This window comes from Nocardiopsis sp. YSL2, assembly GCF_030555055.1.
Classification (GTDB): domain Bacteria; phylum Actinomycetota; class Actinomycetes; order Streptosporangiales; family Streptosporangiaceae; genus Nocardiopsis.
In genome coordinates this window covers 4582464-4697806 of record NZ_JAMOAO010000001.1, presented here as the reverse complement: position 1 = coordinate 4697806, position 115343 = coordinate 4582464, and the positions used below count along the sequence as shown (strand labels likewise).

Sequence of the window (115343 nt, the reverse complement as noted above, 5' to 3'; positions counted from 1 at the left end):
CAGGGCGAAGGCCAGCTTGGCCGGCTCGGAGGGCTGCATCCTCGCTCCCCCGATGTCCAGCCAGCGCACGGCGCCGTTGATCTCGGTCCCCTGGAACGCGGTGATGAGCAGCAGGGCGACGGACACGATCATCGCGGGGTAGCCGACCACGCGAAAGGCCCACGGGGGCAGCTGCGAGGCGACCAGCATGAGCGGCAGGCCGATGGCGGCCGAGACCGCCTGCTTCTGGAACATCGAGAAGGCCGAGCCGGTCTCGGTGATCGAGTTGACCATGGTCGAGGACAGCACCATGACCAGGCCCAGGGCGATGAGCATGACGCCGCTGCCCAGGACGAGGTAGTAGGAGGTGAGGGGGCGGTCCAGGGACCGCACCCACTCACGCCACACGGGCCTGTCGCGGCCACCGGCCACCGCACGCCCCGGGGTCACCCTGGGGACCGTCGTCGTCGCCATCCACACCCTCCGCACGATTAGCGCCTCAATACTGGCGTACCGGCGGGTCGGGAACCGTGGACATTTCCCGCGTGTTGGCCATCTTTGGCGTGTCGGAACGTGGTGGTGGGCACACGACTCACCGCCCGTGCGCGTTTCTGTCACGCACGGGCGGCGGTCGGCTACTCAGAGCAGCCGGTGGACGGCGTCGGCGAAGAAGCGGCCCCGCTCGGGGTAGTTGGTGAACATGTCCATGGAGGCGGCGGCCGGCGCCAGCAGCACGGTGTCGCCCTCCTCGGCCAGGGCCGCGGCCTCGGCGACCACCGTGTCCATGACCGTGGGGCGCCCGGGCGCGTCCTCGGCGGGCCCCTCCACCTCGACCACGGGGACCTCGGGCGCGTGCCGGTCCAGCGCCTCCCGGATCCTGGCCCGGTCGCGGCCGATGAGGACGGCGCCGCGCAGCCGGGACGCGGCCTCGGCGACGAGCTCGTCGACCTCGGCCCCCTTGAGCAGGCCGCCGGCCACCCACACCACGGAGGTGTAGGAGTTCAGGGAGGCGGCCGCCGCGTGGGGGTTGGTCGCCTTGGAGTCGTCCACGTAGTCGACTCCTCCGACCGTGGCCACGTGGGAGATGCGGTGCGGTTCGGGCTCGAACGCGGCCAGCCCGGCCCGGACCGCGGCGGGCGCGACGCCCACCGACCGGGCGAGGGCGGCCGCGGCGAGCGCGTTGGCCACGTTGTGCGGTGCCGCCGGGCGGACGTCCGCGAGCGTGGCGAGCTCCTCGGCGCTGCCGACCGGGTCGGCGACGAAGGCGCGGTCCACCAGCAGGTCCTCGACCACGCCCAGTTCTCCCGGCCGGGGCGTGTCCAGCCGGAAGCCGACGAGCGGCGTGTGCGGGTCGCCGTCCTCCTCGGCCAGGCGGACCGACCAGGCGTCGGCGGTGTTGACGACGCGGACGGTGCCGCGCGCGAAGACCCGGCCCTTGGCCCGGGCGTAGGGGTCCAGGCCGCCGTGCCAGTCCAGATGGTCGGCCGCGACGTTGAGGACGACGGCGGCGTACGGTCGCACGCTGCTGGACCAGTGCAGCTGGAAGCTGGAGAGCTCCACGGCGAGGACGTCGTGGTAGCGGCCGTCCGTGTCGGGCAGGACCGCGTCGATGATCGGGGTCCCGACGTTGCCGACCGCGAGCGCGTCGCGGCCGTCGGCGCGCAGGACGGACTCCAGCATGCGCACGGTGGTGGTCTTGCCGTTGGTGCCGGTGATGGCGAGCCACACCTGGTCGGCGGGCTTGAGCCGCCAGGCGAGTTCGACGTCGCCGATGACCTCGACCCCGGCCTCGGCCGCCCGGAGCAGCAGTGGGGAGTCGGGGCGCCAGCCCGGCGAGGTGACCACGAGGTCGCAGTCATCGGGCAGCGGGGTCGCGCCGAGGACGACCTCGGCCCCCTCGGAGGTGAGGTCGGCGGCGATCGGCCGGGTGGTGTCGTCGTCGCGGCCGTCGACCACGACGACCCGGGCCTGCCTGGCCAGGAGGGCGCGGGCGACCGGGGGCCCGGACACGCCCAGGCCGGCGACGCAGACCACGCGGCCCTTCAGCTGGGCGGCGAAGTCGGGCCCGGAGCCCGGGGAGGTCCGCACCGACGGCGTCCGCGGGGGGTGGTGGGCGGCGGGTGGGCTGTGTTCGTGCTGCATGGCGCTACCTCGGCATCCATTCCAGGTAGAACAGGCCGATGGCGGTGGCCACGAACAGTCCCTGGATGATCCAGAAGCGGATCACGATGGTGGTCTCGGCCCAGCCCCTGAGCTCGAAGTGGTGCTGGAGCGGCGCCATCCGGAACACGCGTTTGCCGGTGAGGCGGAACGAGGTGATCTGGATCATCACCGACATGGTGATGATGACGAAGAGGCCGCCGATGAGCAGGAGCAGCAGCTGGGTGCGGGTGGTGATGGCCAGGCCGACGATGAGGCCGCCCAGGGCCAGCGAGCCGGTGTCGCCCATGAAGATCTTGGCGGGCGGGGCGTTGAACCACAGGAAGCCGATGCACGCGCCGAGCGCGGCGGCGGCCACCACGGCCAGGTCCAGGGGGTCGCGGACCGTGTAGCAGTTGTTGGCCAGGTAGGACACGCAGGACTGGCGCAGCTGCCAGTTGCCGATGATCACGTAGGCGACCAGCGACAGGATGGTGGCGCCGGTGGCCAGGCCGTCGAGCCCGTCGGTCAGGTTCACCGCGTTGGAGAAGCCGACGATGAGGAACAGGGCCCAGGCGATGAACAGGACCACCATCAGGGGCGGCCCGAAGTCGCGGAGGAAGGACAGGCTGGGCGCGGCGGGGGTGTAGCCGTACCCGTTGGGGAACATGGTGACGCCGTAGGCGAATCCGACGCCGACGATGGCTTGGCCGACCATCTTGGCGCCACTGCGCAGGCCCAGGCTGCGACGCTTGTAGATCTTGATGAAGTCGTCCAGGAAGCCGACGCAGCCCATGCCGACGAACAGGAACATCACCAGCAGGCCGGAGGCGGTCGGGCCCGTGGAGGACGGCTGGACGATCCACAGCACCAGGTGCGAGCCGAAGTAGCCGATCACCGCGCCGAGGATGATGACGATGCCGCCCATGGTGGGCGTGCCCTGCTTGGTCTTGTGGCCCTCGGGGCCGTCGTCGCGGACCTCCTGGCCGAACTTGAACCGGTAGAGGAGCTTGATCAGCGGCGGCATCAGCGCCATGGACAGGATCAGCGACAGCGCCGCCGCGATGGAGATGCCGATCACTGGACATCACCCTTGGTGATGTGGTCGATAACCCTTTCGAGCGCTGCCACCCGAGATCCCTTCACAATGACGACGTCTCCTGTGCGTATCCGTTCGCGCAGTGCCGAGGCCGCCGACTCCGCGTCGGCGACTCTGACGGTCTCCCCGTCCCACTGCCCCGCCCGGGCGGCGCGTTCGGCTCCGACGGCGATGCCCTCGGCCTCGGCGCCCACCACGATCAGGTGGGACACGCCCGTGCGGGCCGCCAGTTCGCCGACCTTCTCGTGTTCGGCGCGGCCGTCCCCGCCGAGCTCGGCCATGTGGGCCAGGACGGCGATGGAGCGGCGCTCGCGGGCCAGCGCTCCCAGCGTGCTGAGCGCCGCCCCCATGGACTCGGGGTTGGCGTTGTAGGCGTCGTTGACGAACGTGGCGCCTTCGTGCTCGGTGACCTCCATGCGCCACCGGCTGACCGGTGTGGCGGCCCCGAGCGCCTCGGCGACGGCGTCGGCGTCCATGCCGAGTTCATCGGCGACGGCGGCCGCCGCCAACGCGTTGTGCACCTGGTGGGCGCCGACGAGCGCCAACCGCACCTGGGCCGTGCGACCGCCCAGGTGAAGTGTGAAGGCGGGCGCGCCGTCATCGCCCAGGACGACGTCGGTGGCGCGCACCTGCGCGTCGTCGGCCAGCCCGTAGGTGACCACGCGCGCGTCGGTGCGCGCGGCCATGGCGCTCACCCGCGGGTCGTCGGCGTTGAGGACGGCCACGCCGCCGCTGCCGCGGCCCTCGCCGGGCGGAAGGGACTCGACGAGCTCGCCCTTGGCCCTGGCGATGGCGTCGCGGTCGCCGAACTCGCCCATGTGGGCGCTGCCCACGTTGAGGACCACACCGATCCGGGGAGGGGCGATCCGACACAGGTGGGCGATGTGCCCGATGCCGCGGGCGGCCACCTCGAGAACGAGCTGGCGGGTGCCGGTGTCGGCCCGCAGCACGGTCAGGGGGTGGCCGATCTCGTTGTTGAACGAGCCCGACGGGGCGACGGTGGGCCCGATCCGCCCCACGACCTGGGCGATCAGGTCCTTGGTGGTGGTCTTGCCGGAGGAGCCGGTCACCCCGATGACCTCGGTGGCCTCCGCTCCGCGCCGGGGGTCGCTGAGTTCCTGGGCCACGTGCCGGGCGAGCCGGGCCAGGGCCGCCACGACCGCGTCGTCCCCGCCGTCCACCAGTAGGTGGGGCACGTCCACGGGTCGCGAGGCCAGCACGGCGGTGGCCCCGGCCTCGACGGCCCGGTGGGCGAAGTCGTGTCCGTCGGCGCGTTCACCGCTCAAGGCGACGAAGAGCGCCCCCGGAGCGGACTGCCGGGAGTCGATGACGACGGGGCCGTCGACGACGGTGTCGGGGCGCGCTGATCCGCCGATGGCGGCTTGGGTGATCTCAGCGATCCGATCGAGCGTGAGCGCGATCAAATCCACTCCTCATGTCAGGCCGGTCCCACGGCGCCGCTGGGGCTGTAGGCCACCCGGCCGGAGTCAGGTCAGGGGATGGCACCGCGGGTGCCGTGCGCGCTGTGCCGTACGGGCGTCACCACGGGGCCGGCCGGAGCCGCGCCCGCGGGCGCCACCGTAGGCGGCACGTGTCAGGCTGCGATTGCCGGACCTACCTTAGAACATGTTGGGGTCCCTGGCGTCCTCACGGGGCCGGTGTGGAGCAATATGCGCCAGTTCGTGACCGTCCATACGCTGGTACGCCACGACCCACGAGCCGGTCGGCGGGTACGCGCACCGGGGCGCGGGGCTCGGCAGGCGCGTCCCCGCGCCCCGGTGCGTGCGGCCGCCCCGCCGGGGCGGCGCGTCGTCAACCCAGGTCGGGCGCGCGGTGGATGTCCTGCAGGGCGACGCCCAGGCGCTCACGGGCACTCACGCTCAGGTGGCCCTCGATGGCCTCGCGCAGCACCTCCCGGTCGTCGAAGGGCAGGACCTCGCCCTTGACGTACTGGCCGGTCTCGTGGCCCTTGCCCGCCACCACGATCACGTCCCCGGGGCCGGCCCGGTCCACGGCCAGGCCGATCGCCTCGGCCCGGTCGAGTTCGACGGTGACCCGGGCCCGCTGGTCCTCCGGCACCTTGGCGACGCCCTCGAGCATGGCGGAGGCGATCGCGATGGGGTCCTCGGTGCGCGGGTTGTCGTTGGTGACGATCAACTGGTCGGACAGGCGTGCGGCGGCCTCGCCCATGAGCGGCCGTTTGGCGCGGTCACGGTCTCCGCCGCAGCCCACGACCATGGTGAGGCGGCCCTCGGTGGTGGCACGCAGCGCGGTGAGCACGGCCTCGATGGCCCCGGGCTTGTGGGAGTAGTCCACGAGCGCGGTGAAGTCCTGCACGGCGCTGGGCACCGAGCCGACCACGACCTGCTCCATGCGTCCGGGCACTCCGGGCGCGGCGGCCACCCCCGCGATGGCGGTCTCCAGGGGCAGGCCGGCCTCGACCAGCCCGACGATGGCGGCCATCGCGTTGGAGACGTTGAAGGGGCCGGGCAGGGCGACGGAGGCACCGGCCTCCATTCCGCCGGGCCCGACGATGCGGAAGGTACTGCCCGCGGCGCCCAGGTCGACGTCCACGGCCCGCCAGTCGGCCGCCATCCCGTTCTCCGGCCCGGCGTCGGACTGGCCCTCCACGGCGAACGTGGTGACGGGCACCGCGCCGTCCCCGCGCACCATGTCCACCAGCGCCCGCCCGAAGCGGTCGTCGGTGTTGATCACGGCGATGTCGCAGTACTCCGCGGAGAACAGGCGCGCCTTGGTCTCGAAGTAGTCGCGCAGGTCCGAGTGGAAGTCCAGGTGGTCCTGGGACAGGTTGGTGAAGATCGCGACGTCGTAGCGCGTCCCCCCGACCCGGCCCAGCGCGAGGGCGTGGCTGGAGACCTCCATGGCCGCGGCGGTGATGCCGCGCTCCCGCATGACGGCGAAGAGGCCGTGCAGGTCGGTGGCCTCGGGGGTGGTGAGGGAGGAGGCGACGCGCTCGTCGCCCACGCGCATCTCGACGGTGCCGACCAGGCCGGTGGTCATACCGGCCGCGCGCAGCCCCGACTCCACCAGGTAGGTGATGGTGGTCTTGCCGCTGGTACCGGTCGTGCCGACCAGGAGCAGGTCGTGGGCGGGGTCGTCGAAGACCCAGGACGCGGCCGTGCCGAGCGCGGCGCGGGCGTCGGGGACCACCAGGACGGGCAGGCCGGTGGCCGCGGCCCGGTCCGCCCCGGCCGCGTCGGTGAGAACGGCGGCGGCTCCCGCCTCGGCCACCTGCGCGGCGAAGTCCGCGCCGTGCGCGCGGGTTCCGGGGAGGGCGGCGTAGAGGTCGCCGGGGCGCACCTTGCGGGAGTCGTGGGTGATGCCGCGGACGTGCACCTCCTCGCCGGGCACCTCGGCGGTCTCGCGCGCGCCCGGTTCGGGGCGCAGCAGGGTGGCGTCCGGCCCGAGCAGCGTCGCGAGGGCGGACAGTGGACGGAGTTGAGTGTGTTCTGGTCGCATTACCGGTGGCACGAGTGGAGGTTAACGGCTGTGGAGGACCGCTCGGTAATTTCCACGCTGCGTTGGGGGAGGAATCTCCGAACTGGCATTTCACCCAGGTTACGCCCACCGGCCGCCAGAGGCCCGTCGACTAGTCTCGACCGCATGGAGCCCACGTCCCCGACCCCACCCGGAATTCCGGCCGCGGACCCGCCCCGAGCACGGGCCGACGCGGCAGGCTCACACGGGGCGCGGGAGAACACGCCGCTGATCCTGGACGGCGGCCTGGCCACGCGTCTGGAGGCCTACGGCCGCGAGCTGGGCGGCGGGCTGTGGTCGGCGCGGCTGCTGGCCGAGGAACCCGAGGTGATCCGCCGGGTGCACCGCGACTACTTCGAGGCGGGCGCCGACGTGGCGATCGCCGCCGGGTACCAGGCGAGCGTTCCGGCGTTCACCTCCCGGGGGTACGGGCGGGCCGAGGCGGAGCGGCTCGTGGTGCGCTCGGTGGAGTTGGCGCTGGCCGAGCGGGACGCGTTCGGTTCCGGCCTGGTCGCCGCGGGGGTGGGGCCCTACGGCGCGGCCCTGGCCGACGGCTCGGAGTACACCGGCGACTACGACCTCGACGAGGACGGCCTGTACCGATGGCACAGGGACCGCTGGCGGCTGCTCGTCGGCGCGGGAGCCGACCTGGTCGCCTGCGAGACCATCCCCTCCCTGCCCGAGGCACGGGCGCTGGCCCGGCTGGTCCGGGAGACCCCGGGCGTGCGGGCGTGGGTGAGCTTCTCGTGCCGCGACGGCGAACACATCAGCGACGGTACGCCGATGCGCGAGGCCGTGGCCGCGATGGCTCCGCTGTACGCCGACGGCGGGCTGGTGGCGGTCGGCGTCAACTGCACCGCGCCCCGTTTCGTGCCGTCCCTGGTGCGGACGGTCGCCGCGGCGGGGGTCCCGGCGGTCGCCTACCCCAACTCCGGCGAGGTGTGGGACGCGGCGGCGCAGCGCTGGACCGGTACGAGCGAGCCGGAGGAGTTCGGGACCGCGGCCCGGGTCTGGCAGGAGGCCGGGGCGTCCCTGGTCGGCGGGTGCTGCCGGACCGGCCCCGAGCACATCCGGTCGGTGCGCGCGCACCTGTCCCCCGCCGCCCCGTGAACGGCGGAGGCGGACGGCGCGGTCCGCGCCGTCCGCCTCCGCGGCCGTAGGAAGGCCGGACCCGTCACTCCTCCAGGCGGATCGCCGGCGGCTCGGTCTCCGTCGGCGGCACCTTGAGCGACTGCAGGGCGAAGGACATGATGTCGTTGAACACCGGCCCCGCGGCCTCGCCGCCGTAGTAGGTGTCCTGGGGGTTGTGCAGGACCACCTGAACGACGACCTCGGGTGCGTCGGCCGGGGCGAACCCGGCGAAGGTCGCGGTGTAGCCGCCGTCCTCGTAGGCACCCGTCTCGGGATTGATGCGGTTGGCGGTACCGGTCTTGCCCGCCACGCGGTAGCCGTCGATGCGGGCCTGGGGCGCGGTGCCCTCGTCGCTGGTGACCGCCTCCAGCATGAGGGCGAGCTGGTCCGCGGTCTCCCGGCTGACGATCCGCCGCTGCTCGGGGTCGTCGGAGGGCGTGAACTCCCCGTCTGCGTCGACCGTCCCGGCCACGATGGTCGGGTCGGCCCGTACGCCGCCGTTGGCGATCGTGGCGTACACCGACGCCATCTGCGTGGCGTTGACCGACAGGCTGTGGCCGATCGACACCGAGGGCAGCTGGGTGCCCCACCAGTCGTCGGGGTCGGTGAGGATGCCGGCCTCCTCGCCCGGCAGGTGCAGACCGGTGGGCTGGCCGAGGCCGAAGTCCTCCATGTAGGAGTGCAGGACACCGGCTCCGACCTGGTCGGCGATCTTGATCGTGCCCACGTTGCTGGAGTGGGCCATGATGCCGTTGACGGTCAGGCGCTGGGTCTCGTGGTAGCTGGAGTCCTTGAACGTCTGGTCGTAGTACTGCTGGGCGTAGGGCACGGTGTAGACCGTGTCGGGGCTGGTCAGCCCCTCCTCCAGGGCCGATCCGATGGTGATGACCTTGTTGGTGCTGCCCGGCTCGAAGGTCTCGTGCACGGCACCGTTGGCCCACTCCTCGGCTCCGCTGGCCTGGATGTCGTTCTGGTCGTAGGTGGGGTAGTCGGCCATGCCGATGACCTCGCCGGTGGGCAGCATCGCGATGGCGCTGCCCCCCTCCGCGTCGAGCTCCTCGACCCGCTCGGCGAGCACCTGGGCCATGTGGAACTGCAGGTCGCGGTCCAGGGTCAGGCGCACGTCCTGGCCCGGCACCGGATCGCGGACCAGGCCGCCCGCCATGGGGATCTGGGTACCGTCGGCTCCCACCTCGACCTGCCGCTTGCCCGCCTCGCCGGCCAGGGTGCCGTCGAGGTAGCCCTCCAGGCCCTCCAGGCCGTGGCCCTCGGTACCGACGAAGCCCACCAGGTCCGCGGCCCCGGTCTCCTCGGGGTAGACGCGGTTGTAGTCCACTTGCGCGCCGACCCCGGACAGGCCGAGGTCGCGCAGCTCGCCCCACGCCTCGGGCGTGACCTCCCTGGCCACCACCTGGTAGCGGCTGGGCCTGGCGTCGACCTTGGCCTCGACCTCGTCCTCCTCCAGGTCGAAGCGGGTGACGAGTTCGTCCACGAGCTGGGCGCGCTCGTCCTCCTCGACCTCCTCGGGGTCGACGAAGACCGTGCGCACCTCCACCGACAGGGCGAAGGGATGGCCCTCGGCGTCGGTGATCTGTCCGCGGAGCGTGGGGATGTCGATGGTCTGCAGGCGCAGGTTGGAGGCGGCCTCGGCGTAGGTCTCGGCGTCCAGCCCCTGGATCTGGACCAGGCGTCCGGCGAAGAGCAGGATGACGACCGCGATCAGCCCCGCGCCGAGCCTGAGGCGCTTGCGCGGGTCGCCCCGCCGGAAGGTACGCCGCAGCAGAGGCGGTGGCGGCGGCGGTGGAGCGGGGCGGCGTCGCGGTGCCCCGGCGTCCCCGCCCCGGCGTACCCGGCGCGCGCCGGAGCCGCCCTGGGCGGCACGCGCCGACGCGGACGCGCGCGTGCCGCCGTCCGGACGGCGCGGTTCGCGCTGGGGACGCTTACTGGGCCTGGACCCGGAGCGCCCGGAGGCCCCGGGTCTGCGGGGGTCGCGGGGGCGTCGGTCCCGGGGCGTGCTCAATCACCGCTCCCAACGCTCCCGGACACCCGGCCCTCGTCGAGGTCGAGGAAGAGCGGGCCCTCGCCGGGCTCCATACCCATCTCCTCGGCCTCCGAGGCGATCCGCTCGGAGGTCTCCAGGTGGGCGACGCTCTCCCGCAGCTCCTGCTCCTCATAGGACAGCTCACGGTTCTCCGCCTGCAGGCTGGTGATGGCGAAGGCCTCCTCGGCCACGACGCTGCGCAGGACGAGCAGGCCCACGAGCGCGCCCCCGAGCAGGCACAGCACGAGCAGGACGAAGGGGATGCGCGGTGCCCGCCCGCCCCCTCCGCTCTGGCGCGCCGACCCGGTGGTGGCCGCCGGGCGCGCCGGCGCGCGCTTGGGCGCGGCCTTCGGTGCCGGGCGCGTCCTGGTGCCGGCGGTGCCGCGCGAGGAGGCACGGCGTGTGTCCGTCCTGGTGCTCATGTGGTCTCCCTACTGCCGCGACGGCCTGCGCACGCGTTCGACCGCCCGTAGGCGGGCCGACTGCGCACGCGGGTTGCGTTCGTTCTCTTCGTCCGTGGGGAGCTCGGCCCCCCGGGTGAGGAGCCGGAGCTCGGGCTGCCGGTCGGGGAGCGGGACGGGCAGGTCCGCGGGGGTGGTGTCCTTGGCCAGCGCGGCGAACGCGCGCTTGGTGATGCGGTCCTCCAGCGAGTGGTAGGACAGCACGGCGATGCGTCCGCCGACGGCCAGACGGGACAGGGCCGCGGGCAGGGTGCGTTCGAGGATGGACAGTTCCGCGTTGACCTCGATGCGCAGCCCCTGGAAGGTGCGCTTGGCGGGGTGGCCGCCGGTGCGGCGGGTGGCCGCGGGGATGGCGTCCCGGACGAGCTCGGCGAGTTCGCGGGTGGAGGTGATGGGTGCCTGGGCGCGGCGGCGCTCGATCGCCCGGGCCACGCGGGAGGCGAAGCGCTCCTCGCCGTAGGCGCGCAGGACACGGGTGAGCTCGGCGAACGAGTAGGTGTTGACGACCTGTTCCGCGGTGAGCTCCTGGGTGCGGTCCATCCGCATGTCCAGGGGGGCGTCGTGGGCGTAGGCGAAGCCGCGGTCGGTCTCGTCCAGCTGGGGCGAGGAGACCCCGAGGTCGAGCAGGACCGCGTCGGCCTCGGAGAAACCCGCCTCGTCCAGGGCCCGCGGGATCTCTGAGTAGACCGCGTGCACGAAGTGGGTGCGGTCGGCGTAGGGCGCGAGCCGGGCGGCGCTGCGCTCCAGGGCGGTGGTGTCGCGGTCGACGCCGACGAGCCGCGCCTCGGGGCAGGCCTTGAGCAGGGCCTCGGAGTGCCCGCCCAGTCCCAGGGTTCCGTCCACCAGGACGGCGCCGGGCGTGCTGAGCGCGGGCGCGAGCAGCTCCACGATGCGGTCGAGCATGACGGGCACGTGGAGGGGGTCGAGTCCCTCGCGCGCGGCCCGGATGCGGTCCTCGATGTCACCGGAGCCGTGCTCACGGTGTGGATCGTCACCCCTGTCGGGGTGCGCCCGCCGCCCGTCGTCCCCCATGCTCCGCCGATCCTCCACGCTGTCCCCGTCTCCCCCTGAGTCGCCGCGGTAGCGCCGTTCGTGCGCTCCGCGGTGTCCTTCGCGTGGCCCGGCCGGGTTCCGGCAAGGCCGTCCGGACACGGCCGCTATTGTCCACCTTCCGGCGGGCTCGCGTTCACCACCTGGCACCGGGGAAGTCGCGCCAGCTCGTGTGTGCCGTCTCCGGAGGCCGTTGCCGGACTCCGACTTGCAAGGGTGTGGACTTCGTGCTGGTGGCCCCGACGATGGCGTCACCGGGTTCACAGCACCCCGGGCAGCACCTCCTCCGACAGTCGCGCGAAAGCCTGCTCCTGCTCGGCCTCGTAGTCCGACCACGCCTCGTCCGCCCAGATCTCCAGGCGGGTGTTGGCACCGATCACGACACAGTCGCGATCGAGCCCCGCGTAGGCGCGCAGCTTCGGCGGGATGGTGATCCGGCCCTGTTTGTCACAGGACTCGTCGGACGCGCTGGCGAAGAGGATCCTGCTGTAGTCGCGAACCGCCTTGGCGGTGACCGGGGCCGAGCTGAGCGCGTCGGTGACGCGCTGGAACTCCGCCGTCGGGAAGACGTAGAGACAGTGCTCCTGGCCTTTCGTGATCACCAACCCCCCCGACAGTTCGTCGCGGTACTTCGCCGGAAGGAACAACCGTCCCTTCTGATCGAGGCGAGGCGTATGCGTGCCGAGGAACACAGTGGCACCCCCTCACCCCGAAGTGGAGAATTCACCAGCTCCACGATGCTCCACCTTACTCCACTCGGCCCCACCGTCAACAGCTTCAATCCCGATTCGCGCCCCAAAGAATCGATAAATGCGCAGGTCAGCGAGGTGGAGCGGAGTGGAGGGTGCCGGCGCGCCCCTCGGTGGGGCGCCGGCACCCCACCGCGAGCCCCGTGACGTGGTGAGATGCCACCGTCCCGCGCGGGCGCACGCGCGCGGCGCGGCCGCTTCCGGGCGGGGCGGAGCGCCGACCCCACGGTCTCCGGGGTCGCCCCGGGCGGGACGGCACCGCATGAGCGGGAGGGGCGGCTCGGACCCTTCGGCCCGCCACCGCCCCTCCGGGGCCGCCGGACCACCGGTGGGGAAAGGAACCGGGACCGGACCTACGGCACCGGACGAAGCGTCACAATTTCAGCGAGTGCGAAGTATCGCTACACGTCGCTGACCGAGCCGGTAGCCTCGGTTCGACCATCGACGCGCGAAGACCAGACGGAGCGGAGGTTCTCGTGTCACTCAACACACGCCACGGCGGCCACGGGGGCGGTGTCCACGGCGGCGTCAGTGGGGTCGTCGCCGTCGCCGACCGGATCAGGACCGCCATCGAGACCGTCATCGAGGGCAAGCCCGAGGTTTTGAGGATCGCCCTGACGGTGCTCCTCGCCGAAGGCCACCTGCTCATCGAGGACGTCCCCGGCGTGGGCAAGACCATGCTCGCCAAGGCCCTGGGCCGCGCCGTGGACTGCTCTGTCCAGCGCGTCCAGTTCACCCCCGACCTGCTGCCCAGCGACATCACCGGGGTCAGCGTCTTCCACCGGGACCGCCACGAGTTCGAGTTCAACCCGGGTCCGGTGTTCGCCAACATCGTCCTGGGCGACGAGATCAACCGCGCCTCCCCCAAGACCCAGGCGGCCCTGCTGGAGTGCATGGAGGAGCGCCAGGTCAGCGTCGACGGCCAGACCCGCGCGCTGGAGCGGCCGTTCATGGTGGTCGCCACCCAGAACCCCGCCGACATGGAGGGGACCTACGCCCTGCCCGAGGCCCAGCGCGACCGGTTCATGGCGCGCGTCTCGGTCGGCTACCCCTCCCCGCAGTCCGAGCTGGACATGATCGACTCCCACAGCTCGCGCTCCCCACTGGACTCCCTGGCCGCGGTCACCAGCGCCGAGCAGGTCCGCGACCTCGCCGACCAGGTGTGCTCGGTGCACGTCGCCCCCGGTATGCGCCGCTACGTCGTCGACCTGGTCAACTCCACCCGGACCAGCCCGGAGCTGCGCCTGGGCGCCTCGCCCCGGGCGACTCTGCACCTGGTGCGCGCCGCCCGCGCCTACGCCGCCCTGGACGGGCGCCACTACGTCGTCCCCGACGACGTGCAGGCGCTGGCCGTCCCCGTGCTCGCGCACCGGCTCCTGCCCGCGCCCGAGGCCCAGATGGAGCGGCTCACCGCCGAGCAGATCGTCGCCAAGCTGGTGGCGCGCCTGCCGGTCCCCGGCCCGAACTGACCGACCGCGCCCCGCGGCGCCCACGACGCCCGAGAGAGGGCACATGCGCCCACCCGTCTCCCACCACCACCCTCAACGGACGCCCACGGCGCAGCCCCCCTCGCCCGTCTCCCACCACCACCCTCAACGGACGCCCACGGCGCAGCCCCCCTCACCCGTCTCCCACCCCGCTCCCCCTCCCGACTCCCACCGCTCCAACGCGACGCCCGCGCCGCCCGCGCCGCGTCCGCGCCTGCGCCGCCGACTCACGGGGCGCGGTGTCTGCATGCTGCTCCTGGGCCTGGTCGCGCTGGTGGCCGGCGCCGTCCTGGGACAGCGCGAGCTCGTGGGCGTGGGCGTCCTACTCCTGGCCGTCCCCCCGCTGTCCGCGCTCACGGTCATGGGCGCCACGACCCGGATCACGCACAGCCGGTCGGTCGTCCCGCTCCGGGTCACCGCCGGGTACGACGCCCGGGTCCTGGTACGGGTGGGCAACTCCTCGCGGACGTGGCCGGTCTCCTCGCTGTTCGTCGAGGACACCCTGCCGGCACCGCTGGGCACCGAACCCCGCTACACCATCGGCCACCTCGGCCCCCAGACGGTCCGCGACGTCACCTACCTCGTGCGCCCGGCGGTCCGCGGCAGCTACCCCGTGGGGCCGCTCCGGGTCGGTGTCGCCGACCCGCTCGGGTGCGTACGCCTCACCCGCGACGTCGGCGCGCCCTCGCCCCTGCTCGTGACCCCGCCGGTCGTGCCGCTGGACGCGCTGGGCCGGGCCGACGGATCACGGGGCGACCAGGCCCCGCACCGATCGGTGAGCGGCGCGGGCGAACAGGACCCGGTGCCGCGCGAATACCATCACGGCGACGAAATGCGCCGCGTGCACTGGCGCTCCACCGCCAAGCAGGGCGAGCTGATGGTCCGCCGGGACGAGCAGCACTGGCGGGAGAACAGCTCCATCCTGTTGGACACCCGGCGGAGCGCCCACCGGGGTGTGGGACACCACGGCTCCCTGGAGACCGCGGTGAGCACGGCGGCGTCGGTGGCCGTGCACCTGATCGACGGCGGGCACGAACTGCGCTTCCTGACCGAACAGGGCAGGATGCACACGGCCGACAGCACCGGTGTCCTGGACGGCCTGGCGGTCGCCCGGGCCTCGGACACCCCCGGCCTGCTGGGCGGAATCGACCAGCTCCGCGGGTCGCGCGGCACCTCCTCCAGCCTGCTCGTGGCGGTCCTGGGCGCGGTCTCGGCCGAGGAGGCCGCCGCGCTGTCGGCCGTGAGGGGCGCCCCCACACGGGTCGCCGTGCTGTGCGCGCACGGCGCCTGGTCGGCTCCCGAGGAGCTCCGCGGCACGCACGACGTCCTCGTCTCCGGCGGTTGGCGCGTCCTCGTCCTCTCCTCCACGTCCGAACTGTCCGCGCTGTGGCGCCGGGCGACCGCCGCCGAGGGCGCCGCGTTCACCGCGAACACTCCGAACCCGCCCCGGGAGGGCCGGCGTTGAGAACACTGATGCCCCTGGCCACCCTGCTGTGCCTGCTGACGGCGATGCCGCTGCTGGGTTCCCTGATCCGCGGCCCGTGGTGGGTCCCCGCGGTCGTGCTCATGGTGACGGTGGCCGCGGTGTCGGCGCTGTACCGGCGCACCCGCTGGAACCTGCTGCCCGTGCCGCTCCTGCAACTGCTGGCGGCCGCCGCGCTGGTCACGCCGATCTTCGCCGCGCGGGACGCCCTGGGGGGCGTCGTTCCCACGGCCGACAGCGTCGCGTACCTGGGTGAGGCGTTCCAGCAGGGCCTGAACTCCATCAACACGAACGCCCCGCCCGTCGCCGCCTCCGCCGGGGTGACACTGATCATCGCGATGGTGTTCGTCGTCTTCATGGTCACCGCGGACTTCATGGCGGTGACGGCGCGCTGTCCGGGCATGGTGGGCGGCCTGCTGCTGGCGCTGCTGGCCGTACCGCTGGTCCTGGAGGGCGAGGCCCTCACGTGGGGATCGATGGCCGCCGCCGCGGCGGGGTTCCTGGGATTGCTGGCCGCGGACATGTGGGTGCGCGGCCGCGAGTGGGGCGTGTTCGTCCCCGACGACACGCCCAGGGCCCTCGTCCTGGGCGGCCTGCGCCGGCTGGCGCTGACGGGGGCCGCCGTGGCCACCGCGATCCTCCTGGCGCTGGCCTTGCCGTTGGCGGTCCCGTCCCTGCGCAGCGACGTCTTCTACGACCTGGCCGACGGTGCCTACATCAGAACGGGCGGGGACGACATCACCATCCTGGACCCCATGGTGTCGATCAGCCGGGACCTGACGGCGGCCTCCGCCCGCACGGTGCTCACCTACCGGTCCACCAGCGACGACCCGGACTACCTGCGCGCGTTCGCACTCGACGAGTTCGACGGCGTGAAGTGGACGATGACACCGGTCAACGCCGACAACGACAACGAGGTCTCCGGAGAACTGCCGCTGCCCGCGGGGTGGTCCGAACCCGCACCGGAGGAGACGGTGACCACGCGGGTCTCCATGGACTCCGACGCACCGCCGGTGGACTTCCTTCCCCTGCCGTACTGGGTGAGCTCGGTCGACGTCCCCGGCCAGTGGTACATCGATCCCGAGACCCACATGGTCTTCACCACGGACAGTCCGTCCACCGGCCTGAACTTCACGGTGGAGTCCATCGAGAACCGGCCCTCCGGGGACGAACTGGCCGCGGCGGGCCGTCCCCGGTCGCTGGGCGGCGGCCACCTGGACCTGCCCGACGAACTGGACCCGGCGATCGGGCAGCTGACCGAGCAGGTGACCGCTCGCGCGGACACCCCCTACGAGCGCGCGGTCGCGATCCAGGAGTACTTCACCGAAGGCGACTTCACCTACGACCTGACCCCGCCCGCCGTGCCCGAGGGGGTCGACCCGCTGGCGCACTTCCTGCTGACCGACCAGGTGGGCTACTGCCAGCAGTTCGCGGGGGCCATGGCCGTGATGGCGCGCCAGGCGGGCGTGCCGTCTCGTGTGGCGGTGGGCTACACAGCGGGCGAGAACATCGAGGGCGACCGCTGGGCGGTCACCACGGGCGACGCCCACGCATGGCCGGAACTGTACTTCGAGGACGTGGGCTGGGTCCGCTTCGAGCCGACCCCGGCGTCGTCGCGGGCCGGCCAGGGTTCGGCGACGGTTCCGGAGTACTCCTCCGGCGGCAGCGCGCCGGGCACCGACCGGGCCGAGCCGCGTGAGCCCGGCGCCGAGGAGCCCGAACCGCCGGAGCCCAGCACACCCGCCGACGACGAGCCCTCGGAGTCACCTCGGGAGAGCGAGTCGCCCGAGGACGAGGCCTCCGCGGCGACGGCCGACGACGGGGACGACGGCGCCTCGGACGCCGGTCTGTCGTGGCTGCCGGCCGTGGGCGTGGCGGCCGGGGTCGCGCTCACGATGCTGCTGCCCGCGCTGGCACGGGCGCTCGTGCGCTGGTTCCGGCTGTCCGGGCTTCCGGGCACCGACCCCGTCGCCGGTGCCCACACCGCCTGGCGCGAACTGCGCGACACGTGGCTGGACCTGGGCGGTGAATGGGATCTGGCGGAGAGCCCCAGGGCGACGGCCGGGCGTCTGGCCGGGGGCGACGCACGGGCCCGCGAGGCCCTGTGGCGGCTGGCCCTCGCGGAGGAATCGGCGCGCTACGCCCCGGCGCCCGCGGACGGCGGCGCACTACGGGAGGACCTGCGTACGGCCCGCTCCGGTCTGCTGTCGGCGGCCTCCCGGGGAGCGCGGCTGCGCGCGCTGCTCATGCCCCGGTCGCTCGCCCCCTGGGTGGTCCCGCGCCCCGAGGCGACACCGGCCTGAGGGTGTGTTCCGTGCGGACCCGCCCGAGGCGCGGTGTTCGGCCCGGGCCTCGGTCTCGTGCCGGGTCGGACGACCGTCCGTCCGGCCCGGCACGAGATCGGCCGCTCGCGGTCAGGCCGGGAGGTCCGCCGGGGACCAGGCGTTCGACGGGTAGCGGGAACGCGAACGTGGTGGGGGCCGCACGGTCACCGTGCGGCCCCCACCACGTGAGATCCGGAACCCGACCCCGCGTGCTCGGCGCGGACATCCCCGAGCACGGTCCTCGTCTCGGCGTCGGGAGACGTACCCGAACTACTCGTTGCCCTCCTGGCGACGCCGCCAGCGCTCCTCGAAGCGGTTCATCATGCCCGGGCGGCCGCCGCCCTTACGCCGCTGCCGTGGCTCCGCTGCCGCCGCGGCGGCCTCGCCGCCACCGCCGGCCGCCTTGCGCCAGGCATTGGCCCCCCAGAGGAAGCACGCCAGCATGACGATGAAACCGAGGACACTGATGAGCACTTGCATGACCGGGTTGCCGATCAGGAGCCCGGCCAGCAGTAGGACGACGCCGATGACGAATCCGAGACCGGCCTTGATGATCCAGCGCTTGTAATGGACCGCGGGGTTCGTTTGCCGAACGGTGTTCGCGAACTTCGGGTCCTCGGCATACAGCGCCCGCTCGATCTGGTCGAGCATGCGCTGCTCGTGTTCAGAGAGCGGCACGGCGCCTCCCTACGACAGTCCCCGGTTGGGGTGACGGGTACTGATAAACAGTCTCTTGGTCAGTGGTATGCCCAGAATACGGTGCACTAGCGCCTGCTGGAAAGAAAAGCTGCGTGTGTACCTGGCCCACTACGGCCACGATACCCGCGCCCTGTATCGGAAACACCAGCTTCCATGCCTCTCTGCTTCCCCTGACTGCGATCCTACTGTGAGAACGCTTCACGGTGCCCGGAAGTTGCCGCATCATACGTCGTTTTCGTCACGTTTGGCCAGCACTGCCGACTGTAGCGCGCCGTGCCCGAAACGTGCGGTAACGCGGTCCATCACGCGCTCCACATCCCTCCACCCGGTGTCCTCCTCCCCCAGCGCCAACTGGCGGTGCGCCTGGTCGGCCGGGGTGACCCCCTCGACCCGTACGCCCACCAGCCTGAGACGTACCCGCTCCATCCCCGCGGCGGCGTACAGCTCACGCGCGACGGCACTGATCTCCCGGCCCACGTCGGTGCTCTCGGGCAGCGTGCGCGACCGCGAGATCGTGGAGAAGTCGGCGCGCCGCAGCTTCACGCTCACCGTGCGGCCCACCTGCTCGGTCGCGCGCAGCCGCCGTGCCACCTTCTCCGAGAGCCGGAGCAGTTCCCGGTTGATCACGTCCGGATCGCCGACGTCGACGTCGAAGGTCTCCTCGGCGCCGATGCTCTTGTCCGGCGACTCGGGGACGACCGCGCTGGTGTCGACGCCCCGGGCCAGCTCGGACAGCCGGTGGCCCGCCTTGGCGCCGAGCTCCATCCGCAGCAGGTCCGGTTCGACCCGGGCCAGCGCGCCGACCGTGCGCAGACCGAGTTTGACGAGGGTCTGCTCGGTCTTGTCGCCCACGCCGGGCAGGGCCCCGACGGGCAGGGGGTCCAGGAAGTCCCGCACCTGGTCCGTGGGGACGAGCAGCAGGCCGTCGGGCTTGCAGTGCGTGGAGCCGAGCTTGGCCGTGAAGCGGGTGGCGGCCACCCCCACCGAGCAGGTGAGCCGCTGTTCGGACCGGACGCGCTCACGGATCATCGCGGCGATGTGCACGGGGCCGCCCAGTCGGCGGCGGGCTCCGGAGACGTCCAGGAAGGCCTCGTCCAGGGACAGGGGCTGTACCAGCGGTGTCACGGACCTCAGGATGTCCATGACCGCCTCGGAGACCTCCCGGTAGGCGCGGCCGTCGGGCGGGAAGACCACGGCGTCCGGGCACAGGCGCGTCGCCCGCACCATCGGCATCGCCGAGTGCACGCCCTGGGCGCGGGCCAGGTAGTCGGCGGAGGAGACGACGCCGCGCGGACCGGTCCCGCCCACGATGACCGGACGGCCGCGTGCCTCGGGGTTGCGCAGCTGTTCCACGCTCGCGAAGAACGCGTCCATGTCCAGGTGCAGGATGTGGCAGTCGTCGTCAGGGCCCGTGCCGTCCGTGGGGAAGTCCGGGCCCAACGGCACGATGCCCTCGGAGGAGACCATCCCCCGCAGTGCCGCGCCGCGTTCCAGTTGCCGTCGACTCATCGTTCTCCCCGCCCTCGCAGTGCCCCTCGCGAACCCCCTGGTGAAGCGGCTACGAGCCAGCTTACGTCGAGTTCCGGGGCCGGGGCGTCCGGGGTCAGGGCCGGTGGGCGACGGCGTGGATCTGGGTGGCGATCCCGATGAGCTCGGGGTGCTGGGCGGCGGCCCGCTCCAGCTCCACCAGGCGTTGTCCGGCCTGGGCGTCGCCCTCCCAGGCGTGCCCGGGAAGGACGTCGGCGAACGTCCGGACGCCGCGGATGCCCTCCTGCGTCAGACCGGCTCCGGCGAGCAGCTCCAAGAGCTGCTGGCGGGTGAACCGGCGCGGCATGGGGTCGCTCTCGCCCCAGCGGCCGTCGGGGTCGACGAGCAGCCGGTGGGCGTCCTCGATGTGCCCGGCCAGGGCCCGGTGCAGGGCGCCGGCCACCGCGTTGGTGACCAGCACGCTGACCGCGCCGCCGGGCCGGGTGATGCCGACCACGTCGTGCAACGCGGCGGCCGGGTCCTCGACGTACTCCAGGACGTTGTGCACGAGCACCAGATCGGTGCTGCCGCGCGTGAACAGCGCGGACAGGTCGCGCGTCTCCCCCTGGACCCCGCGCACGGTGACGCCGCGCTCGGCGGCCCGGCGCTCCAGCGCGGCGAGCGAGTCGGGGCTGGGCTCGACGACCGTGACGCGGTGGCCGAGTTCGGCCAACGGGACGGCGGCACCGCCGGTGCCACCGCCCGCGTCCACGATCTCCAGGGGCCCGCCGTCACCGAGCCGGGCCAGCAGCCCCTCCAGGGCGTCCCACACGACCGCGGTCCGCGCGGCGTTGGCCGCCCGTACCGGTCCGGCCGTCCCGCCGGCCCCGCCCTCGGCGGTCGCGGTCGCAGTGCTCCTGTCAGTCACCTGACGTCCCCTCCATCACTGTGCCCGGCCCCGCCGGCCCCTCGTTCGCCGATGTCAGAGCGCGAGCGTCGCCTTGTTCTCCATCAAGCGTGACAGAAGTCCGCTGACGAAGTTCGGCGACTCGTCGGTGGACAGCTCCTTGGCCACTCCGACGGCCTCGGCGATGGCCACCCCGTCGGGGATCCCCTCGTCCCAGAGCAGCTCGAAAGCGCCCATCCGCAGGATGTTGCGGTCCACGACGGGCATCCGCTCCAGGGTCCATCCGATGGCGTAGGTGCCCAGGAGCTCGTCGATGCGCGCGCGCCGGCCGTCGACGGAGCGCGCCAGGTTCTCGGTGAACTCGTTGATGGGCGGTTCGGGCTGGGCACGCCGACGCTTGATGACCTCCTCGACGGAGATACCGCGGACCTCGGCCTCGTAGAGGACCTCGACCGCGCGCCGCCGCGCCTTGCGCCGTGCTCCGCTCATCAGTTGACTCGCCCGAGGTAGTCGCCCGTACGGGTGTCGACCTTGATGCGCTCGCCCTCGGTGATGAAGAGCGGCACCTGGATGACGGCGCCGGTCTGGACGGTGGCGGGCTTGGTGCCGCCGGTGGAGCGGTCGCCCTGGACGCCGGGGTCGGTCTGGGTGATCTCCAGCTCGACGGCGGCGGGCAGCTCGATGTAGAGCGGGTTGCTCTCGTTCGTGGCGACCGTGACCCGGGTGTTCTCCAGGAGGAAGTCCTTGTCGCCGCCGACGACCGCCTCGCCGACCGGAATCTGGTCGAAGGTCTCGGTGTCCATGAAGATGAAGGAGTCGCCGTCGTGGTACAGGTACTCCATCTCACGGCGGTCGACACTGGCGAACTCGACCTTGGAACCGGCGTTGAAGGTCTTGTCGACGATCTTGCCCGTGAGGACGTTCTTCAGCTTCGTGCGGACGAACGCGCCGCCCTTGCCCGGCTTGACGTGCTGGAACTCCAGGACATTCCAGAGAACGCCGCCGTCGAGCCGCAGGGTCGTGCCGTTCTTGATGTCGTTCGTCGTGGCCACTTCGGTCGTCTCTCCAAGGGGTCTGACACGTCGGTCACCGGACTCGCGCGGTCCGGTCGGTGATGAGTGGGGCGGAGTGCGGGCACCTCGGGGGTGTCCCCCGGTGCACCAGTGCGGATGTCGCCCGACCTCAGTCTAGTGGCTTCGCGGTACTCAGGCGTCGCCCGTGACCGCGCGGTAGGCCCGTGCCAGCTGTTCGTCGGTGGGTCCGCGCAGGATGGCGGGCTCGGCCAGGCCGTCCAGGACCACGAAGCGCAGCGTGGCGCCGCGGGCCTTCTTGTCCACGCTCATCGCGTCGCGGAGCCGCGGCCAGGCCTCGGCCGCGTAGGAGGTGGGAAGTCCCACCGAGGACAGGATGCTGCGGTGCCGTTCCACGAGGCCGGCGTCGATGCGGCCGGTGATCCGGGCGAGTTCGGCGGCGAAGACCATACCGATGGAGACGGCGTAGCCGTGCCTGAAGGTGTAGTTCTCGGCGCGCTCGACGGCGTGGCCCAGGGTGTGTCCGTAGTTGAGGATCTCGCGTCGGCCGCTCTCCTTGAGGTCACCGGAGACGACGTCGGCCTTGACGCGGATGGCGCGTTCGACGAGTTCGCGGGTGTGCTTGCCCTCCGGGGTCGTGGCCCCTTGCGGGTCGTCCTCGACGAGGTCGCAGATGACGGGGTCGTCGATGAATCCGGCCTTGACGATCTCGGCGAGTCCGCCGACGTAGTCGGCCGTGGGCAGGCTCGGCAGGGTGGCGAGGTCGCACAGGACGCCGGCCGGGGGGTGGAATGCGCCCACGAGGTTCTTGCCCTCGGGGGTGTTGATGCCCGTCTTTCCGCCCACGGCGGCGTCGACCATGCCGAGCAGCGTGGTGGGGACCAGGACCGAGCGCACGCCGCGCAGCCAGGTGGCGGCGACGAACCCGGCCAGGTCGGTCGCGGCGCCGCCGCCGACGCCGACGACGGCGTCACTGCGGGTGAACGCGTGGCCTCCCAGCCGCGACCACAGGTCGGCGGCCACGGCGGCGGTCTTGGCGGCCTCCCCGTCGGGGACCGGCATGGGCCGGACGGTGTACCCGGCGGCTTCCAGGACACCGATGACGGGACGGGCCACGACCCCCAGGCCCTCGGGGTGGATGACGGCGACCTGCGCGGCGTCGCCGACCAGCGAGGGCAGCTCGGACAGGACTCCGCTTCCGACCACGACGTCATAGCGGGAGGCGGGTTCGCCCACCCCGATGCGGGTCACGCTCACGTGTCGACCTCTCCGGTGTCCTTGAGGGTGGGCAGGATGGCGTCGACGACCTCTTCGGGGTGGAAGTCCGTCGTGGGCACGGTGACGGTGGCCAGGCTCTCGTAGACGGGCAGGCGCTCGTTGAGCAGCTGGCGCAGCTTGGTGCGCGGGTTGCCCGCCAGGAGCGGTCGGGCCACGTCCATGCCCACGCGCTTGGCCAGTTCGCCGAACTCGACCTGGAGGTAGACCACGTGGTGGTCGGCGAGGTCGGCACGGGTGTCGTGGTCCAGGACGGCGCCGCCGCCGACGGCGATCACGCCCTCCCACTCGCGCAGCCCCTCGGCCACGATCTCGCGCTCCATGGCGCGGAAGGCCTCCTCGCCGTCCTGCACGAAGATCTCGCCGATGGGGCGCCCGGCGCGCTTCTCCACCTCGGTGTCGGTGCACAGGAGGTCGACGCCGAGACGATCGGCCAGCGCCCGACCGACGGTCGACTTCCCCGATCCGGGCGAACCGATGAGCACCGCGATCGCTCTAGCCACGCTTAGCCTGCCTCGAAGGGTCCTTCCCCGCGAGCGCGGGGATCCTGCTGGGTGTGTGCTTCCCTGTCTAGCAGAACCGTCGCCCCGCCGTGCGCACGGGCGGACGCCATCGAGGGTCCCAGGTCCCGGTGGACCTCACGGCGGTGCGCCGCGCTCAGCACGAGCACCACCGGCTCCCCGTCGCAGATCGTGTACACGATCCGGTTCCCGGGTCCGCCGGAGCCGGGAGCGCCCGGGTACGAGGACGGCCCGGCCCCGCTCGCGAGCGGGGCCGGGCCGGGCCGGGCCGGGAGTCCTAGCGGATCTCCAGGGAGTCCAGGTAGCCGCGCAGGTTGCGGCCGGTCTCGGTGACCGAGTCGCCGCCGAACTTCTCCACGGCGGCCTCGGCCAGCACCAGGGCGACCATGGCCTCGGCGACCACGCCCGCCGCGGGGACGGCGGTCACGTCACTGCGCTGGTGGTCGGCGCGGGTGGCCTCGCCCGTGGTGACGTCGATGGTGTCGAGCGCCTTGGGGACGGTGGCGATGGGCTTCATCGCCGCGCGCACGCGCAGCGCGTCGCCCGTCGTCATCCCGCCCTCGACACCGCCCGCGCGGTTGGTCCGGCGGCGCACGCCGTCCGGGCCGGGCTCGATCTCGTCGTGGGCGACCGACCCGCGGCGGGCCGCGGTGCGGAAGCCGTCGCCGACCTCCACGCCCTTGATGGCCTGGATGCCCATGAGGGCTCCGGCCAGTCGGGAGTCCAGGCGCCGGTCCCAGTGCACGTGGCTGCCCAGGCCGGGCGGGAGCCCGTAGGCCAGGACCTCGACCACGCCGCCGAGGGTGTCACCGGACTTCTTGGTGTCGTCGACCTCCTCGACCATGCGGGCGCTGGTCTCGGGGTCGAAGCAGCGCAGCGGGTCGGCGTCGATGGCGGCCAGGTCCTCGGGGCGGGGTTCGGCCGAGTCCTCGGGCACGGCGACCGGGCCCATGGACACCACGTGGCTCAGGATCTCCACACCGAGCGCCTGGCGCAGGAACTGGCGGGCCACCTCGCCGACGGCCACGCGCGCGGCGGTCTCGCGGGCGCTTGCGCGCTCCAGGATCGGGCGGGACTCCTCGTGCCCGTACTTCTGCATACCGACGAGGTCGGCGTGCCCCGGCCGGGGCCGGGTCAGCGGCGCGTTGCGCGCCATGCCGTCCAGTACCTCGGCGGGTACGGGATCGGGAGACATCACCTTCTCCCACTTGGGCCACTCGGTGTTTCCGACCTCGATCGCGACCGGACCCCCCTGGGTCAGGCCGTGCCGGATACCCCCGATGACGGAGACCTGGTCCTGCTCGAACTTCATCCGGGCGCCTCGTCCGTACCCGGCGCGGCGTCGGAGCAGCGCGGCGGCGATGTCGTCAGAAGTGACGGACACACCGGCCGGGAGGCCCTCCAGAATCGCGACGAGTGCCGGCCCGTGGGACTCCCCTGCGGTCAGCCAACGCAACATGGTGCCGATCTTCCCACGAATGGCGGCGCCGCGCTGCACCAGGGGTCACGGATGGACCACCAGGGGCGCTCCGACGAGCACGGTGACGAGCGTGGCGCCGAGCATGAAGGGGCCGAGCGGGAAGGGCTGCATCGGTCTGAGCCGCCGCAGTGCCAGCAACACCAGGCCCACCGCGGAAAAGGCGGCGAAGGCCCAGAACACCGCGACGAGCGCGCCCATGGGGCCCGCCGCCCAGCCCGCGTACAGCCCGGTCAGACCGGACAGCTTGACGTCGCCGAAACCGAAGCCGCGCGGCGAGACCCGCCACAGCAGCCAGTACAGGACCGTGACCAGGACCATGCTCACCAGCGCCGCGCCCGCGCGGTCCAGTCCCTGACCGGTCGGCGGCAGGAACACCGCGACGGCCAGCAGGAGGAAGGCGACGGCGTACCCCGGGCCGACGAGGGGGTCGGGCAGGCGCAGCACCCGCAGGTCGATGACGGACAGCACCGCGGTGAGCGCCGCCAGCCACAGCACCGCGACCAGGTCGGCGGGCGGCCACCGCGGATCCGTGGCGGCCACGGCCCCCACGACGGCGAACAGCGCACCGGTGGCGACGACGACCGCCAGGTGGGGGCGGATGACCTGCTCACAGTGCGGGCAGGCGCCGCGTCTGCGGAAGGCGCGGGAGGCGACGGTCGGTGTCCAGGGGACGAAGGTCAACTCGGCGCGGCAGAACGGGCAGCGCGGTGGCGGCGGCCCCTCATCGTCCTCCCCCTCCACCGGGACGGGCGGCGGCCCGACCGCGCTGCCGCCCTCGGGCGCCGACAGCGCGGCGTCGCTCTGCCCCGCGGGGGCCGCGAGCCGCCTCGGCGCTCCTCCGGGCCGCGGGTCGCCGGACGGGTCCGCGGAGCCGAAGAGGTGCACGAGGCGGCCGGCGACGTGGCCGACACCCAGCCCGAGCAGGGCCAGGGAGACGGCGGCGGCGACCGTCCACAGTGTCGGGTCCAGCCCGAGCGTCGAGGGGGTGGTCATGACCGAAAAATACCGGCCGGCGGCGCCGGGGAACAGGTGCACGCGCGGCCTGTGGACAACCGGCGTGCGAGTGCCTCAGCCCCGATCGCGCCGGGCGCGCACCACGGCGCTCAGTTCGACGCCGCCCGGCAGCACGTGCCGCAGCTCGGCGGCCAGCCGGTCGGCCACCCGGCGCAGCGACTCGTCGTCGCGCTCCTCCAGCTCCAGGCGGATGCCGATGTCGGCGCGCTCGGAGGGGTGCACGCGTACGCGCTCGATGCCGAACTCGGCGTGCGTGACCCGGTAGATGAGGGCGAGGACCTGTGGGTCGTCCTTGGGCTCGGGGATGGCGCCCTCCTCGGCGAGCAGGGTGAGGAAGCGCCCCTGGACCGTGTACGGCATCGGCCCGGACACGTCGAGGACGAGCGCGTCGGCACCCTCCTCCACGGCGGCCTGGCAGGCGTCCTTGGTCGTGAAGGGCACCGGCCGGGCGTCGGCGCGCCAGCGCCGGACCGCGTCGACGCAGGTGAAGGCGAGCACGCCGCGCCGCCCGTCCTTGCCCGTCATGACCGGGACGGCCACCTCGCTGTGCTTGTCCTTGGTGAGCCCGCCGACGCCCTTGCCGGTCTCGGTGGCCACCGCGACCACGGGGATGAGGAGCCGGGAACGGCTGAGCGCGTCCAGGACCTGTCGGTCCCCGGCCCTGCCCGCGGCGTGGTCGCGCAGTCGGGCCTCCACGTCCGGGTCGACGCTGCCGTCGTCGTCGCGGAAGTTCTGGGCGCCGATGATCGATGGTCTGCTCACGGGCTCTGACTCTATCTGTGGTCGGGGGACGTCGGTCGGTGCTCCGGCCGGCTCAGGTCCGGTCCGTGTCCAAGGCCCTGATGATGGCGGCGAGCTGGTCGACCTGCTCCGCGGAGAGCCGGTCGAACATCAGCGAGCGCACCTGGGCGGCGTGTCCGGGCGCGGCCGCGCGGAGCAGCTCCGCGCCCTCGTCGGTGAGGACCGCCCACAGCCCGCGGCGGTCGTCGTCGCAGTGCTCGCGGCGTACGTAGCCGCCCCGTTCGAGCCGGGCGACCTGGTGGGACAGGCGGCTCTTGGACACGATGACGCTGTCGGCCAGCACGCGCATCCGCATGCGCCGTTCGGGCGCCTCGGACAGGTGGGCGAGGATGCCGTACTCGATGAGCGACACCCCGTTCCTCTCGCGCAGATCCCGCTCGAGTTCGTCGTAGATCCGCGTGTTCATGCGGAGGAACCCACGCCAGACGTGCTGTTCCGCGGCGTCGAGCCACACGGCTTGCTCCATGGGGTCCATCCTAGATCGCCGGGCGCGGGCGGGGACCAGGAACGGCTCGGGCGGCCGCTCCCCCGAGGGCCCGTGTGAGGTGTGTCCGGTGCCACCCGAACCGGGTCGCGAGACGCTTGCGTACGCCTGCACTACTGCCTAAGCTACTTCCAAGGAAGATACTTCTTTAGAACTTTGTTTCCACCAAGGAACAAGGCACGAAGGTCCCGATCGTGGGGCCGCAGAACCCACAGGGAGACTCCATGGCAGCGCAGGAACTCAAGGCCGGCACCTGGAAGATCGACGCCGCCCACTCGACGGTCGGCTTCTCCGTCCGCCACATGATGGTGAGCAAGGTCCGCGGCCGCTTCGAGAAGTTCGACGCCACCCTCACCGTCCCCGCCGACCCGGCGCAGGCCTCGGTCGAGGCGGTCATCGACGCCGGGTCGCTCAACACCGACAACGCCGACCGCGACAACCACGTCCGCTCCAAGGACTTCTTCGACACCGAGAACTTCCCGGAGTTCACCTTCCGCTCCACCGGCCTCGCCGCCAAGGGCGAGGACTTCGTCCTCAAGGGCGAGCTGAGCATCAAGGGCAGCACCCGCCCGGTCGAACTGGACCTGGAGTTCAACGGCTCCACCCTCGACCCCTTCGGCCTGGACCGCGCGGGCTTCACCGCCTCGACGACGATCAGCCGCAAGGAGTTCGGCGTGGACATCGAGATGCCGATGGACGGCGGCGGCGTGGTCGTCGGCGACAAGATCACCATCGACATCGACGCCGAGTTCACCCACCAGGCCTGATCCTGGTCCGTGGACGGCGCTCCGCGGGTTGACGACACACCGTCATCTCCCGTGCCGCGCCTCGGCTATCGTCAGTGGGGGAGGGCCTCGTGCCCTCCCCCACTGCCGTGTGCCCCTCTCCCGCCAGGAGGATCCCGTTGCCGTCCACCCCCTTCTCCCCCGAGGTCGTCGCAGCCGTCACCCGCCACATGAACGGCGACCACCCCGAGGACACGCTGATCATCTGCCGCTCGCTGGGCGGCCGCCCCGGGGCCACCTCGGCCAGGATGACCGGCCTGGACGGTGAGGGCGGCGACTACGCGGTCACGGTCGACGGCGTGGAGGAGACCATCCGCATCCCCTGGTCGGAGCCGCTGTCCGAACGGGCCCAGATCCGCACCGAGGTCGTGCGCATGTACCGGGAGGGGTGCGTCCGGCTGGGCCTGGCCCCGCGCGGCGAACACTGACACCGCACCACCCGCCGGGATCGTGAAGGAACTCCGAAGCGCCGCCGGGAGTCCTAGGGGACACGGGGAAACGGCACGGCCGGGATCCGGGCGCTGAGCGACACCCGACGCGGTGGAGCCGCCTTAGTCTGGAACCGACCGCCCATCCCCCTCATGCCCAGGACACGAACGCCTCTTCCGAAGGGTGGCCCCGACCACCATGGTCACGCCCGAATCCGGTGACGACAACGCTCCGACCCGACGGATCGACCCCGCGCCGCACGCGCGCAGGACCGGACCCACCGTGCGCACCGGTCCGGGTGCCGGCGCCACGCGATGGGTCACCCGTGTGTTCCGGCCGGGCGGCCGACGGGACGGAGTCGACGCCACCCGCGTGGCCGAGCCGGGGGCCGGTCCCACCCGGGTGGCGGGTCAGGGCGCCGACCGCACCGGCGTCCTGCCCGGCGGCTCGACCGCCCCCTCGACCGCCAGGACTCCCAGGCCCACGCTGGGCGGCGTCGGCACCAGCGGCTCGAACCCCTGGTGGCGCACCCTCTTCGGCCCGCTCGTCGACTGGTTGAGCCGGCTGCTGACACGTGTGGTCGTCGGTCCCGCCGGCGACCTGGACTACGCCGTCCCGGCCGAGCTGCGCCGCCGCTACCAGGTGCTCGGCCACCTCGGCGCGGGCGGCGAGGCCGTCGTCTACCGCGCCCACCCCGCGGGCGAGCCCGAACACGAGCTGGCGCTGAAGGTGTACCGCCCCGGGCACGACATCAACCGCGAGCTGCTCGACCGCCTGCGCGCCCGCGGCACCGCCTCGCCGCACACCCCGGCGGTGCAGGGGTACGGCACCGCGGCCAGCTCCTGGGGCGAGGACCTGGCCTGGGAGGCCCAGGAGTTCTTCGCCCTGGGGTCCCTGCGCTCGGTGATCGACGAGGCGCCGCTGGAGGAGGAGCGGGCCCGGGCCGTCGTCGCGGCCGTCGCCGAGTGCCTGCGCCACTGGCAGGACGAGCTCCAGCACAACCACACCGACGTCAAGCCCGAGAACCTGCTCGTGCGCTCGCTGGACCCGCCGGTGGTCGCGCTCACCGACTTCGGCGGCGCCGTGCGCGCCACGATGAGCCGCGTCTACGGCGGGCTCGCCATCACCGAGGACTACGCCGCCCCCGAGGTCGTCGAGGGCCGGCGCGAGGCGCCCGCCGCCTGGTGGTCCCTGGGCGTCGTGGTGCACGAACTGGTGACCGGCCGCCGCCCCGAGCGCGGCGGCAACTGGCTGACCGCCCGCAACACCGAGGTGGACATCTCCGCCATCACCGACGAGCGCTGGCGCCTGCTGGCCCGCGGCCTGCTCACCCCCACCCCGTCCGCCCGCTGGGGCTATGACGAGGTCACGCAGTGGCTGAACGGCGAGCGGCCCCAGATCCGGGCCGTGCGGCGCCTGCGCCCGATCGAGTTCGCGGGGACGAACCACGACGACCCGCCGAGCCTGGCCTTCGACCTGCTCGACCGCTCCGACACCGGCGCCCTGTGGCTGCGCAGCCACTGGCCCCAGTTGCGCACCTGGCTGGACCGCGAGGTCAACGACTACACCTTCGACCGCGCCTACCTGACCGGCCTGGAGCACAACCCGGAGCTCGCGCACGTGGCCATCAGCGCCCTGGCCGCGCGCTACGTGCCCGGGATGCCGCCGCGCTACCGGGGACACGAGATCAGCGCCGACGGGCTGCTCGCCCTGGCCACCGGACAGGCCAGCCGCCACGCGCTCGTGCGCGAGGCGGTGGAGTCGGGCGTGGTGGGGCTGGGCGCCCAGCACTGGTGCCCCCACCCCGGCTGCCGTTCGGGCGGCTCCGGCCGGTGCGCCCTCCTCGAACGCGTGCAGCACGAGGTCCCGCTGCTGATGCGCCGGGTCGGCGAGACCGTCGACCGGCTGGTCGGTTCGGGTCCCGACGCGCCCCGGCGGCCCGCCGCGCACGAGACCGACGCCGCCTGGGCGCAGGCGGTGGAGCTGGTCCTGGTGCCCGAGACCGCCTCGGAGCACCGTGCGCTGCTGCGCCGCCAGTCGTGGCACCCCACGCAGCGCAGCGCCGCCCCGCACGCACCGTGGTGGTCCGAGCAGCGCCGGGCGGCACTGCGCGACGGTTCGGGCGGTGACGCCCTGGCGACGCGCGGCGCGCTGCTGACCGCGCTCCTGCTGCTGCCCGAGGCGGTGCGGGTGGGCGGTGTGGTCAGCGCGCGTGAGCGCGCGGACGGGCGGGCCCGGCGCCAGGACCGCTGGGCCTCGCTCGCCGGTTCGGCGCGGGAGCGGTGGTCCGGCGCCAAGGAGCGGCTGGCGACCGCGAAGCAGCGCCGCGTGGAGGCCGCGACGGCGCCCACCAGGCCGGATGTTCCGGTGGTGCCCGGCCCCTATGGCGACCACGGGGAACGGCAGGTGCCCGACACGGCCCGCACACGCCGGGAGCAGGAGCGGGCCCAGCGCCGGGTCGACCGGACCATGAACCAGATCCAGCGGGCGATGTCGGCGGGCAAGTGCCGCCGCTTCGCCTACCCGGCCGCGCTGCTGGGGCTGGTAGACGGGCTCGGCCGGTCGCTGCGCCCCTCGGACGGCTTCTATCCCGAGAGCGAGTTCGTCACCTCGACCTACACCGGCCTGCTCGACGCGAGCGACGGGGCGGTGCTCGGGTGGCTGTCGGAGGTGACCGGTGCGGTCACGGGGCTGCTGCCGGGGTCCATGGGCGCGTCCTGGTGGTGGCCCGTGCTGCTGTCGGTGGTGCTGGTGGTCCTGGGGCGCACGGCGGCGAGCAAGCGGCCCGGCACCCGCGCCCGGCGCCGCCTGGCCGCGTTCCGCCTGGCCCTGGCGGGGTCGCTGCTGATGGTGGTGGTCCTGCTGTCGACCGGCCTGGTCGCGCTGGGTTCGGGCGTGCTCATCCCGCTGGACGGCCTGCTCGGCTGATCTGCGGGGAACGGTCCCGCCACCGCTCACCCCATCATCCCACGCCCCGTGTGAGCGCGAACATGCACCGGTGGGCTATGATCGCCCGGTTCGGCACACGGCCGGACTCCGAGCCGAAAAGGGTGAAGTGTGGCTGAGGTGATCGAGCTGCGCGCGGGCGACTACCGCGCGCGCATCGACCTGACCGGGGCGGGACTACAGTCCCTGACCTGCGCGGGGCGCGACCTCGTCTGGCCCTACACCAGGGACAGCGGACCCGTCGCCTTCCAGGGCCAGGTGCTCGCGCCGTGGCCGAACAGGGTCGGCGGGGGCCGGTACTCGTTCGCGGGCCAGGACTACCGGCTGGAGGTCAACAACGAGGCCACGGGCACCGCGATCCACGGCCTCGTGTACGACCGGGAGTGGTCGCCCGTCGCGGTCACCGACTCCGCGGTGACCCTGCGACTGGACTTCGACGGCACGACGGGCTTCCCGTTCCCGCTCGAACTGAGCCTCACCTACGCGCTGTCCGACACCGGGCTGACCGTCACGACCGGCGCGACCAACAGCGGTTCCGGCCCCGCCCCGTTCGGACTGGGCTTCCACCCCTACCTCACGCTCGGGGAGCCGGTGTCGGAGCTGGCCGCCCGCGGTGAGGTCGACCTGGAGATCACCGCGGACTCCCACCTGCCCGTCGACGCGAACAAGCTGCCGACGGGCCCGCCGGAACCGGTGGAGGGCGACGAGAAGGACTTCCGATCCCCCGGCCGGGCGCTGGGCGAGACCGTGCTGGACCACGCGTTCACCGACCTCTCCCGGGACGGCGACGGGCGCGCGTGGGTGCGTCTGATCGGCCCCGAGCACCGGGTGGAGATGTGGTGCGACGCCTCGTTCACCTGGTTCCAGGTGTTCAGCTCCGACCACCTCAGCGGCTCGGCCTTCCGCGCGAACCTGGCGGCGGAGCCGATGACCTGCCCGCCCAACGCCCTGGCCACGGGAGAGGGCCTGATCGTCCTGGAGCCCGGGGAGTCCACCGAGCACACGTTCGGAATCACCACGTCCGCCCGCGGATAGGGCGGGCCCCCGCGGACACGCGCCCCGGGGGCGCGTTCCGTACCCCCGCCGCCGCGGCTCGCGCCCGGGCGCGAGCCGCGGCGGCGGGGGCTCAGGCGCGGTCGAGCATGCCGCTGAGGCGCGCCAGGTCCTCCGCGGTGTCGATGTCGTCCGGACTGGCGATGTCGTCGCAGGCCACGGTGGTCACCAGGTGCGAGTACGCACGCAGGAACGGGCGCGCTCCCACGTCCTGCTTGGCCATGGCGTGCACGGTCGACCAGTGCTCGCGTCCCAGCATGACCGGATTGCGGGGGTTGCCGCCGTAGGTGGCGACCGCGGCGCGGGCCCCCTGGTCGTACTCGTCGATCAGTCGGCGCACCGCCAGGGGCGTCACGAGCGGCTGGTCGGCCAGCGCGACCAGCACCGCGTCCACGGTGTCGGGCAGCGCGTCGATCCCCGCCCGCACCGACGACCCCATGCCGGTCTCCCAGTCCGGGTTGTGCACGGTGTGGGCCCCCGGCACGGCCGTCTCCGCCGCCCCCAGCACGACCATGACGGGGTGGCAGCCGCCCTCCGTCAGCGTGCGGATCCCCCGGTCGACCAGGCGTTCACCGCCGACCTCGACCAGTGCTTTGGGGCGGCCGAGCCTGCTCCCCGAACCCGCCGCCAACAGCAGGCCCGCCACGGAGGCCGACCTTCCCCTGTTCGTTCCTTCCACGTGCCCACTGCCCATGACGAGATGATGTCACGCGGTCGCCGACCGGGCTGGGGACCTCGGTCACTCGCCCGGTGAAATTCCACGGCCGACTTTCACACTCACCACTGACCTGTGCTTTCGCGCAGCGCCGCTTTTCGGTTCACCTCCGAACGTGACCGAATCCGGCCGGAACAGGGGTCGGGGCCGGTGTTTCCCCGTGGATGCGCCCCGATGTCTCGCGCAGGGCCCGTCCGCTGCCGCCCCAGCGCACCTGGACCAGCTCCGCGGCGATCGACACCGCCGTCTCCTCCGGGGTGCGCGCCCCCAGGTCCAGTCCGATCGGCGAGTGCAGGCGCTCCAGCCGCTCCTCGTCGACCCCCGCCTCGCGCAGCCGCTCCAACCGGTCCTCGTGGGTGCGCCGCGACCCCATCGCGCCGATGTAGCCCGCGCGGGTGGCCAGGGCGGCCTTGATGACCGGCACGTCGAACTTGGGGTCGTGGGTGAGCACGCACACGACGGTCCGCTCGTCGACCTGGTCGGCGATCTCGTCGAGGAACACGTGCGGCCACTTGACCACCACCTCCTCGGCGGTGGGGAAGCGCCTGCGCGTGGCGAACACCGGACGGGCGTCGCACACCGTCACGCGGTAGCCCAGGTAGGTGCCCAGGTCGGCGACGGCGGCGGCGAAGTCGATGGCGCCGAACACCAGCATCCGCGGCGCGGGGGTGAAGGACTGGACGAACACCTCCAGTTCGTCGCCGCGCCGCTGCCCGTCGGCCCCGTACCGCAGCACACCGGTGCTGCCCTGGGCCAGCATGCCGCGAACGTCGTCGTCGAGCGCGTCGGCCAGGCGTCCGCCGCCGGCCCCCAGGTCGCCCTCGGCGTGCGTCGGCCACACCACGCGGCGCGCTCCGACCCGGTCGGCGCCGGAGGGGTCGGCCACGACGGTGGCCACGGCGACCGGCTGGTGCTCGTCGACGGCCCCGAGGACGGAACCGAGCTGGGGGAAGGTGTCCCGACTGAGGGGTTCGACGAACATGTGGAGGGTTCCACCACAGGTCAGGCCGACGCTGAACGCCTCCTCGTCGCTGTAGCCGTAGGTGCGCCGCACGGGCTCTCCCGTACGGATCGCCTCCAGCGCCTCCTCGTAGACGGCGCCCTCGACACACCCGCCCGACACGCTCCCGGTGACCTCTCCGGAGGCGCTGACCAGCATGGCCGCCCCCGGCCCACGAGGTGCGCTCTTGTCCGTGTCGATGACCGTGGCCAGCGCGAACGTCTCACCCGAGGCGTACAGCCGTGACACGGCCGCTCGGATATCCCTCACGCGACACCCCTTCTTCCGCTCGTCCCGCGCCCCCGGCGCTCGCGGAGGACGAACGCGGGCCTCGCCTTCCACGGTATGTGCCCCGCGCGGCGGAAGGGGAGTCGCCGTTCACTCAAGAAACGGCGACTCCCCTTGTACGTCTCTACGAACGGGTCAGCCCCGGTCGGGCTCCTGTGCCTCGCCGCGCTCGTGCAGCAGGGACCGGAAGTCCCTGAGCTGGCGCCGGGCGAGCTCGCCGTCCGCGCTCTGGATACCCATCACCGCGAGCGTGCTGCCGTCGGACAGGTCGACCGAGGGCCAGGGCTCCCCCTCGCGCATCTGCGCGTCGACGATCTCCGGCCAGGCCAGCACGTGGGTGCGGATGCTGTTGACGATGGTGACGTTGCGCCTCGTGGCCACCAGGCGCGGGCGTCCGAGCAGGTGGAGGACCGCGGCGATGACCAGGCCGAGCCCGAACAGCATGACGCGGTCCTGGAGCCGCCAGTCCTGCGGAAGGGTCGCCGAGAGCACGCCCATCGTGGCGACGATCAGCAGGGCCAGGCCGTAGGCGACCCAGCGCATCGCGCGGGGGCGCCACGTCATGGGCAGCGTCGGCTTCTTGGAGACCTCGTCCACCGCTTGTTCCTCAGTCCGCACCAACTGCTCCGCTCCGAGCCCCGCCGGCGTCCGCCGACGGGAGGGGTTCCGCCTCCGTCATGGCCGTGACCGGGCCGACGGCCGCGGCGTCACCCGCGGCCCGTCCGTTCACGGACGCCCGACTCAGCGGCGCAGCCCGCGCAGGGCCGCCGCGGCGTCCAGGGCGGCCAGCGCCGCTTCGGCGCCCTTGTCCTCGGCACTGCCCGGCAGGCCGGCGCGGTCACGCGCCTGTTCAAGGGTGTCACATGTGAGCACGCCGTTGCCGACGGGGGTGGACTGGCGCAGGGCGACCTCGGTGAGCCCGTGGGTGACGGACTGGCACACGTAGTCGAAGTGCGGCGTGCCGCCGCGGATGACGGCGCCCAGCGCGATCACGGCGTCGTGCCGGCGCGCGAGCTCCTGGGCGACGACGGGGATCTCCACGGCTCCGGCGACGCGGACGACGACGGGTTCGGCGGCGCCGGAGGCCTTGACCGCGGCCAGGGCGTTGGCGAGCATCGGCTCGACGATGGGCGCGTTCCAGCGCGTGACGACGATGCCGACGGACAGTCCGGTGGCGTCGACGTCATCGGGTTCGGGGCGTCCTTCACCACTCATGTGCGTGTCTCCTTGGTGCGGGGCGGGGCGGTCGAGGATCGGTGGGCGGAACCGCGCTAGCGCGCGATGCCGGAGAGCGCGTGGCCCATGCGGTCGCGCTTGGTCCGCAGGTAGGCGATGTTGTCGTCGGTGACGAAGGAGGGCATGGCCACGCGCTCGCCGACACGCACGCCGTGCCGTTCCAGCCCCTCGGCCTTGGCCGGGTTGTTGGACAGCAGCCGGACCGAGGCCACCCCGAGGTCGGTGAGGATCTGGGCGCCGGCCCCGAACTCACGGGCGTCGGCGGGCAGGCCCAGCCGCAGGTTGGCGTCGACGGTGTCCACCCCCTGGTCCTGGAGGCTGTAGGCGCGCAGCTTGTGCAGCAGGCCGATCCCCCGGCCCTCGTGACCGCCGAGGTAGACGACGACACCGCGCCCCTCCTCGGCGATGTCGGCCATGGCGGCGTCCAACTGGGCGCCGCAGTCGCAGCGGTGTGAGCCGAAGGCGTCGCCGGTCAGGCACTCCGAGTGCAGTCGGGTCAGGACGTCGGTGCCGTCGCCGAGGTCGCCGAGGACGAGGGCGACGTGCTCGGCCCCGTCGGCGGCGCCGGTGAAGCCGACCGCGCGCCACTCGCCGTAGCGGTTGGGCAGTCGGGTCTCGACCTGGCGGGTGACCAGGGACGGGGTGGCCTGCTCCTCGGTGAGCGTCTCGCCCAGGGCGACGCGGTGGGCGGCGAGCTGCTCGACGGAGACCAGTTTGAGGCCGTGCTCGTCGGCGAACGCCCGCAGGCGGGGCAGGCGGGCCATGGTGCCGTCGTCGTTGACGACCTCGGCCAGGACCCCGGCGGGGCGCAGCCCGGCCAGGCGGGCGAGGTCGACCGAGGCCTCGGTGTGGCCGCGGCGGGCCAGCACACCGCCCGGGCGGGCGCGCAGGGGCAGGATGTGGCCGGGCCGGACGAAGTCGGCGCGGCGGCTGTCGGCGTCGGCCAGCAGGCGGATGGTGTGCGCGCGGTCGGCCGCGGAGATACCGGTGGTGACACCCTCGCGGGCGTCGACGGTGACGGTGTAGGCGGTGCGCAGGCTCTCCTCGTTGCGCGCGGTCATCAACGGCAGGTCGAGGCGGTCCAGGTCGTGGCCCTCCAGCGGGACGCACACCACACCGGAGGTGTAGCGGATCATGAACGCCAGGAGTTCCGGGGTGGCGAGTTCGGCCGCGAAGATGATGTCGCCCTCGTTCTCGCGGTCCTCGTCGTCCACGACCACGACGGCGCGCCCGGCGGCGATGTCGGCGACGGCGTCCTGGATCGGGTCCAGGACGACGGCCTGCTCGGTCCCTCTGGTGTCCGGGCTGGTGTCGGTGACGGTCATTGCCGCTCCCTCAAGGTACGTGGGTGGTTCGGTGTGTGGTCGGCGGGGCCGCCAGGGCATGTTCGGCGGAGACTCGCCGGCGTGGGTGGTGGATGCCGTCCGTCGCGAGTGCCGCTGGGGCGACGCGCGGCAGGGCGAGTACCCGCCACACACGCCCTAGGCGTCGGCGGTCCTGGCGGCGGTGACGGCGGCGATGCGCTCGACGTACTTGGCGATGACGTCGACCTCGATGTTGACGGTCGCGCCGACCGCGAGGGAGCCCAGGGTGGTGGCCTCCAGGGTGGCGGGAATGAGGCTGACCTCGAAGTACTCCTCGGCGGCGCCGGGCGCGCTGACGGCGGAGACGGTCAGGCTGGTGCCGTCGACGGTGATCGAGCCCTTCTCGACCACGTACGGCGACAGCTCGCGGGAGAGCCCGAAGCGCAGGACGTCCCAGTTGTCGCCGGGGTCGCGGGAGAGCAGGCCGGCCGTTCCGTCGACGTGGCCCTGGACGATGTGGCCGCCCAGACGGCCGTCGACGCGGGCGGCGCGTTCGAGGTTGACCGGGGAGCCGGGGGCGAGGGCGCCCAGGGAGGAACGGTCGAGGGACTCCTTCATCACGTCCGCGGTGAAGGTCCCCTGGTCCCGGGCGACGACGGTCAGGCACACGCCGTTGACCGCGATGGATTCGCCGTGCCGGGCGTCGGAGCTGACCAGGGGGCCTCGTACGGTGAGCAGGACGGCTTCACCGGCGGCACCCGCGGGTTCGATGGAGACGACCTCGCCGAGTTCTTCCACGATTCCTGTGAACACGCCTTCGCATTCCCTTCACCTGTCGAGGCTCCGGGGCAAAGGGTGTGGAACGGGTCCACGGCGGGGTCGGCGACGCGACGCGCACGGGGGCGCGGCGGTCGGACCGTCCCGACGCGCACTGCCTCCCATCCGGACTTTCACCGTCGGTACCGGAATTCCACCGGTTCAACCGGCCGATGGCTTCGGCCGGGTCGCGGACTGTCACCGCCGGTTCGGACTTTCACCGACCCCGGAGCACGCGTCTGACTTTCGTCTCAACGATCATGATCTTAACCGGTCGATCACCTGGCCGCATAGCCGGTGTGACGGGAGTCATGACTGGCCGGAGCCGCTGTGCGTGTCGGCGCGCTGGTCGGAGCGGGAGGCCAGGCCGGTGCGGACGAACAGTTCGGGTGCGAGGAACATCGCCCAGAAGGCCAGGACGGTGTAGACCGCGTAGGCGACGACGGCCGCGGCGAGGCCCTCCAAGCCGCGGGAGACGATGTCGCCGGCCACCTGAATGAGCAGGACGACGGAGATACCCAGGACGAAACGGGCGATCCGTGCGATGAGGGTGCCCGAGGCGCTGTAGCCGCCGCGGCGGTCGAGCAGGGTGAGGCCGCAGACGCCGCCCAGGAGGGCGCCGGCGAGGGTGAACAGGCGGGCCAGGGTGTAGGCGGCGGGGTCCAGGGGCACGGCTCCGATCCAGTCCGCCGGAGGGGTCCAGTCGCCGCGCGCGCCCAGTTGCCAGAAGGTGGCCAGGACGCACGGGAGCAGGGAGGCGAGCGCGAGGTAGAGGACCCAGCGGGCGGTGTCGAGTCCGCGCCACCAGGCGGTGATGCGGTCCTCCCAGCGCAGGGTGGCCCACAGGAGGACGCCGCCGAACAGGAGGCCGGCCAGGACGTCGCTGATGAAGTGCACGCCGAGGTACACCCGGGAGAGGCCCATCAGCGCGATGAGGACGCCCGCCGCCCACATCCACCGCCGGTCGCCGGTCTTGGCGCCGAGGTAGCCCCACAGCACGGTGGCGTGCTGGACGTGGCCGGAGGGGACGCCGAAGCTCTCCTCGGCGGAGTGGGCGGACACGTCTGCGCTGAACCAGTACGGGCGTGCGCCGTAGAACAGGGACTTGAACAGGTAGTTGATGACCGCCGACACGGCCACGGCGACGAACAGGCGCGCGCCGACCCTGGCGTTCACGCTCCAGAAGATGAGCGCGACGAGCGCGATCACGAAGGTCTGCGAACCCAGTTCGGTGAGGAGTCCGAAGGGGACGGCGAGCCAGTCGCCCATCCCCTGAATCCAGAGGATGGGGGTGGTCTCCACCTCCCAGAGCACGTCCATGGCCAACTGCTCGGGGGTCCCAGTGTTCAACGTGCACTCCACGGGTCCACGCCTGGCCATGCGCTCACGCCGCCGCTCCCCCAGTTCGTGCTCACGCACGGCGGAAGACGGAGCCGCGACCAAGCGAGATCTACGACTGTCGAGCGGTCATCCTAGGCTGGCTGGGATCTGAGGGGCCAGTGGTGCGAGAGCAGCGCACCGGAATCGTTACGCCTTGGCGGCTGCGGCGACGGCGAGGTCGCGCAGGGACTCGACGGCCTTGGCGGGGTCCTGGGCACCGTAGACGGCCGAGCCGGCCACGAAGACGTCGGCCCCGGCCTCGGCGGCGCGCTCGATGGTCTCGGTGCTGACGCCGCCGTCGATCTGGAGCCAGACGGAGGCCTCGCGACTGTCGAGGAGCTCGCGGGCGCGACGGATCTTGGGCAGGACCAGGTCGAGGAACTTCTGGCCGCCGAATCCGGGTTCGACGGTCATCAGCAGGAGCATGTCCATCTCGCCGATGAGGTCCTCGTAGGGGTCGACCGGCTCGGCGGGGTTGAGCGCGAGGCCCGCCCGGGCGCCGTGCCTGCGGATCTCCCGCAGGGTGCGCACGGGGGCGCCGGCGGCCTTGGCGTGGATGGTGACGCTGCCCGCGCCGGCCTCGGCGTAGGCGGGGGCCCAGCGGTCGGGGTCGTCGATCATCAGGTGGCAGTCCAGCGGTGTGGAGGTGGCCTTGAGCAGGGACTCCACGATGGGCAGGCCGAGCGTGAGGTTGGGCACGAAGTGTCCGTCCATCACGTCGACGTGCAGCCAGTCGGCTGCGGGCGAGACGGCTGCGGCTTCGTCGGCGAGATGCGCGAAGTCGGCGTTCAGGATGCTGGGTGAGATCTGGATTGCCACAACCCGAAGTCTAGCCAGCCCGGCCGTGCCCCCTCCCCCACCGGGTGCGGTGCACCTGGCGGGGGGGAGCTGTCAGGATCCGTTCTTGCGGAACAGGGCCAGGAACATGGCGTCGGTTCCGTGCACGTGCGGCCAGAACTGGACGTACTTCCCCTCCGGACCGGCGGCGAGATCCGGCACCTCGTCGAGGTAGTCGGCCGCGCGGAGGAGCGTGAGGTCGTCCCGCTCTCCCAGGACCCGCTGGACGATCGCGTCGGTCTCGTCCAGGTGCGGCGAGCACGTCACGTAGGCGACCACGCCGCCCGGGCGGGCCGCGTCGGCGGCGCCGGCGAGGAGGTCGTGCTGGAGCGGCGCCAGATCCACCACGGACTGCGGGGTGCGCCTCCAGCGGGACTCCGGGCGGCGGCGCAGGGCTCCCAGACCCGTGCACGGCACGTCAGCCAGGACCCGGTCGAACACTCCCGGCCTCCAGGCGGGCCTGGTGCCGTCGGCGGCGATGACCCGTCCGGCATCGCGCGGGGCGCGGCGCACGGCGGAGGCCACCAGTCCCGCGCGGGCGGGCTGGGACTCGGAGGCCAGCAGGTGGCCCTCGCGCTGGCCGACGAGCGAGGCCAGCAGGCCCGCCTTGCCTCCCGGACCGGCGCACATGTCGAGCCAGAGCCGGTCGTCCCCGTGCGCGTCCACGCGGGTGAGCGCCAGAGCCACGAGCTGGCTCGCCTCGTCCTGCACCGCGGCACGGCCCTGGCGGACCTCGCGGATCCCCGCGGGGTCACCCTCGGGGAGGTAGGCGGCGAACGGCGAGAACCGTGCCTCCTCGGCGCCGGCCTCGACGAGGTCGGCGACCGTGGAGCGGCCCGGCTTGGCGACGAGGGTCACGCGGGGCCGCTCGTTGTGCGCGATGAGCAGGCGTTCGGTCTCGACCAGCCCGGTGGACGAGTGCTCGCCGAGCGCCTTGGCCAGTGCCTTGACCACCCAGCGCGGGTGGCTGTGCACTACGGACAGGTAGCCGCTCGGGTCGCGCTCGCGGTCCGGGGCGACGACCGCGGTCCACCCGTCCAGGTCACGGGCGGAGACCTTGCGCAGAACGGCGTTGACGAACCGTCCCCGGTGGTGCCCCACCACGCGTCGGCCCAGGTCGACGGTCGCGCTGACGGCCGCGTGCGGGGGGATCTTCGTGGACAGGAGCTGGTGCGCCCCCAGCCGGAGCACGGGCAGCACCTCGCGGTCCACCGAGGCGAGTGTGCGGTCCACGCAGGCTTCGAGGATCGCGTCGTAGGTCCCCTGGTGACGGAGCGTCCCGTAGGTGAGCTCCGTGGCCAGCGCCGCGTCGCGCCCGCTCATCCCCCGCTCGTTGAGCAGGGCGGGCAGCAGCAGGTTCGCGTAGGCGTCCCGCTGCTCCACGGCCGCCAGCACGTCATAGGCGACTCGGCGGGCCGGGTCCCGCGGCTGGGGCGGCCCGGCCTTGCCCTGGCCACCGCCCTGATTCGGCTTCCCGCGTCGGGGGCGGCGGTACGGGGATCGGGACTGCTCGCTCAACGTGTAACTGCCTCAACAGAGCCGGGGAAGGGTCAGCACGATGGTATGCCAGCTCATCGCCCCAGGCGGTCGTCTTCGGTGGGGCGCACGCCACGTGCCCAGTCCACGGCCGCCATCGGCCGCTTGCCCTGGGGCTGCACCTCGCCGAGGACCACGGGATGCGTGCTCGTGCCGACGATGACGCGCTTCTTGTCGGCGTGCAGCTGCCCCGGGTCGAGCACCGGGGTGTCGGCCTCCGGCAGCGGCGTGACCGGACCCAGCTTCAGCCGGGTGCCGCGGAACGTCGTCCATGCGCCCGGTGCCGGTGTGCACGCGCGGGCCACACGGTCCACCCGCCGCGCCGGCGCGGTGAAGTCGACCTCGGCGTCCTCGGTGGCGAGCTTGGACGCGTAGGTGACGTCGGCGCCCGGCTGCTCGACGGGGCTCAGCTTGCCCGCCTCGATGCCGTCCAGGGTGCGCTTGAGGAGCTCGGCCCCCGAGTGGGAGAGCCGCTCCAGCAGGTCGCCGCTGGTGTCGGTCGGTCGCACGTCCTCGACCACGGTCCCGAAGACCGGACCGGCGTCCAGCTCCTTGACGATCCGGAAGGTGGACGCCCCGGTGACGTCGTCCCCGTGCAGCACCGCGTGCTGGACGGGAGCGGCGCCGCGCCAGGCGGGCAGGAGGGAGAAGTGCAGGTTGACCCATCCGTGCCGGGGGATGTCCAGCGCCGACTGGGGCAGCAGCGCCCCGTAGGCGACCACCGGGCAGCAGTCCGGCGCGATCGCGGCGAGGCGCTCCAGGAACTCGGGGTCGCGGACCTTCTCCGGCTTGAGGACCTCGATCCCCGCGCTCTCGGCCAGCTCGCCCACCGGACTCGCCGCGTACTTCCGCCCGCGCCCCGAGCGGGCGTCGGGACGGGTGACGACGGCGGCGACCTCGTGATCGGAGTCGATGAGGGCCTGCAACGACGGCACGGCCACCTGCGGTGTTCCGGCAAAGACAAGCTTCATCCAAGTCCTTCCACTGGCCGGGGCCCGTCCCCGGAGCCCGCCGCGCACCGGGGCGGGAGCGGCCGCCGGACTGCGTCGCGAGGCAGCACGATGCCCGGCGGGCGCGGTCTGTCGGTCCCCCAGTTCTACCAGTCGCGCTCGCCCCCGCCGCCGCGAACGCGGGGAGGTGTCGGAGGATTCTGGTACACCAGGGAGGATGACAGCGCAGCCCGGCCCGGACGAGGGGGCCCTCTTCGACCTGCCCGCGCAGGACGGCTCCGCCGCGTCCAAGGACGTCAGGGCGGCCGCGTCGACGAAGGCCGCGAAGGCCCGGCGCCCGGCTCCGCGCAGACCCGCCGAGCGGCTGCCCATCGCGCGCGTGATCGTGGACACCCCGCTCCCGCACCTGGACCGGTACTTCGACTACCGCGTCCCCGAGGACATGGACGCCGACGCGGTCCCCGGCTGCAGGGTCAGAGTGCGCTTCAACAACCGACTGCTCTCCGGGTTCATCGCCGAGCGGGCGCAGACTTCGGAGTTCGCCGGACGGCTGGCCTACCTGGAGTCGGTGGTCTCTCCCGAACCGGTACTGACCCCCGAGATCCTGGGACTGGCCCGCGCGGTCGCCGACCGCTACGCGGGCACCCTGAGCGACGTGCTCCGCCTCGCCGTCCCCCCGCGCCACGCCCGAGTGGAGAAGGAGGCCGCCGCCTCCCCTGAGCCCTCCGGGAAGGACGGCCCCGGCCCCCCGGGCGCGTCCGCGGACCCCGACGACGCCACGGCCCCCGCCGGGTCCACCGAGGCCCCGGCTCTCCCGGCCGCCGGGCCCGCCACCTCCGAGTCGGCCCCGGCCGGGCCGGCCCCCGTCGAGCCCGGTCCATGGACCGACTACCCCGACGGCCCCCTGTTCCTGGACACCCTGTGTGAGGGCCGCCCCGCCCGGGCCGTGTGGAACGCGCTGCCCGGCCGTGACTGGGTGGACGCCGTGGCGGTCGCCGCCGCCGCGACCCTGTCGGCCGGGCGGGGCACCGTGATCGTCGTCCCCGACGGGCGGGACGTGGCGGCCGTGGACGCCGCCCTGACCCGTCGGCTGGGCGAGGACTCCCACGTCGCGCTGACCGCCGACCTCGGCCCGGCCAAGCGCTACCGGCGCTGGCTCTCGGTCCTGCGCGGCGGGGTGCGGGTGGTCGTGGGCACCCGGGCGGCGGTGTTCGCCCCCGTCGCCGACCTCGGCCTGGTCGTGCTGTGGGACGACGGCGACGACGTGCACGCCGAGCCCCACGCCCCCTACCCCCACTCCCGCACGGTGCTCGCGATGCGGGCCCACCGCGCCGACGCGGGCGTCCTGATCGGCGGCCACACCCGCACGACCGACGCCCAGCTCCTGGTCGAGTCCGGGTGGGCCGGATCGCTCACGGCCGACCGGGCCACCCTGCGCCGCCGCGCCCCGCAGGTCCGCGCCGCCGGGGACGACCGCGAACTCGCGCGTGACGAGGCCGCGCGGACCGCCCGGATCCCGAGCCTGGCCTGGCGCGCCGCGCGGGAGGCCTCGCGCACCGGCCCCGTGCTCTTCCAGGTGCCGCGCCGCGGCTACCTCAACACGCTGGCCTGCGCGGGCTGCCGCGAGCCCGCGCGCTGCGACGCCTGCCACGGTCCGCTCGCGGTGCGCGGCTCCCACGCCATGCCCTCCTGCGGCTGGTGCGGCCGCGTCGCCGGGCAGTGGGCGTGCCCGGAGTGCGGCGTGACCCGGATGCGCGCCGTCGTGGTGGGCGCCCGCCGCACCGCAGAGGAGCTGGGACGCGCCTTCCCCTCCCTGACCGTGCGCACGTCCGGCCGGGAGGAGGTCCTCACCCGTGTCGACGACCGGCCCTCGCTGGTGGTCGCCACGCCCGGGGCCGAACCGGTCGCGGAGAACGGATACGCGGCCGCGGTCCTGCTGGACGGCTGGGCGCTGCTCAACCGGATGGACCTGCGCGCGTCGGAGGAGACGCTGCGCCGCTGGCTGAGCGCGGCCGCCCTGGTCCGCCCCGGGGGCACCGTGGTGGTCTCAGCCGACGTCGCGCTGCCGGTCGTGCAGTCCCTGGTGCGGTGGGACCCCTCCGGGTTCGCCGAACGCGAGCTGGCCGAGCGCCGCGAACTGGGGTTCCCTCCCGCGGTGTCGATGGCCTCGGTCACCGGCGCCCCCGAACACGTGCGCGAACTGCTCGACCAGGTCGACCTGCCCGAGGGCGTCGAACTCCTGGGCCCGGTACCGGTCGCCCCGGACCGCGTGGCGGGCCCGGAACGGGGCGCGCCCGAGGCGCCCGCCGAAGGCGGCTCGGGACGGCGCGAGGACGGCACGCATCCCCGGGAACGCGCCCTGCTGCGGGTGCCCCGGAGCGGTGTCGGCGCCCTGGCCCGGGCGCTGAAGGTCGCCGCGTCCGCGCGCAGCGCGCGCCGCGACGAGCACCTGGCCCAGGTCCGTGTGGACCCTCTGCACGTGGTCTGACCGGCCCCGTCTCAGCGGCGGTCGGGCGGCAGGGCCCGGTACAGGTCGCGGATGAGCGCCACCTCGGCCCCGTGGTGGATCAGCTCCCGGTTGAGGTGCAGCACCAGCGCGACCATCGGGAAGTCCGCCCACTGGGCCGACTCCGCGCCGCCCACGGGGGCGGCCAGGGCGTCGTCGTCCATGGACTGGATCTGCTCGGACCAGGCGAGGTAGGCGTGGCGCAGGCGCTGTTTGGCCTCGTCGACGCCGCCGGGCCAGTTGACGGTGTCGCGGGTGTAGGTCCGGTCGCCGAAGTGCCAGTTGATGCGGGTCTCCAGCACGTCCACGACCAGGTGGCCCAGCCGCCAGGCGATGGTCGTGACCGGCGGCGGGTCGGGCTCGGGGCTGACACCGTCGGGCCGGTAGCGCCCGTCCTCGCCCCGGGTGACCGTCCACGCCCCGGGCGCGGGCTCCCACAGGTACTCGTCCTCGGTGAGTCCCTCCAGCCGGGGCCAGAGCGAGAAGTCCCAGTAGAACTGCACCTGGGCGAGGATCTCGCCGTTCCACCTCACCGCCATCGCGGCCTCCCCTTCGTCGTGCGGGCGCGCCGGGCCGCCCGTCACCGGTCACCGCCCCGGAGCCCGTGGCCCGGAGCGGCGAGGCCACCCCTCGACGGGCCCCTCAACGCTGCCTTCGGCCCAATCCTCCCAGGATGCCCGTGCCCTGGGCGCACACGTCCTCGTCCGGGTAGGGCCACCACGTGAGGTCGGCGACCCCCGGTTCGATGGGGCGGAAGGGGCGGAAGGCTCTCTCGACGGTACGCCGCGGTGCGGTGGAGGTCAGGGCCAGATAGCCGCCGCCGCGCATGAGGGCGTGCAGGGCCGCGATCTCGGCCGGCGGGTCGTCCGCGGTGAAGGGGCGGGTCATCAGAACGGCGACGGGCTCGTCGAAGTCGACGAGCCCGGAGGTGGTGAGGCGCCGCGTGAGCGCACCGTCGCCGGAGCCGTCCCCGGTGATCACGGCGGTGTCGGACGAGGACAGCATCCCGGCCGCGCCCTGCGGTGCCACGTGGACGAACCGGGCGTCGGCCCGGGCGGCGCGCACGCGCTCGGCGGTGCCGGGGACCGGACACCCCCAGTCGATGAACTGGGTGACGCCCGTGTCGGCGCAGAGGAAGTCGATCACCCGGCCCAGGAAGGCCTGGTGCAGGCGCGTCTCCTCGGAGACGGCGGGTTCGGGAGGTCGCGCACGGGCCCCGATGCTCACGACGCGCGAGACCTGAGGAGGAATCTGCGCAGGTGGCTGGCAGGCGGCCGTCGTACGGCCCGGTTTCGGCCCCCGGACATCCGTCACGTACTCGCTCCCCCAGCCGGTTCGCTCGCGGGAGGCAGAGCGGTCCTCCCGCGCGGACCGATCGGGCCCCGGGGCATCGCGCCTTGCCGTCAGGGCCCCGATCGTACCGCCTGGGAACGTGATCCCTCACACACCCCCGAGTGTTATGCGACCCATTTCGCCGTTTGTAGCCCTCTGGGGCACAAGAGGTTCGTGTGCTCCCGGATCGGGCCTGGCACCGCGACCTTCGAGGCCGTGGGGGCTCGGTCAGAGTGACAGCACGTTGCGGGGATCCGGGGTCGGGACCAGGCGGCCGTCGCCGTCGGCGTACTCCCACCGGGGCCCGTGCGCGACCAGGTCGGCGACCGCGCCGACGAGCCGGTCCACGTGCTCCACGGTGGTGCCCACGCCCAGGCTCGCCCGCACCGCCTGCGTGTGCCCCCCGTCCAGCAGGGCGTGGGTGAGCCGGTGGGCGCAGAACAGGCCGTCGCGGACGCCGATGCCGTGCTCCGCCGACAGCGCCGCGGCCAGCAGGTCGGCGGGCAGGCCGTCCACGGTGAAGGACACGATGCCCACGCGCGGGTGCCCCTCGCCCCACAGCGCCAGCTCGCGCACGCCCCCGATCTCCGCCAGTCCCGCGCGCAGCCGCTCCAGCAGCGCCGACTCCCGGATGTGCAGCAGCTCCTGGGCGGCGGGGGTGAAGGTCTCGCACGCGGCGGCCAGGGCGACCGCGCCCAGCACGTTCGGGCTGCCCGCCTCGTGCCGCGCGGGCAGGTCGTTCCACACCACGTCGTGCTCGGTCACCAGTTGGGTCGCACCACCGCCGGACAGGTACGGCGTGGCCGCGCGCAGCCAGTCGGCGCGCCCGGCCAGCACCCCGGATCCGAACGGCGCGTAGAGCTTGTGCGCGGACAGGGCCACGTAGTCGGCGCCCGTCGCCGTGAGGCTGAACGGCAGGTGCGGCACGTACTGCGCGGCGTCGACCACCACCCGGGCGCCCTCGGCGTGCGCGACCGCCACCAGCTCCTCCACCGGCCAGATCTCGCCGGTGACGTTGGACGCGGCGGTCACGCACAGCAGGGCGGGCCCCTCGGGGGCCGCGCGCAGTGCCGTGCGGGCGGCCTCGACCGCCTCCTCCGGCGAGGCCGGCAGCGGCAGGCGCTCGACCCGGCCGGCGCGGGAGGCGGGGTGCTCCCAGGGCAGCAGGCTCGCGTGGTGCTCGGATTCGAACACCACCACGGTGCAGCCCTCGGGTACCGACCGCGCCAGCAGGTTGAGCGCGTCGGTGGTGCCGCGCACGAACACCACCGCGTCCGCGGGCTCGGTCCGCACGCCCAGGAAGCGCGCCACGCTGCGCCGGGCCCGCTCGTAGGCGTCGGTGCTCACCTGTGAGTGGTGGCCCGCGCCGCGGTGCACGCTGGCGTAGTAGGGCAGGGCCGCGGCCAGCGCGTCGGCGACGGGGGTCAGGCACGGGGCACTGGCCGCGTAGTCGAAGTTCGCGTACTCCACACGCTCACCGGTGACCAGCGGGACACCGCCCTCGGCGGCGACGATCGTGCACTCGTGCGCGGTCGGGGCGGTACGGGCGGCGGGCGCGGCCTGGGTAGGGCTGACGGCGGTCATGGGGCACCTCTTCTGTGGGTCATGGGACCCACAGGGGTGCCGGGAACGGCAACGCCTCAGGGGTCCGCGCTTGTCTGACACGGTCGTGTCGGGACCTGGTCCTCACCCGGGGCACCCCACCGCGGATGGAGGGTTGCCGACCAGCTAGCCGGGGCTTAGCGCTGGTACTCGTGACCTGCTCAGGAGGCTAGCACAGCGCCGCGGAGGGTCAACACCCGCGACCGGGCGTGGCCCACGACACCCCCCGCTTGACACCCCGCGGACCCGCTGCGCCATACTGAGCCCACTGCCTGCCCTCACGCCGCGGGTGTCCGGTTCCCCCGGCCGCCCTCCAGGCGCGAGACTCCAGAGCGTTGGAGTTTTCGCATGCCTGCCCGCGAGCGAGAGGTGAGTCCGTTGCACGGCGACGACCGAATGCAGCAGTTGTTCCGCGACCCCAGGGTCGTTCTGATCTCCGGCTACGCCCGGCTTCCCGACTCGGTGGCGAGCCACTCCCAGTACCAGCGGCTCGGCGTCGTGCTCGCGGTCGACAGCTCCGACGGCCGAATCGTCGCCGCGGACACCACCCTGCTGACCGACCTGGCCAAGGACTTCTTCCGGGCCCTGGTCGAGGGCGCCTCGGTCACCGAGGACATCGCCGAGATCGTGCAGCGGGTACAGACCAGGTACGCGGGCCAGTCCGGTGCCGCGCTGACCACCGCCCTGCGCCGCTGCCTGGAGACCTACTACCAGATGCGGGACGGCGACCAGCTGCCCGGCGGCCCCGACGCCAAGGAGTGACCACACCCGTGACCGACACCCCATCCCGCACCGCGCCGCTGCCCCTGGCGGGGGTACGCGTGGCCGACCTGTCCCGGGTCCTGGCGGGCCCCTACGCCACGATGCTCCTCGCCGACATGGGCGCGGAGGTGGTCAAGGTCGAGCAGCCCGGACGCGGCGACGACACCCGCGCCTGGGGGCCGCCGTGGGCCGGCTCCGCCGAGGACGCCTCCGGCGCGCCGGACGCGCACCCCGGGGAGTCCGCCTACTTCCTGTCGGTGAACCGCAACAAGCGCGGCCTGGCGGTGGACCTGAAGGACCCCGACGGCCTCGCCGCCGTCCAGGACCTGTGCGCCTCCTGCGACGTCGTCGTACAGAACTTCCGCCCCGGGGTCGCCGAACGGCTCGGCCTCGGCTACGCGGCCGTCCAGGCCCGCAACCCGGCGGTCGTGTACTGCTCCGTGAGCGGGTTCGGCCCCGAGCACGACCCCGGCGGACGACCGGGGTTCGACATCGTCGTCCAGGCCGAGAGCGGGCTGATGGCCACCACCGGCCCCGCGGAGGGCCCGGCGAGCAAGGTGGGCGTGGCCCTGACCGACGTCCTCACCGGCCTCAACGCCGCCGTGGGCATCCTGGGCGCCCTCATGCGCGCACGGGCCACCGGCGTGGGCGAGGACGTCAGCGTGTCCCTCATCAACTCGACCCTGTCGGGGCTGGTCAACCTCACCCAGCAGGCACTGGTCACCGGAACGGAACCGGCCCGGATGGGCAACGCGCACACCACGATCGTGCCCTACCAGGTCTTCCCCACCGCCGACGCCGACATCGTTGTCGCCGCCGGCAACGACGCGCTCTACCGGCGGCTGTGCGCCGCGATCGGCCGCGACGACCTGTCCGAGGACCCGCGCTACGCGACCAACCGCGGGCGCGTCGAGCACCGTGAGGAGCTGGTCGAAGCGCTGACCGACACCCTGCGCTCGCGCGGAGCCGACCACTGGATGGCCGCCCTGGTGGAGGCGGGCGTCCCGGTGGGCCGCGTGCGCGGCGTGCTCGACGCCCTGCGTACCGCCGACGCCACCGGCGACGACGTCCTGCGCACCGTGGAGCACCCCACCGTCGGGCTGCTGGAACAGGTCCGCGCCGGCTTCCGGCTGGAGGGGTCTCCCCCGCCGCTGACCGCGCCGCCGCTGCTGGGGCAGCACTCCCGGCAGCTCCTGACCGAGCTCGGGGTGAGTCCCGAGCGCATCGACGCCATGGTCAAGCGCGGCGCCGTCCAGCAGGCGGACCTCTGAGCGCGCCCTGTCCGGCACCGCGGGCCCGGTCCGCCGCCGCCCGATCCGCCGCCGTCCGGCCGACCGCTTCCGCACCGGCCGCCACCCGAAGACCCGCATCCCACGGCACCGACCGCCGGCCCGCCGGGCCGACCGCACCACGAAGGGACACCCACCGATGAGCGACTCCCAGCGCAGGCCCGCCGCCCCGGACCCGCACGACTTCCTGGCCGTGGACGCCACGCTCTCCGACACCGAACGCGACGTCCGCGACGCCGTGCGGGGCTTCGCCACCCGCGAGCTGCTGCCGAACGTGGCGGACTGGTTCGAGGCCGGGACGCTGCCCGACCCGCGGGGCCTGGCCAAGGCCTTCGGCGACCTCGGCGTGCTGGGCATGCACCTGGAGGGCTACGGCTGCGGCGGCTCCAGCGCGGTCGCCTACGGTCTGGCCTGCCGCGAGCTGGAGGCGGTCGACTCGGGCCTGCGCAGCTTCGTGTCCGTGCAGGGCTCCCTGGCCATGGCCGCCATCCACAAGTACGGCTCCGAGGAGCACAAGGAGCGGTGGCTGCCGCGCATGGCCGCCGGCGACGCCATCGGCTGCTTCGGCCTGACCGAGCCCGACTCCGGTTCCGACCCCGGCTCCATGCGCACCCGCGCCCGCCGCGACGGCTCCGACTGGGTGCTCGACGGCACCAAGATGTGGATCACCAACGGCTCGGTCGCAGACGTGGCCGTGGTGTGGGCCGCCACCGACGACGGCATCCGCGGGTTCGTGGTGCCCACCGACACCCCCGGCTTCTCCGCCAACGTCATCCACAGGAAGCTGTCCCTGCGCGCCTCGATCACCGCCGAACTGGTGCTGGAGGGCGTGCGGCTGCCCGGCGACGCGGTGCTGCCGCTGTCCAAGGGGCTGGGCTCGCCCCTGTCGTGCCTGAACGAGGCCCGCTTCGGCATCGTGTGGGGCGCGGCCGGAGCCGCGCGCGCGTGCTACGAGGCGGCGCTGGAGTACGGGCTCACCCGCGAGCAGTTCGGGCGGCCGATCGCCGGCTTCCAGCTCACCCAGCGCAAACTCGCCGACATGGTCGTGGACGTCAACCACGCGAACATGACGGCGCTGCGGATCGGCCGGCTCAAGGACGCCGGTGAGTGCCACCACAACCACGTCAGCTTCGGCAAGTTCTCGTGCGTGGCCGCCGCCCAGCGGGTGGCCGCCGCCGCCCGCTCCGTGCACGGCGCCAACGGCATCACGCTGGAGTACCCGGTGATGCGGCACATGGTGAACCTGGAGACGGTCGCCACCTACGAGGGCACCGAGGAGATCCACGCGCTGAGCATCGGCCAGGCGGTCACCGGCCTCTCCGCCTTCCGGTGACCGGGGTCCGCGCCACCGCTCGGGTATACCGGGGTGCGGTGGCCCGTCCCGACCCTCCACAATGGTGAGTATCCGATCGAGAGGGTTGCCGAGATGGTCAACGAACCGACGAAGCGGTTCGAGATGACGCGGTTGCGGCGTACGGCCAATGCCGTCATCAGCAACTTCGTCAAGTACGGGGTGTGCCCGCCCGAGATGCACCTGCTCACCACGCGGGGGCGCAGGTCCGGGTTCCTGCGCACCATCCCGATCAGCGTCCTGGACAGCGATCGCGGCCGCTGCCTGGTCGCCCCCTACGGGGAGGTGGACTGGGTGCGCAACCTGCGCAAGGACGGGTTCGCCACCCTGCGCCAGGGCGGCTGGATCGAGCTCATCAGCGTCCGGGAGCTGGAGCCCGAGGAGGCGGCTCCGCTGCTGAAGGAGTACCTGCAGCACCCGAGGGCGGCCGTGGTGGGACCGTACTTCGAGACCCCGCCGGAGGCACCGGACGAGGCGTTCGTGGAGGAGGCCGCCGGGCACCCGGTGTTCGCGATCGTGCGGTCCACCACGATCCGGATCTGACCGGGTTCCGACCCGGGCGGCGCACCGCGCCGGTCCCCGGCACCTTCACGGGTGCCGGGACCGGCGTATCAGTTGCGCACGCGGTAGACGTCGTAGACCCCGTCGACGCCGCGCACCGACCGCAGCACGCTCCCCAGGTGGGCGGGATCGGCCATCTCGAAGGTGAACCGGCTCTGCGCCACGCGGTCACGGCTGGTCTGCACGGTCGCGGACAGGATGTTCACGTGCTGGTCGGAGAGCACCCGGGTGATGTCCGACAGCAGCCGGGACCGGTCCAGGGCCTCCACCTGCAGAGCCACCAGGAACATCGAGTCCTCGGTCGGCCGCCACTGCACCGCGACCATGCGCTCGGTGTCCAGGGTCTTGGCGTTCACGCAGTCCGCGCGGTGCACGGACACCCCGTTGCCGCGGGTGACGAAGCCGACGATGTCGTCCCCGGGCACCGGGGTACAGCACTTGGACAGGCGCACCCACACGTCGGCGTCGCCCTCGACCACCACGCCCGGGTTGCCCGTCTTGCTCCGGCGGACGGCGGTCCTGCCGGGCAGCGCGGACTCGGCGATGTCCTCGGTGTGGCTCTCCAGCCCGCCCATGGAGTCCACCAGCTTGGACACCACGTTCTGCGCGCTCACCTGGTGCTCGCCCACCGCCGCGTACAGCGAGTCCAGGTCCGGATAGCGCAGGTCCCTGGCCAGGGCGATGAGCGCTTCGCCGCTGAACATGCGCTTGACAGGGAGCTCCTGCTTGCGCATGACCTTGGCGATCTCGTCCTTGCCCTGCTCGATCGCGGCCTCGCGGCGCTCCTTGGTGAACCAGTGCCGGATCTTGTTGCGGGCGCGGGCGCTCTTGACGAAGTTCAGCCAGTCGCGGCTGGGCCCGGCGTCGGGGTCCTTGGAGGTGAGGATCTCCACGGCCTCGCCGTTGTGCAGCTCGTTCTCCAGCGGCACCAGGCGGCCGTTGATCCGCGCGCCGACCGTGCGGTGGCCGACCTCGGTGTGCACGGCGTAGGCGAAGTCCACGGCGGTGGCGCCCTGGGGCAGTGAGATGACGTCGCCCTGGGGGGTGAAGACGAACACCTCCTGTACCGACAGGTCGAAGCGCAGCGACTCCAGGAACTCGCCGGGATCCTTGGTCTCCTGCTGCCAGTCGATGAGCTGGCGCAGCCACTGCATGTCGGTGGTGCCCTTGGCCTTGGGCTCGGAGCCGCTGGAGCGGTCCTCCTTGTACTTCCAGTGCGCGGCGATGCCGTACTCGGCGCGTCGGTGCATGGCGCGGGTGCGGATCTGCAGTTCGACCGGGTTGCCCGAGGGACCGATGACCGTCGTGTGCAACGACTGGTACATGTTGAACTTGGGCATCGCGATGTAGTCCTTGAACCGCCCCGGCACGGGGTTCCACCGCGCGTGGATGGTTCCCAGGGCCGCGTAGCAGTCGCGGACGCTGTCCACCAGGACCCGTACGGCTATGAGGTCGTAGATCTCGTCGAAGCCGCAGTTGCGGGCGATCATCTTCTGGTAGATCGAGTAGTAGTGCTTGGGCCGCCCGCGCACGGTCGCCTTGAGCTTGGACTCGCGCAGGTCCGCCGAGACCGCCTCGATGACCTCCTGCAGGTAGACGTCGCGCCGGGGGGCGCGCTCGGACACCAGGCGGGCGATCTCGTCGAAGCGCTTGGGGTAGAGGGTGGCGAAGGCCAGGTCCTCCAGCTCCCACTTGATGGTGTTCATGCCCAGCCGGTGGGCGAGCGGGGCGAAGATCTCCAGCGTCTCGCGGGCCTTCTTCTCACGTTTGGCCTTCGATGGGAGGTAGCGCAGGGTCCGCATGTTGTGCAGGCGGTCGCACAGTTTGATGACCAGGACGCGGATGTCGCGGGCCATGGCCACGACCATCTTGCGGACGGTCTCGGCCTGGGTGGCCTCGCCGTACTTGACCTTGTCCAGTTTGGTCACGCCGTCGACGAGCTCGGCGATCTCGTCGCCGAAGTCGGCTCGCAGCTCGTCCAGCGAGTACTCGGTGTCCTCGACGGTGTCGTGCAGCAGGGCGGCGGCCAGGGTGGCCTCCTGCATGCCCAGTTCGGCGAGGATGGTCGCCACGGCCAGCGGGTGGGTGATGTAGGGGTCGCCGCTCTTGCGCTTCTGCTCGCGGTGGTGGTGCGCGGCGACCTCGTAGGCGCGCTCGATCAGCCGCACGTCCACCTTCGGATGGGTGGCACGCACGGTCTTGATCAGTGGTTCGAGCACCGGGTTCATCGTTACTCCCCGCTGGGCGCCGAGTCGGGCGAGTCGCCTGCGGACCCGCACTGTGGAGGGCGTGGTGGAGGGGGTGGACGCCGGGTGCCCCGGAGCCCCCGCCCCAGAGACGTCGGAGGGCGCCGCATCCTTCGCGGCGCCCTCCGGGCGGTCCCCCTGTGGTCTTGTGCTCGCCGACACACGTGTCTCGTCGGTCCGCGCCGGCGCGCGGGTCTCGTCGGCCTGCCCTCCCGGCGCGTCCGGGCGCCGGGCCCCGGAGGCGCCCGGCCGCGGTCCGCTCGCCGATACGGCCCCGGTCGAAACCACTTCGTTGGGCATGCCTACCTCCCGCGGTCCGTCCGGTCGCGCGGGCGTCATCGACGTCGAGTGCGTCGCCCGGCTCCACCGGTACACGTGTGTGTCGTCAAGGGCCAGTCTCCGACGTGGCCGCCGCGGTGTCTCCCACGGACCGTCCCCGCGGTCGCGGAAGGCGGTGCCTGTTCGTGCTCGCGGTCCGACGTCCCCCACGTGACCCCGTGTGACACGTGTCACCTGGGGTGTGACCCCCAGTGTAGGAGTAGATCAACGACGGCGGACCCCCTCCCCATTCCCGCTGGGGGCGGAGAGGGTGGAACGCGGATCGTCGGTTCAGACCGAGAGGAGGCAGTGCGGCTCCACGTCGGGCAGCTTCTCGCGCCCCTGGAGCGCGGCGAGTTCCATCAGGACGGAGAATCCCACGACCGTACCACCCGCCTTGCGGACGAGTTCCACCGCGGCTCGTCCGGTGCCTCCGGTCGCGAGCACGTCGTCGACGATGAGCACACGGCTGCCGGGGTGGAGCGCGTCAGCGTGGATTTCGACGGTCGCGGTCCCGTACTCCAGATCATAGGCCCGACCGATGGTCCCTGAGGGCAGTTTCCCGGCTTTGCGCGCCGGGACGAAGCCCGCGCCCAGTTCCAGGGCGACGGGGGCGCCGAAGATGAACCCGCGCGCCTCCAGTCCGATGACGTGGTCGACACCGGCGTCGCGGAAGGGCGCGGCGAGCCCGGCCACGGTCACTGCGAGCGCGTGCCGGTCGTTGAGCAGCGGCGTGATGTCCTTGAACAGGATGCCGGGCTCGGGGAAGTCGGGCACGTCTCGGATGCGGGACCGGATGAGCTCCAGGTCCGGTGCGGCGTCGGCGGCGAAGGTGGACATACGGGGACCTTGTCTGCGGTGGGGTTCTGGTGCGGGTGGGCCCCACACGGCGGTACCGGCCCCCGCGGGGACCGGTACCGAAGTCTGTGGGCCGTCGGAGGGCACACGTGGCCGGCCCTCCGGGCGCGGTCCCGAGGGGGACCGGGCGGGATCAGCTCTGGGGCTTGTCGTCGTCCCCGAAGTCGGGGCGGTCCTCCACCGGGGTGTCGTCGGCCGCCGGGGTGATGACCTCGCCGATACCGGCCTTGAGCATCCGGATGCGGGTACCGGGAGAGATCTCCAGCAGCACGTCGGTGTCGTGGATCTCCACGACCGTGGCGAAGATGCCGGCCTTGGTCATGACCTCGACGCCGGGCACGAGGGCCGCCTGCATCTGGGTCTCCTGCTGGCGCCGCTTCTGGTTCGGCCGCCAGAACAGCAGCCAGAACACCAGCAGGATGAGCAGGAACGGCAGGATCATGGAGAGCAGCCCGCCCGTGGGCTCTCCTTCGGCGGCGAGATGGTAAAAGCCCTGCACGGGGGCGTCCTTCCTGACGTTTCGTCGCGCGGTCGACGGATCCCGGTTCGGGCACCGCGACGACCACCTTGAGCATGCCACCCGGATTCGTCCCGGGTCGCACCCGTCACCTGTAACGTTCGACGGGCCCGGCACGTTCCGCGTGTGCCGAAAGACATCCGCGGGGTGCGCGGGGCGGGGCCCCGCGTCGGCTGGTAGGCCCAGCTTACGTGGCGCCGATCACCGTCGGCCCACCGGTGGAGATCGGTGTGTTAACGATCGCCGGTCAGGGCTGGGCGGCGCCGTTGGAGCCGTTGGAGCCGGGGGCGCCGGCGGCGGCCGCCGCGCCGAAGGCCGCGTCCGGAGGCGGGGTCAGCCCCATGTGCGCCCACGCCTGCGGGGTGGCCACGCGCCCGCGCGGGGTGCGGGCCAGGAAACCGGAGCGGACGAGGAAGGGCTCGGCGACGACCTCCACGGTCTCGGCCTCCTCCCCCACCGACACCGCCAGGGTGGACAGGCCCACGGGCCCGCCCCGGAAACGGCGCAGGAGGACGTCGAGGATGGCGCGGTCGAGGCGGTCCATACCCAGCTCGTCGACCTCGTACAGGCGCAGCGCGGCGCGCGCGGTGTCCAGGGTGAGCCGACCGTCGCCGCGCACCTCGGCGTAGTCGCGCACGCGGCGCAGCAGTCGGTTGGCGATCCGGGGCGTGCCTCGGGAGCGTCCGGCGATCTCGCGGGCGGCGTCGTCCTCGATGGGCGCGCCGAGCAGGCCGGCCGAGCGGTGCAGGATCAGCTCCAGCTCGTCGGGCCGGTAGAAGTCCATGTGCGCGGTGAAGCCGAAGCGGTCGCGCAGCGGCGCGGGCAGCATCCCGGCCCGGGTGGTGGCGCCGACCAGGGTGAAGGGCGCGATCTCGATGGGGATCGCCGTGGCGCCGGGGCCCTTGCCCACGACCACGTCGACCCGGAAGTCCTCCATGGCGACGTAGAGCATCTCCTCGGCGGGGCGGGCCATCCGGTGGATCTCGTCCAGGAACAGGACCTCGCCCTCCTGGAGGGTGGAGAGCACGGCGGCCAGGTCACCGGAGCGCTCGATGGCCGGACCGGAGGAGATGCGCAGGGGTACACCGAGCTCACCGGCGATGATCATGGCCAGGGTGGTCTTGCCCAGCCCGGGTCCGCCTGACATCAGGATGTGGTCGGGTGCGCGGCCGCGCCGCTGGGCGCTGTGCAGGACCAGGGAGAGCTGCTCGCGGACGCGCTCCTGCCCGACGAACTCGGTCAGCGCCCGGGGGCGCAGGGCACCCTCGAGCTGCCGTTCGTCACCGTGGACGTCGGGTGAGACGGCGTCGCGCTCGTAGGCCGACGGCTCGTCCGTGGGTTCCATGGGGGCCAGATCTCCTTGCTGGGGCGTGTTCGGTTGACGCCGCGCACACCCTAGGCGCGGCTGAGCCTGCGCAGGGCGCTGCGCAGCAGGACGGCGACATCGGAGGTGTGCTCGGCCTCGGCGGCCACCGCGGAGGCGGCGGTCTCGGCGTCCTTGGCCGACCAGCCGAGGTTGACCAGGCCGGAGACCACCTGTCCGCGCCAGGCGCCGTCGGGACCGGAGTCGGGCTCCGGCCCGGTCGTGCCGGGCAGGGTGCCGTCGGTGAGGACCGGTCCTTCGAGCTTGCCCGCCAGCTCCAGCACGATGCGCTGGGCGCCCTTCTTGCCGATCCCGGGCACCCGCGTCAGAGCCGCGGTGTCCTCGGTGGCCACCGCGTGGCGCAGGCTGGCCGGGCTGTGCACCGACATCATGGCCAGAGCCAGCCGGGGGCCGACCCCGGAGGCGGTCTGGACCTGCTCGAACATGTGCTTCTCCTCGTCGTCGGCGAACCCGAAGAGCGTCAGGGACTCCTCGCGGACGACGAGGCTGGTGGCGACGGTGCCGGTCTCGCCCACGTGCAGGCGCGACAGGGCGGCGGGCGTGCACTGGACGGTCATGCCGACCCCGCCGACGTCGATCACGGCGGTGCCTGCGCCGCGTGCGGCCACGCGGCCGGTGAGGAACGCGATCATGGGGTGGGGGCACCCGAGGGGGTGCCCGTCTCCTTCCTGGGGGCGGGTGTCACCGGCCCCGCGCCTGGCGGGCCAGTTCGACCTTGCGGGCGAAGTCCTGCTGTGCCTGGGCCACGCGGGCCTGGGCGCCGCCGCGCCAGATGTGGCAGACGGCCAGGGCGACGGCGTCGGCCGCGTCGGCGGGCTTGGGGGGTGAGTCGAGTCTGAGGATACGCGCGACCATGTGCCCGACCTGCGCCTTGTCCGCGCGTCCGCTGCCGGTGATGGCGGCCTTGGCCTCGCTGGGCGTGTGCAGGGCGACGGGCAGCCCGCGCCTGGCGGCGCAGACCAGGGCGATGCCGCTGGCCTGGGCGGTGCCCATGACCGTGCTGAGATTGTGCTGGGCGAAGACCCGCTCGACGGCCACGGCGTCGGGCCTGTGGAGGTCGAGCCAGGCGTCGATGCCGCGTTCGATGGCCACGAGGCGCTGGGGGAGGTCGTCGTCGGGACTGGTCCGGACGGCCTCGGCTCCGAGCAGGGTCAACGGGCGGCCGATGGCGCCTTCGACGGCTCCGACACCGCACCGGGTGAGTCCTGGGTCGATCCCCACCACGCGCACCTGAGCCACCCTTCTCGAACGTCCGTTCGCACCATGCTAGCGCCGCCCGCCGACTCCGGCCCCTGCCGCACCGGGCGTGTCGGCCGCCGAGGACGCACCCGCCCCGGCCTCGGAGGCGCGATGGACAGACGTAGCACGGTGGGGACGCACAGTGCCACATCGGGCGCCCGAGGACCATCACACGAGCGCTCCCCGCCGGGTGCGCCCTTTCCGGCCACCCTCGATCCGGCGGGCGGGTCGACCGGGCGCCGCGCACCGAAAGGGGATGGACGGCACGCAGCACCGGTGCTAGGTTAATCTCAACAAGAGAAAAACTCACTCTGAGACGAACTAGGGGCGCGCGTGACCGACGAGCGGACACCACGGCGGGACGACGGCGAACGCCGCTTCCTGGACGACTACGACCCCGCTGCCTACGCACCGGCCGCGGTCACCGTGGACGTCGTCGCCCTCACCATCCGCAGCGGTGTCCCCCACGTGCTGCTGATGCGCCGGTCGGCGCGCCCACAGCTCGGCTGGTGGGCCCTGCCCGGCGGGTTCGTCCGGGCGCAGGACGGCCCGGAGGGCCCCGCCGACCCCGACCTGCCCGACGCGGCCCTGCGCGTGCTGTCGCACAAGACCCCGCTGCCCACCGAGATCCACCTCGAACAACTGGGCACCTACGGCGCGATCGACCGCGACCCGCGCATGCGCGTGATCTCCGTGGCCTACGTGCTCCTGGCCCCCGACCTGCCCGACCCGGACACCGGCGCCGACGAGGCCGCGTGGATCCCCTGGTCCGCGCTCGGCCACGGCGTCGGCGACAGCGGCCCCGGCGGCCGTGCCGCGATCGAACTCGCCTTCGACCACGCGCGCATCGTCGCCGACGCGGTCGAGCGCGCCCGCTCCAAGCTGGAGTACACGGCTCTGGCCACCGCCTTCCTGCCTCCCGAGTTCACGATCACCGCTCTGCGCGAGGTCTACGCGGCCGTGTGGGGACGCCCACTGCACGGGGCCAACTTCCACCGCAAGATCCTCGCCACCCCGGGGTTCGTCGAGGACACCGGCCGCCTGGCCGACCGGGGCGGATCCGGCGGCGGCCGCCGCGCCCGGCTGTACCGGCCCGGCGGCGCCGCCTTCCTGCACCCGCCGCTGCTGCGCGGCGCCCCCTGACCCCCTCCCCCGCGCCCACGGAGGCCGCAGATGAGCACCGCCGACGACTTCGACACCGCACTGGGGGAACTGGACATGTCGGACTACCCCATGGCGCTGTTCGGTCCCCTGCCACGCGACGGCTCACCCCTGCCCCCGGCCGCCACCGCCGCCTACCGGCGCCTGGCCCGCCTGCTCCACCCCGACCGCGCACCGGAGGGCCGCACGGCGGAGGCCACCAGGGCCTTCGCCAAGCTGACCGGTCTCTGGTCGGCCTACCGCGACACCGCCGAGGGCGGCCCGGGCCTGGACGAGGTCACCCTCACCGCGAAGACGCACACCTACCACCTGCACCGGGGCGCCGACCCGCTGGCCGCGGGCGACATCGCCGACCTGCACGGCGCCCGCTACCGGGACGGCGGCACCTGGCGGGAGGCGGTGCTCAAACTGCCGCGCTCACACCACGACAACGACCTGGTGAACGCCGAGGCGAACGCCCTGCGCCGCCTGCGCGAGCGAGTGCCCGAGCGGGCACGCGCGTTCCACCCCGAGCTCATCGAGCAGATCCGCCACCGCGACGCCGCCACCGGCGTGGAGCGGCGCGGCAACGTGCTCGCCCGGCTGCGCGGATTCCACAGTCTGGCCGACGTCCGCCGTGCCTACCCCGACGGAGTCGACCCGCGCGACGCGGCGTGGATGTGGCGGCGCCTGCTGGTCGCGGTGGGCAGCGCGAGCCGGGCCGGGGTCGTGCACGGCGCCGTGGTGCCCGAACACGTACTGATCCACCCCGAAGCACACGGCCTGGTGCTCGTGGACTGGTGTTACTCGGTGACCTCGGCCGCCGCGCACACCGCGCCGCACATCCCGGCCATGGTGGCCCACCGCAAGGACCTGTACCCCGAGGAGGTGCTGGACCGCGCACCCGCCGTGCCCGCCACCGACATCCACATGGCGACCCGGTGCATCGAACACGTGACCGCCGGGCGCCTGCCCCGACCGCTGAACACGTTCGCCCTCGGCTGCACCCTGCCCCGGCCCCAGCGCCGGCCCTACGACGGCATCCGCCTCCTGGCCGAACTCGACGAGGCGCTGGAGCGGGTGTTCGGCCCGCGCCGGTTCCGCCCCTTCCACATGCCCGCCTGACCTTCCCTGCGGCCGCGCCGCGGCCGCAGGGCCACCCACCACCCCGAGGAGGCTTCCCATGGGAAGCAGCAACTGGTCCACCGACGCCTACCACGCCCGCGCCGCCTACAACGCCGCCGCCGGATCCAGCAGCTTCGCCTACACCGACGATGTGGCCTCGACCATGCCGCGCAGTACGTGGAGGACCCACGAGACCCTCGATCCCAAGGACGTGGCCGTCCGCGAGAGCCGCGACTCCGACGCCCACCCCGAGTCGCTGGCCGTCTCGGTGCTCTTCGACGTCACCGGCTCCATGGGGCGCGTGCCCCGCCTCCTGCAGAGGAAGCTGCCGGACCTGTTCGGCCTGCTGCTGCGCAAGGGCTACGTGGAGCACCCGCAGATCCTGTTCGGCGGGATCGGCGACGCCACCTGCGACCGCGCCCCGCTCCAGGTCGGGCAGTTCGAGTCCGGCAACGAACTGGAGGACGACCTGGGCAACATCCTGCTGGAGGGCGGTGGCGGCGGCCAGGTCACCGAGTCCTACGAGCTGGCCATGTACTTCATGGCCCGGCACACCGCGATGGACTGCCTGGACAAGCGCGGACGCAAGGGCTACCTGTTCGTCATCGGCGACGAGAAGGCCTACGGCGCGGTCAAGGCTCGGGAGGTGCGCGAGGTCATCGGCGACGACCTCGGCGAGAACATCGCGTTCCCGGCGATCCTCGCCGAGCTCCAGCGCAGATTCGAGGTCTTCTTCATCATGCCGACCGGAAGCGCCCACTTCCGCAACAAGGACGTGCGCGGCTTCTGGGACACCCACCTGGGGCAGAACGTCATCTACCTCGACGACCTGGACGCGGTGTCGGAGACGATCGCGGTCACCATCGGGATGGGAGAGGAGGCCGTCGACCTCGCACAGGGCCTGGAGGACATCGCCTCGGCGGGATCCGACGCCGGCGACGTGGTCGGCAAGGCCCTGCGCCCGCTCTCGCGAGCGCGTGGGTCGATCGTGGTCTCCGAGTCGCCCGACGGCCTGGGCGGCGCCGCCGCCGGCGGGGTGGACCGGCTGTGAACCGGGCACGCGGCCCGTGGGCCGACGAGCACGCGATCGTCGTCGACCTCGGCTTCGGCGACGCCGGCAAGGGCGTGAACGTCGACCTGTTGTGCGCACGGGGGCGCTACGGCGCCGTCGTGCGCGCCAACGGCGGCGCCCAGGCCGCGCACAACGTGGTCACGCCGGACGGACGACACCACACGTTCGCCCAGTTCGGGTCGGGAACCCTGGCACCGGGCGGGCCCGTGCCCACCCACCTGTCGCACCTGGCGGTCGTGGACCCGTTCGCGCTGGCCGCCGAGGCGCGGCACCTGTCGGAGCTCGGGATCGCCGACCCGTTCGCCCTGGTCACCGTGGACCGGCGCGCGCTCCTCAGCACCCCCTGGCACCAGGCGGCCAACCGGGCCCGCGAGAGGGCCCGCGGCACCGACCGCCACGGCTCGTGCGGGATGGGCGTGGGCGAGACCATGGCCTACGCCCTCGCCCACCCGCAGGACGCACCGACCGCCGGAGACTGCGCGCACCCGGCCCGCCTGCGCCGCAAGCTGCGCCTGCTGGCCGACCACCTCGCCCAGGTGGCGGGCTCCGGGCAGGAGGGCGCCGGCGGGGAGGGCGCCGAGGAGCCGCCGAACCTGGAGGAGTGCGTGGCGGCCTACGCGGCATTCGCGCAGCGGGTGCGGCTGGTCGACGAGGACCACCTCGCGCACCTGCTCGCCGCGGCACCGGTGGTGTTCGAGGGAGCCCAGGGCGTGCTGTTGGACGAGTGGCACCGGTTCCACCCCTACACCACCTGGTCCACGACGACCACGGCCAATCCGCTGGCGCTGCTGGCCGAGGCCGGCCGGCCCGGACAGGCACGCCGGATCGGGGTCGTGCGCACCTACACCACGCGCCACGGCGCCGGGCCGCTGGTGGCCGAGGACCCCGCCCTCGGGGCGGTCCTGCCCGAACCGCACAACGGGACCCACCCGTGGCAGGGACCGTTCCGGGTCGGCCACTTCGACCTCGTGGCCCACCGGTACGCGCTGGCGGCCACCGGCGGCGTGGACTCGCTGGCGGTCACGCACGCCGACGCCCCGGACCGGGTCCGGGCGGCCACCGGTGCCGGGCCGCTGTGGTGCACGGCCTACACGGACCCCGCCGACGCGCCGTTGGTGATCGCTCCTCGGGCCGTGCCGGACCTGGTCCACCAGGAGCGTGCGACCGCCGCGCTCATGGCGGCCCGGCCGGTGCTGGAGGCGATACCGGACGAGCCCGTGGCGGCGATCGGCGACGCCCTGGGGCTGCCGGTGGAGGCGGTGTTCTCCGGCCCGACGAGGGAGGACGCGCGCGTCCCGTCCCGTGTCCGACCGTCTTCGGCGGCCGGCGCCGCCCGGGGGCGTGCGCCGTCTCCTCAGACCACGGTCAGGTGATACGTGGTGTCCACCCAGAATCCCTGACCGGTGTCCCCCTTGATCTCCAGGACGTACCCGCCAGGGCTCAGAGGGGCGATCGCACCCCACAGCCCCCAGGTGTACCAGCGCGACCACAACGGGCCGCGGAACCTTCCGTAGAACTCCTCCAGGGGCAGGTGGACGCCGTTGAGGTGGGCGTCGGCACGCTCGACCGGCATGCCCACCGGCCCCTTGACGGCTCTGGCCTTGTTCACGCAGTTGAGCACCGGGAAGAACAGGGGACGGCCCGTGGGCACCTCGCACCGGCGCACGACCCTGCCCCCGTAGGTGCCGGCGAGGAACCACAGGTCGTCCGGTTGGTCGTGGGACGCGTACCGACCGGTGGTGTCCCCGACCGGATCGCCTTCCTGCGGCGCCGACCACACCCACCTCCACCAACGGGCCGCGAGCTCGACGCCCCCATCGGCGCTGATCCGCCACGTACCGCCGTCCGGCACGACCTCACCCATGGCACCCCTTCTCAGGTCCGGCTGTCCACTGTGGAAACGGTTGTGGCGTGGATCGTACCGATATCGTGCGCTTCGCCGTCGGCCGGGCCGCCCGGCACCGTGTCGTGCCCGGAGGCGCACGGGGAGCGGCGCTAGCGTGGCCCCATGGCTTCCATCACCGATCCCCAGGTCCGCGACTTCCTCCTCCACGGCACCCGGACCGGCAAGCTCGCCTTCACGGCCTCGGACGGGCGCCCGCTCGTGGCACCGGTCTGGTTCATCGTGGAGGACGGCGCCATCGTCTTCAACACCGGCGGCACCACCGCCAAGGGGCGGTCCATCCTGCGTGACCCGCGTGTGGCGATGAGCGTCGACCTGGAGGAGCCGCCGTTCGCGTTCGTCCAGGTCCAGGGCCGGGCCGAGGTCTCGGAGGACCCCGACGAGCTACTGCGGACGGCGACCGACATCGCCGCCCGCTACATGGGCGCGGACCGGGCCGAGGAGTTCGGCAGGCGCAACGGCGTCCCGGGCGAGCTGGTGGTCCGGATCCGCCCCACCAAGGTCATCGCCCAACTCGACATGACGGCGTGAGGCCGTGCGCACGGACGCGGCCGCTCCGGCCCCGGCACCAGGCGCCCCCTCCTGACCGGCCCCGGACACTCCTGTGCCCTCCCCGCGGCGGGGAGGGCACAGGAGTGGGAACACGCCCTAGCCGATCTCGGCCATGACCTCGTCGGGGATGTCGGCGTTGGTGAAGACGTTCTGCACGTCGTCGGAGTCCTCCAGCGCGTCCACCACCCGCAGGACCTTCTTGGCGGTCTCGGCGTCGACCGGGACCTCCATGGTCGGCAGGAAGCTGGAGTCGGCCGACTCGTAGTCGATGCCCGCCTCCTGGAGCGCGGTGCGGACCGGCACCAGGTCGGTGGCCTCGCACACGATCTCGAACGACTCGCCGAGGTCCTCGACGTCCTCGGCGCCGGCCTCCAGCACCGCCAGCGTCACCTCGTCCTCACTCGTGCCCTCCTTGGGCACGATAACGACGCCCTTGCGGTTGAACATGTAGGACACCGAGCCGGCGTCGGCCATGTTGCCGCCGTTGCGCGTCACCGCCACGCGCACCTCGGAGGCGGCGCGGTTGCGGTTGTCGGTCAGGCACTCCACCAGCATCGCCACGCCACCGGGGGCATAGCCCTCGTACATGATGGTCTGCCACTCCGCGCCGCCGGCCTCCTCACCGGAGCCGCGCTTGCGGGCACGCTCGATGTTGTCCTGGGGCACGGAGTTCTTGCGCGCCTTCTGGATGGCGTCGTAGAGCGTCGGGTTCCCGTCGGGGTCCCCACCACCGGTACGCGCGGCCACCTCGATGTTCTTGATCAGCTTGGCGAAGAGCTTGCCGCGCTTGGCATCGATGACGGCTTTCTTGTGCTTGGTGGTGGCCCACTTGGAGTGGCCGCTCATGCTTGTCCTTTCACGATGTCGACGAAGAGGCGGTGGATGCGCGCGTCGCCGGTCAGTTCGGGATGGAAGGACGTGGCCATCAGGCCGCCCTGTCGTACGGCGACGATCCTACCGGCCTCATCGGGGCCGGGGACGCTCCCGAGCACCCTGACCTCGGGCCCCACCGACTCCACCCACGGCGCCCGGATGAACACCGCGTCGAACGGCTCCGCGCCCACGCCCTCGATGTCCACCCCGGCCTCGAAGGACTCCGTCTGGCGGCCGAAGGCGTTGCGGCGCACGGTCATGTCGATGCCGCCGACCGTCTCCTGGTCGGCGGTGCCCCCCAGCAGGCGGTCGGCCAGCATGATCATGCCGGCGCAGGTGCCGTAGGCGGGCATGCCCGCCGCGACGCGCTTGCGCAACGGCTCCATCAGCCCGTAGCGCAGCGCGAGCTTGGACATCGTGGTGGACTCGCCACCGGGCAGGACCAGGGCGTCGACGGTGTCGAGGTGGTCGGGTCCGAGCACCTTCACGGCGTGCACGTCGAGCTGGTCGAGCACACGCAGGTGCTCGGCGACGTCGCCCTGCAGGGCGAGGACGCCGATGGTGGGTCTGGCGGTCAAGAACGGCCTCACTCGTGGTCGAAGCATGGTGTCGCGGTGCCGGCGCGGGACGCACGGCCGCGCCGGCGGCGGTCCCGCTACCAGCCCCGTCCGGCGTAACGCTCGGACTCGGCCAGGTCATCCAGGTTGATGCCCACCATGGCCTCGCCCAGCCCGCGCGAGACCCGCGCGATGACGGCGGGGTCCTCGTAGTGCAGGGTGGCCTGGACGATGGCGTCGGCGCGCCGGGCCGGGTCCCCGGACTTGAAGATGCCCGAGCCGACGAAGACGCTCTCGGCGCCCAGCTGGCGCATGAGCGCGGCGTCGGCCGGGGTGGCCACGCCGCCCGCGGAGAACAGCGGCACCGGGAGCTTGCCCAGGGTCGCGACCTCCTTGACGATCTCGTACGGGGCACGCAGCTCCTTGGCCGCGCCGAAGAGCTCCGCCTCGTCCAGGGTGCCCAGGCGCTTGATCTCGGAGCGGATCGACCGCATGTGGCGCGTGGCCTCGACGACGTTGCCGGTGCCGGCCTCGCCCTTGGAGCGGATCATGGCGGCGCCCTCGGCGATGCGGCGCAGAGCCTCGCCGATGTTGGTCGCACCGCACACGAACGGGACGGTGAACGCCCACTTGTCGATGTGGTACGCCTCGTCGGCGGGTGTGAGGACCTCGGACTCGTCGATGAAGTCGACCCCGAGGGACTCCAGGACCTGGGCCTCGACGAAGTGTCCGATGCGGACCTTGGCCATGACCGGAATGGAGACCGCCTCGACGATGCCGTCGATCATGTCCGGGTCGGACATGCGGGCGACGCCGCCGTCCTTGCGGATGTCGGCGGGGACCCGTTCCAGGGCCATGACCGCGACGGCACCGGCGTCCTCGGCGATCTTGGCCTGCTCGGCGTTGACGACGTCCATGATGACGCCGTTCTTGAGCTGCTCGGCCATGCCGCGCTTGACGCGCTGTGTACCGACGGCGTTGTCGGTGGGGTTCGATGCGTTGGTGGCCACGGTGGTGGACTCCCGTCCCGTCTGAGTTGTGCGCAGAGTTGTGGTGGTCCCCCGGGCGGCGGCGCGGGGCTCGCGCGGAGGGCGCGCGGACGCCGTCGGGGCCGCGCGCCCTGGGGTCTACCAGGCCCCCATGGTAGTTCCTCACCCTCCGGGGTGGTTTGGCCAGATCGGTGTTTTCGCGGGTCCCGCCCTTACAGGGTGTCCGGTTCGACCATGGAGTAGGGCGTGCGCGGCGCCTGGTCGTCGATGTCGAAGTACTCCGGCAGGGGTGCCGTGCCCGCGAGCCGGAACAGGCGCACCGGGCGTGACCGGCGCGCCCGTCGGGTGTCGGACACGGCGTCGTTGTAGAACGTGCGCGCCAACTGGACGCTCCTGGCGGCGGCCGCCACCGCGGCCAGGCGCTCGCGCACCTCCTCGGGGGGCGTCCCGGCCACGGGCCCCGCCTGCCCTTCGGCGGGCTCCACGGCGGCGCGCAGGGCCCGCGACAGTCGGCTCTCGGCGAGTTCGTAGCGCGCCTGCCGTGCCGCTCCGCCGTCGACCGGGCCCGAACCGGTCCGTCCGCCGTCCGCCGCCGCTCCGTGTCCCGGTCCCCCGCCGCCCGGCCCGGTCCCGCGCGTGGCGAGCGCGGCGGTGGCCGCGGCCATCAGTTCCTCGACCGGCGCCGGGACCTGCCCGTGGTCGCCGCCGCCCGGGTCGTCGGCCGCGCGCACCCGGGCCGCCACCAGGTCCAGCACGGCGGCGCCGCGCCTGCGCAGGGCCTCTTCCAGCGCGGCCCGCGCGATGTCCACGCGCACGTGGAGGCGGTGCAGCCGGGTGGCCCGCCAGGACAGGTAGACGCCCAGCGCCAGCGCGGCCAGGACCGCGGCGGTGGCGGCGACGGTCATGGGAAGCACGGTCACACCTGCCCTCTGCGCAGCAGCGCGGTGGCGCTGGGCCCGTTGTCCAGACGGACGCCGGACGGGTGTCCGTGGCCGGTGCCGTCCCACATCAGCACGGTCTCGTACACCCGCGCGACGTCGGCCGCGACGGTCCCCCAGTCGTAGGCGCGCACGGCCAGCCGCGCGGCCGCGGACAGCTCGGCGCGGCGTGCGCGGTCGTCCAGCAGTGCCCCGGCGCGGGCGGCGAGGTCGTCGGGGTCGCCGACGGCGAACAGGTCCCCCGCTCCCCCGCCGTCGAGGACGGCGGAGAAGGCGGGGATGTCACTGGCGACGATGGCAGCGCCCGCGGCCATCGCCTCGGTGAGCACGATCCCGAAGCTCTCGCCGCCCAGGTTGGGGGCGCAGAAGACATCGGTGGAGTGGTAGGCGCGCACCCGGTCGGCCTCGCTGAGGCGCCCGAGCACGACCACCCGCGGGCGCAGGTGCTCGGGGACCTCCGCCAGCGCGGCCTCCGGGTCGCCCGGCCCCGCCACCATCAGGCGCAGGCCGGGGCGGGCCCCGGCCAGCCGGACGAAGGCCCGCGCCAGGGTGGCCAGGCCCTTGCGGGGTTCGTCCACCCGGCCCAGGAACCCGAGGGAGCCGCCCTCCCCCGGCCAGCCCGGCAGGGGTCGGGCCCGGGCGAAGGTGTCGGAGGCCACCCCGTTGGGGATGAGGACCGCGTCGCCGCCCAGGTGCTCGACCAGGGTGCGGCGGGCCGCCTCGGACACGGCGATCCGCCCGTTGATCTTCTCCATCGCCGAGCGCAGCGCGCCCGATCCCACCGCCATGGCCCGCGAGCGCGGGTTGGCGGTGTGGAACGTGGCCACCAGGGGCCCGTCGGCCGCCCAGCACGCCAGCAGGGACACGCTGGGCGCGGCGGGTTCGTGGATGTGCAGCAGGTCGAAGCCGCCTTCGGCGATCCACCGCCGGACCCGGGCCGCGGTGCGCGGCCCGAAGGCGACCCGGGCCACCGACCCGTTGTAGGGCACGGGCACGGGGCGGCCGGCGGGCACGAGGTGGTCGGGCAGCACCGCTTCGGCGTCCCCCACGGGCGCCAGGACCGACACCTCGTGGCCCATGGCGGCGAGCGCGTCGGCCAGGTCGCCGACGTGTTGTTGCACACCGCCCGGAACGTCCCATGAGTAGGGGCACACCAGACCGACGCGCATGCCCACGCTCACCCTCCCCGTTCGATCCGTTCGAGCTCCCGCGCCCGGTCGGCGTCGTGGTCGGCGCTGAACACCGTCTGCAGCATGTGCCAGTCCTCGGGGTGCTCGGCGATGGCGTCCTGGAACACGTGCGCGAGCGCCTGGGTGGTGTCCCGGACGCGCTGGGTGCGGCGGGCACCGGGCGCGACGGGGATCTCGTCGTGGACGCGGATGTTCCAGTACGGGCCGTCGTACCAGAGGGAGACGGGCATGAGCGCGGCGCCCGTGTTCAGGGCCAGGGCGGCCGGACCGGAGGGCATCCGTGCCTTCTCCCCGAAGAAGTCGACCTCCGGGCCGCCACCGTTGATGTCGCGGTCGGCGAGCAGGCACACCAGCCCGCCCTCACGCAGTCGCCGGGCGAGGGTGCCCACGGTGTCGGAGCCGCCGCTGAGCGGCAGCACCTGCATGCCGAGGGACTCCCGGTAGGCCGTGAACTGCTGGAACAGGCTCTCCGGGCGCAAGCGCTGTGCCACGGTGGTCAGGGTGTGGCCGCGCAGGGCGATCCAGGCGCCGGCGTGGTCCCAGTTGCCCATGTGGGGCAGGGCGGCGACGACGCCCCGGCCCGCGCGCAGGTGGCCCTCCAGCACCTCGATTCCGCTCTGGCGGGTGTGGCTCACGAGGTGGTCGGCGTCCATGGCGGGCAGCCGGAACATCTCGTAGTAGTAGCGCATGTAGGAGCGCATGCCCGCGCGGGAGAGCGCGCGCAGCTGGGCGTCGGTCGCCCTGGGGCCCAGCAGGCGCCGCAGGTTGCGCTCCAGGCCGCGGGTGGCGCCGTCGTGCGTGCGCCAGGACCGGTCGGCCAGGTGCCGGAACACCGCCCGGCCCACGCGTTCGGGCGAGCGGCGGACCATCGCCCACCCGGCCGAGTAGGCCAGGGCGGCCGTGCGTTCGTCCACGTCGTGTCCCCCTCCTCCCGTGTGCGGGCTCAGGTCCCGCTGCCCGCGTCGGACCCGGAGTTGCTCTGCTCGCCGGCGTCGTGACCGGTGTCGGGGTCATCGGTGTCCTGCTCGGACTCCTCACCGCGACGGAGGGCCGCCAAACGGGGATCGCGGTCGTTGAGCCGGGCACGGGTCTCGATGAGCCGCTGCAGGACCGTGATGAGGCTGAGCCCGGCCAGGAGCCACAGCCCTCCGGCGAGGATGTAGGGAACACCGAACTCGCTGACGCCGACGGCGACCAGGATGATGATCAGGCGTTCGGTGCGCTCGGCCATGCCGACGTCGCAGTTGACGCCCAGGCCCTCCGCACGCGCCTTGATGTAGGACACCATGAACCCGGTGATCAGGCAGAACAGCGTGAGCCCGGCGAGCAGGGGGTCCTCACCGTCACCGATGAACCACCACAGGAGGCCGGCGAGGATGGCCGCGTCGGCGACGCGGTCGAGGCTGGAGTCCAGGAAGGCGCCGAACTCGCTGGTGTTGTCCTTGGCTCGGGCGACGGCGCCGTCGAGCATGTCGAACAGGGCGAAGACGGTGATGACCACCGACCCCGCGTACAGTTCGCCGCGCGGATAGAAGTACAGCGCACCCGCGACGACGCCCACGGCGCCGACGATGGTGACGATGTTCGGCGTCAGGCCGATCCGGGCCAGGCTCCGTCCGAGCGGAGCGGTGATCCGGGAGATCAGGGGACGAAGGATTCTCAGCATGTCTTCTTGTGATCGTAGGACGGGAAGGGTCGCGGGGGTGGGAACCGCGCCCGGTGGGGGCGGCGCGTCGTCCCTGCGCTGAGCGGGCGGCCCTCGGCCCCGCCGCGCACCGTGTCGGCGTCCGGGCGGGCCCGGGTCAGTCGCGGGGCCAGTGTTCGGCCAGCTTGGCGCGGGTCTGCTCCAGCATCTCGGGCAGGATCTTGGTCTGTCCGATGACGGGCATGAAGTTGGTGTCGCCGCCCCACCTGGGCACGATGTGCTGGTGCAGATGCGCGGCGATGCCCGCACCGGCGACAGTACCGAGGTTCATACCGACGTTGAACCCCTGGGGGCGGTAGGCGGCGCCGAGCGCCCGGATCCCGGCCTGGGTGAGCGCGGCGACCTCGGCGGTCTCGTCCTCGTCCAGTGCCGTGTACTCGGACACGTGGCGGTAGGGGCACACCAGCAGGTGGCCGCTGTTGTAGGGGTAGAGGTTGAGGACGACGTAGGCGCTCTTGCCGCGCGTGACCACGAGCCCCTCGGCGTCGGGCAGTCCGGGGGCCCTGCAGAACGGGCACCCGTCCTCGGGGCGGGAGCCGGTGGGCTTGCCCTCGCCCTTGATGTAGGCCATGCGGTGCGGCGTCCACAGCCGGTCCCAGCCGTCCGGGGTCCCCGTGCCCGTACCCGGGAGGTCGCCGGGCCCGTCCTCGGGCCGGTGGGAGGCACCGCTCATCGCTCGTCCGTTCCTTCGTGCGGGTTCGTCGTCCTTCGCCCCCAGCATAGAAGCGCCCGCGGGGCACGGCGCCAGCCCGTCCCGTCGCGACCGCGCGCGGGCCGCCGGTCGGGCGCGGCGCGGGTCACAGGCCGAGCAGCGTGCGCAGGTGGCGCGGGGGCGGGGAGCCGTAGGCGAGCATCGCGTCGTGGACCTGGCGCTCGTCGGCGCCGGGACGGGCCGCGGCCAGGTCACGGGCCAGGTCGGCGACCTCGGCGTAGCCCACGTAGTAGGTGGACAGCTGGGCACTGGTGAGCTGGGCGCGCCGCCACTTGCCGACCGCCTCGCCCTCCTCCTGGTGGCCGCGCTCGGTGAGCAGGGCGATGGCCTCGGACTCGGTGAGCCCGCGTGTGTGCAGTCGCACGTCCAGGATCGCGTTGAGGACGACCCGCAGGCGCATCTTGAGCTGGACCAGGCGCAGGGCGAGGTCGTCGCGGCGCGAGGCGTCGTCGGTGCCGCCGTTCCAGCCGTGCCGCGCCATCAGCTCCTCGGTGTAGACCGCCCAGCCCTCCACGAAGGTGCCGCTCCACAGCACGTTGCGCACACGTGTGCCGCCGTCATGGCGCGCGGCGTGGGCGAGCTGAAGCGCGTGCCCGGGCACCGCCTCGTGCGCCATGAGGTTGCGCAGCATGGCGCCGTTGTACTCGCGGAAGAACGACGCGCGCCGCTCGGCCGGCCAGTCCTCGGGCGGCGGCGCGACCGCGACGAGGGTGGGCTGGTCGCGGGCCGCGGGGTCCAGGGGGCCGGGGGCGTCGCAGTAGGCGACCGCCACACCCTGGCGCGACCGCGGCATCGGGATGATGCGCACGGGGTCGTCGTGGACGGTCACCAGGCCGAGCTCGCGCACCCGGGTGTCCAGGTGCTCCAGCGCCCGCACGCAGGAGGGCCGCACGGTGTCGGCGCCGGTGGCCGTGGCGGCGGCCAGGGAGGAGAGCACCTCGGCGACCTGGCCGGGGCGGCGCGGACGGCCCTCGTACTCCGCCGCGGCCTCGGCGATGGCCTCCTCCGTGGCGAGCAGGTCGCTCTCGGCCCGTATCAGCAGGGCCTCGGGGGAGATCTCGGAGTCGAGCGTGTACCAGAGCTGGGCGGCGAAGTCCCGCTCGCCCAGACGGGGGTCGGCGGTGGCGGTCTCCAGACGCGAACGCAGCCACGCCTCGTACTCCTCCACCGCGGCCAGGCCGGTCCGGGCCGCGTCCACGACCCGGCCGCGCAGGCCGGCGTCGCGCTCGGCCAGCGCGGGGACGTCGGTGGTGAGCAGTTCGCGGGCTCCCGCGAGCTGGGCCAGGGCCGTCTCGACGTGGACGCGGGGCATCCCGGGGCCCTCGTCCAGGCGGGCGCGGGCGGTGGCGAGGTAGCCGGGCAGTCCGGCGCAGCGCGCGGCCAGGGCCTCCAGGCGCTCGGGCAGCGGGAGCACGTCGCGCTCGACCAGGGCCAGCACCGCGCCGCCCGGCGAGTGCAGCAGCGGGTTCCAGGTGTGCGGACGCAGCTCGGTGAGGTGCCACAGGTCGGCGCTGACCTTGGAGCGCAGGATCTCCAGGTCGACCAGATCGCCCTCGGGGATGAGGTCGCCGTCGATCTCGTCCAGCGAGCCCAGGGCGTCGGCGAGCACGGCGACCCGCGCGGCGTCGGCCTCGACCGAGTGGTCGGACAGGCGGGCGGCGCCGCGGGCGTCCCCCAGCTCCAGGGCCCACTCGGGGGCGTCGCGGAGCAGGGCGTCGAGCACTCGCTCGGCCACCCGTCGGAACCTCTGGGTCATCGCGGCGGCGTCGGGATGCGAGGGAGAACTCATGGATCCATCATGCCAGCACGGGCGCCCGGTCCCCGCCGTGCGGGAACCGGGCCGTGCTCGTGCGGGACCCCGGCCCGGGTGTCAGCGCCAGGAGTTCTGGCTCCCGGTGGAGGTGGGCTGTCCGGCCGCGCCTTCGGGGTCCCCCACCGTGATGGCGTGCTCGACGAGGGTGATGAGCGTCGACTTGGTGGACGCCTTGTCACGGGCGTCCACCTGGACGATGGGAATCTCCGGGCTGAGCGTCAGCGCGTCCCGGACCTCGTCGGCCGCGTGGGGGTAGTACCCGTCGAACCCGTTGATCCCCACGATGAAGGGCAGTCTCGCCTCTTCGAAGTAGTCGATCGCGGGGAAGCAGTCCGCCAGACGACGGGTGTCCACCAGGACGACGGCACCGATCGCACCCTTGACCAGGTCGTCCCACATGAACCAGAACCGGTGCTGTCCGGGGGTGCCGAACAGGTACAGGATCAGGTCGGAGTCGAGGGAGACACGGCCGAAGTCCATGGCCACGGTGGTGGTCTGCTTGTCCGGCGTCTTGGCGAGGTCGTCGACCCCGACGCTGGCGCTGGTCATGACCGCCTCGGTGGTCAGCGGCACGATCTCGGAGACGGAGCCTACGAATGTCGTCTTCCCGACACCGAAGCCCCCGGCGACGACGATCTTCACCGACGTCATCGCGTTCCCCCCAGCACCGCCTTCCTCGGCTGGGCTAGAGCTTGCGAAGTCCACTGAGCACCCTTTCAAGCAGGTTGGTGTTGGGACGGGCCTCGTTGTTGAGCGAAGACCTGATCTGGACCAGTCCCTGCTCGGACATGTCCGCCACAAGCACCCGCGCCACACCGAGAGGCATCCGCAACAGCGCGGAGATCTCCGCCACGGAACGCCATTCCCGGCACAGGTCGCTGATCGCCTGCCATTCGGGCGTCAGCGTCCCAGACTCGTTACGAGCGGCCGCGGTGGCCGAGATCAGAGCCTCCAGGGGAAGCTGAGACTTCGGCTTGGTACGGCCCTTGGTCACCGCGTAGGGGCGCACGAGAGAACTGGGCGCGCTACCCCCTGCTGGTCGTTGGTCAAACGGTTGTTGCATTGGTCGAGGAACATCTCCGCCGCCCGGAACAGTCGGCATTCCCCCCGAAGGGGGGCCGCCCTGCTGTTGCCCGAACCACGAGGCGCTCCCGGCATCTCTACTGTGAGGTGCCACCACTTCCTCCTGTCGGTGGTGGATCAGTGGATTCCCGAGGTGCGCGCCGTTGGAGTCAGCGCCCGCCCCGCCCGCTCGACGAGCAGTGTCATCTCGTACGCGACCAGACCCAGGTCACTCTCGGCCGCAGCCAGGACCGCCAGACAGGAGCCGTCGCTGATCGCCATGATCAGCATGAGCCCCCGCTCCATCTCCACGACGGTCTGAGCGACCGCGCCACCCTCGAACACCCGGGCCGCGCCCTGCGTGAGGCTGGACAGGCCGGAGGCGATCGCCGCCAGCTGGTCGGCCCGGTCCGCCGGGAACCCTGCCGACGACGCCAGCGGAAGGCCGTCTGATGAGACGACGATCGCGTGGGCGACGTCAGGCACCCGGTCGGCAAAGTCAGTGATCAACCAGTTGAGCTCGTTCACCTGTCGACTCATCTGATCTCCTGTCCAAGTTCGCCGGCTGGTCTTACGGCACTGCTACCGCCGGCACGGCATGTGACAGCACTGCCTCTGCGAACTACCCGGCCCCTCCTGTGGGGGGCGCCGGGAGCCTCGTGTGGTGTTCTCGTCAAGCGTTGGGTGTCGCGCGTCCGAGAAGCTCGGTAGATGCTATTGCATCCGGCTTCGAGGAATAAGGGGGACCCCGTCCCACCAGGTTGCACTGACGTCACTCCTCAGTCGGGCGGTCGCCGAGTCGGTTTCGGCCGTCCCGAACACCCTTTTGGAAACCAGAGAATCGGTTGCGAACCCGCTCGGCACTGCGTGTGGGCATCTGCTTGAAGTTCTCCGGCTTGGGGGCGGTCCCCGGGACAAGGTTTGCCTTGGGAACACGTTTTGGCAACCCCGAGGTGGTGAGACCGCCCGCGAGCGGCTCCGCCGCGGTGCGTGCGGCCTTCCATCCCCGGTCGGCCGCGGAGTTCCACTCCTGCTCCGAGCCGGCGTTGCCGTTGGACTGCGGGGCGGGCTCCTCTCGGGTGGCCTGAGCGGTGGCCGGGCTCGGCGTCTCGGTCCCGACCTGCGGGATCGGCCCGGTCTCGGTCGTGTCCACCGTAGGTCCGCCGGTGCGGCGCTTGAACCAGTTGGACTCGATCGCGTCGAAGATCGGCAGCGAGTCGTTGTCGTCCCCGCCCGGGGTCGGGGGCACGACCGTGTTGTTCGGCCCCTGAGTACCCCCGTAGCGCCGCGAGAGGTAGGCCGTGGACCCGTAGCCCTCCCTGGACTCCGAACCGCCTGAGCGCCAGTTTCCGTTTCCGGAGGGCGCCTGCTCCTCAGGAGCCTGCGGAGCCGGAGCCTGATGCGACGCCTGGGGCTGCTGCGGCTGCTGTGCGCCGGTGTCCCAGGCCGAGGACACCGCGGGGAACGTCTCGGTGTCCTCGGGACGCGGCGCGGCCGGTGCGGCCTCGTGCCGGTCGAAGGACCCGGTGCCGTTGGCGCCGTCGTGGGTCGAGCCGGAGCTCGCGCCGCTGAAGGCGTCGTAGGACTCCGAGGCGTCGAGCGGACGGCGGAAGGCTCCCGTGTCCGTCGTCGGACGGCGGAAGGCTCCCGTGTCCGTCGTCGGACGGCGGAAGGCTCCCGTGTCGGACGGCTGACCGAAGGAGTCGGTCTCGGGACGGCTGAAGGACCCGGTGTCCGAGGCCCGGCCGACCGACCCGTGGTCCCCGAAGGGCGTGGAGTCGCCGTTGTCGGCGCGCGGAGCGGGATCGAAGAGGCTGCGGCCCGTGTCCTGCGCCGGCGGCTCCTCCTCGGGGACGTCGTACGGGTCGACGACGGGCGGGGTGCCCGCGCCGTTGCCGGTGACGCCGCTGCCCGCGGTGGGCTGCCACACGGAGCCGGAGGAGGTGTCGTTGCCCCACAGGTCCTGACCGCTCGGCGGGTGCTCGTCCGAGCGCGCGCCCCCGGGCTGGCGCTTGGGCAGGCCGCCCAGGTCGCCCGGCGCGGGGGCCGCGTCGCGGGTCTGCCAGGCGTCGCCGGGCTCGACCGCGGCCGGGGTCGAGGCGAAGGCCGCCTCGGCGTCGGCGTAGGTGTCGGGCGCGCCCGCGGCGAGCTCGGGACGGGCATCGGCGCCGCCGAGGGAGTGCTGGCCCTCGACCGGCGTGATGAGCAGGTCCGGCGGGAAGATCACGGTCGCGGTGGTGCCGCCGCCGTGCGCCTCCTGGAGCCGGAGCCGGACGCCGTGGCGGTGCGCCAGGCGCGAGACCACGAAGAGGCCCATGCGGCGCGAGACCGCGACGTCGATGACCGGCGGACGTGCCAGGCGGGCGTTGATCGCCTCCAGGTCGTCCGGGGCCATGCCGATACCGCTGTCGGTGACGTCGACCTGCACGCCGCCGTTGTCCAGCGTCTTGGCGCTGACCAGCACCTCGGTGTCGTGGGGCGAGAACGAGGTGGCGTTCTCGACCAGCTCGGCGACGAGGTGGATGACGTCGTTGACCGGACGGCCGAGCACCGAGATGTGGGAGGGGGCGCGGACGTTGACGCGCTCGTACTGCTCCACCTCGGAGACCGCGCCTCGCAGGACGTCGACCAGCGGGACGGGCTGGGCCCACTTGCGGGTGTTGTCCTGACCGGACAGGACCAGCAGGTTCTCGTTGTTGCGGCGCATACGCGTCGCGAGGTGGTCCAGCTGGAAGAGGTCGGACAGGCGGTCGGAGTCCTGCTCCGACTGCTCCAGGCCGTCGATGAGGCGCAGCTGCCGCTCCACCAGGGTCTGGCTTCGGCGGGAGAGGTTGACGAACATGGCGTTGACGTTGCTGCGCAGCGCGGCCTCGTCGGAGGCCAGCGTGAGCGCGACGCGGTGGACGTCGTCGAAGGCGCGGGCCACCTCGCCGATCTCGTCCTGGGTGTCGACCTCGATCGGCGTGAGCCGGACGGAGTCGGGGGCTGTGCCCGCCTCCTGCATCCGGTTGATCGCCTCGGGCAGGTCGCGCTGGGCGACGCGGCGGGCACCGTCCTCCAGGGTGCGCAGCGGGCGCACCAGGGAGCGGACCACCAGCGAGGTCAGGATGAACACGGCCGCGAGCAGGGTCAGGACGACCGCGAGGTCGGCCAGGGCGCGCATGATGGCCTGTTCACGCAGGTCGCCGGCGGCCGCGGAGATGCCGTCGGCGATCTCCTCCTCGACCGTCTGCAGGCGGTCCAGCGCGGTGTTGGCGATGACCGCGTAGTCGTCGGGGCCGTCGTTCTCCGTCACACCGGTCAGGTTGTCCCCGCGCTCGGCGCGGTACATCACGCGCATGCGCATCGTGGAGACCTGGCTGACCTCCAGGCCGGTGAAGTGCTCGTCGAAGACCGCCCTCTGGGCCGGCGAGGCGGCCTGGATGAAGTTGGAGATCTCGTTCTCGTAGCGCGCCCGGCTGGAGTCGATGGCCTCGGAGATACCGCCGGTCATCGTGTTCCTGGTGAGCGAGTGGCTCATCAGCGCGGTCTCGTAGGAGAGCTGGTCACGGGCGCTCGACAGCGCGGTGAGGGCACGCACGCCCTCCCGCAGTTCGGTGTCGTCGGTCTGGTCGGCGATCGTCTGGTTGAAGTCCGCCAGGGCCCGGGAGATGGTGCGGTACTTGGTGACGACGGGCAGCACCGTGATGCGGGTGTCGTTGACCTCGTCGCGCAGGTTGCTGAGGGTGCCGAGCTGGCTGTTCATCGTGGACAGCCGGGTCTGGGCCAGGCCGCCGTCCATCTCGCCGATGTCCTCGAGCTGGGCCTCCAGGCTGGTCTGGAGGGACTGCGAAGCGGAGCGCTCCTCCTCCAGGGCCTGGCGCAGCTGGTCCGAACGACGCTCGGGGTCGGCGTTGTCGGAGATGTAGATCGCGCTCGCGGTGCGCTCGCGGCCGAGTTGGTTGGCCAGCTGCACGATGAGCACGCCGACCTCGGCGCGGCTCTCGATGTGCGCGTGGGTGACCGTGGAGTCCGCGGCCTCGTAGACCCTCAGACCACCGAGCGCGAGCGCCACGGCGGTGGGGATGACGATGAGCGCCACCAGTCGGGACCGCACCCGCCAGTGACGCGGTCGCCACCACTTGGCTCTACGCCATCGCGGGGCATCGGCATGTTCGGCCTGCGCTGCCTCGCTCTGCGCGCTGGCCCCGTTGTTCGTCGCTCGTGTCGACACGGACCCTCGCAACCTTTCGTGTCACCGCCTCGAACGGCTGTTGAACCCAGGGATTGACCGCTCCAGACCGAAGACTCCTTCTTCGGAGGAGAACCGGTATAGACCACTTGGTCCACCAGAGGAAGCGGTGGGAATGTGGGGAGATGTGAGACTGTCCGCCGGACTCGCCTGGGAGGAGAGGCGCCGCACACCCGAAGCCCTGCCTGGGTGCACGTGCGGTGGATAGCGTACCAATGGGCGCGAAGGGCTCGCTTCGACCGTTTGGCGGCCTTCGGCAAGATCATCCACGCTGACCCAGGGACATAATGCCCTTCCTGTCGGCATTATGACCAATTTTCCAGGTCAGACGGGGTGACCGAAACCCACACCGGCCACCAGGTAACTATTTGGACACACCCCGAGCATCCCCATCAAGACCGCCTCGACATGACATCGTGACAAGACGTTGACGCAGGTCCTGAGGAGGATGCGGGAATGCGAGCCGACCCACGCCCGAACGCGAACACACGCGGTGACACTATCGAATCCCAGGGTTCCGAACACCCTTCCCGCAGGCCTGGGCCGGGGCGGCGATTTTCGGTCACAGTGGTCCTCCCCCTCGGCACCGCCGTCGTCCTCGCGCTGACGTCGGCCGCCCCCGGCGCGGCCGACCCCGACGCGGCGCCGGAGGCCGAGCTCGGCGACGTGCGCGTGGAACTGGCGGAGCTGCGCTCGGGGATGGAGTCGCTGCGCCGGACCGCGACCGAGCGGATCGAGCGCTACCAGCGGGAGAGCACCCGGCTGGCGGAGCTGACCGAGGCGCGCGAGGCCGCCGAGGAGCGCGCGGAGAGCGCGGACGGGCACCGCGACCGGGTGCGCACGGCCGCCGCTCAGCAGGCCGCCACGGCGTACATGGGCGGCGATCTGAGCATGGTGCACGCCTGGACCGGCCCGAACGGGCCGAGCGAGCTCCTCGAACGCGGCGCCTACCTGACGCTGCTCAGCGAGCACAGGTCCGCCGACACGGAGCGGGCCGAGGCCGCGCGGATCGCCACGAGCACGCTCGCCGACGCCGCCGAGACGGTGGAGCAGGAGCAGGCCGAGGCGGCCGAGGCCGCGCGGACGGCCCGTGAGGAGGCCGAGTCCGCGGTCGCGGAGCAGGAGGGGTACGTCCGCACCCTGGTGGAGGAGCAGACCCGTTTGGAGGCCCGGCTCGCCGAGGAGCGGGACACCGACGCCGAGGAGGAGCGGCGCGAGGAGGCCCTGGCGAACGCGCGGACGGCCGCCGCGCTGCCCGGGACCGCCGCCCAGGGCTCGTCCGGAGCTCCCGCCTCCGGTGACCACGGCTGCGCCGCCGCCGACGGCTCCGCGGCCGCCCACGCGAACGGACGGATCCCCGAGACCCTGCTGTGCCCGCTCCCCCAGCCCGGTGAACGGCTGCGGGCGGACGCGGCGCAGGCCTTCATCGAACTGGACGGGGCGTTCCGGTCGGAGTTCGGTCGGCAGATGTGCGTGGCCGATTCCTACCGCCCGTACCACGAGCAGGTGCGCCTGTTCGAGCAGATGCTGCCGGGCATGGCCGCCCGGCCCGGCACGAGCCAGCACGGGCTGGGCCTGGCCGTGGACCTCTGCGGGGGCGTGCACCGGGTCGGCACCCCCGAACACGAGTGGATGCTGGCCACCGCGCCGGGCTACGGGTGGCACAACCCGTCCTGGGCACGCGACGGCTTCGAGCCCTGGCACTGGGAGTTCACACCGTGAACAGGCACGGCGGCGCGCCGTGCCTGGTTTCGGTCAGACCTTAAACCTGCGAACCCACCCGAACCTCGAAGGTGCCCAGGGTGTCGGCGTCGACGAACAACTCGTCGTCGGCCGCCAGCGGCGGTGTCGCCACCGGCAGCAGCACGCGGATCCTGCCCGGGCCGACGGTCAGCCAGGCGTCGGCGGGATCGACCAGGCCGCGGCCCAGCTCACGCTCCTCCATCTGCGCGCTCACGCGCAGCGGGCCGGCGCCGAGCTCGTCGGCGGTCACCAGGGCCGGGCCCAGGCTCAGCTGTGTGGGCCGCCCGTCGGCGTCCAGCCACAGGCAGGCCGGGGTGTAGGCGAGCACGGATCCGTCGCCGGAGTTCAGGGCGGCCACCCCGGCTCTGGCCGAGGTGGAGGCGGGCGCGACCGCGTCGTCCACGCCGACCACCAGCTCCGGGTGGACCTCCCACACGTCGTCACCCGCGCGCACCGGTACGGGTGCGACGGGGAGCACCGGGGCGCACATGCGCGCCTCGGGCTCGACGATGATCTCGATGGGGGTCGCCACCGCGCGTGCGTGGGCCGCGCTCAGGGCCGTCGGCCCCGCGTCGAGCAGGTCCGTCAGGCGGTCGTCGCCCGGCAGGCCCAGCACGTCGCCGTCATCGAGTGCGGCGGCGCGCTCGCGTCCGCCGCTCGGCGACAGATAGGTCACCCAGCGCACTGTCTCACTCCTCGTCCACCCGTGTCCCGAACTCTCACCGGGCGGCGGTCGAGTCGTGTTCCTTGCCGGTGCCCGCGCAACCGCGGCAGGGCTCGTCGATTCTGAGCCACACGATCACGCCGCTTCCGTCCCGGTGCGGCTGTTCGGGCCGCCACCATCCGGTCCCTGAACAGAACCGGCAGTCGACTCCGTCCCGATCGCACCACCCGCACGAGGTGATGGCGCACCGGTCGTGTGTCGGTTCCCGCGTCGGGTCCATGTGCTCCCACCGTCTCCCGCCACATCGCAGCAAGCCTTGCACAGTCGCGGTGCGCGAGTCCACCCGTGAGCTGGCGGAAGGCCCCAGAAGCACCCACGGGCCCCAATCCGGACCGGCGCGGGACGGTGGCGGTGGCGGTGGCGGTGGCGGTGGCGGGCGCTAGCCGGAGTCGCGCATCACCAGATGGGTGTCGAGTACGACCTTCTCGGCCTCGACCCCGCCCGGGATCGCCACGTCCACGAGCAGACGGGCCATCTCCTGCCCCATCCGCACGGTGGGCTGGTGGATGGTGGTCAGCGAGGGCTCGCTGTGCTGGGCCATGATCGAGTCGTCGAATCCGACCACCGCGACGTCGTCGGGCACCCGCACCTCCCGCTGGCGCAGTACGCGCAGCGCGCCCAGCGCCATCAGGTCCGAGGCCACGAAGACGGCGTCGGGCTCTCCACCCGCGTCGAGCAGGTGCTCCATCGCCTCCGCGCCGCTCTCGGCGGTGAAGTCCCCCTGGACGACGAGGCGCTCGTCCACCCCGAGTCCGGCCTCGGTCAGGACCTCCTGGTACCCGCGCAGGCGCTCCAGGCCCGCGTTCATGTCCATGGGGCCGGTGATGGTGGCCACCCTGCGCCGGCCGGAGTCCAGCAGGTGCCGTGTGGCCAGCCGCGCGCCGCCCACGTTGTCGATGTCGACCAGGTAGGGGGTCGGTTCGGTCGGCGAGTGCGGCCGGCCGCCGTGGACGACCGGAACGCCGGCTTCGGCGAGCCTGGTCGGCAGCGGGTCGTCGCGGTGCATCGACACCAGCAGCGCGCCGTCCACGTGGGATCCGCCGAGGTAGTCGCCGATCCGCTTGTGCTCGGCCTCGGTACGGGCCGTGGTCAGCATCAGCTGCAGGTCTCGCTCGTGCAGGACCGAGCTGACCCCGCGGATGATGTCGGCGAAGAAGGGGTCGGTGAACAGCAGGTCGCGGGGCTCGGACACCACGAGGGCGATCGTGTCCGTGCGCCGCGTGACCAGGGTTCGGGCCGCCTGGTTGGGGCTGTAGCCGAGTTCGGCGATGGCGTTGTGCACGGCTTCGCGGGTACGGGGGCTGACCTGGGCCGACCCGTTGATCACCCGTGAGACGGTTCCGCGGCCCACGCCCGCGCGTTCGGCCACCATCTCGAGGGTCGGGCGACGCCGACCATCACCGCTCTTGGCCACAGGGAAACTCCTTGATCAGGTTCCGCCGCCCCGGTCCGTGACCGGGGCGGCGGTCGTTGCGCAATCGCTGGACCCTACTTCACCACGGACGCCCCCGTCGGGCGGCCGGGTGAGGCCGGCGACCGGTCCGTGGGTCTATTCTCCCGCGCCCGTGGCGGTGCGGCCAGGCGTGGGGAACCTGCCGGTCCTGGCGAGTTCGGCGTACCAGTACCCGCTGTCCTTGACGGTGCGCACCTGCGTGTCGTAGTCGACGTGCACGAGGCCGAAGCGGCGCGAGTAGCCCCAGGCCCACTCGAAGTTGTCCAGCAGCGACCAGGCGAAGTAGCCGCGCAGGGGGATCCCGGCGTGGATGGCCTCGCGGGCCGCGCGCAGGTGGCCCTCGTAGTAGGCGAGGCGGTCGGTGTCGTGCACCGAGCCCTCGGCGGTGACGGTGTCCTCGAACGCGCACCCGTTCTCGGTGACGTAGAGGTCGATGCCGCCGCTCTCCCCCGCCAGGCGCTGGAGCACGTCGAACAGGCCGGTGGGGTCGATCTCCCACCCCATGTGGGTGACGGGCAGGCCCTGGGAGACGTGCACCTCCTCGGGCTCGGCGCCGAGCCAGGCCTCGCCCTCGCCGCTGACCATGTCCGGGTCCAGGCCCTTGGCCGAGGCCGCGACCCACTCGGGCGTGTAGTAGTTCACACCCAGGAAGTCGATCGGCACGGCGATGGTCTCCAGGTCGCCGTCCTGGACGAAGGAGAAGTCGCTGATCGCGGCGAGGTCCTGGACCACGTCGGCGGGGTAGCGGCCGTGCAGGACCGGGTCGATGAAGAGCCGGTTGCGCACACCGTCGGCGCGGCGGGCGGCCCGCGCGTCCTCGGCACTGGGGCCGTGGGGGCGGATGACGGCCTGGTTGTGGGCCATCCCGACCTTGGCCGGGCGCCCGGTGGAGCGGATCGCCTCGGTGGCCAGGCCGTGGCCGAGCAGGAGGTGGTGGGTGGCCGCCAGGGCCGCCTGGGGGTCCTTGTGGCCGGGGGCGTGGTGGCCGTCGTAGTAGCCGAGGAAGGACGCGCACCAGGGCTCGTTGAGGGTCATCCAGTGCTCGACCCGGTCGCCCAGTGCGTCCGCGACGACCTGCGCGTAGTCGCGGAAGCGGTAGGCGGTGTCGCGCGCGGGCCAGCCGCCGGCGTCCTCCAGGGGCTGGGGCAGGTCCCAGTGGTAGAGGGTGGCCCAGGGCTGGATCCCCTGTTCCAGGAGTTCGTCCACCAGGCGGTCGTAGAAGGCCAGGCCGGCCGGGTTGACCTCGCCGGAGCCGGCGGGGACGATGCGCGGCCAGGCGATGGAGAACCGGTAGGCGCCCAGGTTGAGGCGCTTCATGAGGGCGACGTCCTCGGCGTAGCGGCGGTAGTGGTCGTCCGCGGGCTCGCCGGTGTCACCGCCCAGGACCTTGCCGGGGGTTTCGGAGAAGGTGTCCCAGATGCTGCGGCCGCGGCCGTCAGCGGTGGTGGCGCCTTCGATCTGGAATGAGGCGGTGGCCGCCCCCCAGAGGAAGTCCTCGGGGAACTCGTTGCTGTTGCTCACTGCTTGGGACGCACCTTCCAGGAGAGACTGTGGCTTGGGAGCGCTCCCACAACCGAAGCAGAACGGCACCGCGAAGTCAATCGATCGTTTCGCCGCCGCAACGCAACCGTTACTGGCCGGTCGGAGCGGGCGCACCCGCTCCGACCGGCCAGGGGGCCCGCGTCTACTCCGAGGGCGCGCCCTCGGCCGGGATGACGATGCCCTGCCAGCGCTCCTCCATGAAGGCGCGCACCTCGTCGCTGTGCAGCAGCTCGTCCAGCGCCGCCACGCCCTCGGAACCCGCGTCCTCCGAGCGCACCACGAGCCCGTTGGCGTACGGGTTGTCCTCGCTGCTCTCCCAGGCCAGGGCGTTGGCGGTCTCGGGAAGGTCCGCCTCCAGGGCGTAGTTGCCGTTGACCACGGCCGCGTCCAGGTCCTGCAGCGACCGCGGCAGCTGCGCCGCCTCGACCGGGGTGACCGTGACGTCGAGCGGGTTGTCGTCGATGTCGTCGATCGAGGGCGTGCCGCCGGCGTCCTCGGACAGGGTGATCACGTCCTCCGCCGCGAGCAGGTCCAGCGCGCGGGCCATGTTGGCGGCGTCGTTGGGCACGCCGATCTGGGCGCCCTCCGGCAGGTCGGCCAGGTCGTCGATCTCATCGGCGTAGATCCCGAACGCCTCCACGTGCACGTCCGACACCCAGGACAGGTCCGCCTCGGGGTTGCCCTCGAGGTACTCCTCCAGGAACGGCACCGTCTGGTAGTAGTTGGCGTCCAGCTCGCCCTCGGCCAGTGCCGCGTTGGGCTGGTTGTAGTCGGTGTACTCCACGACCTCGACGGACAGCCCGGCGTCCTCGGCGAGGTTGTCGTCGACGAACTCCAGGACCTCGGCGTGCGGCACCGGGGTGGCCCCGATCCGCAGCGTGGTCAGGCCCTCGCCACCGTCGCCGCCGCCCTCGCTGCGCTCGCTGGGGCTTCCGCACGCCGCCAGCAGCACGGCCGCCGCCGTGGCGGTCGCCGCGACCCCGGCCGCACGCGCACTCGCACTCCTGATCATCTGTTTCCCTTTCAGGTGGGTTCCATCGGATGCGGGGGGTCGGGGGGTGGTGGTGGAAGGTGGGGGTGCGGCCGGTCAGCGCCGGGCCAGGCGGCGCACCCACAGGTCGCCGAGGCTCTGCACGACCTGCACGACCACGATCAGCAGGATCACCGTCGCCCACAGGTAGTGGTCGTTGAAGCGCTGGTAGCCCTCGCGGATGGCGAGGTCGCCCAGGCCTCCTCCGCCGATGGCGCCGGCCATCGCCGAGTAGGAGATCAGCGTGACCACGGTCATCACGAGCCCGGCGATCAGCCCTGGCAGCGCCTCGGGCAGCATCACCTTGCCGACGATGGTGATCCGGCGCGTGCCCATGGCGTGCGCGGCCTCGACGACCTCGCGGTCGACCTCGCGCAGCGCGGTCTCCACCAGGCGGGCGAAGAACGGGATGGCGCCGATGCTCAGCGGCACGATCGCGGCCGTGGGACCCAGCGTGGTGCCGACCAGGAAGCGGGTCAGGGTCAGCACGGCGACCATCAGGACGATGAACGGCAGCGAACGGCCGATGTTGACGATGCCGCTCAGCACCGCGCGCACGATCGGCGCGGGGACGAGGCCCCCGCGGTCGGTCGCGACCAGGAGCACGCCCAGGGGCAGGCCGATGAGCACGCTGAACACACTCGCCCACCACACCATGTAGACGGTGTCCAGCGTGGCGAGCCACAGGCTGGGCCACATCTCCGGCCAGGCCCGGAGGAAGGCCGCGAGGGCGCCCAGGGGGCCGTCCCCCGGCGCGGCGCCGGCCAGGGTGAGGACGGGGGTCACGGGATACGAAGTCACTGTCCGGCCTCCTCGACCAGTAGGCCGTGCTCGGCCAGGTAGGACAGGGCCTGGGTCCGGCGCGCGCCGCGCAGGTCGACGATGAGCCGTCCCACGGACTGCCCGGCGACCTGCTCCACACCGCCGCCCAGGATGTTGACGTCGACGTCGAAGCGGCGGGTGAGCTCCGACATCAGGGGCTCGTCGTAGGAGCGCGGGTAGGTGACCACGACCGTGTCGGGCCCGCCGCGGTCGGGCAGCGGGAAGAGGGAGCGCGCGAGGAGCGAACCGGGAGTGCCGATCAGGTCGAGCACGCGGCCGGACTCGCGGAACTCGCCCGCCTCCATGATCGCCGCGGAGTCGCAGATCCTCTTGATCACGTCCATCTCGTGGGTGATCAGCAGGATGGTCAGCCCGAGCTCGTCGCGCAGGCGGCGCAGCAGGGCCAGGATCGAGTCCGTGGTGGCGGGATCGAGGGCGGAGGTGGCCTCGTCGCTGAGCAGGACGTCGGGACGCGAGGCCAGCGCCCGCGCGATGCCCACGCGCTGTTTCTGCCCGCCGGAGAGCTGTGAGGGGTGGGCCCGGGCCTTGTCGGCGAGTCCCACCAGGTCGAGGAGCTCGCCCACGCGCGCCCGGCGCGCGGCGCGGCCCACACCGGCCACCTCCAACGGAAAGCCGACGTTGCCGGCCACGGTGCGCGAGGCCAGCAGGGCGAAGTGCTGGTGCACCATGCCGATACGGCGGCGCGCGCTGCGCAGACCGGCCCCGCGCAGCGAGGTGAGCTCCTCGTCGGCCACGCGCACGGTCCCGGCGTCGGGGCGCTCCAGGAGGTTCACCGTGCGCAGGAGGGTGCTCTTGCCCGCACCGCTCTGGCCCACGACCCCGTAGATCTCGCCGGGCTCGACCCGCAGGTCCACCCCGTTGAGGGCGGTCACCCGGCGCTTCTTCAACCTGTAGACCTTGTGCAGGCCCACTGCGTCAATCACGGTCTTCCCATCGACGTCTCAGCGGTGGAGTCACGGCACCCGGTGGCGGCACACGGGGACGCGAGGACTCAGCGTGGGGTTGACGCCCACGTCAGAGCGTACGGAGGGCCCGGCACGCGGGCGGCGGCGGCGCGCCGTGACGGCGTGCGGGCAGGCGCTCCCCGAAGGCGGGGAAGCGGTGCGGCGGCGGCCGGACGAGGGGCCGCTAGAAGTGGGCGCGACAACGACCGCCGGGGGCCGGCCGACACCACCGAGTGGTGTGCGCCGGGGCCGCGGCGGGGCTGGACGAGTCGAGCACTGAAGCCTTCACGCCCACCAGCCAACCACGGACCCCAGGGTCGGAACACCAGATCCGGTGACCGATATCGGGTAATTTCTGCCACATCGTGCCTTGTCAGAGGCGTGAGGTCGACCGAGGCAGCCCCGATCTCCGTGTGAGTGCCTACACTCATTACCGTCCCGTGACTCTCGCCCCCGTGGACGGCGTGCGCGAGGGAACGGGCCCCGGCCTCCCCACAGGTCTCCGGGCCCGGCCGGACGAGACGAGTATCTGCGCCCACCGCGCTCACCGCGTCCGCGGCGGGCGCACACGGGCACGAGGAGCGACCCACCGTGCAGTCCGACGATCTGAACAGCGTGGACGAAGCGTCCGCGCGCGGCGACGCGACGGATCCCTTCGCCGACTTCTGGGCGCCCGACCGTGGCGGCTGGACCTGGTCCGACGCCGTGGAAGCGGTCCTTCCGCGCGTGCCGAGGCCCGCCGCAGGCGCGCGCACCGCGGCGGTGGCGGCCGTGGCACTGGTCGCGGCGATACTGGCCGTGCCCCAGGCCACGGCGTGGGCGTCCCTGCCCGGCGAGCCGCAGGAGAGCCTGGACTCCCTCCGCGAGCGGGCCGGGACCCTGAGCGAGGAGTACCAGGGCGAGCTGCGCGACATGGAGGGCGTGATCGAGGACGCCGAGCGCGCCGCGGCCCGCGCCGAGGGCACCCGCGAGGAGGTCGAGGGGGCCCGGGAGCAGGTGCGATCGTTGGCCGTCGCGACCTACACCGGCAGCGGGATCGATCCGTCGATGTCGCTGTTCGTGGACGCCGAGCCCGACGAGGTCATCGACCGCGCGATCGTCGTGGACTACCTCTCGACCAGCAACCAGGACAAGATCGACCAGCTGAACCAGGCGTTGTCGCGCGACGAGGTCGCGCAGGAGAACGCGAACGAGCAGCTGGAGGAGGTCGAGGCGGACCTGGACGAGCTGGAGGAGCGCCGGCGCGAGGTGCAGCGGATGATCGCCGACTACCCGGTGCAGGAGATGGGCGGCCGGTACAACATCACGCCGCGGACCGAGCAGATGCGCGCGCTGGTGATCGAGGAGTTCGGCGAGGGGCGCGACGTGGGCGGCGTGGGCTGTTACCGGCCGGTCGGCGGCTGGATCGTCGGTGAGCACCCCAAGGGCCGGGCCTGCGACTTCATGGTGGACGCCAACGGTTCGATGCCCCCGCAGAACCAGATCGACCGCGGCTGGGCGATCGCCGAGTGGGCCCGGGAGAACGCCGAGGACCTGGGGATCATGTACGTGATCTACCGCCAGCAGATCTGGGACGTGCGCCGCGGTGACACCGGCTGGCGCGACATGGCCGACCGCGGCAGTATCACCGAGAACCACTTCGACCACGTGCACATCTCGATGTTCTAGGACGTCACGGAGCCGGGAGGTCGCCGATCGGCGTGTGGTGGCCGCATCCGGCCACCACACCAGTGCCGCGGTCACGCAGCAGAGCCTCCCCGGCGCGCTCCGTGTCCGCCCGGGGCCGTGCGGCCGACCGCGGATCGGCCGCACCCGCCACTCCGGCCCGGTTCCATTACCCCGAGCACCCCGGGCACGTCCAGGCCAGAACATCACGATCGCGTCACTCCGATGCGGGCCAGGTGCGCGACCAGCACAAAACGGTGACGATTCCCTCCGCTACCACGGGCCCGGCCCTGCTGGGCGACCGTCTGCCCGGTTAGGATGCATCAGGTTCCGGCCCCTGCCCGCGAGTAGCGACCCGGCTTCGCGTCGGCGGTCGGTGCCCCCAGCACTTCTGGGGGCCTCCTCCACACACGGGGAACGCACACCCGCCACCCACCCGCTCTCGCCCGCGGCCGGTGACCACGGGTGGCGACCTCCCCACACGACTCCCGTGCCGTACCGGCTCAGCCGCGAACGGGCGCGCGGAAGTCGTGAGAACCCAGGGCGGCGCACACGCGTCCCAGACAACACGGTCAGCACATCACCGGGCGAGGGGAGCCATGAGCGAAAACGGACCTTACAACCAGCCACCGAACCCCTACGGTGGTGGGGAGCCCGGCCCGGGCCAGCCTCCCTACGGCCAGCCGCAGGGCGGTATGCCCTTCGGCGGCGACCCGAACACCGGTGGCCAGCCCGGCTACGGCGGCTACGCCGGCGGGCAGGACCAGGGGATGTACGCGGGCGGCCAGCCGCCCTACGGCGGTCCCGGCGGTCCCGGTGGTCCGGTCGGCCCCGGTGGTCCGGTCGGCCCCGGCTACCCCCCGCCACCGCACCAGCCCCAGGGCGGCGGCAGCAAGGCCGGCCTGTGGGTCGTCATCGGCGGTGGCGCGATCATCATCGTCCTCGTCATCGCCGTCGTGGTCATGCTCGTCACGAACGGCAACGACGGCGGCACCGCGGTCGCGGACCGGCAGGTCGAGGCCACCGAGGCCGAGACCGCCGGCGAGGAGGCCCCCGAGGACGACGACACCGTCGAGCCCGACGCCGAGCCCGACGGTGAGCCGCCCTACGAGGTTCCCACCGAGCCCTGCGAGGCCTTCACCGAGCAGGTCCAGTCGGACTTCCTGCTGACCGAGGACGGCACCAAGTCCGTCCAGGACAACACCTCCTCGTGCAGCAGCCTCCTGGCCGACCCGCCCGAGGGCAACCCCGCGGACGGCTACGCGAGCTTCGACATCTCCTACCAGGTCCCCTACTCCGCCGCCGACTCCGTCGAGGCCGCCACCGACGACTTCAACAGGGCGCTGGAGGACGTGACCGGTCAGTCCGACTACACGAACTACGTCGCCGACGGTGTCGATGAGAACAAGGAGATCGACCTGGGCGACCAGGCCCAGTACGTCACCACGGTCTACGACTACGTGGGGACCGAGGTGCCGCAGGCGGTCGTGCTCATCCGGACCGCGAACCTCAACATCCGGATCGAGTACCAGGTGAACCCGCCCTTCAGCAACGAGGACGCCGAGGTCACCCTCCCCGACAACGTCGAGGACATCATGACGGGCGCCGCCAACGAGGCGCTCGCACTCGTCGGCACCTGATCCGGCGGAGGCAGCGAGGGGGCCGCGGCGCGAAGCCGCGGCCCCCTCTCGCGTGCTCTGCGGGCCTCCTCCGCTACCGGCGTCCCCGCAGGACCGGTCGGTCCCGTGGGATCCCGGCTTCGAGCTCGGCGCGGACGCGACGGGCGGCCTCGACCATGTTGCGCAGGGCCTGCTCCGCCTCGGCGTAGCGGCGGGTCTTGAGCCCGCAGTCGGGGTTGACCCACACCTTGTCCGCGTCGATGTGGGCGACCGCCAGGCGCAGCGACTCCACGATCTCCTCCACCGAGGGCACCCGTGGCGAGTGGATGTCGTACACCCCCGGGCCGATCCCCCTGCGGTAGCCGCGGCGGCCCAGGTCGGCCACCAGCTCCATGCGTGAGCGGGCCGCCTCGACACTCGTGACGTCGGCGTCGAGCGCCTCGATGCCGTCGACGATCAGGCCGAACTCCGAGTAGCACATGTGCGTGTGGACGGTCGTGGTCGGCGCGACACCGCTGGTCGCCAGCCGGAAGGAGCCCACCGCCCAGTCGAGGTAGGCCTGGCGCCGCTCCCGGCGCAGCGGCAACAGCTCGCGCAGTGCGGCCTCGTCCACCTGGATGTGCCGGATCCCGGCGCGCTCCAGGTCGGTGACCTCGTCGCGCAGGGCCAGTCCGACCTGGCGGGCGGTCTCGCCCAAGGGCTGGTCGGTGCGGACGAACGACCAGGCCAGCATCGTGACGGGTCCGGTGAGCATGCCCTTGACCGGTTTGTCGGTCCGACCCTGTGCGTAGGTGATCCACTCGACCGTCATCGGTTCGGGCCGGGAGACGTCCCCGTAGAGGATCGGCGGGCGCACGCACCGGGACCCGTAGGACTGCACCCATCCGAACTCGGTGGTGCCGAAGCCCCGAAGGTGCTCGGCGAAGTACTGGACCATGTCGTTGCGCTCGGGCTCGCCGTGCACGAGGACGTCCAGGCCGATGTCCTCCTGGAGTGCGATGACGCGGTCGATCTCCTCGCGCAGGAGCTTGGTGTAGTCCTGCTCCGACAGTTCGCCCCGGCGGTGGGCGGCGCGGGCGCGGCGCAGGTCGGGGGTCTGGGGGAAGGACCCGATCGTGGTGGTGGTCAGGGGCGTGTCCGTGGGCAGGCCGCGTACCTTGGTGCGTCGTTCCGCCTGCGGGCCGAGCGCGTCCAGGCGTGCGCGTACACGGGCGTCGGTGAAGGACGGGGGCCGGGTGGCCGACGCGTCGTCGACGTCGGCCCCCTCGGAGCCCTCGGAGAGGACGCGGCCGAGCAGGGCCACTTCCGCGGCCTTCTGCTTGGCGAAGGCCAGGGCTCCGCGCAGTTCGGGCTCCAGTGCGGTCTCGGCGTCCAGGTCGATGGGCACGTGCAGCAGGGAGCAGGAGGTACCGACGGTGAGCTCGTCGGTCAGGGCGAGCAGTGTGCCGAGCGTGGCCGCGGCGGCCCGCACGTCGGTGCGCCACACGTTGCGCCCGTCCACGACCCCGGCCACCAGCCGGGTCGAACCCAGCCCGGACACCTGCACCAGGTCGTCGACGGCCTCGCCGTCGGTCACCAGGTCCAGACCCACCGCCTCGACCGGGGACTCCTTGAGCACGCGCAGCGCGGGGGCGCCGATGGAGCCGAAGTAGGTGGACACCGACAGGGCGGGGCGCTCGGTGAGCGATCCCAGCCGCTGGTAGACGCGCTCCAGGCGGTCGGTGGCGGCGCGGCCCTCGTCGGTGGCCAGGATCGGTTCGTCGAGCTGGACCTCGGTGGCCCCGGCCGACCTCAACTCGCCCAGGAGCAGGGTGTAGGCGTCGAGCAGCTGGTCGAGCAGGCTGAGCGGATCCCAGCCCGCCGGGGCGTCGTCAGCGGCCTTGGCGAGCATCAGGAAGGTCAGCGGCCCGAGCAGGACCGGACGGGTGTGGTACCCCTCGGCGGCGGCCTCCCGGAACTCGGCGACGGGCTTGTCTCCGACCAGGCGGGGCCGGGTGCGCGGCGAGAGTTCGGGCACCAGGTAGTGGTAGTTCGTGTCGAACCACTTGGTCATCTCCAGCGGCGGTGCGCCCTCGTCGCCGCGGGCCATCGCGAAGTAGCGGCGCAGCTCCTCGTCGCGGTCGGCCGCGGCGGCAGGGGAGGCGAAGCGTGAGGGGACCAGATCGAACAGGACCGCGGTGTCCAGGACGTGGTCGTAGAGGGAGAAGGTGTTGGAGGGCAGGTCGTCGACGCCCGCCGCGCGCAGCTGGGCCAGGACGCCCGAGCGCAGGGCGGAGGCGACGGTGTCGAGCTCCCGGGCGCCGATGGCCCCCTTCCAGTAGGACTCGCAGGCGCGCTTGAGTTCGCGGCGCGGGCCGATCCTCGGGTAGCCGTGCACGGTGGAGCGCACGGACGGCCGCGGGGCCGCCGGAGTAGTGGTCATGAGCTTCTCTCCCCTCGTCGAAAGCCGGGTCCCGGCCGAGGGTAGGAGAGAAGGACGCGGGCACGCGTCAGAGCGCGTCCGGGACGCGCACGCCTGCCACCGCCCTTGGCCCTCCCTCGGGGCGCGGGACCACCGGCGGCACGGGTGCGCCACCGGGCGGAGGCAGGTCTTCGGACTCGTGGGCGGTGCCGGTCGACCGGCTCACCTACTCGACGCCGCTTCCCAGCCGCCGACCGTTCCGGTCGGAGTGCCAGTGCTCATGGCGACTTTCGTTCCCACTCACCGCTGCGGGGCAGTCCCGGACTCGCACCGGGTTCCCTCTTGCGACACAGCCCACTGTGGTCCGGGGCTCGGACCGGCGCGTTCGTGGACTGTGTACCTTCCACGCCTGCAAGTATAGGGAGACCCCCGCTTCGCCCCTGCACCCGGCGCAGAATCCCTTGCCATGCGCCCGATTTCCGCGCGAACCCCCGCTCCGTGTCGGGCGTCACACAACACATGAACAAGCGTTGCGCGCGGGAGCACCCCGGCTCCGCGCGAACGTTCGTCTGCAGATGAACGTGGAGAACCCCTGGTGAACAAGCCGTCCCACCCCACGATGGCACCTGATCGCCCCCTGATCACGGTTGTGGTCGCGATGGTGGTCCTGTTGGGACTGGTGTACCTGGCGACCCGTCCCTCGGGGCCCCTGGCCCCCGTCGACTCGGAGACCGCCTCGAACGGGTCCACCGAGGACGCGAGTGCTCCCGAGATACCCGCGACCGGCGAACCCGACGAGCTGACGGTGGTCGACCCCGCCGAGGTCGTGGACCTCGACGAGGCCGAACTCGCCTACGACGGCGACCTCGACGTGGTGGTCCGCTACCCCGTCCTGCCCAACGCCGAGCCGCTCACCGACTTCCTCGACCGGACACTGGCCGCCGGCGTCGAGGCGTTCGACGCCGCCAACCCGGGCGCGGAGTCCTACGAGGCCGAGTGGCAGCTCACCGCCGCCAACGACGGCGTGGTGGGCGTGCGTATGACGAGCATGGAGACCGACTCCGAGGGCACCCGGGAGTGCCACAGCACCTACTGGTACGACACCGCCACCGGGCAGACCTTCGAGTCCACGCGCCTGTTCGGCGGACAGGACCAGCTGGCGGAGGCCAACGGACTGGTCAGGGAACGCGTTCCGGACTCCGCGTACACCGACACCATCCACCCGGTCGGCGCGCTGTACGACTCCGTCGGGTTCAACCCGGACGGCGACCTGGTCGTGGAGTTCGACGACGGGCAGGTGGCGGCGCCCGACGAGGGCCGCGTGCACGCGGTGCTGGACCGCGAGGGGACCGAGCCCCTGCTGTCGGAGCTGGGCGCGCGGGTGCGCGACGCGGCGACCGTCGGGGTACGGGGGTTCGCCATCGCCGAGCCGCCCGAGGCGGACAAGGACGGCCGGGACGACCCGACGCCGGGCCACCTGTCCCCCGTCGACGACGAGGTCGACTGCTCCGACCCCGAGACCAGGTGCGTGGCCCTGACCTACGACGACGGTCCCGGTGGGGGCACCCCCGCGCTGCTGGACACCCTGGCGGAGTACGACGCGCGGGCCACGTTCTTCGTCACCGGTGTGCCGGTCATGGCGGACCCGATGACGGTCCGGCGGGCCTACGCCGAGGGGCACGAGATCGCCAACCACACGCTCGGCCACCCCGACCTGACGGGCCTGAGCGAGAGCGCTGTGCGGTCGGAGCTGGCCACCGTGCAGGCACAGATCTACCGCGAGACCGGCTACACCCCCGACCTCATGCGTCCGCCGTACGGCGCGACCGACGACAGCGTCGCGGCCGTGACCGCGGACATGGGGCTGGCGCAGATCCTGTGGAGCGTCGACACCAACGACTGGAAGGACCGCAACGCGTCGATCGTGAAGGGCCGCGCGCTGAACGGTGCCTCCGACGGCGCCATCATCCTCATGCACGACATCCACGACACGTCGATCACCGCGTCCCACGAGATCATCCGTGAGCTGGACGCGCGCGGCTACACCATGGTCACCGTCTCCCAGCTGCTCGGTACCACCGAGCCCGGCGCGACCTACGTCGACGGCGTCCCCGCACCGCCCGAGGAGAGCCCGTCCCCGGACGGGGACCACGAGGACGTGTAGGGGCGGACGGACAGGGCGTGCACGGGGATGACGCGCCAGGTGTCCTGACCACTTGTGGTCAGGACACCTGGGCGGCACTCCCGGTCCTCTATCTTGCTGGCAAGACAAGCGTGGAATCGGTCCAGTTGAGGGAGTCCGTCAGTGCCAGCGACCCGAGTTCCCCAGGTCAGGACCGGGTCCAGCCCGGTCCCGGCCCGGCGGTGGAGGACCGGTGCCGCCCTCGCGGCGGTGCTCCTGCCGGTGACCGCCTGCGCGGCGATCACCGGAGGCGGCACCACCGCGCCCGAGGACATCACCGTCCTCATCGATCCGGCGGAGGCGGCCGAGGCGGCGGTGGACGAGTGGACCGGCGACGCCGACGCCTTCGGAGACCATCCCCACCGGCCGGAGGGCGTGGAGATCGATGTCGCCCACCCGGCGTTCACGGGGGCGGCCGAGCAGTTCACCACCGACCTGGCCGCACAGGTGGACCGGGACGTCCAGGACTTTCGCGGGGCCAGCCGGGATCCGATGAGCCTGGACATCGACTGGCAGGTCGTCGCCGCCGGCGACGGTGTCCTGGGCGTGCGACTGATCCGGACGGAGACGGACCTGCACGGCACGCGCCGGGCGTACGGAACCTACTGGTACGACGCGCAGAGCGGGCTGACCCGCTACGCCACCGAACTCGTCCGCGACCAGGCGGCGTTGGAGGAGCTCAACGGGCTGGTGTCGGAGGCTCTGGCCGACGACCCCCACGTGGGCTCGGAGGTGCTGTACCCGGTACTGGGGACCTATGACTCGATGGGGTTCAACACCGACGGCGACCTGGTCGTGGAATTCGACGACGGCCACCTGTCGCCGCCCCGTGAAGGGCACCCGCCCGACCCCGAACCGGGACGGGTCACCGCCGTCCTGGACTCCGAGGAGGTGGCCCCGCTCCTGTCCGACCTGGGAGAGCGGGCCCGGGCGGCGTCGCTGGTGGAGGAGCCCGACCTCACCGTGCCCGAGCCGAGCGTCGACCATGGGACGCGCCCGCCGGTGCCCGGCGAGATCACGCCGGGCACTGGCGTGGACTGCGCGGACGAGGACGCCAAGTGCATCGCGCTGACCTTCGACGACGGCCCGGCCGAGACCACCCCCCACCTGCTCGACATCCTGGCGGAGCAGGAGGTGCCGGCGACGTTCTTCCTCAACGGGAACCCGGCGCTGACCTACCCCAACATCCTGCGGCGCGCCTACGCCGAGGGGCACGAGGTCGCCAACCACAACGACCTGCACGAGCACATGCCCGAGTACGGGGCCGACGAACTGACCGCGCAGATGGCGGTCGTGAGCGCGATCGTGCGGCGCAACACCGGGTACACCGTGGACCTGTTCCGGCCGCCGTTCGGCGCGAGCTCGTCCGAGGTCCTCGAGGAGATCGGTGACCAGGACATGGCCGAGATCCTCTGGAGCTCGGACAGCGAGGACTGGATGGAGATCGACCGCGACGGGATCGTGGAGCGCGTGCTGCACCAGGCCGAACCGGGCGCGGTGGTCCTGCTGCACGACACGCTCCCGGCGACCCTGGCGGCCGTGCCGGAGATCGTCGAGCGGCTGCGCGAGGAGGGCTACGAGTTCGCGACCGTCAGCGAGACCCTCGGCGATCCCGAGGTCGGCGAGTCCTACCCCGAGGGTGAGACCGTGCCGGAGATCGAAGGCTGAGCAGCGCCCCCGCACCCGCCCGGCGCGAGGACGGCGCCCCCGGACGGGTCCGGGGGCGCCGGTCGATGGCGCGGGGTCGGGGCCGTCGGAGCCGGGTCAGGCGGTCCTGCCCGCGGGGTCCTCGGCCAGGGTCAGTGCGGGGGCCGGGGCATCCACGCCCACGGCCTCGCCGACGGAGGCGTAGCCGGCGGCGCGGACCAGGCGGGCCAGGCCGCGGTGGATCCGGCGCGGCCAGAACGGGCCGCCGTAGATCAGGCCGGTGTAGCCCTGCACGAGGGTCGCTCCGGAGCGGATCCGCTCCCAGGCGTCCTCGGGCGTCTCGATACCGCCGACCGCGATCAGTGTGACCTGGCCGCCCACACGGGCGCGCAGGCGGCGCAGCACCTCCAGTGACCGCTGCTTGAGCGGAGCGCCGGACAGGCCGCCCGCTCCGGCGGCCGCCACCTCCTCGTCGGAGGCCAGCAGGCCCTCGCGGGAGATGGTGGTGTTGGTGGCGATGATGCCGTCCAGGCCCTCGGCCAGGGCCAGGTCGGCGACCGCGTCGATGTCCTCGTCGGCCAGGTCCGGGGCGATCTTGACCAGCAGCGGCAGCGACGCGTGTCCGGACTCGGCCAGGGCCTCGCGCACCGCGGCCAGGAGCGGGCGCAACTGCTCCACGCCCTGCAGGTTGCGCAGACCGGGCGTGTTGGGCGAGCTGACGTTGACCACCATGTAGTCGGCGTAGCGCGCCAGCCGGCGGGCGCTGGTGGCGTAGTCGGCGGGGGCCTCGGCCTCGGGCGTGACCTTGGTCTTGCCGATGTTGACGCCGAGCACCGGACGGCGACGGCCGCGATGGTGGTGCAGGCGCTCGGCGACCAGGGCGGAGCCCTCGTTGTTGAAGCCCATGCGGTTGACGACGGCGCGGTCCTGGACCAGGCGGAACAGCCGCGGCTTGGGGTTGCCGGGCTGCGGCTGGGCGGTGACGGTGCCGATCTCCACGAACCCGAAGCCGAGGGCGGCCAGGCCGTCGGGGCTCTCCGCGTTCTTGTCGAAGCCCGCCGCGAGCCCGAGCGGGCCGGGGAACTCCTGTCCCAGGGCGCGCACCGTCAGCTCCGGTTCGCGCGGGCCCAGGACCCGGCCCATGGCGGCGGCCACACCGGGCACGGCCGCCGCGCCGCGCAGGGCCGCGAAGCTCAGCGTGTGCGCCTTCTCAGCGTCCAGATGGCGCAGCACCGAGCGGAAGAGAATCTGGTAGAACAACGGTTATCCGTTTCCGTCGCCCTCGCGCTCGGCGAGGTAGCGTTCGAGTTCCGCGCCGAGTTCGTCGGCGGTGGGCAGACCGGCCTCCTCCTCGGCCAACGGGAGCGTGGTCCGCTCCTCGGGGTCGGTCCGTGAGGACATGATGTCGTCGTACTGCCGTTCCAGGTTGGCCACGACACGCTGCACCTCCTCGGAGGCCGCCACCTGTTCGGCGATGTCGACGTCCGTGGCTCCGGCGATGTCCTGCAGCCCCTGGCTGGGCAGGGCCAGCCCGGTCGCCCCGGCCACGAACTCCACCGCGGCGATGGCCGCCCTGGGGTACGGGGACTGGGCGAGGTAGCTGGGCACGTGGACGGCGTAGCCGATGAAGTCGTGGCCCCGCTCACCCAGCCGGAACTCCAGCAGCGACACGGCGCTGCCGGGTACCTCGACGCGGCCGATCCACGGTGTGTGTCCGGCCACCAGCTCGGGCCGCGTGGAGTGCGGGGTCACGGTCACCGGGCGGGTGTGCGGCACCGCCATCGGGATGCCGTGGACGCTGAGGGTGAGGGTGACGGAGAAGTGCTCGACGAGCTCGGCGACGGCGGCGACGAAGCCCTCCCACTCACGGTCCGGCTCCGGACCGTGCAGGACCAGGTAAGGGGCGTCGTCCTGGTCGAACATGCGGTAGAGCGCGAGCTTGGGGGCGTCGTAGTCGGTCCAGACGTTCTCCACGAAGGTCATCGTCGGGCGCCGGGACCGGTAGTCCACGAGGCGGTCGGTGTCGAAGGTCGCGATCTCCTCCGCGGTGGACCGGTCGAACAGCTCCGAGGCCATCTGGCGCCCGGCGTGTCCGGCGTCGACGAAGCCGTCCAGACAGACCAGCATCGCCAGACCGGCGACGTCGTCGAATCCGGGATGGAGTTGGTACAGATCTGCGGGGTCACGCACCGGGTTCTCGTCTCCATAACTGATCGGGATCGCAGGGACCGCGACGTCCACGCCGCGGCGAGGCCGCCACGGCGCGCCTGCCCGCGAGTGCCTGTCCGGGTCGCCCCGTGACCGTCTCGCCTGGACCGCTGTGCCCTGCTTGTCCACAATACCGACCTCCCGACGGTGGCCGCGGGCCGAGGGGCGACCGTCTCACCCCGCGGTGACCACGCTCACAGCGCCCCCGCTGGCGGCTCATCCGTGGAGGTCACGGACCCTGAGGGTGCGCAGGCGGTTGAGTGTGGCGGCGATCTCGAACCGGCGCGGCAGGGCGTAGTCGCCGCCGAAATCACCCCCGAGAAGCGTGACCCCCTCCTCCGCCAGTGCCCGGTCCAGGGTGTCGAGGGCCTCGGCGAGGGTGCGGGTGCCGTCCAGGTGGCCGCGGCGGACCAGCGCGCGCAGGGCCAGGCCCGCCCCGGTGATCTGTCCCGGGTCGACGAACTGTTCGAGGGAGCGGACGTCGATGTCGCTGTCACCGAAGGCCAGCACGTCCATGTCGCGGCGCTTGATCCTGCCGCGGCCGCGTGCGGTGCTGTCGTCCACCGACCCCGGGTCGACGACGCGGGCGCGGGGCATGCCGAAGTGGGCGTCGGCACGGTCGTGCGCCAGCGCGCGGGCCCGCTCGGTGACGTCGTGCGGGTGGTAGGCGTCGAGCATGACGACCAGGTCGGCGACATCGAAGTAGTCACCGCTGCCGCCCATGACGAGCACGGTGGACACAGCGTGCTCGCGGTGGAGCGGGCGGACGAGGTCGATGAACGGGATCAGCGGCTCGCGGTCGCCGTGCACGAGGGCCTGCATGCGCTCGTCGCGGATCATCAGGTTGGTGGCGGTGGAGTCCTCGTCCACCAGCAGTGTGCGGGCACCCGCCTCGACGGCCTCGCAGATGTTGGCGGCCTGCGAGGTGGAGCCGGAGGCGTTCTCGGTGCGGAAGTCGCTGGTGTCGGCTCCGGTGGGCAGGTTGCGCACGAACGCGCTGACGTCGGTGCGTTCGACCCGGCGGCCCTCCTCCGCGCGGATCTTGACGGCGTCGTCGCGGGTGACGACGAGTTCGCGGCCGTCGCCGGGCACGTGGTCGTAGACGCCGCGTTCCAGGGCGTGCAGGAGGGTGGACTTGCCGTGGAAGCCGCCGCCGACGATCAGCGTGATGCCCTCGGGGACGCCCATGCCCGTGACGGTGCCGCGGTGCGGCAGGTCGACACTGACCCGCAGGGACTCGGGTGAGTCGAAGGGCACGGCTCCCTTGGTGAGGGGCTCGTCGCTGACGCCGCTGCTGCGCGGCAGGACGGCGCCGTCGGCGACGAACGCGACGAGGCGGCGCTCGGCGAGACCGGACCGCAGCGCCACCGTGTCGGCGACGCTGTCGGCGAAGGCGACGGCCTCCTCGGCGTCGATCTCCTCCCAGTCGAGGTCGTCGACCAGTCCGGGCAGGGTCCGGCAGAACTCGCGCTCGGCCCCGCGGCCGTCGATGCGCCGCCCGTGGCCGGGAAGATCGATGCCGATCCGCAGGTCGAAGCCGCCGTCGGTGAGACGGCAGGAGGAGCGTTCGATGACCTCCTGGCCGCCGGTGTCGATCTTGAGCAGCGAGCCCCTGAGCAGGCGGCGGGCCCGGCGGCCGAGGTAGTCGGCGGTGGCGCGGCGGCGGACCGGGTCGGCCCAGGCGCTCTTGGGGACACCGCTGTCGGGTACGAGCACCCGCACGCGCGAGGGCGGCGCGAAGGGGTCGGCCTGCACGCGCTGCACGGTCAGGGTGAAGTCGCCGAAGTCCCAGTCGCCCTTGAGTGTCTTGTAGCGGCCGTAGGAGGCTCCGTCCATCCTGAGGAGTTCGGACGAGAGCCGGGCGTCGTCGCGCACGCCCCGGATGGGTTCCGGCTCGGGCCTGCGCCCGCCGCCCCCGCCGCCACGGCCGCCGCCGTAGCGGCCGCCGCGGCCGCCGCCTCCGTCGCGTCCCGCCATCAGTGCCCCCTTGGTGTTCGATTCACGTCTGCGGCCAGGTTAGGGCGTTCGGCGACCCGCCGCTGAGGGCCTGTGGACAACCCGCGTGCCGGTCAGCGGCCGGCGGCGGTGCGCACCGTGAGGCCCGATCGACACTCATGGCGCCGCTCCCGGGTCCCGCGGGGTGGGAGCTTCGACGGCGCGCACCGGCACCGGTTCCGGTGCGGGCGACGGCCCCGGACAGGCCCGGGACAGAAGAAGATCGGCCCCGGGGCAGATCCGGGGCCGATCCCGACAGCGCCCCTGCTGTGCCGACACCAAGGGGGTGTGTCGGGCCTTCGCCGAGGCGCCGCACCTCTCCGGGAGGGGTGGAGAGGTGCCGTGGTTCATTCTTACCGGAAGTCGGGGTCGTCTGCGGGGGAAACCTTGATTCCGCGGGACTGGAGTTCCCGTTCGACGGATTCTGCCAGGTCACGGGCACCGGACGGCCCGGGATAGGTGGCGTGCGCCCCCGCCGCCAGGACGACGTCGTAGCCCTTGCCCAGGGCGGCCCGGCTGGTGGCGGCGATGCAGAACTCGCTCTGGAACCCCGCGACGACCAGTGTGCGCACGCCGAAGCCGTCGAGCGAGGCCGCCAGGCCCGGGACGGGGAACGTGTCGGGCTCGGTCTTGCGGAAGCCCTCCAGCATGTTGCGCTGGACGTCGACGAACATCAGTGCGAGGGGCATGCCGCCATGATGGCAGAGGAATCCCTCGAACTCTAGTTCGACACGGTCGCGCGCAGGGCTCGGTCGTGCTCGTCCACGGGCGGGTCGTCCAGGTCCCCGACGAAGACCGCGACGAGCTGCCCGCCCTGGTCCGCGACCTCGTCCAGGAGCACCCGCCAGTGCACCAGGTTGGGGTGCTGGAACTCGGTGCAGGCCTCGGCCGGGGACAACTCCGCGACGGCCGTCTCCAACTGCCCACGGGAGAGCGGATAGGTGGCCGTGCCCGAGGCGTGGCCCACGACACGTGCAAGGACGATGGCCGGGAAGTAGTTGCCGCCGGCGTTGGTCAGCCCGAACCTCGTCCCGCCGTCGCGGACGACCCCCACGGCGAAGGCCGCGGGTCGCTCCCACCCCGGATGGGACCTCTCCATGCGCTCGCGTGCGGCGATGATCTCTTCCTTGGTGGCCCACTGCTCCATGGCGGCCGTCCCTTCTGTGGTCCGGCCCCAGACACTAGGGCATCGGCCCCGACCACTCACCCCGCTGGGCGGCGGCCCATCAGGACGCCCTCCCCGTCCACGTCGCGACGCGTCAGGTCGGCGTAGGTCTCGCGGCGGACGACCTCGCGGGCCCGGCCGTCGCGGCACAGGACCACCGGGGGCCGACGCGCGCCGTTGTAGTTGTTGGCCAGCGAGTAGCAGTAGGCGCCGGTGACGGGCACGGCGACGACGTCGCCCGGGCGCGGGTCGGCGAGCGGGACACCGGAACTGAGCCGGTCGCCGGACTCGCAGTGCCGCCCGACCAGGTGGCAGGGCTCGCCGCCGCCCACCCGCGCGGCCACCACCGCCTCGAACCGCTGCCCGTAGAGGGCGACCTCCATGTTGTCGCCCATCCCGCCGTCGACGGCGACCACGTCCGGCTCGCCGCGCTTGACCGTCACGACCCGGTAGAGGGTGGCCCCGGCCTCGGCCACGAGGGAGCGCCCGGGCTCGATGACGATCCGCGCGTCGGCGGGCAGGCGGCTGCGCGCCACGCCGACCAGCGCGTCCAGGTACGCCTCGACGCTGGGCGGGTGGTCGTCGTAGGTGTAGCGGGCGCCGAGCCCTCCCCCGAGGTCGTAGACCGCGAAGGTCCCGAGCGCGGCGACGGCCTCAACCGCACGGGCGAACGGCTCCGTGTCCAGGATCTGTGAGCCGACGTGGACGTGCACGCCGTCCAGGCGCAGGCGGTCGCTGCCGCGTAGCCGGGCGATGGCCTCCCTGGCCCGTGCCGGGTCGAAGCCGAACTTGGAGCCGCGCTGGCCGGTGGCCACCGCCTCGTGGGTGTCGGGACGGATGTCGGGGGTGACGCGGACGAGGACGCCCTGTTCCCCGGTGGTGAGGCGTTCGAGCCGGTCGATGTCGTCGTCGTTGTCGATGACGACGAGTCCGGCGCCGGCGCCGACCGCGTCGCGCAGCTCCTCGTCGGTCTTGGCGTTGCCGTGCACGACCAGCCGTTCCGGGTCCGCGCCCGCCCGGAGCGCCACGGCGAGCTCGCCGCCGCCGGCGACGTCGATGCCCAGGCCCTCCTCGACCAGTACCCGCTCGATCGCCGTGCAGGGGAAGGCCTTGGAGGCGAACACCACCCGGGAGTCCGGCCACCGCTCGGCCAGCCCGCGGACGTAGCGGCGGGCGCGGTCGCGCAGGGCGCCCTCGTCGACGATCATCGCTGGAGTGCCGAAGCGTTCGGCCAGGTCCTCGGCACGGCAGCCGCCGATGGTCAGGGCTCCGTCGGAATCGAGGGCACTCCCCGGTGGGAAGAGGGAGAGCGGTGCCGGCGTACTGGTCCCCACGGACATGGTCCTGCCTTCCTCGTCGTCATCGGCCGCCTCGGGGCGGCCTCCCCATCCTGGTCGGCTCATCCTGGCCAGGCATTGGCGTACACGCTTAAGCTCGCGTCATGGACTCTTGGATTTCGCCAAACGATGGCGAGGACACCGAGCCCGGTGCGTCCCTGCGCTCGGTGCTGGAGTCCGTTGGCCCGGTCATGCTCACCGTGCTGGACGCTCCGCGGGGCTCCGCGCCGCAGGCGTCCGTTGGGGGCGGTAGTGAGGGCGCTAGCCCGTCCCCACGCGAACCAGCCCTGACGGGTGGTGATGGGCGACGGGTCGGGCTGGACGCACGCGTACTCCGCACGGTGATCCACGACGCCGCCGACCCCCTCCCCGACGGGGCCGCTTCCGTCCTGCTGCTGGTCGGCGCGGACGCCGAGTCCCCACAGACCGCGGAGACCCTGCGCGAGGCGGCCGGCGCCGGGTACGTGGCGGCCGTCGTCAAGCTGCGCGGCGGGAGCGGCCGCGTGGTGGCCGGGGCAGCCCGCGAGGCCGGGATCACGCTGCTCACCACCCCCGACGACGCGGCCTGGCGACAGGTGGACGCGCTGCTGTCGTCCGCGCTCGGGGCCTCCGTGGCGGGCGAGCGCCCACCGGGCGCGAACGCGGCTTCGGGCGACGAACTGTTCACGCTGGCCAACGCCCTGGCGGGCGCGGTCGGCGGCCCGGTCGTGATCGAGGACCTGGAACAGCACGTGCTGGCCTATTCGACGCTGCCGGGCCAGCCCATCGACGAGTTCCGCCGCCGGGGCATCCTGGACCGGCGCGTCCCGGTGCTGGCGGAGCAGGTACGGCAGTACCGCGAGGTGCTCAACGCGCCCGGCATGCTGCGGATGCCGCCGCTCGGGGACGAGGAGCTACCGCGAGCGGCCGTCGCCATCCGCGCGGGCGACCTCCCCCTGGGCACGATCTGGGTGATCGAGGGCGGATCACCGATCGACGCCGCGGGTGAGCGCGCCCTCGCCGACGGCGCCCGGCTCGCGGCGCTGCACATGCTGCGTCGCCGCAGCGGCCCGGAGATCGAACTCCAGGCACGCGAACAGGCCCTGCGGGGCGCGCTGGAGGGCGCCGCCGGCGAGGCCGACACGCGCACCCGGCTCGGGCTGTCCGAGGGCACCGCCGTGACGCTGGTGGGGCTGGCGCCGCTGGCCGGGAGCGGCGACACCGCCGCGCTGACCGCGCGGGCGGGCGCGGCCGTGGCCCGGCACTGGTCGGCGGTGCAGCCGGAGGCGGCGGTGGCGAGCACGGCGCGCGCGGTCTACGTCCTGGTGCCCGAGGGCGCGGACGGTGCCGTGCGCCGACTCGCCGCACAGACGCTGACGGTGGTGGAGCGGGTGCTGGGGCTGCGGATGCGAGCGGCGCTGAGCCGCACGAGCGCGGACCTGGGGCAGGTCCCCCTGTTGCGGGCGGAGGCCGACGACATCCTGCGAGTGATCTCGACCGACCCGCGCGCGCCCGAGGTGGCCGACCTGACCGACGCCCACGCGCGGGTGCTGCTGGCCCACGTGGCGGACGAGCTGGCACGCCTGCCTCGGCTGCGCCACCCGGGCATCGACGCGATGCTCGCCCACGACCGGGACCACGGCACGGCCTACGCGCTGTCCGTCACGGCGTGGCTGGACGCGGTGGGCAGCTTCGGGGACGCCGCGCGGCGGCTGCACGTCCACCCGAACACGATGAAGTACCGGCTGCGGCGCGCCCGGGAGCTCTTCGGCCTCGACCTGGACGACGCCGACGACCGGCTCTCGTGCTGGATCCAGCTGCGCCTGGCCCCGGCCCCGCACGAGGAACCGCAGGGGCGCCGGCGCTGACCTCCGGCCCTCGGGGCCGGAACCGCGGAGTCGGCGCACGTGGGCGCGGGCCGGGACCGTGTCCGCCTTTGTCGATCCCGTACAAGCCGTGCCGCTTCCTTGAGTGATATCACCAAGGACTTTGTGGTACCCCTCACACAGGATGGTGCCAGCCCAGCCGACCACGGCGGCGGTCCCTGGCGCGTGTCGCGGCGCGCGTGACCGGACTCGCCCTCCGTCACGAGGGAAGAACCATGACAGAGACCAACCAGACCGCCGGCGCCCCCGGCTCGGACGGCGGGCCGGGAGGCGCCTACCCCGGTGGGAGGCGCCGCCGTATCGCGGTCCTCGTCACCGGCGCGGCGGTCCTCGCCCTGGGCGTGGCGGTGAGCCTCCTGGTCCCGTCGGACACGGTGCTCCCCACCGGTCGCTGGTGGTCGATCCTGCCGCCGGTCCTGGCGATCGGCCTGGCCCTGGTGACACGGCAGATCCTGCCCGCGCTGTTCGCCGGCATCTGGCTGGGCGCCTGGCTCGTGGAGGGACTGAGCGCCCAGGGCCTGGTGACGTCGCTCCTGGACTCCGCCGGTGTGTACACCATCGACGCCATCGCCGACCCCGACCACGTGATGATCATCGTGTTCACGCTGATGATCGGCGGGCTGGTCGGCGTCATCCGCCGCAACGGCGGCACCGACGGGATCGTGCACCTGGTGACGCGGTGGGCGTCGACCCCGCGCCGGGGCCAGCTGGCCACCGGCGGCCTGGGGGTGGCCGTGTTCTTCGACGACTACGCCAACACGCTCGTGGTCGGCAACACGATGCGCCCGATCCTGGACCGGTTGCGCGTGTCCCGCGAGAAGCTCGCCTACCTGGTCGACTCCACGGTACTGATCGACGACGCGATCGCCGAGACCGGTCTGGCCCTCAACGGCTTCGCGGTGTTCGTGGAGTCGCTCAAGTACGCGTTCTACCCGATCCTGGCGATCGGCCTGGTGTTCGCCATCGGCCTGACCGGACGCGACTTCGGCCCGATGCTGCGGGCCGAGCGGCGGGCCCGCACCACCGGCGAGGTCGCTCTGCACAGCATCGCCCCGGGGACGGCCGCGCTGGAGGACGAGCTCAGGCCTCCCGAGCGGACGCCGCGCCGCCTGGTCAACGCGCTGCTGCCCATCCTGGTCCTGATCGCCACGACGGTCCTGGGGCTCTTCGCCACCGGTGAGGGCGCCTCGGTCATCGAGATCATCGGGGACGGCGATCCGTTCTCCTCCCTGCTGTGGGGCTCTCTCCTGGGGCTCCTGGTCGCGGGAGTGCTCAGCGTGGCGCAGGGGATCCTGACTCTCGCCGAGGTGGTCAGTGCCTGGTTCGCCGGGGTGAAGTCGGTGCTGTACGTGATCATCATCCTGACCCTGGCCTGGGCGCTGTCGGCGCTGACCGGCGAGCTGGGGACCGCCGACTTCCTGGCGGGCGCGCTGGGCACCGCCATGCCGGTGTTCCTGCTGCCCGCGCTGCTGTTCGTCATCGCGGCGGCGATCGCCTTCGCCACCGGGACCAGCTGGGGGACGATGGGCATCCTCACACCGCTGGCGGTCCCGCTGGCCTGGGCGGTGCTGGACGCCCAGGGCCTGGCCGCGGCGGAGGGGCACCCGATCCTGTTCGCGTCGGTGTCGACGATCCTGGCGGGCGCGGTCTGGGGCGACCACTGCTCGCCGATCTCCGACACGACCGTCATCTCGGCTCTGGCCTCCCAGTGCGACGTGATCGACCACGTGCGCACGCAGACGCCCTACGCCCTCTTCGTCGCCGGAACGGTGATCGTGTTCGGGCTGCTGCCCGTCGGGCTGGGACTGCCCTGGTGGGCCGGGCTGGCGCTGAGCGGGGCCGCCACCCTGGGCGGTCTGCTGCTGCTCGGGCGCCGCGTGGACGCCCCCGGGAGCGGGACCGCGCCGGTGGGCTCGACGGAGTAGCCGCGCGGCGGCGGGCGCGGATCCGGCCGGCCGCGGCGGCCGTGCGTCCACGCGCCGACCGCCGGGCAGGACCGCTCAGAGGTGGAGCGTGCCGTGGGCGACCGAGACCGCCGGGCCCGCGATGAGCACGCGGCCGGGCCGGTCCTCGGGCAGGCGCAGGCGCAGGTCGCCGCCGCGCGCGGAGGCCTGGTGGGCGAGGAACTCGGTGCGGCCCAGGCGTTCGGCCCAGAACGGCACCAGGACCGTGTGCGCGCTGCCGGTGACCGGGTCCTCGGTCACGCCGACCCGCGGCCCGAACACGCGGGACACGAAGTCGTACTCCTTGCCGGGCGCGGTGACGATGACCACCCGCGCGTCCACGGCGGCCAGGGCGGTCATGTCCGGGGCCAGACCGCGGACGGTCGCCTCGTCGGCCACCTCCACGAGCAGGTCGCCGGTGCCGCCGCGGCCCACCGACAGCGGCTCGGCGCCCAGGGCGGCGGCCAGGCCCTCGGTGGCCTCGACCGGCGTGGCCGGCTTGGTCGGGAAGTCCATCCACAGCATGCCCTCGTCAGGGGTGACCGTGAGGATCCCGCTGCGGGTGGTGAAGCGGTAGGGCCCGGGGATCCCGCGCTCGTGCAGGGTGTGCGCGGTGGCCAGGGTGGCGTGGCCGCACAGGTCGATCTCGACGCTGGGCGTGAACCAGCGCAGCTCGTAGTCGGCGTCCGCGTCGTCCACGGGGCGGGCGAAGGCGGTCTCGGAGAGGTTGAACTCGGCGGCCACGCCCTGGGCCCACTCGTCGGGGTAGGTGTCGTCCAGGACGAGCACGGCGGCGGGGTTGCCGGCCAGGGGCCGGTCGGTGAAGGCGTCGACCACGGTGTACTCAGGCATGGCGCCCAGTCTAGGAACGCCCCGCCCGCGCCGGACAGGGCCAATCCCGCCCGAGTGGACCGGTTCGGGTGTGCGGGGTGTGCTGCGCGCGGACCCGCCCGAACGGGCTCACAGCTGCGGTTCGTCGAGGATGAACATCGTCTGTGTGCTCTTGACCTCCGGGATGCGCTGGAGGCGTTCCAGGACGAAGGTGCGCAGTGCCGCCGCGTCGGTGACGCGGACGAGCAGCAGGAGGTCGACGTCGCCGGAGACCAGGGCGGCGTGGTCGACCTCGGGGATGTCGCGCAGGTAGCCGCGGAAGCGGTCCCAGGAGTGCTGTTCGATGCGCACGGACACGTAGGCCGACAGGGAGGTGCCGTACTTCTCCGGGTCGATGACGGCGGTGAAGCCGCGGATGACGCCCTCGTCGCGCAGCCGCTCGAGCCGCGAGTAGGCGTTGGCGCGCGAGATGTGCGCCTGTTCCGCGACCGCGCGGATGGACATGCGACCGTCGCCGCGCAAGAGGGCGATGATGCGGCGGTCGGTGTCGTCCAACGGCACAGCCATGTGTCTTACCTCACACCACTCGCACAGCGGTCACGGGAGATATTTTGTACCGACCTCGGGCTTACTGAGCAGTTCGTCCAGCATCGGCGATGTGATGTCGACAATATGGGGTAATTCACCGCATATTCAAGACATGAAGCACACCGATGAGCGATCTCGTCCGGCTCCCGCACTCCCGACCAGGGAGCCCGTGCGTCTGGTGGACCGGCACGGCCGCCGTGTGGGTCACTCCTCGTTCACCGCTCCCGACCCCGCGCGACTCGTCGAACTCCACCGCGCCATGCTCATCGGACGCCGCTTCAACCAGCAGGCCGGCACGCTCGCCCGCCAGGGCCGCCTCGCCGTGTACCCGTCGTCGACGGGTCAGGAGGCGGCCCAGGTCGGCGGCGTGCTGGCCCTGTCGGACCAGGACTGGCTCTTTCCCACCTACCGCGACAGCGTCGCCCTGGTCGCGCACGGCGTCGATCCGGTCCGGACCCTCACGCTCTTCCGCGGCGACTGGCACTGCGGCTACGACCCCCACCGCTACCGGTGCGCGCCCCAGTGCACGCCGCTGGCCACCAACGCCTCCCACGCGGTCGGCCTCACCTACGCGGCCCGCCGCAAGGGCCGCGACGTGGCCGCGCTCGCGATGATGGGCGACGGCGCCACCAGTGAGGGCGACGCCCACGAGGCCTACAACTTCGCCGCGGTGTGGAACACCCCCGTGGTCTTCCTCGTGCAGAACAACCACTGGGCCATCAGCGTGCCCCTGCGCCAGCAGACCGCCGCGCCCACGCTGGCGCACAAGGCCGTCGGGTACGGGATGAAGGGCTACCACGTGGACGGCAACGACGCCGCCGCCGTGTACGCGGTCGTCTCCCACGCGCTGGCCGAGGCACGCGCCGGCGGCGGGCCCGCGATCGTGGAGGCGGTCACCTACCGGGTGGACCCGCACACGAACGCCGACGCGCCCCAGCGCTACCGCGACCCCGCCGAGGTGGAGCACTGGAAGGAGCGCGACCCCCTGATCCGGTCCGAACGGCTGATCCGGGAGGAGTGCCTGCTCGGCGACACCGAGGAGACCGAGCGGGCGCTGGCCGCCTTCGGCGCCGAGGCCGACGGGATCGCCGACACCGTGCGCGAGCGGCTGGCGGGCCAGGACGAGCTGGATCCGCGGTCGCTGTTCACCGACGTCTACGCGGCGGTCCCACCCCTGTTGGAGCAGGAGCGCGAGGCACTCGCCGACGAGCTTCGGGAGGTCTGATGGCGGCCGCTCCCACCCCCGGCGTCTCCATGGGCGAGGCGCTCAACCGCGCCCTGCACGACGCGATCGAGCACGATCCCGACGTGCTCGTCTACGGCGAGGACGTCGGGCCGCTGGGCGGCGTCTTCAGGGTCACCGACGGTCTGATCGGCGCGTTCGGGCAGGAGAGGGTCTTCGACTCACCGCTGGCGGAATCGGGGATCGTCGGCACCGCGATCGGCATGGCGATGTACGGGCTGCGCCCGGTGGTGGAGCTGCAGTTCGACGCCTTCGCCTACCCGGCGTTCGAGCAGGTCGTCTCCCACCTGGCCAAGATGCGCAACCGGACCCGGGGCGCGGTCTCCCTCCCGGTCGTCCTGCGCGTGCCCTACGGAGGCGGCATCGGCGGGGTCGAGCACCACAGCGACTCCTCCGAGGCCTACTACGCGCACACCCCCGGGCTGCGGGTCGTCACACCGGGCACACCCGCCGACGCCTACTCCATGCTGCGCGAGGCCGTGGAGTGCGACGACCCGGTCGTGTTCCTGGAGCCCAAGCGCCGGTACTGGTCACGGCAGGAGGTGGACCTGCCGGTGCGCACCGAACCCATGGCCACCCCTGTGGTCCGTCGCCCCGGCACCGACGCGACCCTGGTCACCTACGGCCCCATGGTGGAGACCGCCCTGGAGGCGGCCGAGACCGCCGCCGCCGAGGGGCGGTCGTTGGAGGTCGTGGACCTGCGCCAGCTCGCGCCGCTGGACGACGGGGTCGTGACCGCGTCCGTACGGCGTACCGGACGCGCGGTCGTGGTACACGAGGCCTCGGTGTTCGGCGGTTACGGCGCCGAGCTGGCCGCACGGATCGGCGAACGCTGCTTCCACTACCTGGAGGCGCCGGTGCTGCGGGTCGGCGGCCTGGACATCCCCTATCCCCCGCCCAAGCTGGAACACCACTACCTGCCCGACGCGAGCCGCGTCCTGGCCGCGGTGGACCGGCTCCAGTGGGAGTCGGCATGGGTCGAGGACGGCGAAGGGGGGCGGATCCGGCCATGAGCACCGAGCACTCGTTCGCCCTGCCCGACCTCGGCGAGGGCCTGACCGAGGCCGAGATCCTGGCCTGGATGGTCGCCGAGGGCGACGAGGTCGCCGTGGACCAGCCGGTCGTGGAGGTGGAGACGGCCAAGGCCTCCGTGGAAGTGCCCTGCCCGTACGCGGGCACGGTCACCCGCCTGCACGGGGCGGCGGGTGACACCGTCGCCGTCGGAGCGCCCCTGATCACGGTCGCCGGGCCCGGGGCCGCCGCTGCGGTGCCGCGGGCCCGCCGCGAGGCGGCGCGGAGCACGGCGACCGAACAGACCACCGTGCCGAGCACGCGGAGGGAGTCCGACCCGGCGGGCGGCAACGGCGCCGCCGAAGACCACGCCGGGTCGGGCGCCGTCCTGGTGGGCTACGGCACGGGATCGGGCGCGCGGACCCCGCGTCGGCGCGCCCGTGGGGCGGGTGGGCCGCCACGGTCGACGATGACCGGCGGCCCGCCCCCACTCCCGGAGGGACCACCCGCCCCAGGATCGGTGAGGGTGGTGTCTCCCCTGGTCAGAAGGATGGCGCGGGAACACGGCCTGGACATCGCCACGGTGCCCGGCAGCGGGGAGGGCGGCCTGGTGCTGCGCCGCGACGTGGCCGCGGCGATCGAGGCCCGTCGGAGGGCGGCGGAGCAGCGGACCGACCCGCCTCGCACGCACCGCACTCCCCTGCGCGGCGGCCACCGCACGATGGCCGAGCACCTGGAGCGGTCCCGGCGTGAGATCCCCGAGGCCACCGTGTGGGTGGACGCCGACGCCACCGGCCTCGTGGAGCTGCGGCGGACACTGAACGAGGCCGATCCGGAGCACCCGGTCAGCGTGCTGGCGCTGGTGGCCCGGATCGCGATCCGGGCGCTGGAGCGCTTCCCCGAACTCAACGCCCACTTCGACCAGGAGCGCCGCGAGGTGGTGCGCTTCGACGATGTGCACCTGGGGTTCGCCGCGCAGACGCCGCGGGGCCTGGTGGTCCCGGTGGTGCGCGAGGCGCAGGACCTGTCGACCCGGCGGCTCTCCGCCCGCCTGGCCGAGACGGCCCGGGCGGCGCGGTCCGGCGCGCTGGAGCCGGCGGCGCTGGTCGGCGGAACGTTCACGGTCAACAACTACGGGGTGTTCGGCGTGGACGGATCCGCCGCGATCATCCCGCACCCGCAGGCGGCGATCCTCGGTCTGGGCCGGATCGTGCGGCGCCCGTGGGTGGTGGGCGAGTCCGTGGTGCCCCGACCGGTCACGGAACTGACGCTGGCCTTCGACCACCGGGTGTGCGACGGCGGTGTCGCGGGCGGGTTCCTGCGGTACGCGGCCGACCGGGTGGAGCGGCCGGAACTGCTCCTCGGCGACGCCTGACCACCGCTCCCGTCGCCCCGCCCCCTTTCGCCCTCGGCCCTGTCGGCGGAGGGTCCCGGGCCACGTCCGGATCGGCCGGATCGGCCGGATCGGGGCGGCCCCCGCGCGGGTGCCCGGACACGGGTGGGGGCCGCGGTCGGATGACCGCGGCCCCTGGCCGTGCCGAACTCTCGTGGGTCCGCGTCCGGGCTCGGGACCGGACGCGACCCCTCCTACTTCCTGCCGCGCAGCCTGTCGAGCAGGGAACCCAGGCTGTGTCGCCCGTTGCTCTCGGCCATCAGGCCCCTGCCGCCGTCGTCGGCCGCACCGGCGTGCGCGCCGGCCGCCCGGCGGCTCCAGACGAAGAGCACGGCGACGAGGATGGCGGGGACCAGGGCGAGGGTGAGCAGGCCGGTACCGCTCAGCATGCCGCTGTCGGCGCCGGTCAGCTCGGCACCCGAGATGTCGTTGGCCGCGGTCCCGGCGGACACACCGCCGTCGTCGGACTCCTCCGCGGGGGCGGCGTCCTCGGACCCTTCCTCCTCCTGGGCGGCCTGCTCGTCGGAGCCGTCGTCAGCCGGCTCCTCGGACTCCTCCGCCGTGGCCTCCTCGTCCTCGGACGTGTCCTCGGAGGCCTCCTCCTCGGAGGCCTGCGCCTGCTCGGGGATCGGGGAGACGGCGTCCTCGCAGCTGTTCCCCTCCTGCATGAAGGGGTGGGGCGCGCCCTCGGTGCCGGCGCCGTCGCCCCACTCGGTGATGTAGTACTCGACCTCGGCGTGGCCGTTGCCGCCGCCGACCGTCAGCGAGGTCTCGTCGAAGTCGGTGCCCATCATCTTGGCGAAGGTCTTGCCGTCGATGTCGAGCAGCACGTCGCAGTCGTGGGAGGGCTCTCCGGGTCCGCGGTCCCCGATGAAGAACTCGTACTCTTGGCCTTCGTAGACGATGTAGCCCTCGGTGCCCAGCGGCCAGCTCGGGCTGGAGAACAGCCCCTCCTGCATGGGCTCGCCGCTCGCGGGTGCGCCGGTGTCGCCGTTGATGCCGGAACCGTCGTCCCAGAAGTAGGTCGCGGTGACTTCGCCGTACTGAATGGGAGTGTCGTTGCTCATGTAGTAAGTGCCAGGTTGACGACAGGGCCGAGAAGACCGGTGCCATGGCGCACGGGCACGCTTCGCGCACGCTCGGAGCGCGTGCTTCGCGCACGCTCGAAGCGCACCCTGGAGTGGGCGCCATGGCATGGGGCTCCCGCGTCGCCGGCAGCGAATAGCGGGTGGGAACGGGAGTCACCGATGGGATCGGTGGTCCTCTGGCGCAAGCGCGTGGATTCGCGCGGCCCTGTTCCCAGTGAGGGTCTCGACTCCCTTGCGGCGCACGGCCGGACAAGGGCTCGGCATCGGTTCACCACGGGCTCGTAACGAACCGATCACGATGGACACTAACCCAGGTTTGAGCAAAATGCGCAAGCCCCGCGAGTAAAATGACCGGACGTGGCCGCCCGAGTACACCCCGAATCGACCCCTCGACTCCGAACTGAGCACAGAAAAGCCCTGGTCACAGGTGCTTTCACAGGTCGGCGGCACAGACCGGACCTCCCCGCGTGGCGCGCGTCATAACGCGTCGGCCCGGGCCCCACGGGGTGCACGAACCCCGCCCCGACAGCCGATACCCGATGACAGATCACCACGACACGGGCAAATGCGGTGTTAGCCCCGAGGCGCCCGGCGTGGTAAAGGCCACGCCACCCCGTTCTCTCCCGACGGTCATCGCGGGGCCACGCGAGCCCAACGCCACGCAAAGAGACCCCGGAGGGTTGCCTCTCCGGGGTCCCGCATCCGTGCCGCGGTGCGGCGGTCGGCTCAGGTGACCTGCGAACGCCGCGCGAACCGCTCCTGGCGCCACTCGCCCGACTCCAGCACCTCGACCAGCGCGGTCGCGGCGTCGTAGACGTCCACGTAGCGCAAGTACAGCGGCGTGAACCCGAACCGCATGACGTCGGGAGCGCGGAAGTCTCCGATCACGCCGCGCTCGATCAGCGCCCGCACGATCGGATAGCCGGAGCCGGCCTCCGGCTGGAGCAGCGCCACCTGGCTCCCCCGGTGCGCGTGGTCCAGCGGCGTGACCGACTCCAGCCCCGCGCCTTGGGCGATCCGCAGGAACAGGTCCGTCATCGCCAGACTCTTGACGCGCACCTGCGCCATGTCGGCCTTGGCCCACACGTCCAGGCTCGCCTCCAGCGCCGCGTCCGCCACCAGGGGCTGCGAGCCGCTGAGGAAGCGCGACACCCCGGGTGCCGGCTCGTAGTCCGGCGCGAAGTCGAACGGGTTCGCGTGCCCGTGCCACCCGCTCAGCGGCTGGTCGGCGACGTCGTGGTGGCGCCGCGCGGCGTACAGGAACGCGGGCGCCCCGGGCCCGGCGTTGAGGTACTTGTACGTGCACCCCACCGCGAAGTCGGCCCCGGAGCGGGACAGCTCGATCGGCACCGCGCCGACGCTGTGGCACAGGTCCCAGACGACGAGAGCACCGTGCTCGTGCGCCATGCGCGTGATGGCGGGCAGGTCGCGCAGGGTGCCGCTGCGGTAGTCGACGTGGCTGAGCAGCAGGACCGCCACGTCACCCGCCGCCAGTGCGGCGGGCAGCTCGGGGCCGTCGGGGTCGACCCGGCGCTGGACGGCCCCGGTCAGACCCGCCGCGCCCTCGGTGACGTAGAGGTCGGTGGGGAAGTTCCCCGACTCGCCCAGGACCACGTTCCGGTCGGACATGCGCAGGGCGGCGACCAGCGCCTTGAACAGGTTGGTGGAGGTGCCGTCTCCGACGATCACCTCGTCGGGATCGGCGCCCACCAGCGGTGCGATCTTGGCACCCAGCGTGCGCGGCTTGTCCCACCAGCCCGCGGTGTTCCAGCTCGCGATGAGGTCGCGGCCCCACTCCCTCTCGATCATGTCCGCGACGCGGCCGGGCGTGGCCCGCGGGAGCGCCCCCAGGGAGTTGCCGTCGAGGTAGACCACGCCCTCGGGGAGGACGAACTCCTCGCGGAAGGCGGCGAGCGGATCGGTGCGGTCGAGTTCGACGCAGTCCGCGCGGGTGGTGGGCGTCATGGTCCTGCTTCCTTGCTGGCCGGTGAACAGTGAACGGGCGGGCGGGCTGGGCCGGAGGCCCCCGTCGAGGATGGTAGGCCGAAGGCCGGTGGTGGGCGACGGGCGGGCTAGATGGTGTTGCGGAGCGACCACAGCTCGGGGAACACGTCCTGCTCGACGTGGCGGGCCAACCAGTTGAGGCCGTTGGACCCGCCGCTGCCGGGCTTGCGGCCCATCGTGCGCTTGACCGCGACCAGGTGCAGGTGCCGCCACCGCGTCACCCGCTCGGCGACGTCCATGAGGGCCTCTGCCAGCAGGAAGAGGTCGTTGCCGGGCCGGTCGTCGGCGTAGACCTCGGCCCAGGCCCGCTCGACCTCGGGGCTGGGCTCGTAGGCCTGCGTCCAGTCGCGTTCGACGCGGTCGGCGGGGACCGCCAGCCCGCGGCGGTGCAGCAGGCGCAGCGCCGCGTCGTAGAGGCCGGGCCGCTCCAGCAGGCGCGTGAGCTCGTCGGCCACCGGCTCCATCGCCTTGTGCGGGCGGATCATCGCCGCCGACTTGTTGCCGAGCAGGAACTCCAGCTTCCGGTAGCCGTAGGACTGGAAGCCGGAGGCCTCGCCGAAGGAGTCACGGAAGCGGTTGAACTCCGTGGGGGTCATGTCGTTGATCAGGCCCCAGGAATCGTTGAGCACGTCCTGGGCGTGGCACGCCCGGCGCAGC

Annotated in this window: 100 protein-coding genes and 3 riboswitches (2 of these 103 cut by a window edge); of the genes, 28 read left to right on the top strand and 72 right to left on the bottom strand. The window is 72.8% G+C overall.

Annotated features, from left to right (window positions below):
• The 5 genes from ftsW to M1P99_RS20605 all read right to left on the bottom strand — a co-directional run.
• Nucleotides 1–453 carry the 5' portion of a putative lipid II flippase FtsW gene (ftsW, locus tag M1P99_RS20625; protein WP_304454229.1) on the bottom strand. Its footprint begins 969 nt before the window's first position, so 453 of the gene's 1422 nt are visible here — the first part of the coding sequence; its start codon is at nucleotides 451–453; its stop codon lies off the left edge, out of view.
• 165 nt (nucleotides 454–618) lie between these two features.
• On the bottom strand, nucleotides 619–2121 hold the full coding sequence (gene murD / locus M1P99_RS20620) for a UDP-N-acetylmuramoyl-L-alanine--D-glutamate ligase (protein ID WP_304454228.1): 1503 nt from the start codon (nucleotides 2119–2121) through the stop codon (nucleotides 619–621).
• Nucleotides 2122–2125: 4 nt separating this feature from the next.
• Nucleotides 2126–3199, bottom strand: a complete 1074-nt coding sequence (mraY, locus tag M1P99_RS20615) for a phospho-N-acetylmuramoyl-pentapeptide-transferase (protein ID WP_304454227.1) — start codon at nucleotides 3197–3199, stop codon at nucleotides 2126–2128.
• Nucleotides 3196–4641, bottom strand: coding sequence for a UDP-N-acetylmuramoyl-tripeptide--D-alanyl-D-alanine ligase (murF, locus tag M1P99_RS20610; RefSeq protein WP_304454226.1), 1446 nt, complete (start codon nucleotides 4639–4641; stop codon nucleotides 3196–3198). Before murF ends, mraY begins: the two co-directional genes overlap by 4 nt.
• Before the next feature lie 388 nt (nucleotides 4642–5029).
• A complete protein-coding gene (locus M1P99_RS20605) occupies nucleotides 5030–6697 on the bottom strand; it encodes a UDP-N-acetylmuramoyl-L-alanyl-D-glutamate--2,6-diaminopimelate ligase (RefSeq protein WP_304454225.1) in 1668 nt (555 codons plus the stop codon).
• Nucleotides 6698–6841: 144 nt separating this feature from the next.
• Here M1P99_RS20605 and mmuM point away from each other — a divergent pair, with 144 nt between their 5' ends.
• Nucleotides 6842–7825 carry a homocysteine S-methyltransferase gene (gene mmuM, locus M1P99_RS20600; protein ID WP_304454224.1) on the top strand — a complete coding sequence of 328 codons (984 nt, stop codon included), beginning with the start codon at nucleotides 6842–6844 and terminating at the stop codon, nucleotides 7823–7825.
• 64 nt (nucleotides 7826–7889) lie between these two features.
• Here the strand turns inward: mmuM and M1P99_RS20595 are convergent, their stop codons facing one another.
• The 4 genes from M1P99_RS20595 to mraZ all read right to left on the bottom strand — a co-directional run bounded on the left by M1P99_RS20595 (nucleotide 7890) and on the right by mraZ (nucleotide 12090).
• The gene (locus M1P99_RS20595; RefSeq protein WP_304454223.1) at nucleotides 7890–9866 is read right to left on the bottom strand and encodes a penicillin-binding protein 2; all 1977 of its coding nucleotides are present in this window, start codon (nucleotides 9864–9866) and stop codon (nucleotides 7890–7892) included.
• Complete coding sequence (locus M1P99_RS20590) at nucleotides 9863–10309, bottom strand: hypothetical protein (protein ID WP_304454222.1); 447 nt, start codon at nucleotides 10307–10309, stop codon at nucleotides 9863–9865. The genes M1P99_RS20595 and M1P99_RS20590 overlap by 4 nt, the downstream gene beginning before the upstream one ends.
• A 9-nt stretch (nucleotides 10310–10318) precedes the next feature.
• On the bottom strand, nucleotides 10319–11380 hold the full coding sequence (gene rsmH / locus M1P99_RS20585; RefSeq protein ID WP_304454221.1) for a 16S rRNA (cytosine(1402)-N(4))-methyltransferase RsmH: 1062 nt from the start codon (nucleotides 11378–11380) through the stop codon (nucleotides 10319–10321).
• Nucleotides 11381–11658: 278 nt separating this feature from the next.
• On the bottom strand, nucleotides 11659–12090 hold the full coding sequence (gene mraZ / locus M1P99_RS20580) for a division/cell wall cluster transcriptional repressor MraZ (RefSeq protein WP_304454220.1): 432 nt from the start codon (nucleotides 12088–12090) through the stop codon (nucleotides 11659–11661).
• A 533-nt stretch (nucleotides 12091–12623) separates the two neighbouring features.
• Here mraZ and M1P99_RS20575 point away from each other — a divergent pair.
• The 3 genes from M1P99_RS20575 (at nucleotide 12624) to M1P99_RS20565 (ending at nucleotide 17420) form a co-directional block, all read left to right on the top strand.
• The gene (locus M1P99_RS20575) at nucleotides 12624–13616 is read left to right on the top strand and encodes a MoxR family ATPase (protein ID WP_304454219.1); all 993 of its coding nucleotides are present in this window, start codon (nucleotides 12624–12626) and stop codon (nucleotides 13614–13616) included.
• 265 nt (nucleotides 13617–13881) lie between these two features.
• Nucleotides 13882–15099, top strand: coding sequence for a DUF58 domain-containing protein (locus M1P99_RS20570; RefSeq protein WP_304454218.1), 1218 nt, complete (start codon nucleotides 13882–13884; stop codon nucleotides 15097–15099).
• A gap of 8 nt (nucleotides 15100–15107) precedes the next feature.
• Complete coding sequence (locus M1P99_RS20565; RefSeq protein ID WP_304455778.1) at nucleotides 15108–17420, top strand: DUF3488 and transglutaminase-like domain-containing protein; 2313 nt, start codon at nucleotides 15108–15110, stop codon at nucleotides 17418–17420.
• 291 nt (nucleotides 17421–17711) lie between these two features.
• Here the strand turns inward: M1P99_RS20565 and M1P99_RS20560 are convergent, their stop codons facing one another.
• The 11 genes from M1P99_RS20560 to M1P99_RS20510 form a co-directional block, all read right to left on the bottom strand.
• On the bottom strand, nucleotides 17712–18119 hold the full coding sequence (locus M1P99_RS20560; protein WP_304454217.1) for a DUF3040 domain-containing protein: 408 nt from the start codon (nucleotides 18117–18119) through the stop codon (nucleotides 17712–17714).
• A gap of 243 nt (nucleotides 18120–18362) precedes the next feature.
• A complete protein-coding gene (gene dinB, locus M1P99_RS20555; RefSeq protein ID WP_304454216.1) occupies nucleotides 18363–19649 on the bottom strand; it encodes a DNA polymerase IV in 1287 nt (428 codons plus the stop codon).
• A 94-nt stretch (nucleotides 19650–19743) separates the two neighbouring features.
• Nucleotides 19744–20535, bottom strand: a complete 792-nt coding sequence (locus tag M1P99_RS20550; RefSeq protein ID WP_304454215.1) for a methyltransferase domain-containing protein — start codon at nucleotides 20533–20535, stop codon at nucleotides 19744–19746.
• Nucleotides 20536–20589: 54 nt separating this feature from the next.
• Complete coding sequence (nusB, locus tag M1P99_RS20545) at nucleotides 20590–21003, bottom strand: transcription antitermination factor NusB (RefSeq protein WP_304454214.1); 414 nt, start codon at nucleotides 21001–21003, stop codon at nucleotides 20590–20592.
• Complete coding sequence (efp, locus tag M1P99_RS20540) at nucleotides 21003–21566, bottom strand: elongation factor P (protein ID WP_121186223.1); 564 nt, start codon at nucleotides 21564–21566, stop codon at nucleotides 21003–21005. Before efp ends, nusB begins: the two co-directional genes overlap by 1 nt.
• Nucleotides 21567–21719: 153 nt before the next feature.
• A complete protein-coding gene (aroB, locus tag M1P99_RS20535; RefSeq protein WP_304454213.1) occupies nucleotides 21720–22802 on the bottom strand; it encodes a 3-dehydroquinate synthase in 1083 nt (360 codons plus the stop codon).
• Nucleotides 22799–23305 carry a shikimate kinase gene (locus M1P99_RS20530; protein WP_304455777.1) on the bottom strand — a complete coding sequence of 169 codons (507 nt, stop codon included), beginning with the start codon at nucleotides 23303–23305 and terminating at the stop codon, nucleotides 22799–22801. The genes aroB and M1P99_RS20530 overlap by 4 nt, the downstream gene beginning before the upstream one ends.
• A gap of 313 nt (nucleotides 23306–23618) precedes the next feature.
• Nucleotides 23619–24800: a chorismate synthase gene (gene aroC, locus M1P99_RS20525; RefSeq protein ID WP_304454212.1), complete on the bottom strand. Its 1182-nt coding sequence runs from the start codon at nucleotides 24798–24800 to the stop codon at nucleotides 23619–23621.
• Nucleotides 24801–24845: 45 nt separating this feature from the next.
• The gene (locus M1P99_RS20520; protein WP_304454211.1) at nucleotides 24846–25814 is read right to left on the bottom strand and encodes an A24 family peptidase; all 969 of its coding nucleotides are present in this window, start codon (nucleotides 25812–25814) and stop codon (nucleotides 24846–24848) included.
• A 75-nt stretch (nucleotides 25815–25889) separates the two neighbouring features.
• Entirely contained in the window at nucleotides 25890–26597 is a 708-nt protein-coding gene (locus tag M1P99_RS20515) for an SseB family protein (RefSeq protein ID WP_304454210.1), read from the bottom strand.
• Nucleotides 26598–26649: 52 nt separating this feature from the next.
• Nucleotides 26650–27102 carry a MarR family winged helix-turn-helix transcriptional regulator gene (locus M1P99_RS20510; RefSeq protein ID WP_304454209.1) on the bottom strand — a complete coding sequence of 151 codons (453 nt, stop codon included), beginning with the start codon at nucleotides 27100–27102 and terminating at the stop codon, nucleotides 26650–26652.
• A gap of 242 nt (nucleotides 27103–27344) precedes the next feature.
• Here M1P99_RS20510 and M1P99_RS20505 point away from each other — a divergent pair, with 242 nt between their 5' ends.
• The 4 genes from M1P99_RS20505 (at nucleotide 27345) to M1P99_RS20490 (ending at nucleotide 32315) form a co-directional block, all read left to right on the top strand.
• On the top strand, nucleotides 27345–27887 hold the full coding sequence (locus M1P99_RS20505) for a YceI family protein (RefSeq protein WP_304454208.1): 543 nt from the start codon (nucleotides 27345–27347) through the stop codon (nucleotides 27885–27887).
• Between the two features lie 137 nt (nucleotides 27888–28024).
• Complete coding sequence (locus M1P99_RS20500) at nucleotides 28025–28333, top strand: DUF2470 domain-containing protein (protein ID WP_304454207.1); 309 nt, start codon at nucleotides 28025–28027, stop codon at nucleotides 28331–28333.
• 199 nt (nucleotides 28334–28532) lie between these two features.
• Complete coding sequence (locus tag M1P99_RS20495) at nucleotides 28533–31262, top strand: protein kinase (protein WP_304454206.1); 2730 nt, start codon at nucleotides 28533–28535, stop codon at nucleotides 31260–31262.
• 129 nt (nucleotides 31263–31391) lie between these two features.
• Nucleotides 31392–32315, top strand: a complete 924-nt coding sequence (locus tag M1P99_RS20490; RefSeq protein ID WP_304454205.1) for an aldose 1-epimerase family protein — start codon at nucleotides 31392–31394, stop codon at nucleotides 32313–32315.
• 91 nt (nucleotides 32316–32406) lie between these two features.
• On the opposite strand, the gene M1P99_RS20485 is transcribed toward M1P99_RS20490, so the two are convergent.
• From M1P99_RS20485 to fmt, 10 genes are all read right to left on the bottom strand, one after another.
• Nucleotides 32407–32979, bottom strand: coding sequence for a nucleotidyltransferase family protein (locus M1P99_RS20485; RefSeq protein ID WP_304455776.1), 573 nt, complete (start codon nucleotides 32977–32979; stop codon nucleotides 32407–32409).
• Nucleotides 32980–33151: 172 nt separating this feature from the next.
• On the bottom strand, nucleotides 33152–34318 hold the full coding sequence (locus M1P99_RS20480) for an XdhC/CoxI family protein (protein WP_304454204.1): 1167 nt from the start codon (nucleotides 34316–34318) through the stop codon (nucleotides 33152–33154).
• Nucleotides 34319–34471: 153 nt separating this feature from the next.
• Nucleotides 34472–34933, bottom strand: a complete 462-nt coding sequence (locus M1P99_RS20475) for a PH domain-containing protein (protein WP_304454203.1) — start codon at nucleotides 34931–34933, stop codon at nucleotides 34472–34474.
• 144 nt (nucleotides 34934–35077) lie between these two features.
• Nucleotides 35078–35551 carry a 6,7-dimethyl-8-ribityllumazine synthase gene (ribH, locus tag M1P99_RS20470; RefSeq protein ID WP_304454202.1) on the bottom strand — a complete coding sequence of 158 codons (474 nt, stop codon included), beginning with the start codon at nucleotides 35549–35551 and terminating at the stop codon, nucleotides 35078–35080.
• A gap of 56 nt (nucleotides 35552–35607) precedes the next feature.
• Nucleotides 35608–36897 (bottom strand): bifunctional 3,4-dihydroxy-2-butanone-4-phosphate synthase/GTP cyclohydrolase II, encoded by a 1290-nt coding sequence (locus tag M1P99_RS20465; RefSeq protein WP_304454201.1) that lies wholly within the window; start codon nucleotides 36895–36897, stop codon nucleotides 35608–35610.
• A 156-nt stretch (nucleotides 36898–37053) separates the two neighbouring features.
• The gene (locus M1P99_RS20460; RefSeq protein WP_304454200.1) at nucleotides 37054–37689 is read right to left on the bottom strand and encodes a riboflavin synthase; all 636 of its coding nucleotides are present in this window, start codon (nucleotides 37687–37689) and stop codon (nucleotides 37054–37056) included.
• A 111-nt stretch (nucleotides 37690–37800) separates the two neighbouring features.
• Nucleotides 37801–37931, bottom strand: a riboswitch (FMN riboswitch).
• 70 nt (nucleotides 37932–38001) lie between these two features.
• Nucleotides 38002–39042 (bottom strand): phosphatase PAP2 family protein, encoded by a 1041-nt coding sequence (locus tag M1P99_RS20455; RefSeq protein ID WP_304454199.1) that lies wholly within the window; start codon nucleotides 39040–39042, stop codon nucleotides 38002–38004.
• 177 nt (nucleotides 39043–39219) lie between these two features.
• Nucleotides 39220–39891, bottom strand: coding sequence for a ribulose-phosphate 3-epimerase (rpe, locus tag M1P99_RS20450; RefSeq protein ID WP_304454198.1), 672 nt, complete (start codon nucleotides 39889–39891; stop codon nucleotides 39220–39222).
• A gap of 72 nt (nucleotides 39892–39963) precedes the next feature.
• Nucleotides 39964–41427 carry an RsmB/NOP family class I SAM-dependent RNA methyltransferase gene (locus M1P99_RS20445; protein WP_304454197.1) on the bottom strand — a complete coding sequence of 488 codons (1464 nt, stop codon included), beginning with the start codon at nucleotides 41425–41427 and terminating at the stop codon, nucleotides 39964–39966.
• Nucleotides 41428–41480: 53 nt separating this feature from the next.
• On the bottom strand, nucleotides 41481–42416 hold the full coding sequence (gene fmt, locus M1P99_RS20440; RefSeq protein WP_304454196.1) for a methionyl-tRNA formyltransferase: 936 nt from the start codon (nucleotides 42414–42416) through the stop codon (nucleotides 41481–41483).
• 196 nt (nucleotides 42417–42612) lie between these two features.
• Between fmt and M1P99_RS20435 the strand changes: the two genes are divergently transcribed.
• On the top strand, nucleotides 42613–44883 hold the full coding sequence (locus M1P99_RS20435; protein ID WP_304454195.1) for a primosomal protein N': 2271 nt from the start codon (nucleotides 42613–42615) through the stop codon (nucleotides 44881–44883).
• An 11-nt stretch (nucleotides 44884–44894) separates the two neighbouring features.
• On the opposite strand, the gene M1P99_RS20430 is transcribed toward M1P99_RS20435, so the two are convergent.
• The 3 genes from M1P99_RS20430 to M1P99_RS20420 form a co-directional block, all read right to left on the bottom strand.
• Nucleotides 44895–45440 (bottom strand): DinB family protein, encoded by a 546-nt coding sequence (locus M1P99_RS20430; protein ID WP_304454194.1) that lies wholly within the window; start codon nucleotides 45438–45440, stop codon nucleotides 44895–44897.
• A gap of 103 nt (nucleotides 45441–45543) precedes the next feature.
• Nucleotides 45544–46215: an SAM-dependent methyltransferase gene (locus M1P99_RS20425; RefSeq protein ID WP_304454193.1), complete on the bottom strand. Its 672-nt coding sequence runs from the start codon at nucleotides 46213–46215 to the stop codon at nucleotides 45544–45546.
• Between the two features lie 246 nt (nucleotides 46216–46461).
• Complete coding sequence (locus M1P99_RS20420) at nucleotides 46462–47817, bottom strand: aminotransferase class V-fold PLP-dependent enzyme (protein ID WP_304454192.1); 1356 nt, start codon at nucleotides 47815–47817, stop codon at nucleotides 46462–46464.
• A 61-nt stretch (nucleotides 47818–47878) separates the two neighbouring features.
• A riboswitch (SAM riboswitch) is annotated at nucleotides 47879–47993 on the bottom strand.
• A gap of 220 nt (nucleotides 47994–48213) precedes the next feature.
• On the opposite strand from M1P99_RS20420, the gene M1P99_RS20415 reads away from it, so the two are divergent.
• From M1P99_RS20415 to M1P99_RS20400, 4 genes are all read left to right on the top strand, one after another.
• Nucleotides 48214–48597 (top strand): DUF3870 domain-containing protein, encoded by a 384-nt coding sequence (locus M1P99_RS20415; protein WP_304455775.1) that lies wholly within the window; start codon nucleotides 48214–48216, stop codon nucleotides 48595–48597.
• An 8-nt stretch (nucleotides 48598–48605) separates the two neighbouring features.
• Nucleotides 48606–49868: a CaiB/BaiF CoA-transferase family protein gene (locus tag M1P99_RS20410; protein WP_304454191.1), complete on the top strand. Its 1263-nt coding sequence runs from the start codon at nucleotides 48606–48608 to the stop codon at nucleotides 49866–49868.
• A gap of 157 nt (nucleotides 49869–50025) precedes the next feature.
• Nucleotides 50026–51219: an acyl-CoA dehydrogenase family protein gene (locus M1P99_RS20405; RefSeq protein WP_304454190.1), complete on the top strand. Its 1194-nt coding sequence runs from the start codon at nucleotides 50026–50028 to the stop codon at nucleotides 51217–51219.
• Between the two features lie 93 nt (nucleotides 51220–51312).
• Nucleotides 51313–51780 carry a nitroreductase/quinone reductase family protein gene (locus tag M1P99_RS20400; protein ID WP_304454189.1) on the top strand — a complete coding sequence of 156 codons (468 nt, stop codon included), beginning with the start codon at nucleotides 51313–51315 and terminating at the stop codon, nucleotides 51778–51780.
• Nucleotides 51781–51848: 68 nt separating this feature from the next.
• Here the strand turns inward: M1P99_RS20400 and M1P99_RS20395 are convergent, their stop codons facing one another.
• The 6 genes from M1P99_RS20395 to ruvC all read right to left on the bottom strand — a co-directional run bounded on the left by M1P99_RS20395 (nucleotide 51849) and on the right by ruvC (nucleotide 58351).
• Entirely contained in the window at nucleotides 51849–54026 is a 2178-nt protein-coding gene (locus M1P99_RS20395; protein WP_304454188.1) for a bifunctional (p)ppGpp synthetase/guanosine-3',5'-bis(diphosphate) 3'-pyrophosphohydrolase, read from the bottom strand.
• A gap of 627 nt (nucleotides 54027–54653) precedes the next feature.
• A complete protein-coding gene (locus M1P99_RS20390; protein ID WP_304454187.1) occupies nucleotides 54654–55202 on the bottom strand; it encodes an adenine phosphoribosyltransferase in 549 nt (182 codons plus the stop codon).
• 151 nt (nucleotides 55203–55353) lie between these two features.
• The gene (gene yajC / locus M1P99_RS20385) at nucleotides 55354–55662 is read right to left on the bottom strand and encodes a preprotein translocase subunit YajC (protein ID WP_304455774.1); all 309 of its coding nucleotides are present in this window, start codon (nucleotides 55660–55662) and stop codon (nucleotides 55354–55356) included.
• Between the two features lie 322 nt (nucleotides 55663–55984).
• Nucleotides 55985–57082 (bottom strand): Holliday junction branch migration DNA helicase RuvB, encoded by a 1098-nt coding sequence (gene ruvB, locus M1P99_RS20380; protein WP_304454186.1) that lies wholly within the window; start codon nucleotides 57080–57082, stop codon nucleotides 55985–55987.
• Nucleotides 57083–57132: 50 nt separating this feature from the next.
• Nucleotides 57133–57753 carry a Holliday junction branch migration protein RuvA gene (gene ruvA / locus M1P99_RS20375; protein ID WP_304454185.1) on the bottom strand — a complete coding sequence of 207 codons (621 nt, stop codon included), beginning with the start codon at nucleotides 57751–57753 and terminating at the stop codon, nucleotides 57133–57135.
• Between the two features lie 49 nt (nucleotides 57754–57802).
• A complete protein-coding gene (gene ruvC, locus M1P99_RS20370) occupies nucleotides 57803–58351 on the bottom strand; it encodes a crossover junction endodeoxyribonuclease RuvC (protein WP_304455773.1) in 549 nt (182 codons plus the stop codon).
• A 342-nt stretch (nucleotides 58352–58693) separates the two neighbouring features.
• Between ruvC and M1P99_RS20365 the strand changes: the two genes are divergently transcribed.
• From M1P99_RS20365 to M1P99_RS20350, 4 genes are read left to right on the top strand one after another with little or no spacing between them, the layout of a single operon-like run.
• Nucleotides 58694–59503 carry an NUDIX domain-containing protein gene (locus M1P99_RS20365; protein WP_304454184.1) on the top strand — a complete coding sequence of 270 codons (810 nt, stop codon included), beginning with the start codon at nucleotides 58694–58696 and terminating at the stop codon, nucleotides 59501–59503.
• A gap of 30 nt (nucleotides 59504–59533) precedes the next feature.
• A complete protein-coding gene (locus M1P99_RS20360; protein ID WP_304454183.1) occupies nucleotides 59534–60625 on the top strand; it encodes a J domain-containing protein in 1092 nt (363 codons plus the stop codon).
• Nucleotides 60626–60683: 58 nt separating this feature from the next.
• A complete protein-coding gene (locus tag M1P99_RS20355) occupies nucleotides 60684–61676 on the top strand; it encodes a hypothetical protein (RefSeq protein ID WP_304454182.1) in 993 nt (330 codons plus the stop codon).
• Nucleotides 61673–63070: an adenylosuccinate synthetase gene (locus M1P99_RS20350; RefSeq protein ID WP_304454181.1), complete on the top strand. Its 1398-nt coding sequence runs from the start codon at nucleotides 61673–61675 to the stop codon at nucleotides 63068–63070. The genes M1P99_RS20355 and M1P99_RS20350 overlap by 4 nt, the downstream gene beginning before the upstream one ends.
• Here the strand turns inward: M1P99_RS20350 and M1P99_RS20345 are convergent.
• Nucleotides 63052–63561, bottom strand: coding sequence for a hypothetical protein (locus M1P99_RS20345; protein ID WP_304454180.1), 510 nt, complete (start codon nucleotides 63559–63561; stop codon nucleotides 63052–63054). The two genes, M1P99_RS20350 and M1P99_RS20345, sit on opposite strands and share 19 nt — an antisense overlap.
• A 144-nt stretch (nucleotides 63562–63705) precedes the next feature.
• Here M1P99_RS20345 and M1P99_RS20340 point away from each other — a divergent pair, with 144 nt between their 5' ends.
• Nucleotides 63706–64131 (top strand): PPOX class F420-dependent oxidoreductase, encoded by a 426-nt coding sequence (locus tag M1P99_RS20340; RefSeq protein WP_304454179.1) that lies wholly within the window; start codon nucleotides 63706–63708, stop codon nucleotides 64129–64131.
• A 117-nt stretch (nucleotides 64132–64248) separates the two neighbouring features.
• On the opposite strand, the gene M1P99_RS20335 is transcribed toward M1P99_RS20340, so the two are convergent.
• The 13 genes from M1P99_RS20335 to M1P99_RS20275 all read right to left on the bottom strand — a co-directional run bounded on the left by M1P99_RS20335 (nucleotide 64249) and on the right by M1P99_RS20275 (nucleotide 78087).
• Complete coding sequence (locus tag M1P99_RS20335; RefSeq protein ID WP_304454178.1) at nucleotides 64249–64998, bottom strand: YebC/PmpR family DNA-binding transcriptional regulator; 750 nt, start codon at nucleotides 64996–64998, stop codon at nucleotides 64249–64251.
• Nucleotides 64995–65603, bottom strand: coding sequence for a pyridoxal 5'-phosphate synthase glutaminase subunit PdxT (gene pdxT, locus M1P99_RS20330; protein ID WP_304454177.1), 609 nt, complete (start codon nucleotides 65601–65603; stop codon nucleotides 64995–64997). Before pdxT ends, M1P99_RS20335 begins: the two co-directional genes overlap by 4 nt.
• Before the next feature lie 77 nt (nucleotides 65604–65680).
• The gene (gene pdxS, locus M1P99_RS20325) at nucleotides 65681–66592 is read right to left on the bottom strand and encodes a pyridoxal 5'-phosphate synthase lyase subunit PdxS (RefSeq protein WP_304454176.1); all 912 of its coding nucleotides are present in this window, start codon (nucleotides 66590–66592) and stop codon (nucleotides 65681–65683) included.
• A 191-nt stretch (nucleotides 66593–66783) separates the two neighbouring features.
• Nucleotides 66784–67476, bottom strand: coding sequence for a hypothetical protein (locus tag M1P99_RS20320; protein ID WP_304454175.1), 693 nt, complete (start codon nucleotides 67474–67476; stop codon nucleotides 66784–66786).
• Between the two features lie 11 nt (nucleotides 67477–67487).
• Nucleotides 67488–68678 (bottom strand): glycosyltransferase family 4 protein, encoded by a 1191-nt coding sequence (locus M1P99_RS20315; protein ID WP_304455772.1) that lies wholly within the window; start codon nucleotides 68676–68678, stop codon nucleotides 67488–67490.
• 8 nt (nucleotides 68679–68686) lie between these two features.
• On the bottom strand, nucleotides 68687–69613 hold the full coding sequence (locus M1P99_RS20310) for a phosphatidylinositol mannoside acyltransferase (protein ID WP_304454174.1): 927 nt from the start codon (nucleotides 69611–69613) through the stop codon (nucleotides 68687–68689).
• A gap of 29 nt (nucleotides 69614–69642) precedes the next feature.
• Nucleotides 69643–70344, bottom strand: coding sequence for a phosphatidylinositol phosphate synthase (gene pgsA / locus M1P99_RS20305; RefSeq protein ID WP_304455771.1), 702 nt, complete (start codon nucleotides 70342–70344; stop codon nucleotides 69643–69645).
• 157 nt (nucleotides 70345–70501) lie between these two features.
• Nucleotides 70502–71077, bottom strand: coding sequence for an HIT domain-containing protein (locus M1P99_RS20300; RefSeq protein ID WP_304454173.1), 576 nt, complete (start codon nucleotides 71075–71077; stop codon nucleotides 70502–70504).
• 124 nt (nucleotides 71078–71201) lie between these two features.
• The gene (locus M1P99_RS20295) at nucleotides 71202–72872 is read right to left on the bottom strand and encodes a DUF885 domain-containing protein (protein WP_304455770.1); all 1671 of its coding nucleotides are present in this window, start codon (nucleotides 72870–72872) and stop codon (nucleotides 71202–71204) included.
• 114 nt (nucleotides 72873–72986) lie between these two features.
• Nucleotides 72987–73580, bottom strand: coding sequence for an ATP/GTP-binding protein (locus M1P99_RS20290; RefSeq protein ID WP_304454172.1), 594 nt, complete (start codon nucleotides 73578–73580; stop codon nucleotides 72987–72989).
• Nucleotides 73581–73614: 34 nt separating this feature from the next.
• Nucleotides 73615–73992 carry a DUF742 domain-containing protein gene (locus tag M1P99_RS20285; RefSeq protein WP_218897632.1) on the bottom strand — a complete coding sequence of 126 codons (378 nt, stop codon included), beginning with the start codon at nucleotides 73990–73992 and terminating at the stop codon, nucleotides 73615–73617.
• 137 nt (nucleotides 73993–74129) lie between these two features.
• Complete coding sequence (locus M1P99_RS20280; protein ID WP_014909276.1) at nucleotides 74130–74531, bottom strand: roadblock/LC7 domain-containing protein; 402 nt, start codon at nucleotides 74529–74531, stop codon at nucleotides 74130–74132.
• A 232-nt stretch (nucleotides 74532–74763) separates the two neighbouring features.
• A complete protein-coding gene (locus M1P99_RS20275; RefSeq protein WP_304454171.1) occupies nucleotides 74764–78087 on the bottom strand; it encodes a nitrate- and nitrite sensing domain-containing protein in 3324 nt (1107 codons plus the stop codon).
• A 702-nt stretch (nucleotides 78088–78789) separates the two neighbouring features.
• Here M1P99_RS20275 and M1P99_RS20270 point away from each other — a divergent pair.
• Nucleotides 78790–79944, top strand: a complete 1155-nt coding sequence (locus M1P99_RS20270; protein ID WP_304454170.1) for a D-alanyl-D-alanine carboxypeptidase family protein — start codon at nucleotides 78790–78792, stop codon at nucleotides 79942–79944.
• A gap of 40 nt (nucleotides 79945–79984) precedes the next feature.
• Here M1P99_RS20270 and M1P99_RS20265 read toward each other — a convergent pair whose 3' ends face one another.
• The 7 genes from M1P99_RS20265 to M1P99_RS20235 form a co-directional block, all read right to left on the bottom strand.
• Nucleotides 79985–80650 (bottom strand): hypothetical protein, encoded by a 666-nt coding sequence (locus tag M1P99_RS20265; protein WP_304454169.1) that lies wholly within the window; start codon nucleotides 80648–80650, stop codon nucleotides 79985–79987.
• A 34-nt stretch (nucleotides 80651–80684) separates the two neighbouring features.
• Complete coding sequence (locus M1P99_RS20260; protein ID WP_082376967.1) at nucleotides 80685–80909, bottom strand: hypothetical protein; 225 nt, start codon at nucleotides 80907–80909, stop codon at nucleotides 80685–80687.
• 159 nt (nucleotides 80910–81068) lie between these two features.
• The gene (locus tag M1P99_RS20255; protein WP_304454168.1) at nucleotides 81069–82103 is read right to left on the bottom strand and encodes a LacI family DNA-binding transcriptional regulator; all 1035 of its coding nucleotides are present in this window, start codon (nucleotides 82101–82103) and stop codon (nucleotides 81069–81071) included.
• A gap of 135 nt (nucleotides 82104–82238) precedes the next feature.
• The gene (locus M1P99_RS20250) at nucleotides 82239–83663 is read right to left on the bottom strand and encodes a GH1 family beta-glucosidase (RefSeq protein WP_304454167.1); all 1425 of its coding nucleotides are present in this window, start codon (nucleotides 83661–83663) and stop codon (nucleotides 82239–82241) included.
• Nucleotides 83664–83826: 163 nt separating this feature from the next.
• On the bottom strand, nucleotides 83827–84696 hold the full coding sequence (locus M1P99_RS20245; RefSeq protein ID WP_304454166.1) for a MetQ/NlpA family ABC transporter substrate-binding protein: 870 nt from the start codon (nucleotides 84694–84696) through the stop codon (nucleotides 83827–83829).
• A 75-nt stretch (nucleotides 84697–84771) separates the two neighbouring features.
• A complete protein-coding gene (locus M1P99_RS20240; protein WP_304455769.1) occupies nucleotides 84772–85413 on the bottom strand; it encodes a methionine ABC transporter permease in 642 nt (213 codons plus the stop codon).
• A gap of 98 nt (nucleotides 85414–85511) precedes the next feature.
• Nucleotides 85512–86468: a methionine ABC transporter ATP-binding protein gene (locus M1P99_RS20235; RefSeq protein WP_304455768.1), complete on the bottom strand. Its 957-nt coding sequence runs from the start codon at nucleotides 86466–86468 to the stop codon at nucleotides 85512–85514.
• A gap of 648 nt (nucleotides 86469–87116) precedes the next feature.
• Here M1P99_RS20235 and M1P99_RS20230 point away from each other — a divergent pair.
• Nucleotides 87117–88169, top strand: coding sequence for a hypothetical protein (locus M1P99_RS20230; protein ID WP_304455767.1), 1053 nt, complete (start codon nucleotides 87117–87119; stop codon nucleotides 88167–88169).
• Nucleotides 88170–88765: 596 nt separating this feature from the next.
• The gene (locus M1P99_RS20225; protein ID WP_304454165.1) at nucleotides 88766–89806 is read left to right on the top strand and encodes a DUF3558 domain-containing protein; all 1041 of its coding nucleotides are present in this window, start codon (nucleotides 88766–88768) and stop codon (nucleotides 89804–89806) included.
• Between the two features lie 73 nt (nucleotides 89807–89879).
• On the opposite strand, the gene metE is transcribed toward M1P99_RS20225, so the two are convergent.
• Nucleotides 89880–92207, bottom strand: a complete 2328-nt coding sequence (gene metE, locus M1P99_RS20220; protein WP_304454164.1) for a 5-methyltetrahydropteroyltriglutamate--homocysteine S-methyltransferase — start codon at nucleotides 92205–92207, stop codon at nucleotides 89880–89882.
• Between the two features lie 162 nt (nucleotides 92208–92369).
• Nucleotides 92370–92544, bottom strand: a riboswitch (cobalamin riboswitch).
• 261 nt (nucleotides 92545–92805) lie between these two features.
• Here metE and M1P99_RS20215 point away from each other — a divergent pair.
• Nucleotides 92806–94350, top strand: coding sequence for a polysaccharide deacetylase family protein (locus tag M1P99_RS20215; protein WP_304455766.1), 1545 nt, complete (start codon nucleotides 92806–92808; stop codon nucleotides 94348–94350).
• Between the two features lie 141 nt (nucleotides 94351–94491).
• Nucleotides 94492–96036 (top strand): polysaccharide deacetylase family protein, encoded by a 1545-nt coding sequence (locus M1P99_RS20210; RefSeq protein ID WP_304454163.1) that lies wholly within the window; start codon nucleotides 94492–94494, stop codon nucleotides 96034–96036.
• A gap of 96 nt (nucleotides 96037–96132) precedes the next feature.
• On the opposite strand, the gene M1P99_RS20205 is transcribed toward M1P99_RS20210, so the two are convergent.
• The 6 genes from M1P99_RS20205 to lysA all read right to left on the bottom strand — a co-directional run bounded on the left by M1P99_RS20205 (nucleotide 96133) and on the right by lysA (nucleotide 102723).
• Nucleotides 96133–97275 (bottom strand): quinone-dependent dihydroorotate dehydrogenase, encoded by a 1143-nt coding sequence (locus M1P99_RS20205; RefSeq protein WP_304454162.1) that lies wholly within the window; start codon nucleotides 97273–97275, stop codon nucleotides 96133–96135.
• Nucleotides 97276–97278: 3 nt separating this feature from the next.
• The gene (locus tag M1P99_RS20200; RefSeq protein WP_304454161.1) at nucleotides 97279–98205 is read right to left on the bottom strand and encodes a proteasome assembly chaperone family protein; all 927 of its coding nucleotides are present in this window, start codon (nucleotides 98203–98205) and stop codon (nucleotides 97279–97281) included.
• Between the two features lie 234 nt (nucleotides 98206–98439).
• Nucleotides 98440–100200, bottom strand: a complete 1761-nt coding sequence (locus M1P99_RS20195; protein ID WP_304454160.1) for an ABC-ATPase domain-containing protein — start codon at nucleotides 100198–100200, stop codon at nucleotides 98440–98442.
• Between the two features lie 371 nt (nucleotides 100201–100571).
• Nucleotides 100572–100907, bottom strand: coding sequence for an isochorismatase family protein (locus M1P99_RS20190; RefSeq protein ID WP_304454159.1), 336 nt, complete (start codon nucleotides 100905–100907; stop codon nucleotides 100572–100574).
• 32 nt (nucleotides 100908–100939) lie between these two features.
• The gene (locus M1P99_RS20185) at nucleotides 100940–101365 is read right to left on the bottom strand and encodes a hypothetical protein (protein WP_304454158.1); all 426 of its coding nucleotides are present in this window, start codon (nucleotides 101363–101365) and stop codon (nucleotides 100940–100942) included.
• 56 nt (nucleotides 101366–101421) lie between these two features.
• The gene (gene lysA / locus M1P99_RS20180) at nucleotides 101422–102723 is read right to left on the bottom strand and encodes a diaminopimelate decarboxylase (protein ID WP_304454157.1); all 1302 of its coding nucleotides are present in this window, start codon (nucleotides 102721–102723) and stop codon (nucleotides 101422–101424) included.
• A 101-nt stretch (nucleotides 102724–102824) separates the two neighbouring features.
• Here lysA and M1P99_RS20175 point away from each other — a divergent pair, with 101 nt between their 5' ends.
• Together M1P99_RS20175 and M1P99_RS20170 are read left to right on the top strand one after the other, a co-directional pair.
• Entirely contained in the window at nucleotides 102825–104567 is a 1743-nt protein-coding gene (locus M1P99_RS20175; RefSeq protein ID WP_304454156.1) for a CdaR family transcriptional regulator, read from the top strand.
• 233 nt (nucleotides 104568–104800) lie between these two features.
• Nucleotides 104801–106510, top strand: a complete 1710-nt coding sequence (locus M1P99_RS20170) for a Na+/H+ antiporter NhaC family protein (RefSeq protein ID WP_304454155.1) — start codon at nucleotides 104801–104803, stop codon at nucleotides 106508–106510.
• 75 nt (nucleotides 106511–106585) lie between these two features.
• Here the strand turns inward: M1P99_RS20170 and M1P99_RS20165 are convergent, their stop codons facing one another.
• Nucleotides 106586–107380 carry a PhzF family phenazine biosynthesis protein gene (locus M1P99_RS20165; protein WP_304454154.1) on the bottom strand — a complete coding sequence of 265 codons (795 nt, stop codon included), beginning with the start codon at nucleotides 107378–107380 and terminating at the stop codon, nucleotides 106586–106588.
• Between the two features lie 108 nt (nucleotides 107381–107488).
• Nucleotides 107489–107926 carry an Lrp/AsnC family transcriptional regulator gene (locus M1P99_RS20160; RefSeq protein ID WP_053616214.1) on the bottom strand — a complete coding sequence of 146 codons (438 nt, stop codon included), beginning with the start codon at nucleotides 107924–107926 and terminating at the stop codon, nucleotides 107489–107491.
• Between the two features lie 133 nt (nucleotides 107927–108059).
• Here M1P99_RS20160 and M1P99_RS20155 point away from each other — a divergent pair, with 133 nt between their 5' ends.
• Genes M1P99_RS20155 through M1P99_RS20145 form a run of 3 tightly spaced genes read left to right on the top strand, consistent with a single transcriptional unit; the run spans nucleotide 108060 to nucleotide 111576 of the window.
• Complete coding sequence (locus M1P99_RS20155; RefSeq protein WP_304454153.1) at nucleotides 108060–109172, top strand: thiamine pyrophosphate-dependent enzyme; 1113 nt, start codon at nucleotides 108060–108062, stop codon at nucleotides 109170–109172.
• On the top strand, nucleotides 109172–110203 hold the full coding sequence (locus M1P99_RS20150) for an alpha-ketoacid dehydrogenase subunit beta (RefSeq protein WP_304454152.1): 1032 nt from the start codon (nucleotides 109172–109174) through the stop codon (nucleotides 110201–110203). Before M1P99_RS20155 ends, M1P99_RS20150 begins: the two co-directional genes overlap by 1 nt.
• Nucleotides 110200–111576, top strand: a complete 1377-nt coding sequence (locus M1P99_RS20145; protein WP_304454151.1) for a dihydrolipoamide acetyltransferase family protein — start codon at nucleotides 110200–110202, stop codon at nucleotides 111574–111576. The genes M1P99_RS20150 and M1P99_RS20145 overlap by 4 nt, the downstream gene beginning before the upstream one ends.
• 212 nt (nucleotides 111577–111788) lie before the next feature.
• Here the strand turns inward: M1P99_RS20145 and M1P99_RS20140 are convergent, their stop codons facing one another.
• The 3 genes from M1P99_RS20140 to M1P99_RS20130 form a co-directional block, all read right to left on the bottom strand.
• Nucleotides 111789–112661: a hypothetical protein gene (locus M1P99_RS20140; protein WP_304454150.1), complete on the bottom strand. Its 873-nt coding sequence runs from the start codon at nucleotides 112659–112661 to the stop codon at nucleotides 111789–111791.
• Between the two features lie 747 nt (nucleotides 112662–113408).
• Complete coding sequence (gene kynU / locus M1P99_RS20135) at nucleotides 113409–114647, bottom strand: kynureninase (protein WP_304454149.1); 1239 nt, start codon at nucleotides 114645–114647, stop codon at nucleotides 113409–113411.
• Nucleotides 114648–114754: 107 nt separating this feature from the next.
• Nucleotides 114755–115343: the 3' portion of a tryptophan 2,3-dioxygenase gene (locus M1P99_RS20130; RefSeq protein ID WP_304454148.1), read on the bottom strand. It continues 314 nt past the right edge of the window; 589 of the gene's 903 nt are visible here — the last part of the coding sequence; its start codon lies off the right edge, out of view; its stop codon occupies nucleotides 114755–114757.

Coding starts and splice junctions, on each gene's coding strand:
- murD (WP_304454228.1), bottom strand. CDS start 2,121: ATGCAGCACGAACACAGCCCACCCGCCGCCCACCACCCCCCGCGGACG.
- M1P99_RS20605 (WP_304454225.1), bottom strand. CDS start 6,697: ATGCGACCAGAACACACTCAACTCCGTCCACTGTCCGCCCTCGCGACG.
- mmuM (WP_304454224.1), top strand. CDS start 6,842: ATGGAGCCCACGTCCCCGACCCCACCCGGAATTCCGGCCGCGGACCCG.
- M1P99_RS20590 (WP_304454222.1), bottom strand. CDS start 10,309: ATGAGCACCAGGACGGACACACGCCGTGCCTCCTCGCGCGGCACCGCC.
- rsmH (WP_304454221.1), bottom strand. CDS start 11,380: ATGGGGGACGACGGGCGGCGGGCGCACCCCGACAGGGGTGACGATCCA.
- M1P99_RS20570 (WP_304454218.1), top strand. CDS start 13,882: ATGCTGCTCCTGGGCCTGGTCGCGCTGGTGGCCGGCGCCGTCCTGGGA.
- M1P99_RS20565 (WP_304455778.1), top strand. CDS start 15,108: ATGCCCCTGGCCACCCTGCTGTGCCTGCTGACGGCGATGCCGCTGCTG.
- dinB (WP_304454216.1), bottom strand. CDS start 19,649: ATGAGTCGACGGCAACTGGAACGCGGCGCGGCACTGCGGGGGATGGTC.
- nusB (WP_304454214.1), bottom strand. CDS start 21,003: ATGAGCGGAGCACGGCGCAAGGCGCGGCGGCGCGCGGTCGAGGTCCTC.
- aroC (WP_304454212.1), bottom strand. CDS start 24,800: ATGTTGCGTTGGCTGACCGCAGGGGAGTCCCACGGGCCGGCACTCGTC.
- M1P99_RS20520 (WP_304454211.1), bottom strand. CDS start 25,814: ATGACCACCCCCTCGACGCTCGGGCTGGACCCGACACTGTGGACGGTC.
- M1P99_RS20510 (WP_304454209.1), bottom strand. CDS start 27,102: ATGGAGCAAGCCGTGTGGCTCGACGCCGCGGAACAGCACGTCTGGCGT.
- M1P99_RS20505 (WP_304454208.1), top strand. CDS start 27,345: ATGGCAGCGCAGGAACTCAAGGCCGGCACCTGGAAGATCGACGCCGCC.
- M1P99_RS20495 (WP_304454206.1), top strand. CDS start 28,533: ATGGTCACGCCCGAATCCGGTGACGACAACGCTCCGACCCGACGGATC.
- ribH (WP_304454202.1), bottom strand. CDS start 35,551: ATGAGTGGTGAAGGACGCCCCGAACCCGATGACGTCGACGCCACCGGA.
- M1P99_RS20465 (WP_304454201.1), bottom strand. CDS start 36,897: ATGACCGTCACCGACACCAGCCCGGACACCAGAGGGACCGAGCAGGCC.
- fmt (WP_304454196.1), bottom strand. CDS start 42,416: ATGAAGCTTGTCTTTGCCGGAACACCGCAGGTGGCCGTGCCGTCGTTG.
- M1P99_RS20435 (WP_304454195.1), top strand. CDS start 42,613: ATGACAGCGCAGCCCGGCCCGGACGAGGGGGCCCTCTTCGACCTGCCC.
- M1P99_RS20430 (WP_304454194.1), bottom strand. CDS start 45,440: ATGGCGGTGAGGTGGAACGGCGAGATCCTCGCCCAGGTGCAGTTCTAC.
- M1P99_RS20420 (WP_304454192.1), bottom strand. CDS start 47,817: ATGACCGCCGTCAGCCCTACCCAGGCCGCGCCCGCCGCCCGTACCGCC.
- M1P99_RS20405 (WP_304454190.1), top strand. CDS start 50,026: ATGAGCGACTCCCAGCGCAGGCCCGCCGCCCCGGACCCGCACGACTTC.
- M1P99_RS20400 (WP_304454189.1), top strand. CDS start 51,313: ATGGTCAACGAACCGACGAAGCGGTTCGAGATGACGCGGTTGCGGCGT.
- M1P99_RS20395 (WP_304454188.1), bottom strand. CDS start 54,026: ATGAACCCGGTGCTCGAACCACTGATCAAGACCGTGCGTGCCACCCAT.
- M1P99_RS20390 (WP_304454187.1), bottom strand. CDS start 55,202: ATGTCCACCTTCGCCGCCGACGCCGCACCGGACCTGGAGCTCATCCGG.
- yajC (WP_304455774.1), bottom strand. CDS start 55,662: ATGATCCTGCCGTTCCTGCTCATCCTGCTGGTGTTCTGGCTGCTGTTC.
- ruvB (WP_304454186.1), bottom strand. CDS start 57,082: ATGGAACCCACGGACGAGCCGTCGGCCTACGAGCGCGACGCCGTCTCA.
- ruvA (WP_304454185.1), bottom strand. CDS start 57,753: ATGATCGCGTTCCTCACCGGCCGCGTGGCCGCACGCGGCGCAGGCACC.
- M1P99_RS20360 (WP_304454183.1), top strand. CDS start 59,534: ATGAGCACCGCCGACGACTTCGACACCGCACTGGGGGAACTGGACATG.
- M1P99_RS20355 (WP_304454182.1), top strand. CDS start 60,684: ATGGGAAGCAGCAACTGGTCCACCGACGCCTACCACGCCCGCGCCGCC.
- M1P99_RS20345 (WP_304454180.1), bottom strand. CDS start 63,561: ATGGGTGAGGTCGTGCCGGACGGCGGTACGTGGCGGATCAGCGCCGAT.
- M1P99_RS20340 (WP_304454179.1), top strand. CDS start 63,706: ATGGCTTCCATCACCGATCCCCAGGTCCGCGACTTCCTCCTCCACGGC.
- M1P99_RS20335 (WP_304454178.1), bottom strand. CDS start 64,998: ATGAGCGGCCACTCCAAGTGGGCCACCACCAAGCACAAGAAAGCCGTC.
- M1P99_RS20320 (WP_304454175.1), bottom strand. CDS start 67,476: ATGACCGTCGCCGCCACCGCCGCGGTCCTGGCCGCGCTGGCGCTGGGC.
- M1P99_RS20315 (WP_304455772.1), bottom strand. CDS start 68,678: ATGCGCGTCGGTCTGGTGTGCCCCTACTCATGGGACGTTCCGGGCGGT.
- M1P99_RS20300 (WP_304454173.1), bottom strand. CDS start 71,077: ATGAGCGGTGCCTCCCACCGGCCCGAGGACGGGCCCGGCGACCTCCCG.
- M1P99_RS20295 (WP_304455770.1), bottom strand. CDS start 72,872: ATGACCCAGAGGTTCCGACGGGTGGCCGAGCGAGTGCTCGACGCCCTG.
- M1P99_RS20290 (WP_304454172.1), bottom strand. CDS start 73,580: ATGACGTCGGTGAAGATCGTCGTCGCCGGGGGCTTCGGTGTCGGGAAG.
- M1P99_RS20285 (WP_218897632.1), bottom strand. CDS start 73,992: ATGCAACAACCGTTTGACCAACGACCAGCAGGGGGTAGCGCGCCCAGT.
- M1P99_RS20280 (WP_014909276.1), bottom strand. CDS start 74,531: ATGAGTCGACAGGTGAACGAGCTCAACTGGTTGATCACTGACTTTGCC.
- M1P99_RS20260 (WP_082376967.1), bottom strand. CDS start 80,909: ATGGACCCGACGCGGGAACCGACACACGACCGGTGCGCCATCACCTCG.
- M1P99_RS20245 (WP_304454166.1), bottom strand. CDS start 84,696: ATGATCAGGAGTGCGAGTGCGCGTGCGGCCGGGGTCGCGGCGACCGCC.
- M1P99_RS20240 (WP_304455769.1), bottom strand. CDS start 85,413: ATGTGGCCCAGCCTGTGGCTCGCCACGCTGGACACCGTCTACATGGTG.
- M1P99_RS20225 (WP_304454165.1), top strand. CDS start 88,766: ATGAGCGAAAACGGACCTTACAACCAGCCACCGAACCCCTACGGTGGT.
- metE (WP_304454164.1), bottom strand. CDS start 92,207: ATGACCACTACTCCGGCGGCCCCGCGGCCGTCCGTGCGCTCCACCGTG.
- M1P99_RS20215 (WP_304455766.1), top strand. CDS start 92,806: ATGGCACCTGATCGCCCCCTGATCACGGTTGTGGTCGCGATGGTGGTC.
- M1P99_RS20195 (WP_304454160.1), bottom strand. CDS start 100,200: ATGGCGGGACGCGACGGAGGCGGCGGCCGCGGCGGCCGCTACGGCGGC.
- M1P99_RS20190 (WP_304454159.1), bottom strand. CDS start 100,907: ATGCCCCTCGCACTGATGTTCGTCGACGTCCAGCGCAACATGCTGGAG.
- M1P99_RS20185 (WP_304454158.1), bottom strand. CDS start 101,365: ATGGAGCAGTGGGCCACCAAGGAAGAGATCATCGCCGCACGCGAGCGC.
- lysA (WP_304454157.1), bottom strand. CDS start 102,723: ATGTCCGTGGGGACCAGTACGCCGGCACCGCTCTCCCTCTTCCCACCG.
- M1P99_RS20175 (WP_304454156.1), top strand. CDS start 102,825: ATGGACTCTTGGATTTCGCCAAACGATGGCGAGGACACCGAGCCCGGT.
- M1P99_RS20170 (WP_304454155.1), top strand. CDS start 104,801: ATGACAGAGACCAACCAGACCGCCGGCGCCCCCGGCTCGGACGGCGGG.
- M1P99_RS20165 (WP_304454154.1), bottom strand. CDS start 107,380: ATGCCTGAGTACACCGTGGTCGACGCCTTCACCGACCGGCCCCTGGCC.
- M1P99_RS20160 (WP_053616214.1), bottom strand. CDS start 107,926: ATGGCTGTGCCGTTGGACGACACCGACCGCCGCATCATCGCCCTCTTG.
- M1P99_RS20155 (WP_304454153.1), top strand. CDS start 108,060: ATGAAGCACACCGATGAGCGATCTCGTCCGGCTCCCGCACTCCCGACC.
- M1P99_RS20150 (WP_304454152.1), top strand. CDS start 109,172: ATGGCGGCCGCTCCCACCCCCGGCGTCTCCATGGGCGAGGCGCTCAAC.
- M1P99_RS20145 (WP_304454151.1), top strand. CDS start 110,200: ATGAGCACCGAGCACTCGTTCGCCCTGCCCGACCTCGGCGAGGGCCTG.
- M1P99_RS20140 (WP_304454150.1), bottom strand. CDS start 112,661: ATGAGCAACGACACTCCCATTCAGTACGGCGAAGTCACCGCGACCTAC.
- kynU (WP_304454149.1), bottom strand. CDS start 114,647: ATGACGCCCACCACCCGCGCGGACTGCGTCGAACTCGACCGCACCGAT.